The following is a 114486-nucleotide window of genomic DNA, read 5'->3' on the forward strand; positions in this document are numbered from 1 at the left end:
GGCGGCCGACATGAAGCTGGGCGACGTAATGAAAGCGGAAAATGCACAGCTGGGTATTTCGTTCTGCGGCAGCGGCGGCGCCGGCGCCATTACCGCGCAAACCAAATATGGCTACAAGGCCAAATATGGCATGCGTTCGATTGAGGAAGGTGTGACGGCAATTAATGAAGGCTGTAACGTGCTGGGATTCGGTTTTATGGATAAAGAAGAACTGGGGCAAAAACTGGTTGAAGCCTATATCAAGAAACACGGCGCAGCATAATGAAGGAACAGTATACCACCTCGGTAATTGTTACGGGCAAGGGCGACAGCAAAGCGAAAGCCTTTGCTTCCGCTCTGGCGAATGTACAGGGCGCGGTATTAAAATCCACCAATAATATTCTGCTGCGCATCGAACCGCAGGACGTCAGCGTATTAAGCGCGGAGGAAAAAACAACCCGAGAGAAATTCCTGTTCTTCTTTCTGCCGCGTGAAAGAAAAAGTTATGCCGTTTCTCTGGAAGTAACCATAAATGTGACCATTATCAACACAGAAAAGGTTGTTTTCACCTCGAAATAATAAGGGCAGACTCATGTTCCTAATAATTTTATTTAAGTCGATTATTATCGGCGGGCTGGTAGGTGTCGGCGTCGGCGCCGGCGCCGCACGCATGTTCCATGCCCCGACGACACAGGGTATGGGGGCATTCCGCACCCTGGGCGAGCTGAATTCCTGCGAAGGCGATCCGGCGTCACACTTCTCATTTGGCCTGGGCTTTTTCTTCAATGCCTGGGCGTCCTCCGTGGCGGCAGGTGCCTTCACACAGGACGTTGATCACCGCATCATCCCCAACTGGGGAGCGGCAGCGTTGATGATCAAGAATCGCAATGTGGCGCAAACGCTGCACGATCCGAAAAAAATGGCTATCGCCTGCGGCATCATCGGCATGCTGGTAGTGGCCTTCCTTAACTCCACCGCTTCGGCGGTACCGGCGGCGCTGCAGGTTACCGCCATCAAAGTGCTGGTGCCGGCAGCCAACCTGTTGGTGAATACCGTGATGCCGGTGATTTTCTGGCTGGCGGCGATTGATGCCGGCAAACGTTCCGGCTTCTGGGGCACCATTTTTGGCGGCCTGGCACAGTTGATCATGGGCAATGCCGTTCCGGGGCTGGTGCTGGGTATTCTGATCGGCAAAGGGGTTGAAGAGAGCGGCTGGAACAAGGTCACCAAAATCATGATGGCGGTGATCGTGCTGTTGTTCGTGCTGAGTGGCTTCTTCCGCGGCTTCGACATGAAACTCCTCGAATCCTTCAGCCTTGGCATACCAGGCTGGCTGGATGCCATTCACAACACCCTGAGCGGTAAATAAGGCGGCGTGACGATGGAACAACAAACTCAACAACAAGGCTTCTGGTATGCCGACTGGTCGTTCCCGATTTTTGTCGGCCTGCTGTCCTCGGGCGTATTTGCCGGGACCCATATGTACTACCTGTACGGCATCGGCGCGTTTAACGAAGTGGCTTTCGTCTCGATGCTGCGTGCCGGTATGGATACCGGCGTGTATGGCGCGGTGGCGGCATTCGGTGCCAGCTTCCTGTTCGCACGTATTATCGAGGGCTCGCTGGTCGGCATCCTGGATATCGGCGGGGCGATCCAGACCGGTGTCGGGCTGGGGGTGCCAGCGCTGCTGCTCGGTGCAGGGATCGTGTTCCCGGTAGCCAACTTTGCCGCATCGCTGGTCACTGGTCTGGTGATTGGGCTGGCGATCGGTTACCTGATCATCCTGGCGCGCAAGTTCACCATCAACCAGAGCAACTCGACCTACGGCGCAGACGTCATGATGGGCGCGGGTAACTCCTCCGGGCGTTTCCTTGGGCCATTGATCATCCTGTCTGCCATGACTGCGTCGATTCCGATCGGTATCGGTTCGCTGCTCGGTGCACTGCTGTTTTATATCTGGGGCAAGCCCATTACCGGCGGCGCGATCCTCGGCGCAATGATCCTGGGGGCCATTTTCCCGGTCGCCATCTGAATGTGGCTGCGGGGCGAACGGTGTCGCCCCGCGGTAAGGAGTAAAGCATGTATGACTTAATCATTCGCCACGCGCGGCTGGCCGACGATCGGTTGGTCGACGTGGCGGTGCAGGACGGCAAGATTGCGGTGGTTGGGCAACTGGCGGCGCAGACGCAGGGGACGCGCCAACTTGATCTGGGCGGCAGGTATCGCCTCAGCGCCGGTTGGATCGACGCCCACGTGCACTGTTATCCCTCTTCGCCGATTTATCACGATGAACCAGACAGCGTCGGCACCTGCTGCGGCGTTACCACGGTAGTGGACGCCGGCAGTACCGGCACTGACGACGTCGACAGTTTCTATGCCCTGACGCGCAGCGCCAAAACCAACGTGTTTGCCTTCCTGAATATTTCGCGCATCGGCCTGTTGCGTCAGAACGAGCTGGCCGAAATGGCGGATATCGACAAGCAGGGCGTGCAGCGAGCCATTGAGCAGCATCGCGGCTTTATTATCGGCATCAAGGCGCGCATGAGCAGCAGCGTCGTTGGCCAGAATGGCATCAAACCGCTGGTGCGCGCCAAGGAGATCCAGCAGGAAAACAATCAGCTGCCGCTGATGGTACATATCGGCAACAACCCGCCGGATCTGGATGAAATCGCCGATTTGCTGACGCGTGGCGATATCATCACCCACTGTTACAACGGCAAGCCCAACCGTATTCTGACCCCGGCCGGTACGTTGCGCGAGTCTATTCAACGGGCGTTGAAGCGTGGCGTATTGCTTGACGTTGGCCACGGCACTGCCAGCTTCAGCTTTGAAGTCGCACGGCAGGCGATCGCTCTCGGCATTCTGCCGCACACCATCAGTTCCGATATTTATTGTCGCAATCGCCTGTCCGGGCCGGTACACAGCCTGGCGACGGTGATGTCCAAATTTTTCACCGTCGGCCTGACGTTACCGCAGGTGATCGACTGTGTGACGGTCAATGCCGCGTCGGCATTGCAATTGACCGGCAAAGGACAGCTGCAGCCGGGCTTTGACGCCGATTTGACCATTTTCGATCTTCGCCAGGCGCCGCAAGTATTTGCCGATGCCGAAGGGCAATCCGCCAAGGGTGAACAATTGCTGGTGCCGCTGGCTGCGGTGGTGGCCGGGGAAGTCCTATTAACCGATGAAGGGAAAGCCGCTCATGTCTTCGATCTATGAAAAATACCAGTTAAAACAGGTGATCAATACGTCCGGCCGTATGACGGCGCTTGGCGTTTCTACCCCTCGTCAGGAGGTCATCGACGCGGTGGGTTATGGTCTTGACCACTATTTCGACATCAAGGATCTGGTGAATAAAACCGGTGCCTATATCGCCAATCTGCTGAACGTCGAGGCGGCGGTAGTGGTTTCCTGCGCCTCCGCCGGCATTGCACAGTCGGTGGCGGCCACCATTGTCAAAGATAACGCCAACCTGCTGGTCAACCTGCACTCCGCTGCGGTCAACGAACCACGCGAGATCGTGCTGCCACGTGGGCACAACGTCAACTTTGGCGCGCCGGTCGACACCATGGTGGCGCTCGGCGGTGGTAAGGTGGTAGAAGCCGGCTACGCCAATGAATGCTCCGCCGAACAGCTAGAGGCCTGCATTACCCGGCAAACGGCGGCCATCCTCTATATCAAGTCACACCACTGCGTACAGAAGAGCATTCTGTCGGTCGAACAGGCGGCGGCGGTGGCGCGCAAGCATCAGCTGCCGCTGATCGTGGATGCGGCGGCCGAGGAAGACCTGCTGTGTTATTACCAGATGGGAGCCGATCTGGTGATTTACAGCGGCGCGAAGGCGATCGAAGGGCCGACCAGTGGTCTGGTGATCGGCAAGAAACAGCTGGTCGAGTGGGTAAAATTGCAGTCGGGCGGCATCGGTCGTGCGATGAAGGTCGGCAAAGAGGGCATTCTGGGTCTGACGCAGGCAATTGAAAGCTACCTGACGCAGGAAAAGACCAGCGGCGCGCAAATGGTCGAGCGCATGACGCCCTTTATCAATAGCCTGAATACCTTGAATGGCGTAAGCGCCAAAACCGTCTGGGACAGCGCCGGTCGCGACATTGCGCGTACGGAAATCGCTTTTGACGAAGCGGCGATCGGCATGTCGACCCTCGACATCGTTCAGGCGCTGAAAACCGGTGACATCGCCATTTACTTCCGTGGCTACAAGGCCAACGAAGGCAAGATCGAAGTGGATGTGCGCAGTGTGGATCAACAGCAACTGACGACCGTTTTTAACTGCATCAAAAAATTACTGGAGCAACAAGCATGAAGCTGAAGCCGAACTATTACCGTGACCGCGTATGCCTTAACGTGCTGGCGGGTTCAAAGGACAACGCTGAGGAGATTTATGCGGCGGCGGAAGGCCACGTGCTGGTTGGCGTGCTGTCCAAGAATTATCCTGACGTCGACAGTGCGGTGGCCGATATGCAGCGCTACGCGCGCCTGATTGACAACGCGCTGTCGGTGGGGCTGGGCGCCGGCGATCCGAAGCAGTCGGCGATGGTCAGCCTGATCTCGCAGCGAGTACAGCCACAGCACGTCAATCAGGTGTTTACCGGCGTCGGCGCCAGCCGTGCGCTATTAGGGCAAACGGATACGGTGGTCAATGGTCTGGTATCGCCGACCGGGCGAGTCGGTTGGGTGAAGGTATCTACCGGGCCGCTGAGCGCTGGTGCGCCGGACGGTATTGTGCCGGTTGAGACGGCGATTGCGCTGTTGAAAGACATGGGGGGGAGCTCGATCAAGTATTTCCCAATGGGGGGCCTGAAGTGCAAGGACGAGTATCAGTACGTGGCCAAAGCGTGCGCCGAACATGATTTCCTGTTGGAGCCGACCGGTGGCATCGATCTTGACAATTTTGAGCAGATCCTGGAAATCGCGCTGGCGGCGGGAGTCAAGCAGGTGATCCCGCACATTTACAGTTCGATCATCGATGCCAACAGTGGCAATACGCGCCCGCAGGATGTGAAAACGCTGTTGGCGATGACCAAAAAACTGGTGGGCTAAACGGCGGCGTGCCGGGCTGATTCACCGTAGCTTCGTAATGTGTTGTTCTTTACCAATACAAGGAATAAATATGCGAAACTGGCAGGGTATGACCACGCGATTTGCGGTATCTCTGGCGCTGCTGGCGATGTTCAGCCCGGCGCTGCATGCTGAGGATGCAATGAAGTCCACACCGTCTCATTTTGCCTATATCGGTTCTTATCAGCCCAATGGTGAAGGGGTCTACCGGCTACGGGTCGATGCCGCCAGCGGTGCGCTGAGCGACAAGACCCTGGTCAGCACGTTGCCCAATCCAGCCCAGTTGGTGGTTGATGCCAGCGGCCGTACCTTGTACGTTGCCAGCGAAGTGGCAGATTTTAACGGCGGTAAACACGGTTCGATCACCGCACTGCGCATCAGCGAGCGAGACGGTAGCCTGACGCCACTGAATCAGGTGGATTCGCAGGGCGCCGGGCCGGTATTTCTTTCGCTGACACCGAACGGGCGCCATCTGCTGGTGGCGAATTATATCAGCGGCAGCGTGGCGGCGTTTCCGCTGGATAGCGAAGGCCGGCTGGCGCAAGCCAGCTCGGTGCGCCAGCAGCAAGGCCCGGCGGGGGCGAGCAGGCCTGCCGCAGCGGTGGAGGGCAGCTTTGCCATCAGCGATCACAATGGCCCGCATGCGCATATGATCGCCAGCGATCCGAGTGGTAAATTTGTTTTCTCAACCGATCTGGGGCTGGATCGGATCTACCAGTGGCGTTTTGACGATAGCCGTGGCGAACTGACGCCAAACGATCCGCCGTGGATCGCGGCGTCGTCGCCTGGTGCAGGCCCGCGCCACTTCGTGTTCCACCCGGACGGTAAAACGCTGTTGCTGGTGAACGAAGAGGCGTCCACGCTGACCAGCTACCGTTTCGACAGCGACCAGGGCACGCTGACGCCGCTACAGACGGCATCCACCCTGCCGGCGGATTATAAGGGCACCAATTTTGCCGCCGGATTGACGCTAAGCCAGGACGGCAAAAATCTGTACGTCGCCAACCGGCTGCATAACAGCATTGCGCAGTTCAGTATCGGCAGCGGTGGCAGCATGACGCGGGTGGGCGAAACCTGGACACGCGGTGATTATCCACGCACCGTCACGCTCAGTCCGGACGGGGGGTATCTGTACGCGCTCAACCAGCGCAGCGATAACATTACGCGTTTTCGCGTCGATCAACAGAACGGTACGCTCAGTTTCGTGGATGGCTATACCCCGGTAGGCAGCCCTTCACAGATGGTATTCGCGCCCGCAGCGCAGTAACCCGTGGCCCGTCTGGCAGCAGGCGGGCGACTTGACATTGGAATGACGATGGTGAGATTCCCTTATCCCCGTTTGGCTTATCTGTTTGACGCGTTGCAGAGTGAAACGCTGCCGCAGGATGAACTGGCGAAGCGCTTTGCGGTGTCTACCCGCACGGTGCGTGCAGACATCACTGCGCTTAATGATATTTTGGAAAAATACGGCGCGCGCTTTGTGCATAACCGCGGTGCCGGTTACCGGCTGCAGGTGGACGACGCGGCGCTGTTCAGCGGGTTACAGCAGCAGGAGCGCCGCAAGCAGGCCACGCCGCGTAGCGCCCAGGAGCGCGTGCATTATCTTTTGATCCGTTTTTTGACCTCAGCCTTCTCCCTGAAGTTGGAGGATTTAGCCGATGAATGGTTTGTCAGCAGGGGTACGCTGCAAAACGATATGGCTGAGGTGAGGGAACGGCTGGCGCATTACCCGTTGACCATCGAAACCAAACCGCGTTACGGCATGAAGTTGTTCGGCTCGGAAATGGCGATCCGCGCCTGTCTGACCGATTTGCTGTTCCAGCTGCATCTGGCGGATGCCGAGAATCCGTTGCTGAATAACGAGATCCTGCTGCAACCGCAGGTAGCGACCTTTGCCGGCCTGCTGCACCCGTTGCTGTCACAGTACGCCATTCGTCTGACCGATGAAGGGGAGCAATATCTGATCTTTTATTGCGCGGTGGCGCTGCGCCGCATCAGCGATGGTTATCCGCTGTCGGAGTTTGACGTCGAAGATGGCGACGAAGGGGTGCGCAAGGCGTCGACCTGGCTGGCGGGCGAACTGGGCAAGGCGGCCGGCAAAGAGGTCTCGGCCGCAGAAGAAGCCTATCTGCGGGTGAATATCGCGGCACGACGGGTGCAGGACGTGCGCCCCAGCGAGATCAACGCCGATGACGAAGAGGCGCTGGTGGACTACATCCTGTCCTATATCAACGCACACTATAACTACAATCTGCAGGGCGACAAGCAGCTGCGTGCCGATCTGCTCACCCATATCAAGACCATGATTACCCGGGTGAAATACCAGATAAACATCCCCAATCCGCTGCTGGCCAACATCAAGCAGCACTATCCGATGGCCTACGACGTGACGCTGGCGGCGGTAGCCAGCTGGGGGAAATATACGCCTTACACCCTGAGCGAAAACGAGATTGGCTATCTGGTGCTGCACATCGGCGTCGGTCTGGAGCGCCATTACAATATCGGCTATGAACGTCACCCGCAGGTGATGCTGGTGTGCGACACCGGCAATTCGACGGTACGCATGATCCAGGCGCAGGTTGCACGCAAGTATCCGCAACTGGTGGTGACGCGCATTGTCTCGCTGCGCGACTATGAAGTGCTCAGCCATATCGACGAAGATTTTGTCATTTCCAACGCGCGGGTCAGCGAGAAAAACAAGCCGGTGGTGGTGATGTCGCCATTCCCGACCGAATATCAGCTCGAACAGCTGGGCAAGCTGGTTCTGGTGGATCGTACCAAGCCGTACATGCTGGAAAAGTTCTTTGACGCCGGCCATTTCATGATCGTCAATGAGCCGCTGACCCAGCAACAGCTGTTCCGCAAAGTGTGCAGCCAACTGGAGCAGGAAGGCTATGTCGGTGAGGACTTCTATCCGTCGGTGGTAGAGCGTGAGGCGATCGTTTCCACCCTGCTGGGAGAAGGCATTGCGCTGCCGCATTCACTGGGCCTGCTGGCGAAAAAAACCGTGGTGGTGACGCTGCTGGCGCCACAGGGCATTGCCTGGGGCGATGGAGAAGTGGCGCAGGTGGTATTCCTGCTGGCGATCAGCAAAAGTGATTATGAAGAAGCGATGGCGATTTATGATCTGTTCGTCACCTTCGTGCGCGAACGTTCGATGAGCCGGCTGCTGGGCAGCAACGACTTTGACAGTTTTAAGGCGGTGGCGCTCGACTGCCTGAGCCGTATTTAATCGGTCTGGCGTGGCATTGAGCGTTCTGCCTCTGCCGTTTTAACCAGGCTCAGTCCTCATCAAAACCGGAGTTGAACAGCTCAATCACCGCCGCCAGCGCTTGCTGCTCTTCCGGGCCGCTAGCTTCCACCTCGATATGGCGGCCCTGGGCGGAGTCGAGCATCAGCAGGGCAATGACGCTGCTGGCTTCGGCTTCGGTGCCGCTGTCGTTACGCAGTAGCACCTCGGCGTCAAAACTTTGCACCAGCTCAAACAGCTTCATCGCCGGGCGAGCATGCATGCCCAGCTTGTTTTTGATTTCAACCGTTTGCTTGACCGTCATTGTTTGCGTTTTTCCAGCGTGCGGTGGCGTGATTGCACGTTTTTGCCGCGCGAACGGAAGTAGTCTGCCAGCTGTTCCGCCACGTAGACCGAACGGTGTTTACCGCCGGTACAGCCAATCGCCACCGTCAGGTAGCTGCGGTTGTTGGTTTCCAGCATTGGCAGCCACTGTTCGAGATAACTGCGGGTTTGGTAGATAAAATTATGTACCTCTGTGTGGCGATCGAGGAACGAGGCCACCGGTTTATCCAGGCCGGTCATCGGACGCAGCTTCGGATCCCAGTGCGGGTTCGGCAGGAAACGCACGTCAAACACGTAGTCGGCATCGATCGGGATGCCATGTTTGAAGCCGAATGATTCGAATACCATCGTCAATTCACGCTCACGTTTGCCCAACAGACGGGTACGCAGCATTTCCGCCAGTTCGTGCACGGACATTTCAGAGGTGTCGATGATCAGGTCGGCGCGTGAGCGCAGTGGCTCCAGCAGATCGCTTTCTTCATCAATGGCGCTTTCCAACGACAGGTTCTTGCTGGAAAGCGGATGCAGACGGCGGGTGTCACTGTAGCGGCGGATCAGGGTATTGCGGTCGGCGTCGAGGAACAGCAGCTGCGGCGAAAAACTGTCCGGCAGCTGGGTCATGGCATACTCAAACACTTCCGGCGATTCCGGCATGTTACGCACGTCGATGCTCACCGCCGCGGAGCTGTTGCGTTCGGCCAGCGTCTGGGCAAGCTGCGGCAGCAGCACCACGGGCAGGTTATCAACGCAGTAAAACCCCATATCTTCCAGCGCCCGCAAGGCGACAGATTTCCCTGAACCGGAACGGCCGCTGACAATCATCAGCACCATGTGGCAACTCCCCCTGGCATCTCGGCGGCTTTTATCACCGCCGTTGAAAATATGAGCCCGGCGCAAACCGGGTTCCATGACAAATAAACAGTATCGCTATCAACGCCAGAAGTCACCCCGGCGAAAAGGTTATTCGGTAATGATTTGGTAAAGTTCTTCATCACTCTGTGCGGCACGCAGGCGACGACAGACGGTTTTATCCGCCAGACGCTTGGCAACCAGAGACAGGGTGTGCAAATGCGTTTTGCACTGATCGGCCGGCACCAGCAAGGCGAACAGCAGATCGACCGGTTGGTTGTCGATGGCATCGAAGGCGATCGGTTGGTCGAGACGGATAAACACGCCAACGGCCCGCAGGGTGTCCTCTTCCAGTTTTCCATGGGGTATGGCAATGCCGTTGCCAATACCGGTGCTGCCCATGCGCTCACGGGTGAGAACCGCGTCAAACACCACCTGCGGCGGCAGGTTAAGTTGTTTGGCTGCCAGCTCGCTGATAATTTCCAGAGCGCGTTTCTTGCTGTTGCAGTGTACCGAGCTTCTGGTGCACTCGATACTCAGTACCGAGCTTAATTGCATTGTTTCGTTGTTCATCTCATCTTCACTTGAAGCCATGCTTATCAGGCTGTTTTACTGGCCATTCTGGCCCCGGGCAGTGCTCGAACTCTTGCGTACTTACGTGTGCGCAAGAGTTCTGCTTGCTGGTCGTGCCAAACTACCTGCGCCAATCACGCCTGAAAAGATGGCTTTCGCCTGTTTTAACCCTGATTACCGTTCGGCGCGTTACCCATACAGGTAACGCGCCGATAGCTGAGGCTGCGTTAAGCAGCACCTCTGGCGGAAAGTGGCCCAGAGTGTCAGTGTTGCTTCAGTTTGTCTTTATGTTTGTTCAATTGACGCGCCAGTTTATCAATCAGGCAGTCAATTGCAGCATACATATCTTCTTTTTCCGAGGTGGCGTGCAACTCGCCTCCATTCACGTGCAGCGTCGCTTCTGCGATCTGCTGCACTTTTTCCACACTTAGAACGACATACACCTGATTGATCCGATCGAAATACTGTTCGAGTTTGGCAAATTTGGCGTTCACAAACTCACGCAATGGATCGGTGATGACGATGTGGTGTCCGGTAATGTTGAGCTGCATAATGTCTTCCTTCTCTATAGAGGTCAAACCAACTGTTTACGCTGGTTCGACGGCGGGATGGACAAAGACTCTCGGTACTTGGCGACGGTGCGCCGCGCCACCATGATCCCCTGATCGGAAAGCAGGGTGGCCAGTTTGCTGTCGCTCAGCGGTTTGGCGGGGTTTTCCGCCGCGATCAATTTCTTCACCAGTGCACGAATGGCCGTCGAGGAGGCTTCGCCGCCGCTGTCGGTGTTCACGTGGCTTGAGAAGAAATACTTCAATTCGAAAATACCGCGCGGGCTGTGCAGGAACTTCTGCGTGGTCACGCGTGAGATCGTCGATTCATGCATATCCACGGCCTGTGCGATATCCGCCAGCACCATGGGTTTCATAAATTCCTCACCTTGTTCAAAGAACGCTTCCTGCTGCTCGACGATGCAGCGTGTAACTTTCAGTAGCGTATCGTTACGGCTTTCCAGGCTTTTGATCAGCCACTTGGCTTCCTGCAGGTTACTGCGGATAAACTGGCCATCGGCTTCGCTACGCGAACTGTTGCCCAGTGCGGCATATTGCTGGTTGATCTTCAGACGCGGAATGCTGTCGGCGTTAAGTTCCACCGCCCACTTGCCCTGCACCTTGCGCACCAGCACATCGGGAATGACGTACTCCGATTCACCGGTGTTGATCGACTGCCCCGGGCGTGGGTCGAGTGACTGAATCAGCAGCATCGCTTCTTTCAGTGTATCTTCTTTTAGCCGGGTTGATCGCATCAGGCTGCGAAAGTCGTGATTGGCCAGCAAATCCAGGTGATCGCTGATGATCTGCCGTGCTTCGTTGAGGTATGGGGTGTCTTTGGCATACTGGGAAAGCTGAATCAGCAGGCAGTCGCGCAGGTCACGAGCCGCCACGCCGATAGGATCGAAACGCTGAACGCGTTTCAGTACGGCTTCCACTTCGTCCATCGAGACATTCTCGTCGCCAATGCTTTCCAGAATGTCTTCCAGCGGAACGGTAAGGTAGCCAGTATCGTCCACGGCATCGACGATCGAGGTGGCAATGGCGGCATCGGTATCTGAAAACGGCGTCAGATCCACCTGCCACATCAGGTAGTCTTGCAGCGTTTGGGTGGTTTCGCCCTGATAGACCGGCAGCTCGTCGTCGCTGTAGTCGGTACCGGTGCCGGATGGCGTACCGGCGGTGTAGATTTCATCCCAGGTGGCGTCCAGCGGCAGCTCTTCCGGCATGTCCTTCTGTTCCAGTGCCTCGCGGGTGTCCAGGCCTTCGGTCTCGGTGGTTTCCTTTGCGTCGATCTCGTCGTGCAGGTCGGTTTGTTCAAGCAGCGGGTTGCTCTCTAACGCCAGTTGGATCTCCTGCTGGAGTTCAAGCGTGGACAGCTGCAGCAAGCGAATTGCCTGCTGTAGCTGGGGGGTCATGGCCAGTTGTTGACTGAACCTGAGTTGCAAACCTTGCTTCATAGTCTTTTTTCTACTTCCGTTAACCGCCGTCCGTCAGGATCAGCTGGCAATCACAGGCGGAATTCTTCGCCCAGATAAACGCGTTTCACCTGTTCGTCGGCCAAAATGGCGTCCGGCGTGCCATGGGCGATCAGTTTACCCTGGCTGACGATATAGGCGCGTTCACACACGTCCAGCGTTTCGCGCACGTTATGGTCGGTGATCAGCACGCCCAGGCCGCTGTCACGCAGGTGCTCGATGATTTTCTTGATGTCGATAACGGAAATCGGGTCAACCCCGGCAAACGGCTCATCCAGCAGGATGAATTTCGGGTTGGCGGCCAGCGCGCGGGCAATTTCGACGCGGCGGCGTTCACCACCGGACAGTGCCTGGCCAAGGTTGTCGCGCAGATGGGAAATATGGAACTCTTCCATCAGTTCGTTGGCGCGGTCGGCGCGCTGTTCGCTGGTCAGGTCCTCGCGAATTTCCAGCACCGCCATCAGGTTGTCATACACGCTCAGACGGCGGAAAATCGACGCCTCCTGCGGCAGATAGCCGATACCGCGGCGCGCACGGGCGTGCAGCGGCAGGATGCTGATGTCTTCGTCGTCAATCACGATGCGGCCAGCGTCACGCTGTACAATACCGACCACCATGTAGAACGTGGTGGTTTTGCCAGCGCCGTTTGGCCCCAACAGGCCGACGATTTCGCCGGAATTCACTTTCAGGCTGACGTCTTCAACGACTTTGCGGCCCTTGTAGGCTTTCGCCAGATTTTCTGCGATGAGTGTTGCCATAGGTAATTAGTTGCTCTTTTTCTGCTGCCCGTTTTTGTCCTGCAACTGCGACGGTACCAGCACCGTCTTCACGCGGTTGCCTTTATCGCTGTACGCCTGCATCTGCTGCTGCTGCACCAGATAGGTGATGCGATCGCCTTTGACATTGCTGTCGAGCTGTTCCAGATAGGCATTGCCGGTCAGGGTAACCAGCTGCGGCGCCACATCGTAACGGACTTTCTGCGCATGGCCTTTCACCGGTTTACCGTTGTCCTGCATCTGATAGAAGGTGACCGGCTTGCCGAACGCTTCGATATAGGTCTTGTTCTGATCGCCGCCCGGACGGGTCACCACCACCTTGTCGGCTTTGATTTCAATGGTGCCCTGTTTGATCACCACGTTGTCAGTGAACGTGCTGACGTTGCTCTGCATATCCAGCGCCTGCTTCAGCGAGTCAATGCTCACCGGTTGATCAGAGTCGGATTTCAGCGCCAGTGCCGGGGCGCTGACGGCCAAAACGGTGCTGGCAATCAATAGATTACGGAGTTGTTTTTTGGTTCTGAATTTCATAGTTGGTCTTAACCTTATCAATCAGCTCAGCGGTTTTGGCCCGCAGGTTCCCACGCATTTTCATGCCGTTAGAGGTGAAGTTGGTGCCGAAGAGCGTCACTTCATCATCGGAGGACACATCCTGAGTCACCAGGTTTACCTGAGCATTGTCCGTTTTAATCTTTTCCAGTTGCGAGGTGGTGGTCAGGCTGTTCACCTCAACGTGGCCATACAGATACAGCATGCGGTCTTTGGTCAGTTTGGCGCGATCGGCGCGTACCGACCAGGTGGCGACGGCGTTTTCATCAAACAGCGTCATCACCGGTTGGGTAAACCAGCTCAGCTCGTCGGTGGTGTAATACTTCACGTCCTCTGCCACCAGTTTATAACTTAATTTACCGGCCGGGTTGTAGACGATAGTGACCGTATGCTGGCTCTGGTAGGTCGGAGCCTGAGTATTCATCGGCTCGGCCGTGCTATCGTCGTCGAAATCCGCCATGTTCCAGCCAATCAGGGCTAGCACGATCACCGTCAGTATAATGGTGATCCAGAGTTTGGTTTTGCTCATATCGACAGCCCTTTGGCGTCCTCCAGCTTGTTCTGAGCCAAAAGAATGATGTCGCACAGTTCACGCACTGCGCCACGGCCACCGGCAATGCGGGTGACATAATGGGCACGCGGCGTCAGCAGAGGGTGGGCATCCGCCACCGCCACCGCCAGACCGACCTGCGCCATCACCGGCCAGTCGATCAGATCGTCGCCGATGTAGGCAACCTGATCCGGCGACAGCGACAGTGTATCCAACAGTTCACGGAAGGCCAAAAGCTTATCGGACTGCCCTTGATACAGATAGCTAATCCCCAGCGTTTTTGCCCGATCTTCCAATAATTTGGCGGAGCGGCCGGTGATAATACCTACCTCGATATCCGAGGTTTTCAGGCAGCGAATGCCGTAGCCGTCGCGCACGTTGAAGGCCTTCAGCTCTTCGCCGTTGTTGCCCATGTAGATCAGGCCATCCGACAGCACGCCGTCGACATCGCAAATCAGCAGGCGGATTTTCCCGGCCCGTGCCATCACTTGTTCCGTTACCGGCCCGTAGCAGGTTTCAACCGTACTCATTCAATATCCTCAGGACTTCTTTCTAAAACAGGCTGGGCGCAGCGGCAGCCTGAAACTCATACCACGCCGGCGCGCAGCATGTCATGCATATGTACCACACCCAGCAACTGGTCGCCATCGGCAACCAGCAGCGCGGTAATATGGCGCTGCTGCATCAGGTTGAGCGCATCCACCGCCAGGGTGTTCGGACGCACCCGCACACCACCGAGCGTCATGACGTCGGCGATCCTGGCATGGTTCAGGTCGATACCCATATCAAACACCCGGCGCAGGTCGCCATCGGTAAAGATACCGGCAATTTTCATCAGATCGTTGCAGACCACCGTCATGCCAAGGTTCTTGCGGGTGATTTCCAACAGTGCGTCGCGCAGCGACGCATCGGCGCTGACGTGCGGAATTTCTTCGCCGCTGTGCATGATATCAGTGACGCGCAGTAACAGGCGGCGACCCAGCGCGCCGCCGGGATGCGACAGCGCAAAATCTTCCGGGGTAAAACCGCGAGCCTTCAATAGCGCTACCGCCAGCGCGTCGCCCATCACCAGCGTTGCGGTGGTGCTGGTGGTCGGCGCCAGGCCGAGCGGGCAGGCTTCCTGCGGCACTTTGATACACAGATGAATGTCTGCGGCCTTGCCCATGGAACTGTCGGGATTGTTGGTCATGCAGATCAACGGGATGCGCTGGCGCTTCAGTACCGGGATCAACGCCTGAATCTCGTTGGACTCGCCGGAGTTGGAAATCGCCAGTACGATGTCTTGCGCCGTGACCATGCCGAGATCGCCATGGCTGGCTTCGGCAGGATGCACGAAGAATGATGGCGTACCGGTGCTGGCGAAGGTGGCGGCAATCTTGCAGCCGATGTGGCCGGATTTGCCCATGCCCATCACCACCACTTTACCGCCGCAGGCGGCGATCGCTTCGCAGGCGCGGGTAAAATCGTCGTTGATGTAGCGATCGAGCTGGGCCAGCCCGTCACGTTCGATCTGAAGCACTTCTTTACCGGCTTGCTGAAAATCGAAGCCAGCTTGCAACTCAATGTTCGACATGCTTGTTCCCGTCGGTTAGACCTGCATCCGTTACGATGGCAGGGGCATAGGCGGCGGTTATCGTTCGCCGCTTGCGCGCTCTGCGTTTCCCCGCCGCTATTGGCCACCGCCAACTATGCTGAAAGGGTTGAAAAACAGCACCGCAAGATACGCAATAAAGCCACATAATAACAGAGCACCCGCCAGATGGCCGATGCGATGTTTGCGGCCGATGCACAGTGCGCTGAGCACCACGCTGACCGCCAACATTACCCAATAGTCGCGTTGGTAAGCGGCTGGATTGATGCTGCCCGGTGACAGCAGCGCCGGGACGCCGAGTACGATCACCGAGTTGAAAATATTCGAGCCGATAATATTGCCTATCGCCATATCGTCTTCACCTTTCAGTGCGCCGGCGATAGAGGTGGCAAGCTCGGGCAAACTGGTGCCGACCGCAATGATGGTTAACCCGACCACCAGTTCGCTCAGGCCGAAATAATGGGCGATCGCCGTCGCGTTATCGACAATCATTCGCGAGGAGAGCGGCAAGATGATAAACGCCAGCAGCAGCCACAGCATCGCCACGGTGTTGCTGCTGTCCTGCGGCAGTTCGGCAATTTGCTCCACCGTCAGGCTGTCGTTGCCTTCGCGCTGCGCCAGCCGGGCGATTTTCAGCATCAGCATGATAAACCCGGCGGCGGCGGCCAGCAGAATGATCCCGTCCAGTCGACTCAGGTGGCTGTCCATCAGCACAAAGCCGCATAATACTGTGACCGCCAACATCAGCGGCAGTTCGCGCCGCAGCACTTGCGAACGAGCTGCCAGCGGATGGATCAACGCGGCAACGCCCAGTATCAGCAGGATATTGGTAATGTTGGAGCCCAGTACGTTGCCGACCGCCATGTCGATCTGGCCGTTCAGGGCGGCGGTAACCGACACGATCAGTTCCGGCAGCGAAGTGCCGATGCCGACGATGGTCATGCCGATAATCAGCGGCGGAACGCCCAGCGAACGGGAAATGACCGCTGCGCCATACACCAGTCGGTCGGCGCCATACACCAATAAAAATAAACCAACGATAAGTAACGCTATCGCGAGAAACATGCAAAGTCCTTGGGGGGATTATCCCGTTCGTTGGTTAAATGCTGCAATTCAGCTATCTTGCTTGCCCATATTGGTCTGCGACAGTGTCGCAACGCGTTTCCCAGGCTAAAATTCGTTCAGTTTCATTTTTTTGCGTTTTATGTCTAATTTTGACCGTGTGCAGCACAAAAGTAAAACCAATGGCACCATTGGTAGCGAAATGCGGGTAAGTTTTTGTAAAAATAGGCCGCGTGGCGCCCATTCGATTATTATCACGGGTAAATTCGTATCCCAATGCGTCGAACAGGGCGCAGAAATCCGTCAAATGAGCGGTATGTAAGGATCCAAACATGCTTCAGAAGGCAGACAATCTGGTCGAAGTGCGTGGCATGAGTTTTTCACGTGGCGATCGGCTGATATTTGAAGACATCAATCTGACGGTTCCCCGCGGCAAGGTGACGGCGATCATGGGGCCGTCCGGCATCGGTAAAACCACTCTACTGCGCCTGATCGGCGGCCAACTGGCGCCGGACCGCGGCGAAATCTGGTTTGACGGTGATAACATTCCCGCGCTGTCACGTCATCAGTTGTACGAATCGCGCAAAAAAATGAGCATGCTGTTTCAGTCCGGTGCGTTATTCACTGACCTGACGGTGTTTGAAAACGTGGCGTTTCCGCTGCGTGAGCACAGCGCGTTGCCGGAAGAAATCCTGCGCACCACCGTACTGATGAAGCTGGAGGCGGTCGGCCTGCGTGGTGCGGCCGAGCTGATGCCCAACGAACTGTCCGGCGGTATGGCACGGCGTGCGGCGCTGGCACGCGCCATTGCGCTCGATCCGCAACTGATCATGTTCGATGAGCCGTTCGTTGGCCAGGATCCGATCACCATGGGCGTACTGGTGAAGCTGATTGACGAACTGAACCACGCGCTGGGTATCACCTGCATTGTGGTATCGCACGATGTGCCGGAAGTACTGAGTATTGCCGATTATGCTTACATTGTGGCGGAAAACCGCGTGATTGCCGAAGGCACCACGCCGGAATTACACAATAATCCCGATGCGCGGGTGCGCCAGTTTCTGGATGGTATTGCCGATGGGCCGGTGCCATTCCGTTATCCGGCCGGTGATTACCGTGCCGAACTGCTAGGATAAGGGAGTAACTATCCTCATGTTATTACAGGCGTTAGCGTCTTTTGGACGCCGAGGCATCAACACCAGTGCCGCCTTTGGCCGTGCGGGACTGATGCTGTGGGGGGCGCTGGTCGGGCGACCCGAACCGCGCAGGCAATGGCCGTTGCTGGTGAAGCAGCTGCACAGCGTCGGCGTGCAATCATTGCTGATCATTATGGTTTCCGGGCTGTTTATCGGCATGGTGCTGGGGCTGCAAGGTTATCTGGTACTGACCACTTACAGCGCCGAAGCCAGCCTCGGCATGATGGTGGCGTTGTCGTTGCTGCGTGAACTCGGGCCGGTGGTGACCGCGCTGCTGTTCGCCGGCCGTGCCGGCTCGGCGCTCACGGCGGAAATCGGCCTGATGAAAGCCACCGAACAAATCTCCAGCCTGGAAATGATGGCGGTCGATCCGCTGCGGCGCATTGCGGCGCCCCGTTTCTGGGCCGGTCTTATCAGCATGCCGCTGTTGACTATCATTTTTGTCGCCGTGGGTATCTGGGGCGGTTCAGTGGTTGGCGTAGACTGGAAGGGCATCGATAGCGGCTTCTTCTGGTCGGCGATGCAGGGCGCCGTAGAATGGCGTCAGGATTTGCTTAACTGCCTGATCAAGAGCGTGGTATTTGCCATCACCGTTACCTGGATTGCTATCTTTAACGGGTATGACGCGGTGCCGACCTCCGAAGGGATCAGCCGGGCAACGACCCGAACCGTGGTACATTCGTCTCTGGCGGTGTTGGGATTGGATTTCGTGCTGACAGCACTGATGTTTGGGAATTGAGTCGATGCAAACGAAAAAAAGTGAAATCTGGGTTGGGGCATTTATGCTGATCGCGCTGTGCGCCATCATTTTTATCTGCTTGCAGGTGGCGAACGTCAAATCGATCGGCAATGAGCCGACCTACCGTATCTATGCCACATTCGACAATATTGGCGGCCTGAAACCGCGCTCACCGGTGAAGATCGGCGGGGTGGTGATTGGTCGAGTAGCGGATATCGCACTCGATCCCAAAACCTATACGCCACGCGTCGCGCTGGATATTCAGGACAAGTATGACCAGATCCCGGACACCAGCTCGCTGGCGATCCGCACTTCTGGTCTGCTTGGGGAACAGTACCTGGCATTGAACGTCGGTTTTGAAGATCCGGATATGGGCACGTCTATCCTGAAGGACGGCGGCACCATTCAGGACACCAAATCAGCAATGGTTCTGGAAGACTTGATCGGCCAGTTCCTGTACAAAAGCGGCGGTCAGGATGGCGCAGCCAAGCCGGGAGATGCGGCCAATGCGCCGGCTGCCGGCGACGCCACGCCATCTGCCACCCCGAGTCATTAAAAGAGGAAGCCTGCATGTTTAAACGTTTATTGATGGTTGCCCTGCTGGTGGTTGCACCGCTGGCGAACGCGGCGGATCAAACCAATCCGTACAGCATGATGCAAGAAGCGGCGCAAAAAACCTTCGACCGCCTGAAAAACGAGCAGCCGAAAATCAAGCAGGATCCCAACTATCTGCGGACTATCGTGCATCAGGAACTGATGCCCTACGTACAGGTAAAATACGCCGGTGCGCTGGTGCTGGGTCGTTATTACAAAGAAGCTACGCCGGCGCAGCGCCAAGCGTACTTCACGGCGTTCCAGGCCTATCTGGAACAGGCTTATGGTCAGGCGCTGGCGCTGTATCACGGTCAGACCTACCAGATTGCGCCGGAAAAACCGTTGGGTAACGCAGATATCATCGCCATTCGCGTGACCATCATCGATACCGACGGTCGCCCGCCGGTTCGTCTGGATTTCCAATGGCGTAAAAACAGCAAAACCGGTAACTGGCAGGCTTATGACATGATCGCCGAAGGCGTCAGCATGATCACCACCAAGCAGAACGAGTGGGCATCTACGCTGCGTACCAAAGGCATCGATGGCCTGACCCAGCAGTTGCAGGCCGCGGCCCAACAGCCGATTACCCTGGATCAGAAAAAGTAATGGCGCCATCTCTTCGCTTTGACGCACAGCAGCAAACGCTGGTACTGAGCGGCGATTTGGATCGGGAAACGTTGCTGCCGCTATGGCAACAGCGTGAAACCCTGCTGGCGGGTAAAACCGCCGTCGACGTGGCGCAGTTGCAACGGGTTGACTCGTCCGGATTGGCGCTGCTGGTGCACCTGCGTGCGCAGCAGCAACGCCAGGGCGTAGAGTTGCAGATTATCGGGGCCACCGATCGGCTGAAAACGCTGATTACCTTGTACAACCTGCAAGAAATAATGCCTGTCGATACCGCCGTTTAGCGCGTTTATCTGGCGTTTTGGTTGCGTTTACCCAGAAAGCCCCTGTTACACAGGGGCTTTTTCTTTAGTTTAAGAAAGCGCCGTATTCCTCTAAGATGTCAGGCTGATTATGATCCTTTACAGCAGAACTGGATACTATGGAAAATAACGAAATTAAAGACGTGCTGATGAACGCGTTGGCACTGCAAGAAGTACACGTAACCGGCGACGGCAGTCACTTCCAGGTGATTGCGGTGGGCGAGATCTTTGCCACCATGAGTCGGGTAAAAAAACAGCAGGCCGTTTATGCGCCGCTGATGGAATACATTGCGGACAATCGCATTCATGCGTTGTCGATCAAGGCATATACCCCTGAAGAGTGGCAGCGCGATCGCAAACTCAACGGATTGTAAGGCGGCGTCCCCTCGGGGCTGTCAGCGATACCCAACATAAACGGCGTTGCATCAGGCGGGCGCAAGCGGCGTATCGGCGGCGTGGTTGACCACGTGGCTCGCGCGGTAAATCTCGAGGCTGGATTGGCGACGGTGTAGCGCAGCCAACCCAGCCAGAGCGATGGACAGGGCGAACAACGCCTTGCCAGCGCCGATGTGGTTCCCGCTATGCAGGGCCAGATTAATGACATAACAGAGAGTAGTCAGATGGATAAATTTCGAGTGCAGGGCCGGACCCGCCTGAGCGGTGAAGTGGCTATTTCCGGGGCGAAAAATGCTGCCCTGCCGATTCTGTTTGCTGCGCTATTGGCAGAAGAGCCGGTTGAGCTACAGAATGTTCCTAAATTAAAGGACATCGACACCACCATTAAGCTACTCAACCAGCTTGGCACCAAGATTGAGCGCAACGGTTCGGTATTCGTTGATGCCAGCGGTGTACATGAGTTTTGCGCTCCATACGATCTGGTGAAAACCATGCGTGCTTCCATTTGGGCGCTGGGGCCGCTGGTGGCACGCTTTGGTCGTGGTCAGGTTTCTCTGCCGGGCGGCTGCGCCATCGGTGCGCGTCCGGTCGATCTGCACATCACCGGCCTGGAGCAGTTGGGTGCGGAAATCAAACTGGAAGAAGGCTACGTTAAAGCGTCGGTTGACGGCCGCCTGAAAGGCGCGCATATCGTCATGGACAAGGTGAGCGTTGGCGCTACCGTCACCATCATGAGCGCGGCGACGCTGGCGACCGGTACCACCATCATCGAAAACGCCGCGCGTGAGCCGGAAATTGTCGATACCGCCAACTTCCTTAACACCCTGGGCGCCAAGATCAGCGGCGCCGGCAGCGACAAAATCATCATCGAAGGCGTCGAACGCCTGGGCGGCGGCGTATACCGCGTACTGCCCGATCGTATCGAAACCGGGACTTTCCTGGTAGCGGCGGCGATTTCCGGCGGTAAGGTGCTGTGTCGCGATACCCGTCCCGATACGCTGGATGCGGTATTGGCCAAGCTACGCGAAGCCGGTGCCGACATTGAAGTCGGCGAAGACTGGATCAGTCTGGATATGCATGGCCAGCGGCCAAAAGCGGTGACCGTGCGCACGGCGCCGCACCCCGGCTTCCCGACCGACATGCAGGCGCAATTCAGCTTGTTGAATCTGGTGGCAGAAGGGACTGGCGTGATTACCGAGACCATCTTCGAAAACCGCTTTATGCACGTGCCTGAGCTGATTCGCATGGGGGCACACGCGGAAATCGAGAGCAATACGGTGATTTGTCACGGGGTTGAGCAACTGTCCGGTGCGCAGGTGATGGCGACCGATCTGCGCGCGTCAGCCAGCCTGGTATTGGCCGGCTGCATTGCCGACGGCGTGACCATTGTCGATCGTATTTATCACATCGATCGTGGCTATGAGCGTATCGAAGACAAGCTGCGCGCGCTGGGCGCCAATATCGAGCGGGTGAAAGGCGAGTAACGACTGCGCAATTGCGTCATTTAACCTGCGAAAGCCCGGCTGATTCAGTCGGGCTTTTTTTATCTCAGTTACTGTCTTCGGGGAATTCACCCACCGTCATCTGCAACGTTATGCGTTTGCCATCGCGCAATACCACCACCGGGATTTCCGTCCCCGGGCGTATCTCCGCGACCTGATCCATGGTTTCCAGCACCGCGACCGCCGGTTTGTTGTCTACGTTGACGATCACGTCGTTGATATGGAAACCCGCGTTGGCGGCCGGGCCGTTTGGCGTGATTTCCGTGACGATGATGCCTTGCAGACGTTCAATACCCGACGTGGAGGTGCGCAGCGGGATGATCTCCTTGCCCTGGATACCGAAGTAACCACGAATCACCCGGCCATCACGGATCAGTTTGTCGAGGATTTTGGTGGCCAGTTCGGTTGGAATGGCGAAGCCCAAGCCCTCGGGGGTTTCGCCGTCGGTGACTTTGTCATAGGTCAGGGTATTGATGCCCATCAGTTCACCCAGCGAGTTGACCAACGCGCCGCCGGAGTTACCGCGGTTAATCGACGCATCGGTTTGCAGGAAGGTCTGGCGACCGGTGGTGCTCAGGCTGATGCGGCCGGTGGCGCTGATAATCCCCTGGGTCACGGTCTGGCCGAGGTTATACGGGTTGCCGATGGCCAATACCACATCGCCGATATGTGCCGAGCGTTTGGTGTTGATCGGAATCACCGGCAGATTGCCGGGATCGATTTTCAATACCGCCAGATCGGTCAGGCTGTCGGAGCCGACCAGCAGGGCTTCGTAGCGCCGGCCATCCTGCAATACCACGGTGATTTGCTGCGCATCCTTGACCACGTGACGGTTGGTGAGGATATAGCCGCGATCGTTCATGATCACACCTGACCCCAGCGAAAGCACGTTTGGTGCGCCGTTCATGTTGCGATTATAAATATTGACCACCGCCGGTGCCGCACGGCGCACGGCCTTGTTATAACTGGTCGGCGTTTCGTCGACGGTGCTCTCAAGCTTGGTTGCAAACAGTTGATTGGACGAGCGCAGCACGGGAAGCGCTGCCAACAGCAGGCCGGCAACGATCAAACCAATTACAACGGAACGCAAGAGCTTAGCAAACATGGAGTTTTAATACGTGAAATGGAAGATGGACGGAGAATACCACGAGTTAACCGGGCACAGTATGTTACCGAGCCCGGTTTTTGCACAAATTAACGCAACAGCAAATACAGGGTTTCGCCGCCGCGCACGATGTTGAGCGCCATAACCGGTGGTTTGGCTGCCAGCACTTTGCGCAGCGCGGTGATGTTTTCCACCCGCTGACGGTTGATGCCGATAATCACATCGCCTTTTTGCAGGCCTACCTGGGCTGCCGGCGTGCCCTTTTCGACGTTGTCGATTTTGACACCTTTTGCACCGCCGGTAATAGCGCCATTGCTGAGTGACGCGCCCTGCAACGCGGGAGAAAGCGTTTCCGCGCTGGTGGTGGCCGTTTCGCTATTATCCAGCGTCACCGACACTTCCTGCGGCTTACCGTCGCGCAACAGACCGACCTTGATGGTTTTACCCGGTGCGGTGGTTCCGACCTTGGCGCGCAGCTCGGCAAAGCTGCTGACCGGCTTGCCGTCCACCGACACCAGTATGTCACCGGCCTTGATGCCGGCCTTGGCAGCCGCAGACTTCGGCAGTACTTCGCTGACAAACGCGCCGCGCTGGGCGTCGGTGTTGAACGCCTTCGCCATGTCCGCCGTCATTTCGCTCCCCTTGATGCCGAGCAGACCGCGTTTGACTTCGCCAAATTCGATCAACTGCTGGCTGAGGTTCTGCACCATATTGCTCGGGATGGCGAAGCCGATGCCGATGTTGCCGCCGCCCGGCGCCAGAATAGCGGTGTTGATGCCGATCAGCTCACCGTTCAGGTTGACCAGGGCGCCGCCGGAGTTGCCGCGGTTGATCGAGGCGTCGGTCTGGATAAAGTTTTCCAACCCTTCCAGATTCAGGCCGCTGCGGCCCAGGGCAGAGATAATGCCCGAGGTGGCGGTCTGGCCCAGTCCGAACGGGTTACCGACGGCGACGGCGAAGTCGCCAACGCGCAGCGTGTCGGAATCGGCCATTTTTACCGCGCTCAGGTTTTTGGCGGTGACTTGCAGCAGCGCGATGTCGGTCTGTTCATCGCGGCCAATCAGTTTGGCGTCGAACTCACGACCATCGTTCAGCTGTACCTTGATTTTGTCGGCGTTGGCGATGACGTGGTTGTTGGTCAGGATATAGCCTTTGGCGGCATCGATAATCACGCCGGAGCCCAACCCTTCAAACGGGCGGGAGCTTTGCTTTTGCGTAGGGAAATTGGGGCCGAAGAAATATTTGAATTCTTCTGGCAATTGCTGGCGTTGCACCTGAGTCCCTTCAATATGCACGCTGACCACTGCGGGTAACACTTTTTCCAACATCGGCGCCAGGCTTGGCAATTGCTGCCCCTGAACGGCGAGTGGTAAAGCCGCGTTGGCCACCGGTACGGAGGCGAGCGTCAGGCCAATGCTCATTGCGAGTGCACTAAGTATTAACGACTTTTTCTTCATTGATGATAACTCTCTCAATACCTGCCGGTGAAAGTGTGATGATAAGGCAATTGCGTTGCCACAGTGAAGTTAAGACGGTGAATTTGCGTGAAAAGTTCACTGAAGTATTGCCTTAAGCATAGCGCAAGGGCGGGGAACGGTAAGCGGACGGAAGCAAAAGCCCGTGGCGCAGTGGCTCACGGGCTGAACAATAACGGCTAGTCGCGGCGCGGTGCGCCACGCAGCAGGCCGGAAGCGCCTTCTGAGTAGTCGCGCGGCATTTCAACCGGCGCCTGATCGTTGTCCGCTTCGGATTCGGTCAGACGATAGCGGAACGGGTTTTCCTGCATCGGCAGATCCGGCAGCAGGTTGTTGGAGCTTTTCGCCATATGCTGATACAGCTGACGATAATCACGCGCCATGTTATCCAGCAGCTCTGCGCTGCGGGCAAAGTGGCCCACCAGTTCCTGACGATACTCTTCCAGCTCGGTTTTGCTTTTGTCCAGTTCGTTCTGCAAAACCTGTTGTTGACGTAATTTACGGTTACCAAAGCGCATCGCTACCGCACCAATGACGATACCGACCACCAAACCAATCAGCGCATACTCCCAGGTCATGATGACTCCTTTTGTGACTTCGTTGTTCCGCAGGGATTTTTCACTTAATAATATCCACTATAACCGTTAACCTTGTCCGAGTGGAATCCTGATGCGCTTTTACCTCCGGCGAACAGGGTTTTTGAGTGCGCCGCAGCGCGGGTAAATGTGGCGATAACCGGATAACTCACCGGTAACGCGTTGCTAAAATGGGCTAAATAAATTCTTACCGTTGTCAGGGATTATAGATAGACATGCAATCACAGTCACCGTTATCACGTTACCAGCAGGCGCTGGACGCGGGCGAGTATCAGGCCGATGAGGTTCAGCGACAGGCCATCAGCCGGTTGGACGGCATTTATCACCAACTGTTGCAGGCGCCGAAAAGCCGGGCCACAGGTGGCGGATTACGCAGCAAGCTTGGCCGCTGGCTAGGCAAGGGCGGCGAACCGGCGGCGCAAACACCGGTACAGGGCCTGTATATGTGGGGCGGCGTCGGACGCGGTAAAACCTGGCTGATGGACATGTTTTTTCACAGCCTGCCGGGCGATCGCAAGCTGCGGCTGCATTTCCACCGTTTTATGCTGCGGGTACATGAGGAACTGACCGAACTGCAGGGCCAGGAAAATCCGCTGGAGATTATCGCCGACGGCTTCAAGGCGCAGGCTGACGTGCTGTGCTTTGACGAGTTTTTCGTCTCCGACATCACCGACGCAATGCTGCTGGCAACGTTGCTGCAGGCGCTGTTTGCCAGAGGCATCACGCTGGTGGCGACCTCCAACATTCCACCTGACGATCTGTATCGCAACGGTTTGCAGCGGGCGCGTTTCCTGCCGGCGATTGATCTGATCAACCAGTATTGCGACGTGTTAAACGTTGACGCCGGTATCGATTATCGGCTGCGCACGCTGACGCAGGCGCATCTCTACCTGACGCCGCTCAATGCGCAGACGCAGCAGACGCTGGATCAGATCTTCGTCAAGCTGGCGGGCAAGACCGGGGAAGAGGCACCGGTCTTGCAAATAAATCACCGGCCGCTACCGGCGATCCGCGCGGTGGAAGGGGTCTTGGCGGTGGACTTCCATACCCTGTGCGAAGACGCCCGCAGCCAACTGGACTATATCGCGCTGTCGCGGTTGTATCACAGCGTGATGCTGTACAACGTACGCATCATGGGGCCGTTGAAGGAAAACACCGCTCGGCGTTTCCTGGCGCTGGTTGACGAGTTTTACGAGCGCCATGTCAAACTGGTGATCGCCGCCGAAGCGCCGATGTTCGAGATTTATCAGGGGGAGCGCCTCAAGTTCGAATATCAGCGCTGTCTGTCGCGTTTGCAGGAAATGCAGAGCGAGGAATACCTTAAGCTGCCGCATCTGCCGTGATACAATTCAGGGTCTCGACGTTGAGGCCCTCGCTCCAGTAGGCAAAATGCAATTTCCATTCAAAAACTGTTCGATCTTTGCGAGCGACTTCTCTATAATCTTGCGACCCCACGTTACAACAAAGTTTTTTTCCCAAAAACTTTATAGTGCCGGCAATGGCTATTCGAAGGGGTAGGTTTGCTGGACTTGATGGTCGTGTGAGCCTCAACTGTTTTCGAGCGTTTGGGTGTTCACCAACGTGTAACTAATTATTGGGTAAGCTTTTAATGAAAACTTTTACAGCTAAACCAGAAACCGTAAAACGCGACTGGTACGTTGTTGATGCAGACGGTAAAACTTTAGGCCGTCTTGCTACTGAACTGGCTCGTCGTCTGCGCGGCAAGCATAAAGCGGAATACACCCCGCACGTTGATACCGGTGATTACATCATCGTTCTGAACGCTGAAAAAGTTGCTGTAACCGGCAACAAGCGTAACGACAAGATGTACTACCACCACACCGGCCACATCGGTGGTATCAAAGAAGCGACCTTTGAAGAGATGATTGCCCGCCGTCCTGAGCGTGTGATTGAAATCGCGGTTAAAGGCATGCTGCCAAAGGGTCCGTTGGGTCGTGCAATGTTCCGTAAACTGAAAGTTTACGCGGGCACCGAGCACAATCACGCGGCACAGCAACCGCAAGTTCTGGACATTTAATCGGGATTAATGGCAATGGCTGAAAATCAATACTACGGCACTGGTCGCCGCAAAAGCTCCGCCGCTCGCGTCTTCATCAAGCCGGGCAACGGTAACATCGTTATCAACCAGCGCAGCCTGGAACAGTACTTCGGTCGCGAAACTGCCCGCATGGTAGTTCGTCAACCGCTGGAACTGGTCGACATGGTTGGCAAACTGGATCTGTACATCACCGTTAAAGGTGGTGGCATCTCTGGTCAAGCTGGTGCGATCCGTCACGGTATCACCCGTGCACTGATGGAGTACGATGAGACTCTGCGTTCTGAACTGCGTAAAGCTGGCTTCGTCACTCGTGATGCTCGTCAGGTTGAACGTAAGAAAGTCGGTCTGCGTAAAGCACGTCGTCGTCCGCAGTTCTCCAAGCGTTAATTTTTCTGCTCCGGCAGAACGATACACGCAAAAAACCCGGTGTTTCACCGGGTTTTTTTATGCCTCAAATTTAATATTCCTGCATTAAAATCTGTGGGATATCAGACAAATCACGATGAAATCGCCACGCATCCCCCACAAAACAGGCAAAATCTGGTAAACTATCATCCACTTTTGCGCCTGTTCGCCGAGCAGCTGCCGTCAGTCTACCTCCAAGGCCGAATTCCAGACCCTAAGGTTTATCTGCGAGCATGCCGGCTGCGGCAAGATCATTCAGGATAGCAGCCTGGTAACCCGATAGATTTCATGGTGCAGCAAGACGGCGACCGAATGCATCCCCAGCAGCTTGGCTTGTCAGCCGACGGGGAGATGAGGGAGCCGATATCGTTGCGGCATGAAAGGTGAAGGGACGTTGGCTATTCGCAGTATTTTCTAGATAAACTTGGAGGTTTTCATGGCTGTCGCTGCCAACAAACGTTCGGTAATGACGCTGTTTTCTGGCCCGACCGACATTTTTAGCCATCAAGTACGTATCGTACTGGCGGAGAAAGGTGTCAGCGTCGAGATTGAGCAGGTTGAGATGGATAACCTGCCGCAGGATCTGATTGACCTCAATCCTTACCAAACGGTACCAACGCTGGTCGATCGCGAGCTGACCCTGTATGAATCCCGCATCATCATGGAATACCTTGATGAGCGCTTCCCGCACCCGCCGTTGATGCCGGTTTACCCGGTGGCACGTGGCGAAAGCCGCCTGTGGATGCAGCGTATCGAGAAAGACTGGTATACGCTGATGTACAAAATCGAGCGTGGCACCGGCCAGGAAGCCGAGGCGGCGCGCAAGCAGCTGCGTGAAACGCTGATCGAAATCGCACCGGTATTCAATATCAAGCCGTATTTCCTCAGCGATGAATTCAGCCTGGTCGATTGCTACCTGGCGCCGTTGCTGTGGCGTTTGCCGCAGATGGGCATCGAGCTGAACGGTGCTGGCTCCAAAGAGCTGAAAGGTTACATGACTCGCGTATTCGAGCGCGATGCGTTCCTGGCCTCCCTGACCGAAGCCGAGCGCGAAATGCGCCTGCAAACTCGGGGCTAAGCAGCATGGATATGTCCCAGATGACACCGCGCCGTCCCTACCTGTTACGCGCGTTCTATGACTGGTTGCTCGACAACCAGCTGACGCCGCATCTGGTGGTTGATGTTACGCGCCCCGATGTGCAGGTGCCGATGGAGTTCGCGCGCGACGGCCAGATTGTGCTGAACATTGCGCCGCGTGCGGTGGGCAATCTGCAACTGGGTGATAACGACGTGAGCTTCAACGCGCGCTTTGGCGGCGTACCGCGCCAGGTACTGGTGCCAATGGCCGCAGTACTGGCGATTTACGCGCGTGAAAACGGCGCCGGCACCATGTTCGAACCGGAAGCCGCGTATGAAGCTGAAGGCACCTTTGAGGGGCTGGACAACGAGACAGTGCCGTCCGAAAGCCTGATGTCGGTGATTGACGGCGATCGTCCGGACGCCGGTGACGATCGTGATCCGGATGACGAGCCGCCACAGCCACCGCGCGGTGGTCGCCCGGCATTGCGCGTCGTCAAGTAACGTTAGCGCAAAAAGAAAAAGGTACAGCATGGCTGTACCTTTTTTTATGCTGGTAAGCGAGACCCGACGGCGCCATGTAACGCCCGGCATAGGCCGGGCAGCGCGGGCGATTACACTTCCAGATAGTTGAGGATGCCGTCGGCAGCCTTGCGCCCTTCGGCAATCGCCGTGACCACCAGATCCGAGCCGCGCACCGCATCACCGCCGGCAAAGATTTTCGGGTTGCTGGTCTGGAAGGCGTTTTCGATACCTTCCTGTGCGACGATGCGCCCCTGCTTATCCAATTGCACGTCGTGGGCCGCCAGCCAATCCATCTGGTGCGGGCGGAAGCCAAACGCCATGACCACCGCATCGGCGTCAAGAACGTGCTCGGAGCCCGGTACCTGCTCGGCGACCTGGCGGCCATTGGCATCTGGCGCACCCAGCTGAGTACGCACCATCTTAACGCCGGCAACGCGGCCGGCGCTGTTGAGTTCGATGCTCAGCGGTTGCAGGTTGAATTTGAACTCAACCCCTTCCTCGCGGGCGTTTTTGACTTCACGCTTGGAGCCCGGCATGTTGACTTCGTCACGACGGTAGGCGCAGGTGACCTGCGTAGCGCCTTGACGAATCGAGGTCCGCACGCAGTCCATGGCGGTATCACCACCGCCCAGCACCACCACGCGTTTGCCTTCCATACTGACGTAGGGCTCCTGCACGCTGGCGTCGTAACCCATCAGCTGCTTGGTATTGGCAATCAGGAACGGCAGCGCGTCGTACACCCCCGGCGCGTCTTCGTTGTCCAGTCCACCGCGCATCGATTGGTAGGTGCCGACCCCAAGGAACACCGCGTCGTAGTCGTTCAACAGCGCATCCATGGTGACGTCTTTGCCGACTTCGGTATTGAGCTGGAACTCGATGCCCATCTCACTGAAGATGTGACGGCGTTTGACCATTACCTCTTTTTCCAGCTTGAAGGCCGGAATGCCGAAGGTCAGCAGGCCGCCGATCTCGGGGTGACGATCGTAAACCACCGCTTTCACGCCGTTGCGGGTCAGTACGTCGGCACAGGCCAGGCCGGCCGGGCCGGCACCGATGATTGCCACGCGCTTGCCGGTCGGCTGCACGTGCGACATATCGGGTTTCCAGCCCATCTCGATTGCTTTATCGCTGATATAGCGTTCGATATTGCCGATGGTCACTGCGCCGAATTCGTCGTTCAGGGTACATGACCCCTCGCACAGACGATCCTGGGGACACACGCGGCCGCAGACTTCCGGCAGGCTGTTGGTCTGGTGTGCCAGATCCGCCGCCTCCATGATGCGACCCTCGTTAGCCAGCTTCAGCCAGTTCGGAATGTAGTTGTGAACTGGACACTTCCATTCGCAGTAAGGGTTGCCGCACGACAGGCAACGGTCTGCCTGCGCTTTCGCCTGGGTTTCCGAAAACGGCTCGTAAATCTCTACAAACTCAATTTTACGGATCTTCAGCGGTTTCTTTGGCGGATCAACGCGCTGCAAGTCGATAAATTGATACACATTCTGACTCATTGATGACCTCTTACTGCGCCTGAACCCGCAGCTCGGCTGCGGAACGACTACGGTGACCCAATAATGCCTTCACATCACTGGACTTCGGCTTGACCAGCGCGAACTTCGACGCCCATTCCGGCCAGTTGGCCAGAATTTCCTCGGCGCGTGCAGAGCCGGTCGCCTGCACGTGCTCGGTAATCAGGCCTCGCAGGTGTTCTTCATGGATCGCCAACTGATCGACGTCCAATACCTCTACCAGCTCCGGGTTCACGCGTTTACGGAATTCACCGTCTTCATCCAATACGTAGGCAAAGCCGCCGGTCATGCCGGCACCAAAGTTGATGCCGGTTTTGCCCAGCACACAGACGATGCCGCCGGTCATATATTCGCAGCCATTATCGCCGATGCCTTCAACGACGGTGATGGCACCGGAGTTGCGCACCGCAAAACGTTCGCCCGCACGGCCAGCGGCGAACAGCTTGCCGCCGGTGGCGCCATACAGGCAGGTATTGCCGATGATGCTGGCCTCAAAACTGCGGAAGGCGGAGCCGACCGGTGGACGAACGGCGATGCTGCCGCCAGCCATGCCCTTGCCGACATAGTCGTTGGCGTCGCCGGTCAGGGTCAGCTCAACGCCGCCGGCGTTCCATACGCCGAAGCTCTGGCCGGCGGTGCCGGAGAAGTGCGCCTTGATCGGATCCGCCGCCATACCCTGATCGCCATGTACCGCAGCAATTGCGCCGGACAGCGTTGCCCCCACTGAACGGTCGGTGTTGCGAATATCAAAGTAGAACGTCTTGCTGTGTTTCGCTTCGATAAACGGTTCAGCCTGTGCCAGCAGCTCTTTATTCAGCAGACCGCGGTCGAACGCCGGGTTGCTGCTTTCGGTGCAATACACCGCCTTGCCCGGATGCGGCGTAGCGGTTTGCAGCAACGGCGACAGATCCAGCTTGTTCTGCTTGGCGGAAATGCCGTCCAGTTCGGTGAGGAACTCGGTGCGGCCAATCAGATCCACCAGTTGGCTGACCCCCAGCGACGCCATGATCTCGCGGGTTTCCCGTGCGATAAACTGGAAGTAATTGGTCACGCGTTCCGGCAAGCCGTGATAATGGTCACGGCGCAGTTTTTCATCCTGAGTGGCTACGCCGGTGGCGCAGTTGTTCAGGTGGCAGATACGCAGGTATTTACAGCCGAGCGCTACCATTGGTCCGGTGCCGAAGCCGAAGCTTTCCGCGCCGAGGATCGCGGCTTTGACGATGTCGACGCCGGTCTTCAGACCGCCATCAACCTGCAGGCGGATCTTGTGACGCAGACCGTTGGCTACCAGCGCCTGCTGAGTTTCTACCAGGCCGAGTTCCCACGGACAGCCGGCGTATTTGACGGAAGACAGTGGGCTGGCGCCGGTGCCGCCGTCGTAGCCGGCGATGGTGATCAGGTCGGCATAGGCCTTGGCCACGCCGGTCGCGATGGTACCAACGCCCGGTTCGGACACCAGTTTGACCGAAATCACCGCCTTCGGGTTGACCTGTTTCAGGTCGAAAATCAGCTGGGCCAGATCCTCAATCGAATAGATATCGTGGTGCGGCGGCGGGGAAATCAGCGTTACACCCGGTACCGAATAGCGCAGCTTGGCGATGTACGGTGTGACCTTGTCGCCCGGCAACTGACCGCCTTCGCCCGGTTTCGCTCCCTGAGCGACCTTAATCTGGATCACGTCGGCGTTAACCAGATAGGCCGGAGTCACGCCGAAGCGGCCGGACGCAACCTGTTTGATGCGCGACACTTTGTTGGTGCGGTAACGCGCCGGGTCTTCGCCGCCTTCGCCGGAGTTGGAGAAGCCGCCGAGGCTATTCATGGCGATGGCCAATGACTCGTGAGCTTCCGGGCTGAGGGCGCCGATCGACATTGCCGCGGTATCAAAACGGCCGAACAGCGATTCTGCCGGTTCAACCTGATCTACCGGGATTGGCGCGCCTTTTGGCGTAATGGCCAGCAGATCGCGCAGCATGGCCACCGGACGCTGGTTAACCAGCTTGGCGTAAGCCTGGTAATCGGCGTATTCGCCGCTGTGCACTGCTTTTTGCAGCGTGTTGACCACGTCCGGGTTATAGGCATGATATTCGCCGCCGTGGACGAACTTCAGCAGGCCGCCCTGATCCAGCGGCTTGCGCTTGAGCCAGGCGCGCTTGGACAGGTTTTGCAGATCCTGCTGGAAGTCGCTGAAGCTGGCTCCGCTGATGCGGCTGACCACGCCCTGGAAACACAGGTCGGACAGATCGCGATGCAGGCCAACGGCTTCAAACAGTTTGGAGCAGCGGTAAGAGGCTACGGTCGAAATGCCCATTTTGGACATGATCTTGTACAGCCCCTTGTTGATGCCGTTGCGGTAGTTGAGCATCACGTCGCGGTATTTTTTGTCGATCGCCTGGCTGTCCACCAGTTTGGCCAGTGTTTCATAAGCCAGGTACGGGTAGATGGCGGTAGCGCCAAAGCCCAACAGCACGGCAAAGTGGTGCGGATCGCGGGCGCTGGCGGTTTCAACGATGATATTGGCATCGCAGCGCAGGCTTTTTTCAACCAGACGGGTCTGTACCGCGCCCACGGCCATCGGTGCCGGTACTGGCAAACGGTTCGGTGCAATGGCGCGATCGGACAACACCAGCAGCACTGCGCCGTCGCGTACCTTGCGTTCCGCTTCATCGCACAGGGCGCGGATCTTCTGCTCCAGATCCTGCTCTGCCGGATCGAAGGTCAGATCCAGCGTGTCGGCGCGATAGTATTCGCCTTCCAGCGTAGTGAGCTGTTTGAAGTCCGAATACAGCAGAATTGGCGATTTAAAGCTCAGACGGTGTGCCTGGCCTTCGGCCTCGCAAAACACGTTCATTTCACGGCCGATACTGGTCGCCAGTGACATCACATGCGCTTCGCGTAGTGGATCGATCGGCGGGTTGGTGACCTGGGCGAACTGCTGGCGGAAGTAATCATAAATGATACGCGGACGGCTGGAGAGCACGGCGAAGGGGGTATCGTCGCCCATTGAACCGGTAGCTTCCTGGCCAATCTCGCCCAACACGCGGATCACCTGATCGAGCTCTTCGCTGCTGTAGCCGAACTGCTTCTGGTAGGTTTCCAGCGTAGCGTCGTCCAGCTCGCGGCTGCCGACCTGGTCTTCCGGCAGGTCTTCGAACGGCACCAGCCGCTTGACGTTTTTCTCCATCCACTCTTTGTAAGGATGGCGGCTCTTCAGATCGTTGTCGGTTTCGGCAGAGTGCAGAATACGGCCGCTGCGGGTGTCGATCACCATCAGTTCGCCGGGGCCAACGCGGCCTTTTTCGACCACTTCGTCCGGTTGATAATCCCAGATGCCGACTTCCGACGCGCAGGTGATCAGCTTGTCTTTGGTGATGACATAGCGCGCCGGGCGCAGACCGTTACGGTCAAGGTTACAGGCGGCGTAGCGGCCATCGGACATGACGATGCCCGCCGGGCCGTCCCACGGTTCCATGTGCATCGAGTTGAAGTCGAAGAAGGCGCGCAGATCGCCGTCCATGTCAGGGTTGTTCTGCCAGGCTGGCGGCACCAGCAGACGCATGGCGCGGATCAGATCCATCCCGCCTGCCAGCAGCAGTTCCAGCATGTTGTCCAGCGAGCTGGAGTCGGAACCGGTTTCGTTGACGAAAGGCGCCGCAGATTGCAAATCCGGGATCAGCGGCGTCTGGAATTTATAGGTACGGGCGCGCGCCCACTGACGGTTACCGGTGATGGTGTTGATCTCGCCGTTGTGCGCCAGATAGCGAAACGGTTGCGCCAGCGGCCAGCGTGGCACGGTATTGGTGGAAAAGCGCTGGTGGAACAGGCAAATGGCCGATTCCAGGCGCAAATCTGCCAGATCCAGATAAAAGCGCGGCAGATCCGCCGGCATGCACAGGCCTTTGTAGATCGTCACCAGGTTGGAGAAGCTGCAGACGTAGAAGCTGTCGTCCTGCACCTCTTGCACGCGTTTTTCAATGCGGCGGCGTGCCACAAACAGGCGGCGCTCCATGTCGCGCGGACGCCAGCCGGCCGGGGCATTAACAAAAATCTGTTCAATACGCGGCAGGGAAGAGAGCGCAATTTCACCCAGTACGTCCGGGTTGGTCGGTACTTCACGCCAGCCGACGATCGACAGCGTTTCGTTTTGCAGTTCTTCTTCCACAATGCGGCGGCTGGCACGAGCCTGTTCCTCGTCCTGACTGAGGAACATCATGCCGACGGCATAATTCTTGGCTAAGCGCCAGCCGCGCTCTTCGGCAACCATGCGGAAAAAGCGATCGGGCTTTTGCAATAACAGGCCGCAACCGTCGCCAGTCTTGCCGTCAGCAAGAATTGCGCCACGGTGCTGCATACGGGCCAGTGCGTGAATAGCGGTACGCACTACCTTATGGCTAGGTTCGCCTTCTATGTGGGCGATCAGGCCGAAACCACAGTTGTCCCTCTCTAGGGATTTGTCGTACAACATATCAGTGAACCTCCCCAGGCTCTGCGTGACTCTCACAACCGGTGCACGAGCGGCTTAACGCGCTTGGGCAGACGCTCAATCGGCGAATACCCGTGATATATCCATGAGGTATTCATAACGCCAATCTGCTTTTCCGCCCTCCGTTAAGGGCCTCTCGTGACGGTTATCACAAGTGGTGAAGACTTGTTTTAAGAGGGAGTCTTAAATTACTGCATAAATATGACGAGTCGTTTGCCCGTCCAGAAAGCTTCCAGCGGACTTCCAACTTATCGAGAAAGAATACGCAGGTCAAATATAGGCTTATGGACCTTTTAAATGGCGGTAAAAGTAATTAATTCTTTGATTTATAATGTTTTTTAATGTTATTTGACCTGGATCAGCATGGCGCTGACCGCCGAAGAAATGTGAGCTGTCTCACTATAGTGCAACCGCTGGATCTCTGCACCATGCTAGTGCGGGCTGGAATGGCAGAATATTATTCCAGTAAATCTGACTATTTTGTTGTTTGTAACTATTTTTCATTAGTCTGTCATACTGGGCAAAACCACTGCTATGAAATTAGAATAATTCATCGCAGGTGTGGTGATTTTATTTGCATTTATAATGAATAGTTATGCCTAGTGAGGCCTTTGAAGAAAAGCGTTGATCTCTGTCATCGCAGGAAAAGCCGTTTCTAATTAGCATCGCGGCTTTGAACACAGAGAAACACCAAGATTATGCAGTTGCCACAATTAGTCAATATGTTTGGTGCCGATCTTCAACGCCGTCATGGCGAAAAGGTCCATAAACTCACGCTGCACGGTGGTTTCAACTGCCCAAACCGCGATGGCACCGTAGGGCGCGGCGGCTGCACCTTTTGCAATGTGGCGTCGTTCGCCGATGAGCAAATGCGCCGGCAAACCATCGCCGAACAGCTGGCGGCGCAGGCTGGCAAGGTCAATCGCGCCAAACGCTATCTGGCCTATTTTCAGGCCTATACCAGTACCTATGCCGAGGTGGCGCTGCTGGAAAGCCTGTATCGGCAGGCGCTTGAGCAGGCGAACATGGTGGGCATCTGCGTCGGTACCCGACCGGACTGCGTACCGGAGGCAGCGCTCGATCTGTTGGCCGGCTACCGTGCCCAGGGGTATGAAGTATGGCTCGAACTGGGGTTGCAGACCGCACACGATAAAACGCTGAAACGCATCAATCGCGGGCATGATTTCTGCTGTTACCAACAGACCGCGCGGCGAGCGCGCGAACGTGGCCTGAAGGTCTGCTGCCATCTGATTGTCGGCCTGCCGGGCGAAACGCCGGCCGATCATCTGGCGACGCTTGTGGCGGTAGTAGCCGCAGGCGTAGACGGCATCAAACTGCATCCGCTGCAGGTGGTGGCCGGCAGTATCCTGGCGCGCGCCTGGCAGGCCGGGCGTCAGCCGGTACTGACGCTGGAGGACTATGCCGCCAGCGCCGGTGAAATGATCCGCCATACGCCGCGCGACGTGGTGTTTCATCGTCTGTCTGCCTATGCGCGCCGGCCGACGTTGTTGGCACCATTATGGTGCGAAAACCGCTGGAGCGGCATGCAGGCGGTCGGTAGCTATCTGTTACGTCACGGCGGACAAGGTGCCGCGCTGGCGGCGGCGTTGCGCTACGCCCCTGTCTGAGCTGATTTGCCGGCTTTTTCACACTTCCATTGCGCTAATCGCAGCGATGCGGCTATTTGCGGTATGATTTACCCCCTATGTCTGTCGGGAGCGGTTTATGAAGCAAATCCGGGTATTGGCCCAGTACTACGTTGATCTGATGGTGAAGCTGGGGCTGGTGCGCTTCTCACTGTTGCTGGCGTCGGCGTTGGTGGTGCTGGCGATGATCGTCCAGATGGCGGTGACCATGCTGCTGCGTGGCGAAGTTGAAAGCATCGACGTCGTGCGCTCAATCTTCTTCGGGCTGTTGATCACCCCCTGGGCGGTCTATTTTCTGTCGGTGGTGGTGGAGCAACTGGAGGAGTCACGCCAGCGACTGGCGCGGCTAGTGGACAAGCTGGAAGAAATGCGTCACCGCGATTTGCAATTGAATCAGCAACTGAAGGACAACATTACCCAGCTCAATCAGGAAATTGCCGATCGCATCAAGGCAGAAGAAGCGCGTTTGCAGGTGATGGACAAGCTGAAAGAAGAGATGGAACAGCGCGAGCTGGCGCAGATTGAGCTGGGGCAACAGTCGGCGCTGCTGCGCTCCTTCCTCGACGCTTCGCCGGATCTGGTTTACTACCGTAATGAAGACAAAGAGTTTTCCGGCTGCAACCGTGCCATGGAACTGCTGACCGGCAAAAGCGAGAAACAGCTGATCGGCCTGACGCCATACGATGTGTATGAGCAGGATATCGCCGACAAAGTGATCGAAACCGACGAAAAGGTGTTCCGCCATAACGTCTCGCTGACCTATGAACAGTGGCTGGTGTACCCGGATGGTCGCAAAGCCTGTTTCGAGCTGCGTAAAGTGCCGTTTTACGATCGGGTGGGCAAACGCCACGGGCTGATGGGCTTCGGACGCGATATAACCGAGCGTAAGCGCTATCAGGACGCGTTGGAGAACGCCAGCAGGGACAAGACTACCTTTATCTCAACGATCAGCCACGAGCTTCGTACGCCGCTTAATGGCATTGTCGGCCTGAGTCGCATACTGCTCGATACCGAGCTCGACGATGAACAGCTCAAATACCTGAAAACCATTCACGTCAGCGCCATCACCCTCGGCAATATCTTTAACGATATTATCGAGATGGACAAGCTGGAGCGCCGCAAGGTACAGCTCGATAATCAACCGGTTGATTTTACTGGTTTCCTTGCCGATCTGGAAAACCTGTCCGGTCTGCTGGCTCAGCCGAAGGGCCTGCAGTTCGTGCTGGATCCTCAGCAACCGCTGCCGCAGCAGGTTATTACCGACGGCACGCGCCTGCGCCAAATCCTGTGGAACCTGATCGGTAACGCGGTGAAGTTCACTCAACAGGGGCAAATCGTGGTGCGTGTGCGCCGGGATGGGCAGGAAAAGCTGGTATTTGAGGTTGAAGACTCCGGCATGGGCATTCCACAGGATGAGCAGGACAAAATCTTCGCCATGTACTATCAGGTCAAAGATCAGCGCGGTGGGCGTCCGGCAACCGGCACCGGTATCGGCCTGGCGGTTTCCAAGCGACTGGCACAGAGCATGGGCGGCGATATCACGGTTAACAGCCGTCTGGGGCATGGTTCTTGCTTTACCCTGACGATTAAGGCACCAGCGGTGCAACAGGAAGTCGCCGCCGCGCACACCGAGGAGCCGCTGCCGTTGCCGGCGCTGCACATCCTGCTGGTTGAGGACATCGAATTGAACGTGATTGTGGCGCGCTCGGTGCTGGAAAAACTGGGCAACAGCGTCGAGGTGGCGATGAACGGCGCGCAGGCGCTGGCGATGTTCGATCCCGACGAGTTCGATCTGGTGTTGCTGGATATCCAGTTGCCGGACATGACCGGGCTGGATATCGCGCGTGAGTTGCATCAGCGCTATGCCGGCCAGGCGCTGCCGCCGCTGATTGCGCTGACGGCCAACGTGCTGAAAGACAAGAAAGAGTACCTGGATGCGGGTATGGACGATGTGCTGAGCAAACCGCTCTCGGTGCCGGCTCTGACCACGATGATCACCCGTTACTGGGGCCATCAACCTTCTCATGCGACAAAAAAACTGGAGCACAAAGCGATGCAGATTAATGAATCGTTACTGGATACCGCCATGCTGGAACAGTACATGGATCTGGTTGGGCCACAGCTGATTCACCAAAGCCTGGAGATGTTCGAACAAATGATGCCAGGTTATCTGGCGGTACTGGATTCCAACATGACCGCTCGCGATCAGAAAGGCATCGCCGAGGAAGGGCACAAGATCAAGGGCGCCGCCGGGTCGGTTGGTTTGCGTCACCTGCAGCAATTGGCGCAGCAAATCCAGACGCCAACGTTACCGGCATGGTGGGACAACGTACAGGACTGGGTCGACGAACTGAAACAGGAATGGCCTAACGACGTGGCGGTACTGCGTGCGTGGGTTGAGAACGCTGAAAAAAAATGACCCCGACCTAGGCCGGGGTGCGCGAATATTGCGCCAACACCAGGGAAATCGTGACCTGCGTATTGGTTTTCAGTGTTCTGGTCGAGCAGGTTGTAATGAATTCCTAAACATCATACAGCCAACAACATAGCAAATGTAAGCTTTCATGTTAGAAGATTCATTAAAATGTGTGATGTAGATTAGTGTTTGTCAACTCAGAACGCAAACCCGTTGACAGTATTGATGAGGAGAAGGGCGATGAAACAGGTCGGGGTGGTACTGAGCGGTTGTGGGGTTTACGACGGTACGGAAATCCACGAAGCGGTGCTGACGCTGCTGGCATTGGACCGTGCGGGAGTGCAGGCGGTGTGCTTTGCACCGGATAAGCCACAACTGCATGTAATTAATCATTTATCTGGCGATGAAGTCAGCGAGCAGCGCAACGTGTTGGTTGAGTCCGCCCGTATCGCGCGCGGAAAGATACAGCCGCTTTCCGCGGCGGACGCCGCGCAGCTGGATGCGTTGATCGTGCCAGGTGGGTTCGGCGCAGCCAAGAACCTCAGCAGCTTTGCGGCACAAGGGCAGGAGTGCGACGTTGACATGGATTTGGCAAATCTTACACGTCAAATGCATAAGGCAAATAAACCAATTGGTTTTATGTGTATTTCACCGGCGCTGTTGCCAAAAATACTGGATCACCAGGTGCGTCTGACCATTGGTAACGATCCCGATCTGGGCGAGGTTATTGATGCCATGGGCGGTGAGCCGGTGATTTGTCCGGTTGATGACATTGTGGTCGACATTGAAAACAAAGTGGTGACCACCCCGGCATACATGTTGGCGCAATCGATCGCCGAAGCGGCAAGCGGTATTGATAAGCTGGTTTCACGAGTGCTGGAACTGAGCGAATGAGGAAATCGGGGCGTAAATCGCTTTTTCTCCTGCCGTGGCTTTGGTTCAAGCGTGGCGTCCTCGCGGTTATCGGCCTGTGGCTGGCGGGGATAGTGCTATTTGCCTTTCTGCCGGTGCCGTTTTCCGCGGTGATGATCGAACGGCAGATCGGTGCCTGGTTGCAGGGGGATTTCGGTTATGTCGCGCATTCCGATTGGGTATCGATGGATGAAATCTCGCCCACGATGGCGCTGGCGGTGATGGCGGCGGAGGATCAGAAGTTTCCCGAACATTGGGGCTTCGATGTGGCCGCCATCGAAAAAGCGCTCGATCACAACGAGCGACGTCCGACGCGCATTCGCGGCGCCTCGACGCTGTCTCAGCAGACGGCCAAAAACCTGTTCCTGTGGGACGGCCGCAGCTGGTTGCGCAAGGGGCTGGAGGCCGGCCTGACCGGTGGTATCGAACTGGTCTGGACCAAGCGGCGCATTCTGACGGTATATCTCAACATTGTTGAACTGGGGGATGGCGTTTTTGGCGTGGAAGAGGCGTCGCAGCGTTATTTCAACAAGCCGGCCAAGCGTCTCAGCGCGTCGGAAGCCGCGTTACTGGCGGCGGTGTTGCCAAACCCGCATCGCTTTAAAGCCGATGCGCCTTCCGGTTACGTGATACAGCGTCAGCAGTGGATTTTGCGTCAGATGCGCCAACTGGGCGGCGAAGGATTTTTAAAAGCCAACGGCTTGGACTGAGCAGGGTATTGGGGCGAAGCAACGGCGCTTCGCCCCGGTCAGATTACTTCAGATAGGTGAACGCGGTAGTGACGTGTTTCACGCCGCTGACCTGGCTGGCGATTTGTGCCGCCGACTTGCCTTCCTGTTCGGTGACCAGACCGAGCAGGAATACTTCGCCATTTTCAGTGGTCACTTTCACGTTCGACGATTTCACCGTATCGCTGGTGAGGATCTGCGAACGCACCTTGGTGGTGATCCAGGTATCCATCGACGCGGTGCTGAGGCTGACCGGCGTACCCTGACGGATTTCGCTGTACACTTCTACTGCCCCTTCAACGCCGAGGGCGATCTGTTTGGCGCGGCTGGCCAGATCGGTAGTGGGTGCCTGCCCGGTCAACAGCACTTTACCCTGATAGGCGGTAGCCACGACGCGCGCGTCTTTTTTCAGTTGTTGATCTTTACTCAAGGCGTTTTCAACCCGGGCTTCCAAAGTGCCGTCGTCGACCTGAGTGCCAATAGTCCGTGGATCGGTAGCGGTCTTGGTGGCGACAGCCGCGCTGCCGACCACCACTGCCGGCACGCAACCCTGTAGCAACAGCGCGCCGAGCAATACGGCATAGATGGATCGAAGTTTCATTCTAACTCCTAGCGCCTATCTCATTAGGCTATTAATCGTCCTGGTGGGGAAACAGCGTATTATCAATCAGGTCGCACAGGCAATTTACTGTCAGCATATGCATTTCCTGAATACGTGAACTGCGGTGTGATGGGATACGGATTTCTACATCCTGCTGACCGAGCAAACCGGCCAGTTCCCCGCCGTCGTAACCCGTAAGCGCCACGATGGTCATATCACGCGTTACCGCGGCTTCGACCGCTTTCACAATATCACGGCTATTGCCGCGGGTGGAGATGGCCAGCAGTACATCGCCAGCATGGCCAAGCGCACGCACCTGCTTGGCGTACACTTCATCATGCAGTCGGTCGTTGCTGATGGCCGTCAGTACGACATTATCAGCATTGAGCGCAATCGCCGGCAGGCTTGGGCGCTCGGTTTCAAAGCGGTTTATCATGCTGGCGGCGAAGTGCTGTGCATTGGCCGCCGAGGTGCCATTGCCGCAGCACAGAATTTTATTGCCGTTCAACAGCGATTGGACCAGCGTCATGGCAGCGCGGGATATGGCATCCGGCAAGGCTTCCGCTGCCGCAATCTGAGTTTGGATACTTTCGGTAAAACAAGCTTTGATTCTATCCAGCACGTTGTATTAATCCACTAAGTCAAAGGGCGGCTTACACCGCCAACGTTAATCCGCATTGAAGGCGTTGGCTATCCATTCTACCTGGCTACCGGTAAAGGCCAAAACGTCAAAACGGCACGGCGAAGTATCGAAACTGGCGCCGCGTGCGGCCAGCCAGACGGCGGCGGCGTGCAGCAAACGCTGCTGTTTGCGGTAAGTGACGCTGGCAGCGGCACCGCCAAAGTCGGCGTTACGCCGGTAGCGCACTTCAACGAACACCCAGGTTTGCCCATCGCGCATGATCAGATCAAGCTCGCCGCCGCGCACCGTCACATTGGCGGCGACAAAAACCAGCCCGGCGCGTTCCAGATGGTGGCGGGCCTGTAACTCATAGCCCGCCCCGCTGGCGCGCCGACTCAGGAGGCCGGAACGACCTGTCCCTGACGGTATTGCAGCCAAGGCAGTTTCCTGTTGATCACACAGTTGGCAGACGAGGTCAGCATGCCGGTGGTACCGGACACCTGGAAGCCGGGCAGTTGACGCATTTCAGAGAAATGATTGGCCAATTGCCAGGCGTCCATCCCCATGGCATACAACCGCACCAGGGAATAGTCGTTATGGAATCTGGCGCTGGCCTGTTGCATCAACTGCGGGTTGGCCCCGGCCAACAGCGGAATATCGCTGAACTGCAGGCCTTCCATTTCCAGGCGGAAATCCGGGCCGGCGCCGGCTTGATAGCTGCGTGAGCTGGCGTACATCGCCGGTTTGCTGCGCGAGCTGGTGGTCATGTCGATCATCGGTTTGATCAGCGTCAGCTGCGACTGGGTAGCGACAATATAAACCGCATCAACGCTGCCGCCGGTGGCGGCCGGAATGTCGCTCGGCGGTGCGGGAATGGTCAGTCCGGCGATGGTGACCGACTGGGCCGCCGGCGCGCTGGCGGCTACCGGTGTGCCGGTCATGCGAATGCCGCCGGAATTGACCATCTGACGCAGCTCACCGGTGGAGCCGAGCCCCTGTTGCAGCACGGTTTGACCGCCCAGTTTCTGCCATTCGGCGGCAAAGGCCTTGGCGACGCGATCGCCGAAGGCACCGCGTGGCACCAGCAGCAGCGGCTGGCGTTTTTGCTGTTGCCAGATGTGATTGGCGGCATCGCGCGCTTCATCTTCCGGTGACAGGGCAAAATAACAGATGTTTGGATTGTCTTTTGGCGTTTCCGGCTGATTGAGCGCCAGCACGTTCAACGTGGTTGATGTAGCGGACAGCTGGTCGACGTTGTTTTTCAACAGCGGGCCGACTACCAGCGTGGCGCCGTCCTGCTGCGCCTGGGCCAGCAGTGCGCTCAGCGGCTGGCTAGAGGTGTCATACACCTTCACCTGGGCATTGGCGGCCTGTGGCGGTGTGATAGGCGCTGGCGCTGCTTCGGCAGGCTGTGCCGGTGTCACTGGCGCTGGCTGCTCGGTCGGTGCCGAGGTGCTTACTGCACCATTGGCGTTAGGATCGCTCGACACCGCCTGCGGTGCCGTGACCGGCTGCTCCGGGTTATTGACCGGTGGCTGTGGTTGCACCGGCGCATTGACTGCCGTGCCGTTCTTCGCCGCGTCGAAGCCTTGCGCAATAGCGTCGGCGAACACTTTCGCCTGGCCGTTCAACGGCAGCAGCAGGGCGATTTTGGCGGTCGACGCCTGGGTGAAGTTGAGCACCTGATTCAGCTGGGTTGGCAGGCTTTTGGCTGCCGGGTTCTGTGGGTAGCGGTTCTGCCAGTCTTTGATGCCGGCTTTCAGCATGTCCGGATCCTGGCGGTTTTCATGATAGACACGCAGCAGATCCAGCCAGCCTTGCAGAACATTTTCATCGGCGTTGATTACCAGGCTGTTCATGTCCTGCGGCGTCAGCCCCAGCAACGCTTGCCAGGTTTTGTCCAGGTTGTCCTGATGCGCCTTGTCGTTGAGCAGCGGCTCTTGCGCGATGTAGGCGCGGATCAGCGGCAGCGAAGGCTTACCCTGATTGGCGGCGATCTGCGCCTGATAGAAGCGCACCCGCTGATTCGGTGACAGCGAAGCGTTGTCGATGCGGCTCAGGGTGCTGCGTGCGGCGCTGACATTCTTGCCGGCGATTTGCAGTTCGGCGGTCAACAGCTGGCGTTCAAGCTGCTGAACGCTGCTGAGGTTTTGCGGCAGCGTGCCCAGTTGCTGATTGGCCTGTGGCAGTTTTCCTTCACGCAACAATGCGCGAATAGCAAGTAATTGCCAGTCAGCCTTGTTATCATCGCTGCTCTGCTGCCACTGTTGCAGATAGTAATCGGAGCTGGCGCTCGCCTCGTCCTGGATATTGGCGGGCGGAGTTTGCGGGGCCTGGCTCGGACAGCCTGCGAGAAGTAAGGCTGCCACTACAACAGGCATAAAACGCCCTGCTTTGGTACGAACGAATGTTGAGGAAAGCATACTGTATCCAGTGATGTTTTTTTCAAGATGCTCAATATTAAATCGGCAACCCGGATGAAACAATGAATCAACACCAACAATCAGTCATTTCTGCATCAACGCTGTACGTGGTGCCCACTCCCATCGGCAATTTGGGCGATATTACCCACCGTGCGTTAGAGGTACTGAAGAGCGTTGATCTGATCGCGGCGGAAGACACGCGTCATACCGGGTTATTGTTGCAGCACTTCGCCATCAATGCGCGACTGTTTGCCCTGCACGACCATAATGAACAGCAAAAGGCGGATCAACTGCTGGCGAAACTGCGGGAAGGCCAGAGTATTGCGCTGGTTTCCGATGCTGGAACGCCGCTGATTAACGATCCTGGTTATCACCTGGTGCGCCGTTGCCGCGAAGCGGGCGTGCGCGTGGTGCCATTGCCGGGCGCCTGCGCGGCGACCACGGCGCTGTGCGCGGCCGGCGTCGCTTCAGACCGCTTCTGCTACGAAGGGTTCCTGCCGGCGAAAACCAAAGGACGCAAGGATACCCTGCTGGCGCTGGCAGAGGAACCGCGTACGCTGATTTTCTATGAGTCCACTCACCGCCTGCTGGAAAGTTTACAGGACATGGTGACGGTGTGGGGGCCGGAACGCTACGTGGTACTGGCGCGCGAACTGACCAAGACCTGGGAGTCGATTCATGGCGCGCCGGTTGGCGAACTGCTGGCCTGGGTACAGGAAGACGAGGTGCGTCGCCGTGGGGAGATGGTGCTGATCGTCGAAGGCCACAAGCCGCAGGAGGACGCCCTGCCGCCGGAAGCGCTGCGTACGCTGGCGCTGTTGCAACAAGAGCTGCCGCTCAAGAAGGCGGCGGCGCTGACGGCGGAAATCCACGGCGTGAAGAAAAATGCCCTGTATAAGCACGCTTTAGAGCAACAACAGCCGTAAAGCGGTTGACCTGTCGCCAGCGCAACGCTACTATCCGCGCCGGAGTTGACCAGACAGTCGCCGCTTCATTGCCGTCCTCTTTGAGGAGACAGATGGAGGGGAGGAAAGTCCGGGCTCCATAGGGCAGGGTGCCAGGTAACGCCTGGGAGGCGCAAGCCTACGACTAGTGCAACAGAGAGCAAACCGCCGATGGCCCGCGCAAGCGGGATCAGGTAAGGGTGAAAGGGTGCGGTAAGAGCGCACCGCGCGGCTGGCAACAGTCCGTGGCACGGTAAACTCCACCCGGAGCAAGGCCAAATAGGGGTTCGCATGGTACGGCCCGTACTGAACCCGGGTAGGCTGCTTGAGCCAGTGAGCGATTGCTGGCCTAGAGGAATGACTGTCCACGACAGAACCCGGCTTACCGGTCAACTCCCTCTATCAATAAGCCCCGCGTAGCGTCTGCTGCGCGGGGTTTTTCTTTTTGTGCCACCGAACCTCCGCGTGCCCCCTTATATCGGTAAATCAATCAGCAACGCACGCAGTGGGGTCGTGGCACGCAGCGTCAGGCGATGCTCATCGTGTACGAATGCGCCATCGCCGCAGGTCAGCTGCTGCGTCGCATTCTGCCCGCCGACGGCGGTCAGCGAGCCGTGGATCGACTGTAAATAGGCGCGCGGCCCGTGCAACGCCAGCGTTTGTTCCTCGCCCGGTTGCAGATCCAGGTGGTGGATCCACACTTGCTGGCGCAACTGCAGGCTGTCGTGCTCACCATCCGGCGAGGCCAGCAGGGTATGCGCCTGCGCTGACAACGTCAGGCGCTGCTCGCGTTTGTTACTGCGTTCCGGGCAGGCGTCTAGCCACAGCTGGATACGCGTCAGCGGGGTGGTGGTGCTGATATTCTGCTCGCTGTAGCTGAGCCCCTGCTGGGTCGCCAGCAGCAAAGCGTCACCGGCGGCCGCGCGCAGGGTATTGCCGTCGCTGTCACGGTATTCCGCTTCGCCTTGCAGGATCAGATTCAGAATATCGACGTTGGGATAGGTGCGCGGTTGAAACGACGCACCCGGTGCCAGCACTTCCTGATTCAGTACCCGCAGCGAGGCATAGCCCATCAGTTTCGGGTCAAAATAATGGCCGAAGGAAAAGGTATAGCGAGCCTGCAGCCAACCAAAGTCAGCTTGCCCGCACTGTTCTGCTGTTCTGCATGTAATCATGGCAATCGGCTCTCTAAAAAGGTTCCGAATACTCCACGCGCCGGGCTGCCAAGCGGTTTGGCCGGCGTACGAGCTGTCCCGTAACCGGCGTGAACCATGGTGACTGCCAGAGAAACCGCGGAAAGTATGTTTGATATAAATGGTAAGCATCTGGACGACGGATTGTTAGCCAGTTAATCTGGTCGGCATATTCAAATTTCCTGACAGAGAGAAGCGATGGCCAGAGATCGGGCGTTAACGCTTGAGGCGTTACGGGTAATGGATGCGATTGATCGGCGTGGCAGTTTCGCGGCGGCGGCCGATGAATTGGGGCGAGTGCCGTCGGCGCTCAGCTATACCATGCAAAAACTGGAAGAAGAGTTGGACGTGGTGCTGTTTGACCGCTCTGGACACCGCACCAAATTCACCAACGTTGGGCGCATGCTATTGGAGCGCGGTCGGGTGCTGCTGGAGGCGGCAGACAAACTGACCACCGATGCCGAAGCGTTGGCGCGCGGCTGGGAAACCCATCTGACCATCGTCAGCGAGGCGCTGTCGCCGCCGAGCCTGTTGTTCCCACTGGTTGACAAGCTGGCGTTGAAAGCCAATACCCAGGTGTCGATTTTTACCGAGGTGCTGGCCGGTGCCTGGGAGCGACTGGAGCAAGGGCGTGCGGATATCGTTATTGCACCAGACATGCATTTTCGCGCTTCGTCGGAGATCAACACCCGCAAGCTGTACAAGGTCATGAGCGTGTACGTCGCCGCGCCGGATCATCCGATTCACCTGGAGCCGGAGCCGCTGTCGGAAACCACGCGGGTCAAATATCGCGGCATCGCGGTGGCGGATACCGCGCGTGAGCGGCCGGTATTGACGGTACAGTTGCTCGACAAGCAGCAGCGTCTGACCGTCAGTACCATTGAAGATAAACGGCTGGCGCTGCTGGCGGGGCTGGGGGTTGCCACCATGCCATACCCGATGGTGGAACAGGATATCGCTGCCGGGCGGCTGCGGGTTGTGGGGCCGGAATACAGCCGCGAGGCAGATATTATCATGGCCTGGCGGCGTGACAGCATGGGAGAGGCCAAGGCCTGGTTCCTGCGTGAAATCCCGCGCCTGTTTATCCAGCGCTAAACAAAACCCCGCCTCAATCAGCGGGGTTTTTATTAACCGAACCGCTGGTCGCGCCCGTGCGGCTCGTCCAGATCCTGTACCGGCCCGATGGAAATAATACCGTGCGGGTTGATGGTGGCGTGGCTGCGATAATAGTGATTGCGGATATGCGCCAGATCGACGGTGTCGGCGATGCCCGGCAGTTGATAAATATCGCGCAGGAAACCGTACAGGTTCAGGTAATCGCTGATGCGGCGCTTATCGCATTTGAAGTGGGTAACGTACACCGGATCGAAACGCACCAGGGTAGTCCACAGCCGCAGATCGGCTTCGGTCAGACGGTCGCCGGTCAGGTAACGATGCTGGCCAAGGATCTGCTCCAGACGCTCCAATGAGGCGAACACCCCGTTCACTGCTTCGTCATACGCCTCCTGGCTGGTGGCAAATCCGGCCTTATAGACGCCGTTATTGACGGAGTCATAAATCCAACCATTCAACTGGTCAATTTTTTCCCGCAGTTCTGGTGGGTAATAATCACCCGCCCGGGCACCGATGCCATCGAACGCGCTATTGAACATGCGAATAATATCGGCAGATTCATTACTGACAATGGTTTGTTGGCGCTTGTCCCACAGCACTGGAACGGTAACGCGGCCGGTATAGTGCGGATCGGCGCGCAGATACAATTGATACAGGAAGTCGGCGTGGTAAAGAGCGTCACCGGTCGCCGCAGGGAAGTCAGTACCGAACGTCCAGCCGTTTTCCAGCATCAGCGGATGCACGACTGACACCGGGATAAGCTGCTCCAGTCCTTTTAATTTGCGCATCAACAGGGTGCGGTGCGCCCAGGGGCAGGCGAGGGAAACGTACAGATGATAACGATCTTTTTCGGCGTTGAACCCGCCGCTACCGTGTTCGCCCGGTTGACCGTCGGCGGTTACCCAGTTACGGAACTGAGAGGTTGAACGCTTGAAACGGCCGCCGGTGGATTTTGTGTCGTACCAGATGTCTTGCCAAACGCCATCAACGAGTTGTCCCATGGGAGTCTCCTTGCTATAGAGGTGGCAGAGCCAGATTGCGCTGACTCTGCCAGGGTCGCTAGATTACCATTTCTTGTTCAGCAGGCGGTCAATGCTGAAAGCACCTGGTCCGGCCACGGCCAATACGATGTAGCCGCCGGCGATGGTCAGGTTTTTCATGAACATCAGCTGATTGACGCCTTCAGCGAAGTTGGTGTGGAACAGCAACGCAGTCAGGATGGTGAAGCCGGCGGTGAACAGCGCAGTGGTGCGAGTCAGGAAGCCGAACAGGATAGCCAGGCCGCCACCGAACTCCAGCAGAATGGTCAGCGGCAGCAGAAAGCCTGGTACGCCCATCGCCTGCATATATTGTTGAGTCCCTGCATAAGCATCACCCATTTTGCCGTAGCCTGCCACGATGAACAGGATTGGCATCAGGATACGCGCTACCAGCAAACCAGCATCTTCTAATTTTTTCATCATTCACTCCAAACGTGATTTCGTGCGCCACTGACGGCGTAGTTTTTTCATTGCCGGCATAAGCGGTTGCCATGCCGTGTCTTTTCGATGGAGTGGATGTTAAACGTGAATGCAGTCGGTTGTTAGCAAGTAATACTGTCGTAATTATTCAAAAATACTGAAATCATAGCCTGCTAATAAAAATAGCGGAATCAGCTGCTTGCAAGCACCGCGCGCAATAAAAAGCAAAAATCCGACAAGCGGCCTGTTGTAACAACAAGATCATGGAACAACGGCAGAAAGGGTGATGGGCTATTTGGCGGTGAAGGTTTTGCGGATCAGTTTAATGGTACCCCATGCGCCCAGCGCCCGGCGTGACCAGCGGATCAGTTTGCTCGGGTGGCGAATGCCGTATACCGCCATGATGCTGGAGCCGATGACCAGATATTTGCGCATACCGAACAGCGTTTGATAGCCGCGATCGATACGCTCGGTTTTTTCCAGCCATTGTTGCCGATTGTCAGCCAGATCCAGACGCTGTTGCTGGATCTGGCGGATCAGACGGGCTTTTTTCCATTCCAGATACTGGCGGCGGCTCATTTGTCGCCCTCCAGTGCGGCACGGTCCTGTTCCAGCTGTTTGCGGGTTTCGCTCATCAGCGTGGTACGTTTCGCCTTGACCAGTGTCCAGATGATGCCGACGATGGCCAGGAACAACAGAACGGCGGTGGTAATCCCTAACGCCATAACGCGATAGGCCGGATCGATCGCCCAGAATAGCAGGATCAGCAGACTCATCAGGCCAAATGCGGTAAACAGCAGGCTGATGCCGGCCATCATCAATAACTGGATGAGGTTGGCTTTTTCCTCTTCCAGTTCGACGACCGCCAGCCGTAGCCGCGTTTCCACCATGCCGACAAGAATGGTGATGATACGCTGGCCGATATCCAGGACCCCTTTGGCGGGGCCCTGCGCACGGTTTTGCGATTGCTCAGTCATAATCAGCGACGCGCAAGCAGAACGCCCAGCACTACGCCCACGGCTGCGCCAATACCGATGCCGGTCCACGGATTGTCGCGTACGTAGTCGTCGGCCTGACCGGCGATTTGCTTGGTTTGGGTAGCGATTTTGTCGCCGGCATCGCTCAGACGAGCGCGTGTATCCTTCAGCGCGCCTTCTGCTTTGGAGCGTAATTTCTCCAGCTCAGCTTTCGATTTATCACTGGAGGAGTTCAGCACTTCTTCCAGCGTATCGGCTAACGACTTCAGTTCAGCGCGTAAATTTTCTGCATTTGAATCTTGTGCCATTTCGTTAACTCCTTAACGTTACTGAGAGACTTCAACATAGCGGATTTTTTGCTCGGAGCAAAGGGCTGTCCCGTAGCCGATATCACTCATTGAGCCAGCGTTATCACATTAAAATCCCGTGCAATGCGGCTCTCATCGATATTTCCGCTATTGGAAAATAATTATTCTGCCTGCGCTTGCTTAAGCTCTGCTTCAGCTTCTGCCAGTTTTTGCTGTTTCTTGGCGATCTTGTCCAACTTACCGGTTTGCTGCGCTTCCACCAGTTCTTGTTTACGCTCGGCGACCTTGCTTTGCTTTTCTGCAATTTTTTCCTGACGCTCGGCCTGCAAACCGGCTTCGGTGCAGTTGTCCTGCACTTCGCTCAGCGCTTTTTTCAGCCCGGTGACGCGGTGCTCGTTGCCATGCTGAGTGGCATAATCGATCTGCTGCTGAATGTCCTGCGCCTTCGCGGCACAACCACCGGTAGCGGCAGAAGACAGCGCGGAGAAAGCGAGCAGTGGGAGTGCCAGTAAGCTTGCGTGGCGTAATTTCATGGGTTCTATTCCTTATTAGGGATGCATTGGCATGCATCCAGGTTCCTGCTGCCGATGTGGCAGTGCGAATGGCGTATCGCTGACCACTGCTGTTATTCAGCATAGTCATAAATCATCTGGACACCAAAATTTAAGGCGTAAACGACCGACGATTGGCGATTTAATGAACGGATGGTAAATCCCTTCAGCAAGAAGGGATTATCCCAGATTCAGCGGGGCGCGTGCAAATTTGCGTACCCACTGGGTGGGCGCAGGCGTTTCACTCAGAGCGATGATATAGCCTGGCGGCAGAATGGTTTCCAGCGCTTCCCGCGCCAGCAATTGCTGTTCCGGCGAATCCAGCCGGATCACCAGCCCATCACCATCCGGGGTGATGCTTTTGATACGAATGCCGCGCTCGTCCAGGCGCTGATAAACATAAAAACCGTCCGGCAATGACAGGCCGTGCTGGTTGGTGCGAATACGCAGTTCGCTTTCGGTGCGCATCATGGCAGGCACCAGCAGGACGGTGAGCGCCAGCAGGGCCAGCGCTATTATCAGGGGGTATTGCCAGCGCGGACGTTTCGCTCTCACGCGTTTTTCCCCTGATCGGCGCGCTTCTTGCGCCAGAGGACGATCAGCGAGCCCACCAGCCCGACCACCAGCAACACCAGCGGCAGCAGCATCAGGCAGAACATCAGTTGATCTTCATATTTGCGGAACACCGGCGTCTTGCCGAGCGCAAAACCCAGCGACGTCAGGATCAGCACCCACAGCAGGCCGCTCATCCAGTTAAAGAACTGGAAACGCGCATTGCTCAGGCCCGACAGACCGGCAATGGTGGGCAGCAGGGTGCGTACAAAGGCCAGAAAACGGCCGACCAGCAGCGCGGACAGCCCGTGGCGGTGGAACAGCTGGTGTGCGCGTTGGTGATAATGGGCCGGCAGATGCGCCAGCCAGCCTTGCACCGTCCGGGTATTACCCAGCCATTTGCCCTGTATGTAACTGACCCAGCACCCCAGGCTGGCGGCAACGGTCAGAATGAATATGGTCAACGGGAAGTTCATCGTACCTTTGGCCACCAGCACGCCGACCAGGATCAGCAGGCTATCGCCGGGCAGAAACGCGGCCGGTAACAGGCCATTTTCCAAAAAAAGAATCATGAACAGCAGCACGTACAGCGTCCATACCAGCGACGGATTCGCCAGCGTTTCGAAGTCCTGCTGCCACAAGGCATCCAACAGTTGTTTAATGATGTCCATCCAGTGTTCCTAAAACGTCTTTGTTTGGCTTTCTCTCAGCGGCGGATCTGGAAGGGCTGAAAGCGCGCGGGCGATCCGGTACTGCTGATTCGGCGTGACTTTTTGCTTGTGGTGGTTGCGACACCGATCATGAGTGGTAAGTCAGCGAGCCTCGATAAAGCATGTTGCTCTCTTTCCAACCGCCAATTCGGCTCTGCTGGCGCGACGAATGCAGTGTCCAGTTGACCTGATGCAGACGGTTTGGCGCGATGGCTGGCTGGCGCGACGGTTTGCGCTCGCCGAGCTGCTCAGCTAAAGCATAGGCTGGCGTCAGCGCGGCGAAAGAAAACAGCGAACAGGAATAAGAGTGAACCCGCGGCAACAGCAGCGGCAGTTTCCCTGGAGCCTTGCGCTGCAAATTGGCCAGCGGACGCAGCGCCGACTGCTGAGCGGTCGGTGCGAGAACTTGCTGGTCAATCACGCTGCTAAAGGCAGAAGGCGTGAAGGTGAGTTGCGCTGCGTAGAGCTTTTGGCCGGAAACCGAACCGGTCCAGCAAAAAAGAGCAATAAGCATGGCAAGCAACCAGCGCATGAATTCGCGTTCCGCCCCCGAGGCCAAAGGGTAAAAAAGTGGTCTGATTCTAGCAAAACAGCAAGATCGGCAACAGGGAAATATACGCCGTTGCCGGTGAATTATTACACGGCAAACGGCGGTTTCAGCAGCGATTCAGCGGACTTTACAATACCTGACATAACCCAAGCTTTTTTGACCGCGATGGGTTATTTATTGCCGTTGGCCGCATTGTCCAGATGCACCACCGGATTTTCGGCAAACAGATAGCGATCGACGTTGTATTCAAAGTCATCGGTGGTGGCGTTGAACAGCATCTGCTTGGTGTTTTCCAGATGTTGCCACATTGCCAGTTTGGCGGCATTGGGGTCTTTGCGCATCAGGGCTTTGAGGATCTGATCGTGATCGTCGCACCAGCTGTCGATCGAGCGTGCGTCAATGTGCTCGTGCAGTTTGATCCAGTAGGGGTTGTGCGCCCGCTGGCTCCACATTTTCTCTACGATGGTGGCCATGGCGGTATTTTGCGTCGCCAGCGCGATTTGCACGTGGAACTTCAGATCCCACTGCGAATCGCGAAAGCGATCTTCCTTGCGCGCGTGTTCCTGGATCTCCATCAACTGGACGATGTCCTGTTTGGTGACCTGGGTGGCGGCGAACTCGGCAATGTTGCTTTCGATCAACTGTCGCGCCTGCAGCAGTTCGAACGGCCCGACGGTGGCGAACTCGATGCTGTCGCCCGGCACCACCAGGTGCTTTTGCTGATTGGAAATAACGTGGATGCCGGAGCCTTTGCGCACTTCCACATAGCCTTCCACCTCCAGCATGATGATCGCCTCGCGCACAACGGTGCGGCTGACGTTCATCTCTTCGGCGATATAACGTTCGGCCGGCAGCTTGTCGCCGACCAGGTAAACACCGCCCTCAATGCGTCGTTTAAGCTCGGCGGCCAATTGCTGATATAAGCGTCTGCTTTCGGTGAATTCCATAATGATTGCTCTGCGGTAGGAAAGGCGAGTTGCCCATAGACTTGTTATACCACTTAACGGTCAGCGTCGCCAGTGGCGCAGAGGCAGGAAGCCCGGCGGTTAGACCGGGCTCCCGCAGGCTTAATTGCCGGCAGCGACGGGCTGCAACGGCTGTTCTGCCGGCGGAGTCGCCGGGCGGTTTTGCAATACCGTCCAGATGACGATGGCGCCGAGAATATCGAACACCGACAGCGCGGCGAACAGCGGACTGAAGCCCAGCGTATCGGCCAGCGCACCGACCACCAGCGCAAACAGCGTGCTGGCGGTCCAGGCCGCCATGCCGGTAAGTCCGTTGGCGGTGGCCACTTCGTTACGGCCAAACACGTCGGAAGACAGGGTGATCAACGCCCCGGACAGCGCCTGGTGTGCAAAGCCGCCGACGCACAACAAGGCAATTGCCACATACGGGCTGGCGAACAGGCCAATCATGCCGGGGCCAATCATCAACACCGCCCCCAGGGTGACCACCAGCTTGCGTGACACGATCAGGTTCACCTTGAAATATTTCTGGAACAGCGGCGGCAGATAGCCGCCAACGATGCAGCCCAGATCGGCAAACAGCATCGGCATCCAGGCGAACATGGCGATTTCCTTCAGGTTGAAACCGTAGGCCTTGAACATAAACAGCGGGATCCAGGCATTAAAGGTGCCCCAGGCCGGTTCAGCCAGAAAACGCGGCAGCGCAATGCCCCAGAACTGACGGTTGCGCACGATCTGCCAGGCGGACAACTTTTTGCCGTTGCTGGTTTGGTGCTGTGCCTCTTGGCCATCCAGAATGTAGCTGCGCTCTTGGTCGCTGAGCTTTTTCTGGTCTTTCGGGTGTTTATAGAAGATCAGCCAGCAGATGGCCCAGATCAGGCTCAGCACGCCGGTGATGATAAACGCCATCTGCCAACTGTGGGCGACGATGGCCCATACCACCAGCGGTGGGGCAATCATGCCACCGATGGAGGAACCGACGTTGAAGTAGCCGACGGCGATCGAGCGTTCTTTGGCCGGGAACCATTCGCTGCTGGCCTTCAGCCCGGCAGGGATCATCGCCGCCTCTGCCATGCCGACCGCACCGCGAGCCAGCGCCAGCCCGCCCCAGCTGTTGGCCAGCGCGGTGCCCATACAGAACAGCGCCCAAAGAATGGCGAACATGGCATAGCCGACCTTGGTGCCAAGCACGTCCAGCACGTAACCTGCCACCGGCTGCATCACGGTATAACAGGCGGAATAGGCCGCCACGATATAGGAATATTGCTGGGTGGTGATGTGCAGGCTGCTTTCCAGCGTCGGTGCCGCCACCGCGATCGCGTTGCGGGTCAGATAGCCCAAGACGGTGCCGATGGTTACCAGCCCGATCATGTACCAGCGTAACCCTTTGATTTTACGCATGCGTTGTCTCTCCAATCGGATAAGTCAGTAGTGCAAGTGGCGAGAAGATAACTTGTCATACAGATTTAAAAGTTGAGTGACATCACAAAAGTCATTATTCAATTCGGCAATAATGCGCATGCTGTGCTTAAGCTTGATAGGGGGTTTTTTGGCCTATGAACGCTGTTTTGCAGGCAAGAAAGCGGTTTTTAGGTGAAAAAAATCTGGACTGACCGTCTAATTGGTGTGATAACTTTTCGGCATTGAGGCGACACAGAACGGTACGCAAGGTGAGGAACCTGATATGGCCACGTTTTTAAGCGAAGACTTTTTATTGCATAACGAGTTTGCCCGGCGTTTGTATCACGAGTATGCGGCGCATCAGCCGATTTTTGACTATCACTGCCACCTGCCGCCGGAGCAGATTGCACAAAACTATCGCTTCAAAAATATGTACGACATCTGGTTGAAAGGCGATCACTATAAATGGCGCGCGATGCGCACCAACGGCGTGGCAGAGCGGTTATGTACCGGCGATGCCGGCGATCGTGAAAAATTTGACGCCTGGGCCGCCACCGTACCGCATACCATTGGCAACCCGCTGTACCACTGGACGCATCTGGAACTGCGTCGCCCGTTCGGCATCATTGACACCTTGTTGTCGCCGAGCACCGCCGACGACATTTGGCAACGTGGCAACGCGCTGCTGGCGCAGGATGACTTCAGCGCGCGCGGTATCATGCAGCAGATGAATGTGAAGATGGTTGGCACCACCGACGATCCGATTGACGATCTGCGTCATCACCGGGCGATCGCCGCCGACGACGGTTTCAACATCAAAGTCCTGCCAAGCTGGCGGCCGGACAAAGCGTTTAACATCGATGCGCCAATCTTCACCGATTACCTGCAACAGCTGGAGGCCGCGGCGGATACCGCCATCAGCCGTTTTGATGATCTGCGTCAGGCATTGAAGAAACGTATGGATCATTTTGCCGCGCACGGCTGCAAGGTGGCGGATCATGCGTTGGACGTGGTGGTGTATGGCGAAGCAGACGATGCGACGCTGGATCGGATCCTGGCCGATCGTCGCAACGGTCAATTGCCGACGCCGCAACAAAGTGCCCAGTTCCGTAGCGCGGTACTGCTGTTCCTTGCGGCAGAATATCAACGCCGTGAATGGGTGCAGCAATATCACATCGGCGCATTGCGCAATAACAACAGCAACATGTTTGCACGCATCGGGCCGGACATCGGCTTCGATTCCATCGACGATCGGCCACTGGCGCAGCCGCTGTCACGCTTGCTGGATGCGCAGGCGAAGCAGGGCGGACTGCCGAAGACCATCCTGTATTGCCTTAATCCGCGTGATAACGAAGTGATCGGGACGATGGTCGGCAATTTCCAGGGCGAAGGCACGCCAGGCAAGATGCAATTTGGTTCCGGCTGGTGGTTCAACGATCAGAAAGACGGTATGCAGCGCCAGATGACGCAATTGGCGCAGTTGGGCCTGCTGAGCCGTTTTGTTGGCATGCTCACCGACAGCCGCAGCTTCTTGTCTTATACACGCCATGAATATTTCCGTCGCATCCTGTGCCAGATGATTGGCCGCTGGGTGGAAGATGGCGAAGCGCCGGCTGATATCACGCTGTTGGGCGAGATGGTGCAGAACATCTGCTTCGACAATGCCAAAAATTACTTTGCCATTGAACTGGCGTAGCCATCGTTAAGGTTGGTGTAAGTCTATGCAAAGCATCATTAAAATTCATTCATTGGATAATGTGGCGGTGGCGCTACAGGATCTGGACGCTGGCGAAACGCTGACCCAGGACGCGATAGCCCTGACGCTGCCGCAGCCGGTAGTGCGTGGACACAAGTTTGCGCTGGTGCCGATTGCCGCCGGCGAGATGATCATCAAATACGGTTTGCCGATCGGTCATGCACTGACGGCGATTGCGCCGGGCGAACATATTCATTCGCAGAATGCCAAAACCAACCTGAGTGAGGTGGACAGCTACCAGTATCAGCCGGAATTCCCGACGCTGCCGCCTCAGGCAGCCGATCGTCAGGTGCAGATCTACCGTCGCAGTAATGGCGAAGTAGGGATCCGCAATGAACTGTGGATCATTCCGACCGTGGGCTGCGTTAACGGTATCGCGCGGCAGATCCAGCAGCGTTTTCTGAAGGAGACCGCGGACGCGCCGGGCATTGACGGCGTGCATCTGTTTAGCCACCCGTTCGGTTGCTCGCAGCTGGGTCAGGACCATGAAAATACCCGCACCATGCTGCAAAATATGGTGCGCCACCCGAACGCCGGAGCCGTGTTGGTGATTGGCCTGGGGTGTGAAAACAATCAGGTCGATACGTTTCGCAGCACCTTGGGCGAGGTGGATGACGCGCGGGTGCGCTTTATGATTTGCCAGCAGCAGGACGACGAGGTCGAAGCCGGCCTGGCGCTGCTGCATATGCTGTATCAGGCGATGCGTGACGACCGTCGTCAACCGGGCAGGCTGAGCGAACTGAAGTTTGGCTTGGAGTGCGGCGGTTCGGATGGACTGTCTGGCATCACCGCCAACCCGTTGCTCGGGCGTTTTTCGGATTATGTGATCGCCAACGGCGGCACCAGCGTACTGACCGAAGTGCCGGAAATGTTCGGTGCGGAGCGTATTTTGATGAGCCGCTGCCGCGATCGGCAAACCTTTGAGAAAACCGTCAGCATGGTCAATGAATTCAAGCAGTATTTCCTCGATCACCACCAGCCGATTTATGAAAACCCCTCGCCAGGCAATAAGGCAGGCGGCATAACCACGCTGGAGGAGAAATCGCTCGGCTGTACGCAAAAGGCCGGGCAGAGCCAGGTGGTGGACGTGTTGAAATACGGCGAACGGTTACGGCAGCCGGGGTTAAATCTGCTCAGCGCGCCGGGCAACGATGCGGTTGCGACCAGTGCGCTGGCCGGTGCCGGTTGCCATATGGTGTTGTTCAGCACCGGGCGTGGCACGCCGTACGGCGGCTTTGTCCCCACCATCAAACTGGCGACCAACAGTGAACTGGCGGCGAAAAAACCGCACTGGATCGACTTCGATGCCGGTCGGCTGATCCACGGTATGCCGATGGAACAACTGCTGGCGCAGTTCGTTGATGCGATCGTTGAGATTGCCAATGGGAAATCGGCAAAAAATGAGCTGAATGATTTCCGCGAACTGGCGATTTTTAAGAGCGGCGTCACATTGTAAAGCGTTAGCGGCGGGAGTAACATAAAACGGCGTTTCATTTTATCTGCCGTTTTCTCCCGCATCAGGATGTTTCATGACCTTTTATTGGTTTGCTCAAGCCGTGGGCGTGCTGGCGTTTTTAATTGGCATCACCAGCTTCTTCAACCGTGACGATCGGCGTTTTAAACTGCAACTGTCCGGCTACAGTCTGACTATCGGTATCCATTTCCTGCTGATGGGGGCCAACGCCGCCGGCAGCAGCGCCTTGCTCAGCGCCTGTCGTAACCTGGTGTCGATCCGTACCCGCAATCTATGGGTGATGTGGGTTTTTCTTGGCCTGACGCTGGTGATGGGGGTGACGCGCTTTACTTACTGGATCGAGTTGCTGCCGGTATTTGGCACCTCGATCAGCACCTGGGCGCTATTTCGTACCCGCGGTCTGACCATGCGCTGCATCATGTGGTGTTCCACCGCCTGCTGGGTGACGCACAACGTTTGGCTGGGATCGATCGGCGGTTCGCTGATCGAGGGCAGTTTTCTGCTGCTGAACGGCTTCAATATTATTCGTTTCCGCCGCCTGCAACTGCGCGGCGTTGACCCGTTCGCGGCCGAAAAAAAGGCGCCCGAAGGGCGCCTGATTCAGCAGAATGACGTTTAACGCGTCTTCAGTGGATCGTCATTGGCCAGCCGCTGGTCTTCGGCCTGACAGGCCGCCGCGGTGAACAACACGTCGGTGGAAGAATTCAGCGCGGTTTCCGCAGAATCTTGCAGTACGCCAATGATAAAGCCGACGGCAACCACCTGCATGGCAACGTCGTTTGGAATGCCGAACATATTACACGCCAGCGGAATCAACAGCAGCGATCCACCTGCCACGCCAGACGCGCCACAGGCGCACACCGCCGCGACCACGCTTAACAGCAATGCGGTGGGAATATCGACCGCAATCCCAAGCGTATGCACCGCTGCCAGCGTCAGTACGGTGATGGTGATAGCCGCACCGGCCATATTGATGGTGGCTCCCAGCGGAATGGAGACCGAATAGGTGTCTTCGTTCAGGTTCAGCTTCTTGCACAGTTCCATGTTAACGGGAATGTTGGCCGCCGAGCTGCGGGTGAAGAAGGCGGTGACGCCGCTTTCACGCAGGCAGGTGAGCACCAGCGGATACGGATTGCGGCGAATCTTCCAGTAAACGATCAGCGGGTTCAGCACCAGCGCCACCAGCAGCATGCAGCCGATCAGTACCATCAGCAACTGCGCATAGCCCCACAGTGCGCCAAAACCGGTATCTGCCAGCGTTGACGCCACCAGGCCGAAAATCCCCAGCGGTGCGCAGCGGATCACCGCTCGTACCACCATGGTGACGGCATGTGACATATCGTTGATCAGCGATTTGGTGCTGTCGGCAGCGTGGCGCAGCGCCAGTCCAAGACCGATGGCCCATGCCAGAATGCCGATGTAGTTACCGTTGATCAGCGCGTGGAACGGGTTGGCTACTACGCTCATCAGCAGGCCTTTCAGTACTTCCACAATGCCGCCCGGTGGATTGATATCGACGTTGCCAGTCACCAGCGCCAGGTTGGACGGGAAGGCGAAGCTGACCAGAACCGCGACCAGCGCCGCGGCAAAGGTGCCCAGCAGATAGAGGAACAGGATCGGGCGGATATTGGTTTTCTGCCCCTGCTTGTGGTTGGCGATGGACGCCATCACCAGCACCATTACCAGCACCGGCGCCACCGCTTTCAATGCGCCGACGAACAGTGAGCCAAGCAGGCCGACGGCCGATGCCGCGGCAGGAGAGAGAAAGGCCAGCAGGATGCCGGCAATCAGGCCGACCAGAATTTGTTTAACCAGGCTGCCCTGTGTAATGCGCGTAAGTATTTTATGCATGATGCTTTTTTGCGTTTCCGCTTCCTGATGATGTTGCGTACTGGGGTGCAACGCCTCGGCAGGAACATTGCCGGGCGTTTTATACGCACCTGTTACGAAGTGTGTTTGCCGAATCAGTATTCAGCAAACACACAGGGTTGGAAAGAGGCAGAGGTGAAATTCTCAGCGCGGATCACTCTTGATAACATTCTGGTTACATTTGTGTGATCGCAATAACATTTGGCGTTTGGTGGCAATCGCCAGACAATCACAGGGCAGCAAGCCGCCCTGGTAACAGATTATGGTGATTTTTGCGACAAGCGATCGTTACGGTAGTTAACCCAGGCGTTGATCGCCAGCGTCAGCGCCAGAATACCCGCTACCACGCCGAGCGAGATAGCGATCGGTATGTGGTAGAAATCGACGATCAGCATTTTGACGCCGATAAACACCAGGATCACCGACAGGCCGTATTTCAGCATCGAGAAACGTTCCGCCACGTTGGCCAGCAGGAAGTACATGGCGCGCAAGCCCATGATGGCGAACAGGTTGGAGGTCAGTACGATGAACGGATCGGTGGTGACGGCGAAAATGGCCGGGATACTGTCGACCGCGAAGATCACGTCGCTCAGTTCTACCAGAATCAGCACCAGCACCAGCGGTGTCGCAAACAGCAAGCCGTTGCGGCGCACGAAGAATTTCTCGCCTTCCAGGTTGTCGGTCATGCGCAGGTGGCTGCGTAGCCATTTGACCAGCGGTTTGTCACCAATCGCGCCGTCATCTTCCTTCGCCAGCGCCATCTTGATGCCGGTAAATAGCAGGAAGGCACCGAACACATATAGCAACCACGAAAATTGGGTAATCAGCCAACTGCCGGCGAAAATCATGATGGTACGCAGCACGATGGCGCCAAGCACGCCGTAGATCAGCACGCGGCGTTGCAGATTGGCCGGAATGGAAAAATAGCTGAACAGCATCAGCCAGACGAAGACGTTGTCTACCGCCAGGGCTTTTTCAATCAGATAGCCGGTGAGGAACGCCAGTGCCTGGGTATCGGCCACCGCGCGACCGGCAGTTTCATTCAGGTAGTACCAGAAACCAAAGTTGAACAGCAGGGAAAGGCTGACCCACACCAACGACCAGCAGGCGGCCTGCTTCATCGACATGGTATGCGAGCCTTTGCGGCCCTGCAGCAGTAAATCTACGGCGAGCATCACCACTATGACGGCGGCGAAGCTGCCCCATAACCACGGTGTGCCAACGGTATTCATCATCAGAGTATCCTTCAAAAACAAAAACGGCCAACGTCGGAAGGACGCTAGCCGCTCTATGAACGCTATAAGCAAACCTCGCCTCCCGGCAAGGTCTCACTTACAACGTTAATGAAGGTATTACACCTTGGCATCAAGTTGCCCGGTAACCGGATGCGTACGCATCGTAATGACGATTGACCGGCAAATACCCGTAACTTTCTAAATTGTCGCTGTCTGGCGGCGATTTAAACGGTGTTGGGTATCAAAGTTACTCCCCTTTGCATGGCAAAAAGTAATGCAAAATGTGTCACCGGTCAACTTTTTAAACGCTTAGCCGGCTAATGCTTGCTGCGCGCCCAGGCTGACGACAAACCCCTGCAACAGCAACTGGCTAAACGGGGTGTCGCTAACCTGTTGTTGCTTCTGCTGATAATCCGCCAGGTTGTCCGGCTGCAGGTCGCCCAGCCAGCTCAGATAATGGTGCATGATGGCGCCGTTAAATTCCGGGTGGAACTGGGTGGTCAGCGCATTATCGCCATAGCGCAGGATCTGGTGGGGATCCGCGGCGGAGCGCGCCAGCACCTCGGCGCCCGGCGGTGGCGTCAGCACGCTTTGCGCGTGGATCAGATTGGCCTTGAAACGGGGAGGCAACATCATCAGCCGACGGTCGTTGGCACCGGCCGGCAGCAGTTCGATTTCCAGCGTACCGACTTCCATGCCGTTGGCAAGATAGCCGACCTCGCCGCCGAGGGCATCGGCCAACAGTTGATGACCGTAACAGACGCCGAAGATCGGCAAACGGATGGCCATCGCCTGTCGTAGCCATTCGGCAGCCTGTTCGCTCCATGGCAACCGTTCGGTAACCATTGCCGGAGATCCGGTAATCACCACGCCGCAATAGGCCGCAGGCGACTGCGGCTGTTCGCCGGACGGAAGATGAACGATATGCAGGCGTTCAGCGGCGATATGCCCCTGTTGCAGAAACATCTGCTCAAAATTGGCCTGCGTCTGTTGAATGGCCTCCGGTGCATCGCCGGTCTGCATCAAGAGCAAGGGTTTCATTTCATACTCCATCGGCCGGGAATACCACGCCGGTCTGACGGCGGATTTCGGTCAGCAGGGTGGCGACGATACGCGAGTTTTCCAGACCGGCATGCTCCACCTGGTTGTTTTCCACCAGCGCGGCGAACGCCATGGCCTCATACAGCATGGTATTGATGTGCTGCGGCTGGCTTAAATCCTGACGACTGCCGCCGCGCGGCGTCAGTGCAACGCTCTGGCATTCAGAAATTCCTTCGATGACCAGCGTGCCGTCTTCACCCTGAATTTCGCTGGGAATGGCGGAGTTACTGACTTTCGAATGGCTGAGGGTGACGTCGAAATCACCATAGTTCAGGCAGACGGTGCCGTGGGCGTCAACGCCGGTATCCAGTAACGCTGCGCTGGCCAGCACCGACTGCGGTGCGCCGAACAGCGTGACCGCGCTGGCCAGACAGTAATAGCCGATGTCCATGATCGAACCGTTGGAGAACTGCGGGTTAAAGGTGTTCGGATTTTCTCCTGCCAGATAACGCGGATAGCGCGACGAATACTGGCAATAATTGATAAATGCCTTACGCAGCTTGCCGACCTGCGGCAGCGTCTGCTGCAGGGTAATAAAGTTCGGTAAATGGGCGCTTTTGAACGCTTCGAACAGCACGACCTGATTGGCACGCGCGCAGGCCAGCAGTTGTTCCACTTCTTTCAGGTTGGATGCCAGCGGCTTTTCGCAAATAACGTGTTTTTTATGGCTGAGAAACAGCAGCGACTGCGGGCAGTGCAGAGAGTTCGGGCTGGCGATATACACCGCATCAATCACGTCGGATTGCGCCAGCGCCTCGAGGGAATCGAAAAAATGCGCGATATGATAGTTGGCGCCAAACGCCTTTGCCTGTTCCAGACGGCGTGAATAGACCGCAGTCAGTTTGAGTTTGCCGCTTTCATGGGCGGCATCGATAAAGCGTTCGGTAATCCAGTTGGTGCCAACAACGGCAAAACGAATCATAGCTAACTCCGGTTCCCAGACCCTAAAACAGCAGATTAGCATGCCGTTGGCAGAATCTCACCGCTGCGAATAGAGTTCGCCAAATAACGAAAGGTGGGTCAGATACAGCCGGGTATCGAACTCCAACTGGTGGTAGTTTGGCTCCATATGGCAGCACAGATTATAAAACGCCTTGTTGTGATCCTTTTCTTTCAGATGCGCCAATTCATGCACCACGATCATGCGCAGAAAGGCCTCCGGCGCGGTTTTGAACACCGTCGCCACGCGGATTTCCGCCTTGGCTTTCAGTTTACCGCCCTGCACGCGCGAAATGGCGGTATGCAGCCCCAGGGCATGCTTCATGACGTGGATCTTGCCATCGTAAGCCACTTTGCTCACCTGCTGGGCATTGCGCAAATACTGGTTCTTCAGATCGAGGGTAAACTGATACAACGCCTTGTCGGTCGTGCGGTCGTGGATCTGCGGATAGCGTTGTAACAGCACTTCGCCAAGACGTTGCTGGTGGATCAGCTGTTGCACCTGGGTTTGCAGATGATCGGGGTAACCTTGCAGGTAAGCGAGTTCGGGCATGGCGTCACGGTCTTTAAGGGTTATCTGGCCGCCCATTGTAGGATGTTTTTTCGCACAAAACCCATAAAGGGCAATTAATACCAAAAAACATTTTACTGATGGCCGTTTTTAGGGGATAAACAGCCCAAATTTTAACAGTCAGGAGGGGCAATGAGCCAACTCGATCTGGGAACACGGCAACTTGAGCTGGAGCGTTATCCCCATCAGGAAGCCGCCACCCAATTACAGGCATGGGAAGCGGCGGATGAATATCTGCTGCAACAGATTGAAAATACAGACTTCGGCGGCCGGCCGGTGGTGATTTTCAATGACAGTTTTGGTGCGCTGACCTGCGCACTGCACGCGTTGAATCCCTACAGCGTCAGCGATTCTTACGTCAGCCAACTGGCTACGCGCCACAATCTGGCCTTGAACGGTCTGGATGCCGAGCCGGTCACGCTGCTGGGCAGCCTGGATGCGTTGCCTGCCGCGCCGGCGCTGGTGCTGATCAAAGTGCCGAAGGCGCTGGCACTGCTGGAACAGCAACTGCGCGCGCTGCGCAAGGTGGTGGCGCCGGATACGGTGATTATCGGTGGCGCCAAGGTGCGTGATATCCATACTTCGACGCTGCAACTGTTCGAACAGCTGCTTGGGCCGACGCGTACCACGCTGGCGTGGAAAAAGGCGCGCCTGATCAACTGCCAGGTGGCGGACATCGTGCCGCCGGTCGCGGCGGAAACCACCGACTGGCTGCTGGACGGCACCGACATGCTGATCCACAACCACGCCAACGTATTTTCCCGTGGTGGCCTGGATATCGGCGCGCGTCTGTTCCTGGAAAACCTGCCGAGCGATCTGAGCGGCGAGATTATCGATCTGGGCTGCGGCAACGGCGTCGTTGGTTTGACGGCGCTGCGGCAAAACCCGGACGCGCAGCTGACCTTCGTCGATGAATCCTATATGGCGGTGGCATCCAGCGAGCTGAATGTTAAACACAACCTGCCGCAGGATGTGGAGCGTTGCCAGTTTATCGTCAACAATTCGCTGGCGGGGATGGAAGGCGGCAGTGCGCAGGCAGTGCTGTGTAATCCACCGTTCCACCAGCAGCATGCGATTACCGACGAAACCGCCTGGCAAATGTTCCTCGATGCCAAGCGTTGCCTGAAGGTGGGCGGGGAACTGCGCATCGTCGGCAACCGCCATCTGGATTACTACCAGAAGCTGAAGCGCTTGTTTGGCAACTGTGTAACGGTGGCTTCGAACCAGAAGTTCCTGGTGCTGAAGTCGGTCAAGACCGGTGCACGTTACTGATGTGAAAGGGCGCTGATGCGCCCTTTTTTATATTGTTACAGCGCCATCGCCAGCCGGGTGCCCTGATCGATCGCCCGTCGGGCATCCAGTTCTGCGGCCACGTCGGCACCGCCAATCAAATGCACGGTTTTTCCCAGCGCCAACAGGGGCTGTTGCAGTTCTCTGCGTGGCTCCTGCCCGGCACAGATCACAATGGTGTCTACCGGCAGACAGCTGGCCTGATCGGCGCGTTCAATATGCAGACCTTCATCATCAATACGTTGATAACTGACGCTGTTGAGCATCTTCACGCCGCGCATCGCCAGGCTGGCGCGATGGATCCAGCCGGTGGTTTTCCCCAGCCCATCACCCACTTTGCTGCTCTTACGCTGCAGCAGGAAAATCTGCCGCGGCGCGCGTGGTACCTGGGGGCCGTCGGCTGCCAGCCCGCCGCGCTGATTGAGCTGTGAATCAATACCCCATTCGCGATTGAACGCTTCGCTGTCCAGGCTGCTGGCCTCGCCGTGCTGGCTCAGATATTCGGCGGTGTCGAAGCCGATGCCGCCGGCACCGACGATCGCCACCCGCTGACCAACCGGCTTCTTGTCGCGCAGCACATCCAGATAGCTCAGCACCTTGGCGTTGTCGATACCGGGAATGTCCGGGGTGCGCGGCACGATGCCACAGGCCAGGATCACCTCGTCAAACTCGGTCAGATCCTGCGCCTCGACGCGCTTGCCGAGCTGCAGCGTCACTTCGCGCAACGCCAATTGGCGGCGGAAGTAGCGCAGGGTTTCATGGAACTCTTCTTTGCCGGGGATTTGCTTGGCGATATTGAACTGACCGCCAATCTCCGCAGCGGCGTCGAACAGCGTGACCTGATGGCCACGGCTGGCGGCGGTGGTGGCGAATGCCAGGCCAGCGGGGCCGGCACCGACCACCGCCAGACGTTTGGGGCGTTCCGCCGCCAGCAGCGGCATCTCGCTTTCGCGACAGGCGCGCGGGTTGACCAGGCATGAGGTCAGCTTGCCGTCAAAAATCTGGTCCAGGCAGGCCTGGTTACAACCGATGCAGGTGTTAATTTCATCGGCGCGGCCTTCGGCAGCCTTGCGTACGAACTCGGCGTCCGCCAGAAACGGCCGCGCCATGGAAACCATATCGGCGCAACCCTGCGCCAGCGTTTGTTCTGCCACCGCCGGATCGTTAATGCGGTTGGTGGTGATCAAAGGAATGCCGACTTTGCCCATCAGCTTGTGCGTTACCCAGCTAAAGCCGGCGCGCGGTACCATGGTGGCGATGGTGGGAATGCGCGCTTCATGCCAGCCGATGCCGGTGTTGATCAGCGTCGCGCCAGCCTGCTCAATCGCCTGCGCCAAACGTTCGATCTCCTGCCAACTGGAGCCGTCCTCGACCAGATCGAGCATCGACAGGCGGTAGATCACAATGAATTCCCGGCCCACCGCCTGGCGCACGGCGCGCACGATCTCCACGGCAAAGCGCATGCGGTTTTCCGCGCTGCCGCCCCATTGGTCATCGCGCTGGTTGGTGCGAGCGACCAGAAACTGGTTGATCAGGTAACCTTCGGATCCCATTACTTCAACGCCGTCATAGCCAGCCTGCTGAGCCAACGCGGCACAGTGGGCAAAATCGGCGATGGTATCTTCAATCTGCTGGTGGCTGAGGGCGGTGGGCGTGAAAGGGTTGATCGGCGCTTGCAGCGCAGACGGCGCCACCGGTTGTGGTTGATAACTGTAGCGCCCGGCGTGCAGGATTTGCAGCGCGATCTTGCCACCGGCCTGGTGCACGGCATCGGTGACAATGCGGTGATGCGCCACCTGCTGTGGTTGATTGAGGATCGAACCGCCGCGGTAGACCACGCCCTTGTCATTCGGCGCGATACCGCCGGTGACGATCAGCGCGACGCCGGCTGCCGCACGCTCGGCGTAAAATGCCGCCATTCTTTGCGGGCCATCGGGCAGTTCTTCCAGTCCGGTGTGCATCGAGCCCATCAGCACCCGGTTTTTCAGGGTGGTGAAGCCAAGATCCAGCGGTGCCAACAGATGTGGGTATGCGCTCATTGCCATCTCCATCGGGTTGCATCTGCAACCCGTCGTTATTGTTATGCAGGTGATTCTACCCGGCATCATGCACGTCGCTGCAAGGCGGCAACGCCGATCGTTGGCGGCAGGAGCGGGGAGCCTCTAGCGCGTCGAACGGGTGCGGACCCTGCTTTTGCGGGTCGACGTACTTTGCTCAAGTGGTCGGATGAGATAAATCTAGCCGTTGTCCGATAAGTTTGAAATCTATGTTGCGCTGAATGTGATGGGCGTCATAAATACCGCTCGGCCTTTGCATTTTGCATGGTCGTCAGGTTAACATCTGTCCGCTTTATTCTGTTTCCTGCTGGAGTCCTGACCGAAAATGAACAAACACGCCTGTTGAATCTGGTCCCATGCCGCGCACTTTGTTGACGGATGGGGATATGTTGATTTCATTCAGGAGTGCCTATGGCTCATTTTTCGCCATCCCCTTATCTGGTTTTACACCAACTGACCTGCCAATTTGCTGACGGCGAAACGCTGTTCGGCCCGCTCAACCTGCACCTTGATCGGCGACGCTGCGCGCTGGTAGGTCGCAACGGCGTCGGCAAAAGTCGGCTATTGCGCCTGCTGGCCGGAGAGGATTGTCCTGGCGGCGGCCACGTGGAAACCCACGGTGTGATCGCCAGCGTGGCGCAGCACAACGAGATAGCAACGGACGTGACGGTGGCACACTGGCTCGGTTTCGGCGACGAGATGGCTGCATTGGCGCGCATGGAACGTGGCGAAATGCTGGCCGACGACGTCGAGTTGCTGGATGGGCAGTGGGATCTGATTGAACGACTGCAGGCGGCGTTTACCGCGGCGGGGTTACCGGCGCTGGAAATGCATCAGCCTGCCGGGGCGTTAAGCGGCGGCGAACGCATGCGCGCCGCGCTGTGTGCCGCATTTATTTCCCGTGCTGATTTTCTGCTGCTGGATGAACCGAGCAACCACCTGGATCGCCACGGACGCGAATGGCTGTATCGGCAACTGGCGGCGTGGCGCGGCGGGATGCTGGTCGCCAGCCACGATCGGCAACTGTTGATGCATATGCAGCGTATTGTAGAACTGACCCCCGACGGGGTGATCAGCTACAGCGGCAACTACCAGGATTATCGCCGTCAGCGCGAACGTCAACGGCAGGCGGCACGTGAAGTGCTGGAACATGCGGCGCAGGAGCGTAAACGCGCCCGCACCCGGCTGATCAAAGAGCACGACGCCAGCCAGCGTCGCTCGGCCAGCACGTTGCGTAACGTGGACAATCTCAACATCGCATCTTTTGAACGGGTAGCATACAAGGGCGCGGCGAAAGAAAGCCTGGGTACGCTGCGCAAGCAGCATCTGCGACAGAAACAGGTGCTGGATGACAAGGTATGCGCCGCGCAACAGCGGGTCGAAGATGAGAGCCCGGTGATGTTTACCCTGCCGGGCAGCGCGGTGGCGGCGGGCAAGCAGGTACTGGAACTGGAAGGCGTGCAGTTGCCGTTCGTGACGCTGCCGCCGCTCAGCTGGCGCCTGACGGGGCCGTCACGGGTGGCGATCGGAGGGCCGAACGGCTGCGGTAAATCCACCTTGCTGAAAGTGATCGCCGGGCAGTTGGCGGCGCGGGCTGGCGATTGCCGACTGGCGGTCAGCGCCGCCTACCTCGATCAATCGCTGAGCCAGTTCGATCTGTCGCGATCGGTATTCGATCATCTGGCACTGGAAGACTCGCCGATGGTCGCAGGCGAACTGCGTACCCGGTTGGCACAGTTACAGCTGGGTGCCGATCGGCTACGGCTACCGCTGGCGATGCTCAGCGGTGGCGAACGCCTGAAAGCGGCGCTGGCCTGTGCGTTGTGGCGCCGGCAACCGGCGCAGTTGCTGCTGCTGGACGAGCCCACCAACCATCTCGATCTGGCGTCGTTACAGGCGATAGAGGCGGCGCTGAAGGGCTATCCCGGCGCGTTGCTGGTGGTTTCCCATGATGATGCGTTCCTGCAGGGGCTACGGTTAACCCACCGGCTGGACTGGGGAGAGCTCGGCTGGCAAAGCCTGACACTGTAAAATGCAGTCCAACAGCAGGGTGAACGCCGCGGCCATCTGTTCTTCCGGTACGCAGGCAAAGCCCATCAGTAGGCCGCGGCGGTGGTTCGGCAGCATGTAATAACGCGAAAGCGGTCGTACCAGAACGCCACGCGCGCTGGCGGCGGCGGCGATCGCCACGTCGTTGGCGCTGTCGGGCAGGTTGAGGATCAGATGCAGACCGGCATTGCTGTTGAATTCGCTGAGCGCCTGCTTGCCAAGATGCTGTTCGATAAGCGCGGTAAGAAATGCGCGCCGCTTGGCATACAGCAAACGCATGCGGCGTATGTGCGCGGTGTAATGTCCTTCCTGGATGAACTGTGCCAATGCGGCCTGGATCAGCAAATGCCCGCCGCGATACAGTTCGGTATGGGCGGTTTTCAGCGCGCCGACCAACGGCTTTGGCAGCACCACATAACCCAGGCGCAGCGCGGGATACAGCGTTTTGCTGAAGGTACCGATATAGATCACCGGCGCATCCGCCTCCAGGCCTTGCAGCGCCGGAATCGGTTGGCCGGAGAAGCGGAATTCGCTGTCATAGTCGTCTTCGACGATCCAGCCGCCGGCATGCCGCGCCAACCCCAGCAGGCGTTGGCGACGCGCCAGACTCATCACCGACCCCAGAGGGTATTGGTGCGACGGCGTGACGAAAATCAGCCGTGGCGCACCACCCGGTTGTTCCGGCGGCACCATGCCGGCTTCATCCACCGGCAGGGGGCGGATATCCACATCATTCATGCGCAATACGTTGCGAATGCCCCAATAGCCCGGCTCCTCAATCCACACTTCGTCGCGCGGGTTGCACAGCATGCGCGCCACCAGATCGATCGCCTGATGAATGCCTTCGGTAATCAGGATCTGCTCCGGCGAACAGCGCACCGAGCGCGCCACGCGCAGATAATCCACCAGCGCGTGCTGTAACTCCGGACTGCCGCCCTGATTGCTGTAGGTAAGGCGTTGTGGCGTTGGACGACGACTGATGCGCGCCTGGATCTTGCTGAACAGCTGGTGCGGGAAGGCATTGACGTCCGGCACACCGGGAATGAAGGCTCCCCATTGCTTGGGGCTGGCGCTGGCGTGTTGCAACAGCGCTTCGCCGCGTTGGGACAGTTCCAGCGGGCGCTCGGCACCGTTGCTGCCAATTGGCATGCTGGCAGTGGACAAACAGCTGTCCGGCACCGTTTCTGCGACGAAGGTCCCACTTCCGGCACGTGAAAATACATACCCTTCAGCCAAAAGTTGTTCATAAACGGTTAAAACCGTGTTGCGCGACAGGCCCAGTTCCTGAGCCAGATCGCGCGAGGCGGGCAAACGGTTGGAGGGTGGCAGACTGCCGTCAAGGATGCTGATGCGGATGGCGTTATAAAGCCGTTTATGCAGCTTGTCATCCGGTTGTTCGCCCAGCCTTTGCAACAGTAAATCACCGCTTAATGAACGCAAGTGGATCCCTCAATTAATCGTAACTGGCACTCGATTATAGAGCCACACCCTGTGTAAATAAACGTCATTGTTTCACGAATGTGAACGAAACGTGTAACTGACATTGGGCGGAGAACACAACCATGAAAAACGCAGAACTGAATCAACGTCGTCTTGATGCCACCCCGCGCGGCATCGGCGTCATGTGCGGCTACTACGCCGACCGGGCGGAAAACGCCACGCTGTGGGATGTGGAAGGCAACAAGATTATCGATTTTGCCGCGGGTATTGCGGTGCTGAATACTGGCCATCGCCATCCGAAAGTGGTCGCCGCCATTGAGCATCAGCTGAAGTCGTTTACCCACACTGCTTATCAGATCGTGCCGTACGAAAGTTATGTGGCGCTTGCCGAGCGTATCAACCAGCGCGCACCGATCGACGGACCTGCTAAAACTGCATTCTTCACCACCGGCGCCGAAGCGGTGGAAAACGCGGTGAAAATTGCCCGCGCCCATACCGGCCGGCCGGGGATTATTACCTTTGGCGGCGGTTTCCACGGCCGTACTTACATGACCATGGCGCTGACCGGCAAAGTGGCGCCTTATAAACTTGGCTTCGGCCCGTTCCCGGGGTCGGTGTTCCATGGCCAGTACCCGAACGCGCTGTACGGCGTCAGCACGCAGGACGCGATGAATAGCCTGGAACGCATCTTTAAAGCGGATATCGAGCCGAAACAGGTGGCGGCGATCGTGCTGGAACCGGTGCAGGGCGAAGGCGGCTTCAACGTCGCGCCGCCGGAGTTCATGCAGGCGCTGCGAGCCCTGTGCGACGAGCATGGCATTCTGCTGGTCGCTGACGAAGTACAAACCGGGTTCGCACGTACCGGCAAACTGTTCGCCATGGAACATTACGCCGTGAAGGCCGATTTGATCACTATGGCGAAAAGTCTGGCGGGTGGCATGCCACTGTCTGGTGTGGTTGGCCGTGCCGAAGTGATGGACGCGCCAGCGCCAGGCGGGCTGGGCGGCACCTATGGCGGTAACCCGCTGGCGGTGGCAGCAGCCCATGCGGTGCTGGAGGTGATTGACGAAGAACAGCTGTGCCAGCGTGCGCAGCGTCTGGGCCAGCACCTGGTGGAAGTGTTGCAGCGTGCGCGGGAAACCTGCCCGGCGATCGTCGACATCCGTGCGCAAGGATCGATGGTGGCGGTGGAGTTCAACGACCCGGCCACGGGGAAACCGTCACCGGACTTTACCCGTCAGGTGCAGCAAAAAGCCCAACAGGAAGGCCTGTTGCTGCTGAGCTGCGGGGTGAACGGCAACGTGATTCGTTTCCTGTATCCGTTGACCATTCCAGACGATCAATTTACCGAAGCGCTGGGCATTCTTTCCCGCGCGTTGGCTCAGTAAGGAACGCATGCCATGAAACTGAACAATCCCGAATTGCTGCGCAACCAGTGCCTGATCAACGGTGAATGGTGCGATGCGCTGAGCGGCAAGCGTGAAGCGGTGATTAATCCGGCGACCGGCGTCGAGCTGGCGTCGATCCCGCTGGTCAGCGGTGAAGAAACCCAACAGGCGATCGGCGCAGCGCAGCGGGCGCAGCAAGACTGGAAGCAGCTAACGGCCAAACAGCGTTCAGCGTTGTTGCTGGCATGGGCCGAGCGGATCCTGGCGGCCCAGGAAGATCTGGCCCAGTTGATGACCGCCGAACAGGGGAAATCATTGGCGGAAGCGCGGGGCGAAGTGGCGTATGCCGCGTCGTTTATCACCTGGTTTGCCGAAGAGGCCAAGCGGGTTGATGGTGCGGTATTACAGGCGCCGCAGGCCTCGCAGCGTCTGGTAGTGGTAAAGCAGCCGATCGGCGTCTGTGCGGCGATCACGCCGTGGAACTTCCCGGCGGCGATGATCACCCGCAAAGTGGCACCGGCACTGGCGGCAGGTTGCGCCATCATCGTCAAACCGGCGGAACAGACGCCGTTGACCGCTCTGGCGCTGGGCAAGCTGGCGCAAGACGCGGGTATTCCTGCCGGGGTGTTGCAGATTGTCACCGGCGACGCGGCGCAGGTCGGTAAAGTGTTGTGCGACAGTCCGGTGGTGCGCAAGTTGAGCTTCACCGGCTCAACCGAAGTGGGGCGCATTCTGATGGCGCAATGTGCGCCGACCATCAAGAAACTGTCGCTGGAACTGGGCGGTAACGCGCCGGTAATCGTGTTCGACGATGCCAATCTGGACGCGGCGGTGGCCGGCATCATGGCCTCCAAGTTCCGCAATAGCGGCCAGACCTGCGTCTGCGCCAACCGGATTTACGTGCAGGCCGGTATTTACGATCGGCTGGTGGACAAGCTGGTGGCCGCGGTGGAACAGCTCAAGGTCGGCGACGGCGCGTTGGAGGGCACCACACAGGGGCCGCTAATCGATCGGGCTGCGGTCGAAAAAGTGCAAAGTCATATTGATGACGCGTTGATCAAAGGGGCGCAGATCGCCACCGGCGGCCAGCCGCACGCGCTTGGCGGCACCTTCTATCAACCGACGGTGGTGACCGGCGTGACGCAGCAGATGCGCTTCGCCAAAGAGGAAACCTTCGGCCCGGTAGCGCCGCTGTTCCGTTTTCAGGATGAGCAAGAGGCCATCGCCATGGCTAACGATACCGAATTTGGTCTGGCGGCTTATGTCTTCACGCAAAACGCAGCGCGTCAGTGGCGGGTTCCGGAAGCGCTGGAATACGGCATGGTCGGCATCAATACCGGTCTGATTTCCAACGAAGTGGCGCCGTTCGGCGGCGTGAAACAGTCAGGGCTCGGACGCGAAGGATCGCGCTACGGGATAGAGGAATATCTGGAGCTGAAATACCTGTGTATCGACGTGAGCTGTTAACCCTCGGGACAATAACCTCGCCCGGTGGCCGTTGCCGCCGGGTTGCAAAGGATAATCTATGCCTTCTGACAACATCACCCTGTCTCCGGCGCTTGCCGGGGAGCGGGCATCTGCACCCGCCAAATCACTGAGTTTCCTGGAAGGGGTGGCGATGATCGTCGGTACCAACATCGGTGCCGGCGTGCTGTCCATCGCCTACGCTTCAAGCAAGGCCGGCTTTTTGCCACTGCTGTTCTGGCTGGTGCTGGTCGGCTGCCTGACGACCATCACCATGCTGTACGTCGCCGAATCCACGCTGCGCACCCGTGCGCATTTACAGCTGAGCGGCCTGGCGAAACGCTACGTCGGCGGTCTGGGCGCCTGGCTGATGTTTGCGTCGGTCTGCGTCAACAGCGTTGGCGCGTTGACCGCCTATATGACCGGTAGCGGCAAATTGCTGCAATCCTTGTTCGGTATTTCCCCGGCGTTCGGCAGTCTGCTGTTCTTCATACCGGCTGCAGGCGTGTTGTACCTTGGTTTGAAGGCTATCGGCCGGGGTGAAAAGTTTATCAGCATCGGCATGGTGGTGATGCTCAGCGTGCTGGTGATGGCGACGCTGCTAAAAGACACCACGCAAATGCGCAACCTGCTCGATGGCGACTGGCGGTTTATGGTGCCGGTGTTCAACGTGGTGGTGTTCTGTTTTTCTGCGCAATATATCGTGCCGGAGATGGCGCGCGGCTTCTCGAACAAACCGGAACAGTTGCCCAAGGCGATTATCGTCGGCATGGTGATCACCTTTGTGCTGCTTGCGGCAGTGCCGCTGTCGGTGATTGCGCTCAGCGGGTTGGACGGCATTTCTGATGTCGCCACCATTTCCTGGGGACAGGCGCTGGGGCAGTGGGCATTCTTTTCGGCGAATATCTTTGCGCTGTGCGCCATGCTGACATCATATTGGGGCCTGGGCGGCAGCTTCCTGACCAATATTTTCGACAAATTCCGTCTGGGTGACGACGAACAGCCGCTGCGCCGTTTTGGCGTGTTGCTGCTGGTGGTGGTACCGCCGTTCGTACTGGCTTACAGCGGCTTTGTTTCATTCGTTAACGCACTGTACTTTGCCGGCGTATTCAGCGGCGTGATTCTGTCGATTATGCCGATGCTGATCCTGCGTGGCGCGCGCAAAAATGGTGACATGACGCCACGCTGGCAATGCAACTGGATCACTCACCCCCTGCTGCAAATCAGCATTGTGCTGCTGTATCTGTCCAGCGCGGTATATGCCATTGCGTCGCTGCTTGGCTTCCTGCCGGCAGGATGGTAACCCTCTCCCTCAAGTGATGTGTTTTCTCTGCATAGAGAACGGCGGCGTCGTGGCCGCCGATTTTTTAATTAAAGTAATTCAACTGCTTATATTTTATGGTTAAAAATAAAATAATAAGCAAAGTTATGTATTTTAATAATTTTTCCAAACGGCTAGTCAGTCACTATTTTTTTATATAGATTTATGCTGTGCTGTACAATATCTATATAACAAGGGGATGACTTCCATGGATATTTTGGACGAGTTACACAGCCTTTCTGCAAAGATAAAACAACAATCTTCATTTATTCAAACAGAAGAAGCGACAAAAGCGCCTTTGTCATGCCATTCATCAACCGCGTGCTTGGCTATGACGTTTTTGATCCTACAGAAGTCATTCCGGAGTTCATTTGTGATGTCGGTACTAAAAAAGGCGAGAAAATCGACTTCGCCATATTGAAAGGAGGTGAAATACAAATTCTTATTGAGTGTAAGAAAATAGGTGAGCCTCTTAATATCAATCATGCTTCGCAACTGTTCAGATATTTTCACGTTACTAATGCAAGGATTTCCGTCTTAACCAATGGTCAGGTTTATAAATTTTTTACCGATCTCGACGCACCAAACAAGATGGATGAAAAGCCGTTCCTCGAGTTAGACTTGTTAGACATTGACGAAAACGTCGTTCCAGAATTAGTTAAATTGACCAAATCAGCGTTTGATGTCGAGTCTATTGTCAATGCTGCCGGTGAATTGAAATATGTAAGCCAAATCAAAAAAATCTTTTCAACACAATTTACCAACCCAGAAGAAGATTTTGTAAAGTTATTTGCATCTCGAGTTTATGACGGCATGCTGACGCAAAAAGTCAGAGACTTATTTACCCTATTGACAAAGAAAGCTGCAAATCAATGGCTCAATGATCAAGTCAACGAACGCTTAAAATCAGCTATCAGCGGTACGGTAAAAAATGCAACAGACAGTGAAGTCAAGGACGATGCCGGCGAGATCAATGCCGAACAGTCAGAAGATGACAAGGATGACATCATTACATCGGAGCATGAAATAGAAGGCTTCCATATTGTTAAGTCGATCGTGCGTACGGTGGTTGAATCTACGCGTATTACTTACAGAGATACAAAAAGCTACTTCGGTATATTATTAGATGATAATAATAGAAAACCTATATGCCGCTTGCATTTTAACCGTAATCAACTGTATATCGGTGTTTTTGATGAAGAAAAGAAAGAAACGCGTCATCCGATCGAAACTCTGGATGATATTTATCAATATGCGGAACAATTAAAAAACACAATAAACAATTACAACTGACTCCCGTAATTACTCAGTGTTAGATACATTTTCCTTTCCGGTTAAACGTTGACAAGATTGGCAGGAATATCATGCCAATCTTGTGTGCGTTTAGCGAGAGAGCGCCAGCCAGGCCTGCAACGAAGGGCGCTGCCACTGTTGTTGGGCATAGCGCTGCAGATGCTCCGGCACCGCATCACCGTGCATGACCAAGCGGTTGAGCATCAACGCCAAATCGCTGTCGGCAATGCACCATTCACCAAACAGATGTTCCTGCCCATGTACCAGTAGCCTGTTGGCGGCGGTGAACAACTTCTGCGCCGCGGCTTGCGCCTCGGTGGATAACGCGGCGAATTTGCCGCCGTTGAAAACGGCTTCGGTCGGACGCTCGGCGCGGATTGGCAGCAGATCGCTGCGCAACCAGGCCTGAACTTCACGCGCCTTGGCGCGCAGCTGTAGATCGCGCGGATACACCGGTGGCTGTGGGAACAGCTCTTCCAGGTATTCGTCAATAGCCGAGGATTCTGTCAGGGCAAAACCATTATGGATCAAGGTTGGCACTCGATGGGTCAGCGAAATATCGGCAAAAGCAGCGCCAAGATGTTCGCCCCGCGATAAATCGACCGGCACCGTTTTGAATGGAATGTTTTTTTCGCTCAACGTGATAAACGCGGACATCGCATAAGGGCTGAAGAAGTTGGCATCGGTATACAATATGGTGGTTGGCTGGTTCATAAGGTGTCCTGAAAATAAACGGAGTGAACTGATGATAATTGCTGACTAACCTGGCGAAATCAATAAGGAAATCAATAAGAAAATTAATATCGCCATAAGGTATGTTAATGATCGTTGGTCATTTTCAGGCAATAATTCAGACCGTCTCACAGAATTGGTTAATTTCACTAATAAATGTTGTACCAGAAAGTAAAAATACGCTAGAAGGTGATACAGGTGATTTTTTAATCTGACACTTCTCTGCACGGGTTTTGCTTATGCTGGATCGGATTACTGCACATACTCCTCTCGGGCCTGACGCGCTGATGTTCTGGTCTTTGCAGGGCAGCGAGCAACTCGCCAGGCCCTATGTCTTTCAGGTGGAACTGCTTAGCCAAAACTTTCGCCTCGATCGCCGGGCATTGCTTGGCCAGCCGGTCACGCTGGCCATTCCTACCCAGAACCCGCTTACGCCACGCTACCTGAACGGCAAGGTTACGGCGGCGGCGGTGCGCAGCCAGGAACTCAACGACACGCGCTATGCGGTATATCAGCTGCGGCTGGAGCCGGATCTGTGGCCGATGATGCGCGATCGCAACTTCCGTATTTTCCAGCAGTTGACGGTGCCGCAGATCGTTAAAACCTTGCTGGCGGAGCAGAATGTCACCTGCGAGGATCGGCTGACCGGCGCCTATCGGCAGTGGGAATATTGCGTGCAATATCAGGAGAGCAGCTACAACTTCATCAGCCGGCTGATGGAGCTGGAGGGCATTTACTACTTCTTCCGCCATGAAATGGGCAAGCAGACGCTGGTGCTGATGGATGCGCCGCAGGCGCAACAACCCTTCGAAGGTTACGAAACCATTGTGTATCACATGACCCCTTCCGGCGGCAGCACGGCGGAAGAGGGCATCAGCCAGTGGTCGGTCAACGATGTGGTGACGCCAGGTATTTACAGCATTGATGATTACGACTTCCGCAAACCCAACGCCTGGCTGTTCCAGGCTCGGCAGAATCCGGCTTCTCCCCAGCCGGGGCAGATTGACGTTTACGATTGGCCAGGACGCTTTGTCGATCATCAGCATGGGGAATTCTACGCGCGTATCCGGCAAGAGGCCTGGCAGGCCGGGCACCAGCAAACCAGCGGCACCGGCACCGCATTGGGGATTGCGCCGGGCCATACCTTTACCCTGCATAACGCCCCTTACGCCAGCGACAATGGCGAGTATCTGGTGACCCAGGCGGAGTACCACCTGCGTGAAAATCGCTATGCCAGCGGCGGAGAGAGCAGCGAGCACCGTATCGATTTCAACGTAATGCCGGCCGACGTGCCCTTTCGCCCGGAGCAACAAGCCCCCTGGCCGAAAACCTGCGGGCCGCAAACCGCCAAGGTGGTGGGGCCAAAAGGCGAATCGATCTGGACCGACAGGTATGGCCGGGTCAAGGTCAAGTTTCACTGGGATCGGCTGGCGGCCGGCGACGACACCAGTTCCTGCTGGGTCCGCGTTTCCAGCGCCTGGGCCGGTCAAGGCTTTGGCGGAGTGCAGATCCCGCGGGTTAACGATGAGGTGGTGGTCGATTTCATCAACGGCGATCCGGACCGGCCCATCATTATCGGGCGAGTCTATAACGAAGCCAGCATGCCGCCGTGGGCGCTGCCGGCGGCGGCGACGCAGATGGGGTTTATGAGCCGTTCGAAGGACGGTACGCCGGATAATGCCAACGCGTTGCGCTTTGAAGACAAGGCCGGATCGGAACAGCTGTGGATCCAGGCCGAACGCAACATGGATACCAACGTCAAGAATGAGGAAAGCCACTCCGTCGGCAGCAACCGCACCAAAACCGTCGGTGCCGATGAAACCAGCCACATCAAGCAGAATCGCAACAAAAACGTCGATGGCAACGAAACGGTGATTATCGGGCAAAACCGCAGCAAGACCGTCAGTGGCAATGAAACCACCACGGTAAAACAGAACCGCAGCCAAACCGTTGAAGGCAGTGAAACGCTTATGGTGCAGCAAAGCCGCAGCGAGACCATCACCGGCGAACATTCGGCGACGGTGAAGAGCAATCAGACTGCAACGGTAGAAGGCAATCAGGTGATGACGGTCAATCAGGATCGAACCCGGACGGTGAATGGCAATGAGAAGGTCAGCGTCGTAAAGAACCGCGAGGTGCAGGTGACCGGCCACCAGACGCTGGGGGTAACCGGCAATCGTCAAGCCTCGATTACCGGCAGCGAAAACAAACTGATTGGCCAAAAGCAGGAGGTCAATATTGGCGAGGGGCGCACCATCGTGATTAACGGCGGCGATACGCGTTACACCGATGGCGTGGTGAGCGATAGCGCGTCGCAGGCGTTCCAGATCAGCGTAGGGGAATCTACCGGTATCACTATTTCATCCGGCAGCATCGAAATTGTTGCCGGCGGCGCCAGCATTACCATCAATTCGGCGGGCGTGATGGTCAACGGCACCAAAATCGAACTCAATGCCTGAGCGGACGCCGATGATGCACAGCCAGGCGAGAAATCCCACCGAACAGCTCATGGCGCAACTGGAACGGCAATGGTTGGCAGCCAGCGACGATCCGGCGGCGCGTTTGTTTATCTGGCGGGTGAAGGCGAATGCCGAATCGCTGATCCAGGCATTTATCGCGTTGCAACAGCAAGCGCCGGGCGACTACAGCACACCGGATCTGTTTATCGGTTTTATGGCGCCGTTTGATACCGCTTACGGTTATAGCCGGGCGCTGGCAGACGAATTGATCGAACGCTATGAAGCCAGCGACGGTGCGCAGGGCTGGGATTTCGAGCCGCTGCTGCCCTGCCTTGGCGCAACGCAGTGGCAGGCGTTGCTTGGTCACTTTGCCGAACATCATCGCGAACAGCTGCGCTATGTGGTGGCGGTGTTCACCCCGGCACAGGTCAGCGATCGGGCAGCGCTGGAACGCTGGCTGGCGCAGAATGTAGAGCGCATCGCCGAGGGCGTGCGCGTGATGCTCATCGATACGCTGGAACAGCCAGTCTGGCAAGCGTTACAGCAGGCATTTCCCCAGCGGGTACGGCTGATGACGCCGGATATCGACGGTATGACGCTGATGCAGCAGACCGCCAGTCAGCTCAGCGATCGCGACGGCGATCGTCTGCGTTGCCGGCAGTTTATGGCCGATGCGTTGCTGCTATTGGAGCGCGGTACGCCGCAGCAGGTTGCCACCCGCGCCGGACTGGCGTTGGCCATTGCCGCTAAGCAAGGCTGGCTGGAACAGCAGGTAGTGATGCACAACATCATCGGCGGCGGCTGGGTGAAGGGGAAGTCTGCCGATAAGGCGGTGGCGGCGTATCGCCAGGCGCAGCAGGTGGCGCAGGGCATCGGCGACCAGCCGCTGCGTACCACTCTACAGATGCAAAGCGCCTTCGGCGAAGGCGGTGCCTGGTTCAGCGTCGGCGAATATCGCCAGGCCGCTGGTGCCTATCGGCTGGCTGCCGGGCTGGCGCAGTTGGCGGGCAACCGACTCTTGGCGATCGAAGGGATGCGCATGGCGGGGCGATGCCTGGTATTGGATGGCGATCAAACCCACGCGCTGGCGGATTATGCCCAGGTGATTCATGCCGCACGGCCGCTGTCCGCCGAGGAGCGAGGGCAAACCACGCTGCCGCTGGCGCTGCAGGATTTACTGCATATTCAGGATGATAAGCGGGCCCAGGCGCTGGCGGATTGCGCTGACGCCTATCAACAGCGCAAGCAGCAGCTTATCTTGCGCGCCGAAAGCGAGGTGGCGCAGCAAGGGGCAACCCTCCAGGCGGTGCGCTTGGCGGAGAGTCGGTTACAGCAGGCGCTGGAACAGAGTTTTCAGCAGGCACGTAGCCAGCGCGAACAGCTGATCCTTGAGGGCTACCCCGGCTTTCGTCAGGCGATTGCCATCGGCCGTCAGTATCTGCAACCGCAGTGGAGCGGCTTGCCGGAGATTGCCCATCCGTTTGATGCACCGGTCGGTGAATGGCAACAGATGCCGCACACCATGGCGCTGCCATCACAGGACGCCGCCGAAGAATTTATTCAACGCAGTACCAACAAGGATCAGGCATGAACAAGGTGGTGATAATTGTGGTGGTCACGCTGCTGGTGATCGGGTTTATCAGCCTGTCGGACAGCGATCTGGCCTACGAAGCGCGCACCTTCCTGCGCGCCTTGCTGCGCGCGCTGTTCTGACCGGGGAACACTGAGGTTCGGCCTATGCACTCCAGTTCGCACTTTGACCCTCAGCTTGGGATAGATATTCATACCTATCCGTTTGGCCCGTTGCCGACGCCGCACATCGCCCTGGTGTTTGACGTTTTTGATTACCTGCCGCTGATTGGCACCACGGTAAACGTCAACGGTATCAAACGGGCCAGCGCCGGCACCGGCGGGCTGGCGGTGCATATTCCGATCGGTGGCCCGTGGCTGCCTCCGCTGCGTGTGCCGGGTGGGCCACAGTTGGACAACGAACTGTTTATGGGCAGCAAAACGGTGCGCGTTGACGGCGAGCCGTTCTCGCGTATCACCATGCCGGTGTTGAGCTGCAACTTCATCGGTATGATGCCGCCGTTCCGGCCGAAGCGCCTGGCCAAGCCCAAACCGCTGTCGCTGATGATGCCGCTGACGCTCAACCTGGCGCTCCCTAACCAGGTAGTGGTCGGCGGTCCCCCCACCGTCAACGTGATGGCGCTGTTGATGCGCGCCGGGTTGAGTGGATTGGGTAAAGGGTTGAAGAAATTCAAGAAAAGCGCGGGCTACGCCAAGTTGATGACGCAGTTTCAGCAACTGCGGCAAAAACTGTTTAAAAACATGGATCCCGGCTTCCTCAAGTGCAAGGTGCTGCGCGCTGAACCGGTCGATATACGCGATGGCAGCGTGGCGCTGGAACATCGAGACTTCGTACTACCGGGGCGGTTGCCGCTGATCTGGGCTCGCCACTATTCGTCGGCGGATATCGATGATGCCGGTTATTGTGGCTATGGCTGGACAACGCCAGCGGATATTCGTCTGGAACGGGACGACAGTGGCGTAATGCTGTTAACCCGGCCACAGGGGATCACCGCCTTTGGCAACATTCCCGATCGGCCGGGGCGTGAGCATGCGGCGATAGGCTTGCCGGATGGTGGCCGCCTATGGTGGGAACGGCAGAACCGCCAGCGCAGCTGGATCTATGAAGACAATGACGGGGTGTCATATTGCTTTGACGATGGCAGCGTCATGCCGTTGGCATCGCTGGGGGACCGCAACGGCAACGGCTGGCGGCTGGTTCGTCAGCAGGGGCAACTGACACGGCTGGTGGAATATTCTGTCCAGGGCGCCAGCGGGCGAGAGGTGCATATCACCAGCGAGCGCCAGCGTATCACCGTGATGCGTTTATACGATGCGCTCAACGGTGTTTACTCGCCGCTGGCCCGCTATGAATATGATGCCGATAACCAACTGGCGGCAGAGATTGACGCGTTGGGCGCCGCGCGCCGCTTTGACTATCAGCGCCGGCGTATGACTCAGCATCAGGATCGTAACGGTCAGCGTTTTCACTATGCCTATGACCCGCAATGGCGAGTGATCCACGCCTGGGGCGATGGCGGGCTGTATGACTATCAGTTTATCTACCACGATTTGCTGAACGAAGTCGAAGTCACCGATTCGCTTGGCTATACCTCTCATATCCGCTTTGACAGTAGCGGTTTGCCGATTAGCGAGATCGATCCGTTGGGGGGCAATACGGTCTTTAGCTATGACGATTTTGGGCGTCCGTTAAGCGTTACCCAGCCGGATGGTCGGCGTTATCAATGGGAGTATGACGCGCTAGGGTTGATCGTGGCGATGATCCAGCCCGATGGCAGCCGGGTCAGTCTGGCGTATAACGATTTGGCGCAGCTGGTAGCATTGTCTGACGCGAAGGGTGCCCAGTGGTTCATGGAACACGACCAACGGGGCAACCTGCTGGCGCAACGCGATCCGACCGGCGTGACCCACCGCTACCGTTATGATGAGCTGGGGCAGCCGATCGCACTCTTGGCCGCCGACGGCGAGCGGCAACGCTGTGAGTACGATCGTTATGGCTTTTTGCAAGCTTTGTCCAGCAATCACGGACAGCAATTGCAGCTCCGCTACGATCTGCGCGGTAATCTGCGTGTGAAAACCGACGAACTTGGTCAGCAGACCCGTTATGAATATGACGCAAAAGATCGCCTGTTGCAGGTGCTTGCGGCGGATGGAAAACGGCTGGCGATCGAATACGATCGTGAAGATCAACCGGTATGCTATCGCGACGAAGCGGGGCAGCAGATTCTGCTGCGTTATAACGCCACCGGCATGGTCACTGAATGCCTGACGCCAGAGGGAGAACGGGTAGCGTATCAGTATGACACCGAAGACCAACTGACGGCGGTGGTCAATCCGCTGGGGCAGACGTGGTGTTTGCGGCGCGATGGGCTGGGGCGGGTGGTCGAGGAACGCGATTATTGGGGGCAGGCGACCGGCTATCAATGGGATGGCTGTGGCCGTTTGCAGCGGCGCACCGATCCGCAGGGGCGAACGCTGGACTACGGTTACGATCGGGCTGGCCGGTTACAGGAGAAACGCAGCGGCGAGGCTTTGCTGACACGTTATCGCTATGACGCCATCGGCCAACTGATCCAGTGCGAAAACCGCTGGCGGCAGTTGGAATGGCGTTACGACGCCGCCGGCAGGCTGCTGGCGGAGCGGCAAGACGGTTTTACCGTCAGACACCATTACAATGACGCCGGGCAGCGCATACTGCGCGAGAGCGATGCTGGCCATCGGGTGGCATTTGGCTGGAACGACGCCGGACTGCTGGCATCGATCGGCCTGAATGACGATCCCGCGGTAGAGCTGGTCTATGACGTGACGGGCAGGTTGTGCACCGAGCGGCTCAGCGCCGAACTGGAACGCCAGTTGGAATATGACGGGGACGGCCAGCTTATCGCACAGCGGATGCTGCAAAACGAGCAGCCCTTGTTCTCAACCGGCTACCGCTACGATCGTCAGGGCAATATGCTGGAACGGGACGACAGTCGCTGGGGACGGGACCGTTATCGTTATGATGCCGACGGGCGTTTGCTGGTGCATATTGATCCGGCGGAAAACATTCGCCGGTTTGTCTGTGATGCGGCCGGCAACCGGCTGGCGCTGACGGTACGCGCGCTGAACGACACGCCAGAGGGATGGTTCCGCGAAGGCTGGCATAATGATACGCGCTATGTTTTTGATCGTACCGGCAACCTGCGCCAGCGCCGTTATAGTGACGGCAGCAGGCAGGATTTCGTCTGGGATGAAAGCCAGCAGTTGATCGCCGTGCATCAGGGCGACAGTGTGACGCATTATGCCTATGATGGGCTGGGCAGGCGGGTATGCAAGCAGACGCCACGGGAAACCCACTGGTTTTACTGGCAGGGTGATGCTTTACTGGCGGAGGTCGCCACGCCTGCCGGGCAGGGGATTGGCCCGCTGCCGCTGCACGATGTCGCCGGCCGACTGCGGCGGCAGAAGATACAGGCGGCGCTCTTTAACAGGTTGCGAGAATACGTCTACTATCCCGGCAGTTTCCGGCCGTTTGCCCTGTTGACGCAGCAAGACGGGCAGCGCAGCAGTTACCATTATCATTGCGATCCGAACGGCGCGCCGCTGCGGCTGACCGACGGCGGCGGTGAAGTTGTCTGGTCGCAATGCTGTGGCGTCTGGGGCGAACCCGGTACGGTGTATGCTAACAAACTAGCCAATCCGCTGCGCTTCCAGGGGCAGTATTTCGATGGCGAAACCGGGTTGCACTATAACCGCTACCGTTATTACGATCCGCAGTTGGGGGGATATATCAGCCAGGATCCGATTGGGTTGGTGGGGGGCGTCAACCCGTATCGCTATGCGCCGAATCCTTTGGGGTGGGCGGATCCCTGGGGATTAAAAAAAGACGACTATACCATCTCAGCCAATTCAGCGGCGACCGACATACCTGCCAGAGGCGTACACGTCAATGTTCATGGTCCAGGGTTACCAGCAAAAGGCGGCCATGTCAGCTTGGTGCCTGGCGATATCGATCCTAAGACCAAAGCGGTCCTCAACTTAGCCGTCGAACCGGCCGATAAAGCTGCGGACAGTGTCAGTGCGAGTCAATGGAGAAAAATACAGGCATCAATAAAAAATTATCTTGATGATCCTAAAAATATCTCACGTTTGATCTCTGCCGCACAGGGTGGCATAGATTTACCCGCTAGCTCAATGACGGCGGATCGTTTAAAACAGATTAAAACGGTGAAGGCCGTTTTAGAAGAGCATAAGGCCAAAGGAACCAACCCATGCAGATAAAAGATTATTTAAAGCAAAATGGCAGCTTAAATCAGCTGGTAGAAAAATACGTACGGGATGGTTACCTCTTTACTACGGATAACAGAGAAATTGATCTGGCGTATGCAACTGTCAAGGGGCAATGTGATGATTCGTCCGGCGAAGCGGGATACAGCGAGATATTTTCATTCGACGCTAGTCTCACCGATTATGGCGCGCTGGAGGTAAAGCTATATTTTAACAATCGTGTTTTTTTTGCTGATGCTCTTCGGCTGTATGAGGGCCGATTAACTGCTGAGGCGTTTATTGCCACCCTTGACGTACAGGGCGCCGATTATAAAACCTATCTGCATACTGATATTGACGATGAAGGGGTTATTCTGCTGGATAATGGTGTGATGGCCAGGTTTAACATCATCGACGAGGTAAAAATTGTTTATCAAATCGAGTGTAATTTTGCTTTATATCCAGAGTTTGCTGACGGAATTAAAAAAACGATAGCAGAAAAAATGAAGTTGATTTAATAGATTTAAACTCTGCTAAAAATGGAGGTAACCCGGTGACGCCTTTTTAAGGTTCATCGCGTTTTACCGGGGAACACTGCTTTGATCTTCAGGAAGAGATAGGCGTTATCCTGGTATCCATAGGCCATTCGTTTCATCACTTTGATCTCTTCCCTTTGTTCAGTACCGGCGTAAAGTAGAGTTTTCGGCCTTTTTGACCCTGGCCAAAAATCAGTGCAGTGCTAAATCAGAGATCCTCATCTTTCTGACCCCGCCTCACGACGACGCCCTTGCGCTTCGCTAGTCCTTCACCACCATCAGGCTGGACAGGGGACTTTCACCCCCACGCTGCTGAGCATGCCCGGCACACACAAAAAAGCCACCGCAGTGGGTGGCTTAATTATATGATTTTAAATCTAAAATTTGGTGGCCCCTGCTGGGTTTGAACCAGCGACCAAGCGATTATGAGTCGCCTGCTCTAACCACTGAGCTAAGGGGCCATGCGGGCGAGATTATACGGCAAGGTGACGGGGTAGGTCTACTGCCATTCATCCGGATGGCGTTTTTCTGCGCAGTGGTAGCTTGTTGTAATTGTTGGCGGATTTTGCGATAACCTTCATAAATCCCAGGTAAGGACCGTTGGCTATCATGGAACTTCTGCTCCCAAATCTGCAGGTGGTATTTTGCGGCATCAATCCCGGCCTTTCTTCGGCGCAGCGCGGCTACCCTTTTGCCAATGCCAGCAACCGCTTTTGGAAGGTGATTCATCTGGCGGGGTTCACCGCGGTGCAACTGGCGCCGGAACAGTGGCAGCGGCTGCCGGAGTATGGCTGTGGTATTACGGCACTGGTGGCACGGCCAACGGTGGCGGCCAGCGAACTGGCGCGCGACGAGTTGCGTCACGGCGGTGAGGCGTTAAAAGCAAAGATCCTGCACAATCGGCCACGTGCATTGGCGATCCTTGGCAAGCAGGCGTTCAGCGACGCGTTCGGCATTCGTAACGTTGCCTGGGGGCGGCAGGCGGTGACGATTGGCGATACCGAGGTATGGGTGCTGCCCAACCCCAGCGGGCTAAATCGCGCCACGCTCGAACAACTGACCGCAAGTTACCGTGAACTGGCGCTGGCGCTGAAAATCGGGCAATAAAAAACCCCGGCAGGCCGGGGTTTTTATACAGCAATAACAACCTGGATTAATCGTCCAGGAAGCTGCGCAGTACTTCAGAACGGCTTGGGTGGCGCAGTTTGCGCAACGCCTTCGCTTCGATCTGGCGAATACGCTCACGGGTAACGTCAAACTGTTTGCCCACTTCTTCCAGCGTGTGGTCAGTGTTCATATCGATACCGAAACGCATACGCAGCACTTTCGCTTCACGGGCGGTCAGGCCAGCCAGCACGTCGTGCGTGGCGGAGCGCAGGCTTTCCGATGTGGCGGAATCCAGCGGCAGCTCAAGGGTGGTATCCTCGATGAAATCGCCCAGATGTGAATCTTCATCATCACCAATCGGCGTTTCCATGGAGATCGGCTCTTTGGCGATCTTCAGCACCTTGCGGATTTTGTCTTCCGGCATCAACATGCGTTCTGCCAGCTCTTCCGGCGTTGGCTCACGGCCCATCTCTTGCAGCATCTGACGCGAAATACGATTGAGCTTGTTGATGGTCTCAATCATATGCACCGGAATACGGATGGTGCGCGCCTGATCGGCGATAGAGCGGGTGATGGCCTGACGGATCCACCAGGTGGCATAGGTCGAGAACTTATAGCCGCGGCGGTATTCGAACTTGTCGACGGCTTTCATCAGACCGATGTTGCCTTCCTGAATCAGATCCAGGAATTGCAGACCGCGGTTGGTGTATTTCTTGGCGATGGAAATAACCAGACGCAAGTTCGCTTCAACCATTTCTTTCTTCGCGCGACGGGCCTTCGCTTCGCCGATCGACATGCGACGGTTGATGTCTTTTACCTGCTCGATGGTCAGGCCGGTCTCTTCTTCAATCTGACGCAGTTTTTGCAGGCTGCGCTGCACGTCTTCCGCCACGTCTTTCAGTTTTTCGGACCAGGGCTTGGCCATCGCCAATGCTGCTTCGAACCAGGAGTCACTGGTTTCATTGCCGGCGAACAGCGTGACGAAGTTTTTCTTCGGCATTTTGCACTGCTCAACGCACAGCTTCATGATGATGCGTTCCTGGGTACGGACGCGATCCATCATGGTACGCATGCTGTTGACCAGGAAGTCGAACTGCTTCGGCACCAGGCGGAACTGCTTGAATACGTCAGACAGCTTCAGAATTTCTTCGGCTGCGCTGGCGTGGCTGCGGCCGTTGGTCTTGATGACCTGACGGGTCGCTTCATACTGCTCGCGCAACTCGGTGAATTTCTGGCGCGCCAGTTCCGGATCGATGCTGTTGTCGTCTTCGGCGTCGTCGTCGTCGTCTTCTTCTTCGTCGTCGCTTTGCTCTTCGGTCGACAGCTCAGAACCGATGTGCGTCGCGGTAGGAGCGATGTCCTCTTCCGCGTTCGGATCGACAAAGCCGGTGATCAGATCGGACAGGCGAGATTCGCCCGCTTCAACGCGATCGTACTGCTCCAGCAGATAGGTAATGGCTTCCGGGTATTCGGCGACCGAGCACTGCACCTGATTGATACCGTCTTCAATGCGTTTGGCAATGTCGATTTCGCCTTCGCGCGTCAGCAGTTCAACGGTACCCATTTCACGCATGTACATGCGAACCGGGTCAGTGGTGCGGCCAATCTCGGACTCAACGCTGGACAGTACCTGAGCGGCGGCTTCTTCTGCGTCTTCGTCGGTGCTGTTCGAGTTTTCAGCAAGCAACAGGTCATCGGCGTCCGGTGCTTCTTCCATCACCTGGATGCCCATGTCATTAATCATCTGGATGATGTCTTCGATCTGGTCGGAGTCGACGATATCTTCCGGCAGATGGTCATTGACCTCAGCATAGGTCAGATAGCCTTGCTCCTTACCACGGGTGACAAGTAGCTTCAGCTGTGACTGCGGGTTTTGCTCCATAAGACGGTATCCACACTTCAGAGTATTTGGGTTGGTGTCGGTCGGCGAAACCGCCAACAATAGCATTTGGGGCGTATTTGTTATAGCCGCGGCCCACTGTGGCGGCATCTTGCAGGGCTTTGCCCTCGCTTTTATCGGCACTTAAGCCGTTTGTATGCTTCATGCTTCACGTTGCAGGAGAAGGCGCTTTTCCTGTCCCGAGTCACTGACTGTAGTCAATTCACCGGAGAGCGTACGTTTTTCGCCCGCCTGAAACGCAAATAATGTTGTCCAGATTCAGTTTTTCTTTGCTAACACTTGATTGAGCGAACGGACTTCTTCCCGTTCCTCCGGGCTCAGGCCGTGCGTTCTGGCCTGGGCTATCAACGTTTCCAGCCGCTGCTCGAGCACCGAGTCATACAGGCTGGCCAGCGTATCTAAAAATGTTTGTTCAACCATATCCTCAATGATCATATGGTTCCACGTAGCCAGAGTTTCAAGCTGCTGGCTGAATTTGTTGTCGCGATACAGCTCTAACAGCTGCCCGGTAGTCAGGCCCGGCTGCGACAGGCAGGTTTGCACCAGTTCGACAAACAGCGGCAGTCCTGGCTGCCTGGTCTGCTCCAGCCCTTCCAGCGCCGGAACCAGCGTGGCCAAGTGCGGATTCTGTACCAGTAACCCTATCAGTATACGCATGGTTGTGCGTTTTAGCTGGGGAGGCTGATAACTATTGCCATTTTCCGCCTGCTTGGGCATCAGCTTGTCGAGCTGGCTGTCGTCCAGCAGTCCCAGTTTGCTGCCAAGCTGTTGACGCAGATACAAACGCAGCGTCTCACCGGGCACCTGGGTGATCAGCGGCAGCGCCAGCGTGCTCAGCTTGGCACGCCCGTCGGGGCTGCTCAGATCGACCTGCGGCATCAGGCTTTCAAACAGGAAGGTGGAAAGCGGCTGTGCCTGCTCCATCCGCTGTTCAAACGCCTGCTTGCCTTCTTTGCGTATCAATGTGTCCGGGTCTTCACCGTCGGGCAAAAACATGAACCGCAACTGCCGCCCATCATTGAGGTAGGGCAGTGCAGTTTCCAGCGCACGCCAGGCTGCTTCCCGGCCGGCACGGTCGCCGTCATAACAGCAGACCACGTTATCAGTGGCGCGGAACAACAGCTGGATATGGTCAGCCGTTGTCGAGGTTCCGAGCGAGGCGACGGCATAATCGATGCCGAACTGCGCCAACGCCACCACGTCCATATAACCTTCCACCACCAGCAAACGCTGCAGGGTCGGATGGCTCTGCTGTGCTTCATACAGGCCGTACAACTGACGGCCCTTGTGGAATACTTCGGTTTCCGGCGAGTTCAGGTATTTTGGCATACCATCACCCAGTACGCGGCCGCCAAAGGCGATCACGCGTCCGCGCTTGTCGCGGATCGGGAACATGACGCGCTCGCGGAAACGATCGTACGTTCGACCTTGATCGTTAGTCACCAGCATGCCGGCATCGTTCAATGCCGCCCGGCTGTCGGGGTCGCGGCCAAAACGTTTCAGGGCGTTATCCCAGCCGGCGGGTGCGAAGCCGATGGCAAAATGACGGATAACGTCGTCGCTCAACCCGCGCTGTTGCAGGTAATCGCGCGCCTGCTTGCCATTGGGCTGATGCATTGACTGTTGATAGAACGCGCTGAGCTGTTCCATCAGTTGATAAAGACTTTGCCGCTGATGGCGTTCGATCTGGGTCGGCCCGGTGCCTGCCTCGTAAGGCACTTCCAGCCCGTGCATGGTTGCCAGTTCCTCGATGGTTTCGACAAACTCCAGCCTGTCGTAATTCATCAGGAAATCGACGGCGTTGCCGTGTGCACCACACCCAAAACAGTGATAGAACTGTTTTTCGCCATTAACGGTAAACGAAGGCGTTTTTTCGTGGTGGAACGGGCAGCACGCGTGGTAGTTTTTGCCTTGCTTCTTGAGCTTCACCCGTGCGTCGATCAGATCGACGATGTCGGTGCGCGCCAGCAAGTCATTGATAAATACACGCGGAATTCGTCCAGCCATAAGCCTCGGTTCGACTGCCTATAAACGAGAACAAGCCGCGCATTCCTTTCGGAAAGCACGGCCTTCGTATGCAACTACTCAGTCTGCGTGTTCTTGGAAAAGAAAAAATCACGCGGCGGGGTTACCCCCGAAGGATTAATACAGACGAGTGCGGCGTGCGTTTTCGCGAGCCAGTTTCTTCGCGTGACGTTTCACAGCAGAAGCTTTAGCGCGTTTACGTTCGGTAGTCGGTTTTTCATAGAACTCACGACGACGAACTTCAGCTAAAACACCTGCTTTTTCGCAGGAACGCTTGAAACGACGCAGAGCAACGTCAAATGGCTCGTTTTCACGTACTTTAATTACCGGCATGTGCCTCTCACCTCAATAGAATTCGGTTTGCTGCTGGCCAAGCGCCAGCCTTTTCAAAATGGTGCGGAATTTTACTCCAATGGGTGCTGCTTTGTAAAGCACCAAGTCAAAGAGAAACCCGACCGCACCGTGCGCCATTCCGAACGCCACTTCAGCAATTATGGCGCAATTTTGCGTCGGCCGCTGATTATAGACTAATCAGAAAAAATTGCTCGTTTTTAATCATCGGCACATTTGTTCCTGGAATCATCGACATAGTTGACAGGCGGCGGCAAACTGCGTGCGGCTGGCGGTAAATGACGCGGTTTGTGCTAAACTGGCGGCCGCACGTGAATGATGGGAACGGTAATGCGAGTACTGGGTATAGAAACGTCCTGCGATGAAACCGGAATTGCAGTTTATGACGAACACGCCGGTTTGTTAGCCAATCAATTATACAGTCAGGTGAAGCTACATGCGGACTACGGCGGCGTAGTGCCGGAGCTGGCCTCGCGCGATCACGTGCGGAAAACCGTGCCTCTGATCCAGGCGGCGTTAAAAGAAGCCAATCTGTCCGCTGCCGACATCGACGGCGTAGCCTACACCGCCGGACCTGGCCTGGTGGGCGCATTGCTGGTCGGGGCAACCATTGGTCGCGCGCTGGCGTTTGCCTGGAACGTGCCGGCGGTGCCGGTGCACCATATGGAAGGCCACCTGCTGGCGCCGATGCTGGAGGATAACCCACCGGCATTTCCGTTTGTCGCGCTGCTGGTCTCCGGTGGCCATACCCAGCTAATCGCCGTGACCGGCATCGGTGAATACGCACTGCTGGGGGAGTCTATTGACGACGCGGCCGGCGAGGCGTTCGACAAGACCGCCAAATTGCTGGGGCTGGACTATCCCGGCGGGCCGATGCTGTCGAAAATGGCGCAACAGGGCGTTGCGGGGCGTTTCACTTTCCCGCGGCCGATGACCGATCGCCCGGGGCTGGATTTCAGTTTCTCGGGGTTGAAGACCTTTGCGGCCAATACCATCCGCTCCAACGGTGATGACGATCAAACCCGAGCCGATATCGCCCGCGCCTTTGAGGATGCGGTGGTGGATACCTTGGCCATCAAGTGCAAACGCGCCTTGGAACAGACCGGCTTCAAGCGGCTGGTGATGGCCGGCGGCGTTAGCGCCAATCGCACGCTGCGCGCCAAGCTGGCGGACCTGATGCAAAAGCGCGGTGGTGAGGTGTTCTACGCCCGTCCGGAATTTTGTACCGATAACGGCGCGATGATTGCCTATGCGGGGATGGTGCGGTTGCAAAGCGGCGCCAATCCGGCGTTGAGCGTTTCGGTGCGCCCACGCTGGCCGTTGGCCGAGCTGCCGGCGGTATAACGGCAAACGTCAGGGCCGGCGATAATCCGTCCCTGACGCTCTCTATTTATCGTCTTCCTGCTTGATGTCCTGCGCTGCCACTTCGGCGGCATCCTGCTTTTTCTTGCGAAACTTGCCCCAGATCTTTCCTTCCTGACCACGCCACAGACGCTGGATATTATCGTGATGGCGCATCAATATCAGGCATGACAGCATCGCCACCGGAAAGGTGAACTGCGGTTTGAACCACCAGACGTAAAACGGCGCAATCAGCGCGCTGACAATCGCTCCCAGCGAGGAATACCCGCTCAGTAGCACCGTCAGTAACCAGGTGCCGGTCATCAGCCCGGTCAGATCCCAGCCAATGGGCGCAATGGCGCCGAACGCCGTGGCGACGCCCTTGCCGCCGCGAAAGTGGAAAAACACCGGATAGATGTGGCCAAGACAGGCGGCAATCGCCGTCAGGCCGAGATACAGCGGCGGTATATTCAGTTCGTAGGCCAGCCAGACCGGCAGCATCCCTTTCAGCACGTCAAAAATCAGCACCGCCGCCGCCGCAAGGCGACCGCCGATACGCAGGACGTTGGTTGCTCCGGGATTCCCTGAGCCATGTTCACGCGGATCGGGCAGCCTGGCGATCCGGCAAACCAGGATCGCGCTGGAAATTGAGCCACACAGATACGCGAAGATAATCATGCCAAGCGCGGTAGCACTCATAACGCGGTTCCGTTTAATAATGGTCGTTTTACTCGCAACATCTATGGATAATACGCATATTCCGCTGGAAGTGGTATCCGGCAAGGCCAAAAACAGAGAATGACGTGATGGATATCGTATTTATTGAAGAACTTACCGTAATCACCACCATTGGCGTTTATGACTGGGAACAGACCATTCGCCAGAAACTGGTGTTCGATATCGAAATGGGCTGGGATAACCGTCGGGCCGCCGCCAGCGATGACGTCAATGACTGCCTGAGCTATGCCGATATCAGCGATGCGGTGATCCAACACGTTGAATCCGGTCGTTTTGCCCTGGTCGAGCGGGTCGCGGAGGAAATATCCGAAATGTTGCTGCAACGCTTTAAATCACCGTGGGTCCGTATTAAGGTCAGCAAGCCGGGGGCGGTTGCCCATGCTAGCCGCGTTGGTGTGATCATTGAACGTGGCACGCGTCCGGCCTGATTAACTGTCATGCTGATGCAACTAAAGATCGATAGTTTGGTCTGAAACTCAGAATTGTTTTAGCGGCAATGTATTGAACACTGCCGCTTTTTTATGTTTATAGCGGAAGATTACGGGGTAAGCGCGCACATGGCGGACATGCATTCACTGTTTGTGGCATTTGTACTTGGTGTGGTGGAAGGGTTAACGGAGTTCCTGCCGGTATCATCGACCGGCCATATGATTATCGTCGGCGAGTGGTTGGGCTTTACCGGCGACAAGGCCAAGACGTTTGAAGTAATTATTCAGCTCGGCTCGATTCTGGCCGTGGTGGTGATGTTCTGGCGCCGACTGTTTGGTTTGATTGGTATCCACTTCGGTGGCAAGCCGGTCGCGCATGAAGGCCATACGGCGGGGCGGCTGAAACTCGGTCACATCCTGTTGGCGATGGTACCGGCGGTGGTGCTGGGGCTGGTGTTCCACGACGTGATCAAGTCGTTGTTTGAACCGAAAAACGTCATGTACGCGCTGGTTGTCGGTGGTTTCCTGCTGTTGGCCGCAGAGTGGCTGAAGCCGAAAAAACCGCGTGCGGTTGGCCTGGACGACATCACCTATCGTCAGGCATTCATGATCGGCTGTTTCCAGTGTCTGGCGCTGTGGCCGGGCTTTTCACGTTCCGGTTCGACCATTTCCGGCGGGATGCTGGTGGGTGTCAGCCGTTATGCCGCGTCCGAATTTTCCTTCATTCTGGCCGTACCGATGATGATCGGCGCCAGCGGCCTGGATTTGTACAAGAGTCTGCATTTCCTGACGCTGGCCGACTTGCCGATGTTCGCGGTCGGCTTCGTCACCGCCTTTGTGGTGGCGCTGATAGCGATTAAAACCTTCCTGACGCTGATTAAACGTATCTCGTTCATTCCGTTTGCCATTTACCGCTTTATCGTGGCGGCGGTGGTGTACATGGTATTCATGTAATCACAGCCAGGAAAAGCAAACCCCGCCATTGGCGGGGTTTTTTTATGCCTGTGGCGCTTCGCCATCCTGCGCGCTTTTCCATTGCGCCAGTGCCTGTTGGCGGCGTCGCTTCACTTCATCGCGGATTGCCAGCCCCTGAAAACCGCTGTCGACCACCTCTTTTACCGCCACCCCCAGAGCGACCCGATAGGCTTCGCGCAGGTAATCGCCTTGCGGATAGGGGTTTTCTTCAAAACCGGTACGACCGCGCGCATCGGCCTCGCTGGTGAGGATCATCTGTTCCAGCCGCTGTGGCTTGCGCCACACGTCAATTGCATCGAACAGTTTCAGCAGGGTTTCTGGCCGTAGTTTGTTTACGGTATGAATCAGATCGTGGTATTCAGCCACCAGTTTGCTCAGATCGCGGATCGGGTTTGGCACCCGTAACCGTTGGCACAGCTGTTCCACCAGACGTACCCCCGCCGGTCCGTGGCCGTGATGATGCGGCCAGTATTGCTTTGGCGTTAGCCCCTTGCCGAGATCGTGACACAGTGCGGCGAAGCGTACGTCTATCTCCGGAGTGAGCCGTGCGGCAATAGCCAGCGTCATCAGCGTATGCACCCCGGTATCGATTTCCGGGTGCCATTTTTCGGGAGCCGGCACGCCAAACAGCGCATCGATTTCCGGGAACAGCACCTGCAGCGCGTGGCAATCGCGCAGCACCTGGAAGTACACCTGCGGATTATCGCTCTGCAGGGCTTTCTCGGTCTCTTTCCACACCCGTTCGGCGGTGAGCGCCGACAGCTCGCCGCTGTCGGTCATTTGACGCATCAGGGCGGCAGTTTCCGGCGCGATGGTGAAACCGAGGTGGGCGAAGCGGGCGGCAAAACGCGCGACGCGCAGCACGCGCAGCGGATCTTCGCCAAATGCAGCGGAAACGTGGCGTAATACGCGCGCATTCAGATCGTCGACGCCGTGATAGGGATCAACCAGTTCACCGTCGGTGGTTTGTGCGATGGCATTGATGGTCAGATCGCGGCGCTGTAAATCCTCTTCCAGCGTCACATCCGGCGCGGCATGGCAGACAAAGCCGGTATAACCCTGGCCGGATTTCCGCTCGGTGCGTGCCAGCGCATACTCTTCGTGCGTGTTGGGGTTGAGGAATACCGGAAAGTCTCTGCCGACCTGTTGGTAGCCCAGAGCCAATAATTCTTCTGGCGTGGCGCCGACCACCACCCAATCGTGATCGAAGACCGGTATCTTGAGAAGGCGATCGCGCACTGCGCCGCCGACCAGATAAGTTTTCACTGTCATACTCCCGAATTCTGCAATAAGGCTCTAACTCTCAGATTACATGAATTGCCGGCGGGCTGCTGCATCAATAACCCATGTGCTGAGTAGGGTTTCCGTTGCGTGAGTTCAAAATATTGTTACTCCCTGGTGGCGGAAATCACTTTCCCGTTGCCGCCGTGCAGCGGTTGTTTCACTATAGGTAGAACGTTCTACTAGAACGTTCTACCTAATACAAGAATCGCCATCAAGGTGTCATCGAAACAACGTAAGACAGGGGGAACAGCAATGGGTATGGTATCCGGTTTTATCAAGTCGTTATCGAAACTCTCAATGATCGGTCGGGCGCTGATGCTGCCGATTTCACTGTTGCCGGCCGCCGGTTTGCTACTGGCATTTGGCGATAAATTTCATTTGCCGTTGATGATGAACGCCGGCGGGGTGATTTTTGACAACCTGCCGCTGCTGTTTGCCATCGGCTCGGCGGTCGGCTTGGCGGCCGAGTCCGGCATTGCGGCGCTGTCTGCCGCCGTCTCGGTATTTATTGTCAACGTCACCATCGGCACACTGCTGCATATAACGCCGGAAATGGCTGCCAGCGGCGGTAAATATGCCCTGGTGGTGGGCATCCCCACGTTACAGATGGGCGTATTTGGCGGGTTGATCTGCGGTATTCTGGCCGCCTGGTGTTATAACCGCTTCCATACGTTACAACTGCCCGAGTTCCTTGGTTTTTTCTCTGGGAAACGCTTTGTTGCCATCGCCACCGCATTGCTGTCTTTCCTGCTCGGCATGGTGTTGCCTTGGGTTTGGCAATATATCCAATCGGCGATCGATGCGCTGTCGCTGGTGGTCAACGGTGATAACCAGGCGTTATCGACCTTTATTTTCGGCCTGACGGAGCGCGCGTTGATTCCATTGGGCCTGCATCATATCTGGTATCCGTCGTTCTGGTATTCGTTCGGCGATTACACCACGCAAACCGGTCAGGTGATTCACGGCGATCAGACCATCTGGTTTAAAATGCTGGCGGAAGGCGTGAAGTCCTTCAGCAGCGACAGCTACCACGATGCCGGCAAGTTCATGCAGGGCGAGTTTCCACTGATGCTGTTCGCGCTGCCGGCGGCCTGCCTGGCGATGTACCATGAAGCCAACAGCAAGAACAAGAAAATCGCCTCCGGTATTCTGTTCTCTGCGGCGCTGACCTGTTTCCTGACCGGGATTACCGAACCGGTGGAGTTCACCTTTATCTTTGTCGCGCCGATCCTTTACGTGTTTAACGCCATTATGGCGGGGCTGGCATACATGTGCATGTACCTGCTGCATGCACATATCGCCAAATCCTTCTCCGCCGGGCTGATTGACTACATCTCGTTCGGCATCCTGCCGTCGTTCAACGGTTATCAGACCAACTTCCTCAGCGCGGTGATTGTCGGGGTGCCGATGGCGCTGATTTACTACTTCACCTTCCGCTTTGTTATCCGCCGTTTTAATGTCAAAACGCCGGGGAGAACCGACGTGATGTCCGAGGCTAACGATAAAACCGATCGCGAACTGGCGACCGAGATTATCGCCCTGGTTGGCGGCGTAGAAAATATCAGCTCGGTCGGCTCTTGTATTACCCGCCTGCGGCTGGAGGTCAAACAGGGGGAGCGGGTTGACAAGGACGGCCTTAACGCCGTTGGCGCCCGTGGCGTGGTGTTTGTCGGCGATCGGGGCGTTCAGGTGATTTTCGGTGCGCGCGCACAGTTTATCGCGCAAACCATGGCGACCCTCACCGGCAAGTAGTTATGCTGTCAACGCAATGAAAATAAAGCCTCCTGTATCAAACAGCGAGGCTTTATGATGTCAGTCTTCAGCAACGGTGTCGGAGTGCGCGAGTCAGGATGAAAAAAGTTAACATTATCGATGTAGCGCAGCTGGCTGGCGTCTCGGTTTCCACCGTTTCTTTGGTTTTACGGCGCAAGGGCAAGATTTCAGACGCCACCAAAGAAAAAGTGCAGGCTGCCATTGAACGGCTGGGTTATGTCCATAATGTGGCGGCGGCCAATCTGCGAGCCAATACGTCCAATCTGATCGGCGTCATCATCCGCAACTTCAGCGATGCGTTTTCCATCAAGGTGATGGCCAGCATCGTACGCGAGTTGGAACAGCAGGGGTTTATGGTGTTTCTGGGCCAGCCGCAGGACGACGAAAAGCAGCTCCGCCAATGCCTGACCTCGTTTGCCCAGCAGGGCGTGGCGGGGGTGATTTATCTGTCTGCCAATCCTTTTTCCCGCCGGTTGCCGCAGGCGATTGCGCAATGCGCGCTGCCGTTGGTGGTGGTTTCCGAATCCTTGCTGGACGGCGATCGCGACCTGATTGAGCGTGACAATCGCCATGCCGCCAGTCGGGCCACGCGTTATCTGATTGAGCGCGGTCATCGCAACATTGCCTATCTGGGCGGCGATGCGCAGTGCCTGTTGCGGCAGGAGCGGCTGTTGGGCTACCGCAGCGCGCTGCAGCAGTATGACTTGCCGTTTCGTGACGATTGGGCGCCATGCGGTGAAGAAAATACCCAGTCGGCGGCAACGGGAATTCGCAAGTTATTAGAAAACAGTAATAAAATTACCGCGGTACTCTGCCATTCCGCCGCGACAATCATCGGCTGTATCAGCGGCGTGCAGCAGGTGGGGCGCACCATTGGCAAAGACGTCTTCCTGACGCAGCAAGTTTCACTGGTTGGTTTTGAGGATATGCTGCACATCAACCTGACATCCCCTTCATTTACCTACGTTTCTTCCGCTAGCGATGAAACCGGCCGTCAGGCAGCCGCGCTGATGCTTAAAAAGATCGGCGAACCGTCATTGGCGGCACAGCGGATTGTCATTTCAGGCCAACTGGTGCAGCGCGACTCGGCTTAGCTGCTGCCTGCCAGTTGTCACCAGCGCCAGCGCGCATAAAAAATGCCGAACGGCGTTAACCGATCGGCATGCGTCCGCAGGCTGTGACGCTGACGGAACTCAGTTCATCCAGCGATTGTTGTTTTTGCGGCGTGGGATCAGGTGTGGCAACAGCAGGCCAAGCAACAGACCGATACCGGCTACGCCGCCACCGTACATGAACCATTGCAGGATAATGGTGCGCTGCTTGTCGTCGAGTTGCAGGTTAACTGCGTTGACTTTTTTCTGTGCAACCACCAACTGGTTTTTCAGCTCCTGGTTTTCCTGCTGCAACCCGCTGATGGTGCCATCGCTGGCGGCCACTTTCTGCTGCATTTCCGCCGTACGCTGGTTCCAGCTGTTGTCGATGTTCGCCAGCTTGTCGGTAAGGGTTTTCACCTGCTGTTCCAGTTCCGGTACTCGGGTGCGCAGGCTGGGGGTTTCGCTGAGCTGGTCGAGCGGGATCCACACGCTGCGGCCTTTGGCATCGCGAATCTGGCCATATTTGGTACTGTCATTCACACTTAACAGCGTGACTTCGTCGCCGGCGTTCAACGTGCCGACAATACGGTATTGATTACCTGGGCCGCTGTGTACGTAAGTATTCAATTCATCGGAGATATAGCGCTTATCTTCGGCATGTGCGCCCCAAGTGATGCTGAGGCTCAGCACGGCGAGGCAAATTAGGCGTAATTTCTGCATTAGTTCATCGTTTCTGTGTGAATTTATGGAACGATAGTAGAGGCTTCAGTCTGACGACGCAACGCCAAAACCGGAATGAGAACTATCTTACTGTGGCTGATTCTGTGAGTTGTGCGCCATTTTATTGCGTAACAGGTTTTTTCTGCATTCAGCAGGGTTCAGCCGCCGGGAATCGCGGTAAGATAATCGCCACTGTGCGGTCGCCGGCAACGCCGTTTTGTCGGCGCATTACCACGAAGCGTCTCGCGAACGTGTAACTTATTGGTGTAAAAGACTTATGACCGTTGAAATCGAACTGAAATTTATTGCTACTCCCGCCGCGGTGGCCGCGTTACCGGCACAGTTGGCGGCATGGCCGCACCAGCATTCTGCACCGCAGCGTCTGACCAATATTTACTTTGAAACCGACGACAATTTTCTGCGCCGCCACGATATGGGGCTGCGCATCCGGGGGTTCGACGAACGCTTTGAGATGACCATCAAAACTGCCGGCTCGGTAGTCGCTGGTTTGCATCAGCGGCCGGAATACAACGTGGCGATCGCCGCACCGGAACTGGCGCTGGCACAATTCCCGGCGGACATCTGGCCGCAGGACTGTGATGTGTTCGCGCTACAGCAGCGGTTGCAGCCGCTGTTCCGCACCGACTTTGTACGTGAGAAGTGGGTGATCACTTACGATAACAGCCTGATCGAGGTTGGCCTCGACCAGGGAGAGGTGCGTGCTGGCGAACGGGTGGAACCGCTGTGCGAAATTGAACTGGAGCTCAAGCAGGGTGATACCGCCGACGTGCTGAAACTGGCTGCCGAACTGGCGCAGAACGGTGGTCTGCGTCAGGGGAGCCTGAGCAAGGCTGCACGCGGCTATCATCTGGCACAGGGCAACCCCGAGCGCCAGCGGCGGCCGTTGAATATCTTGAAAATGCCAGCAAAGTCCAGCGTTGAACAAGGAATGATTGCCGGTTTTGAACTGGCGCTGAACCATTGGCAGTATCACGAAGAGCTGTGGCTGCGCGGCGACGTGAAAGCGCGGCAGGGCGTTATTGAGGCCATTACCCTGATACGTCAGATATTGGTGGTGTTTGGCGGGCTGGTGCCGCGTAAGGCAAGTGCCGAACTGCGTAACCGACTGACCGCGCTGGAACCGTTGTTGGAGGACAGCAGCACCGAAGCGCAGGAGCTGTGTTTCGGCGTCGAGTACCTGCAATGTAAGTTGGCGCTTACATCATGGTTGGTGACCGGTGCATGGCGCGCCTTTGTCGATGCCAAGGCCCGCACCAGGCTTGAGGGATCATTCAAGCGTTTCTGCGACATCATGCTGGGACGCAGCGCAGCAGAGTTGAAAGAGGCGTTTAACCGCAGTCTGAATGACGATGAATATCAGGAACAATTGCCTCGCCTGACGCGCCAGCTGGCGGCGTTTGCCTTGCTTTCCGGCGCCTATCCAGACAGCGAAAGCGAGCCATACATCACCGCCTGGCGCGAACTGCAGGCGGCAGTGGCCGAACGTCGTCAGGGCTGGTATGAAGGTTGCCGCAAAAACGCCTTATCCCATGCGCCATTCTGGTTAAACGGCGCGGTTCGTTAATCACTTTTGGCCTGCCGGTGGCAGGCCACCGTCAGAGGCATTCATTATGTTGCCACTTTCAGCCCTCTTGCAGGCCCAGGCGCAGCAGATCGTTGAGCGTTTCCATGCTATCCAGGGCGCAGAGTTTACCCTTGGCGCGCATGAACAGCAGATCCTGGCGTCGAGCGATTTTATCAGCGATATGCTGCTCAGCCACCCGGAATGGCTGGATACTTTGCGCAGGCAGCCGCCGCAGCCGGACGAATGCCAGCATTACACCGCCTGGCTGCAAGACCTGCTGGAAGAAGTCCCTGATGAAGCAGCGCTGATGCGCACACTGCGCCTGTTCCGACGGGAAACCCTGGTGCGCATCGCCTGGGCGCAGGCGCAAAATCTCTGCAGCACCGAACAGACCTTGCGCCAGCTGAGCGCATTGGCGGAAACGCTGATCGTCAGCGCACGCGACTGGCTGTATCAAACCTGCTGTCGCGAATGGGGCACGCCGTGCAATGGCGAAGGCGTGCCGCAGCCGCTGCTGATCCTTGGCATGGGTAAACTGGGCGGCGGCGAACTGAACTTTTCTTCGGATATCGATCTGATTTTCGCCTACCCGGAAAATGGCCAGACCGAAGGCGGTCGGCGCCAGCTGGATAACGCCCAATTCTTTACGCGCCTCGGTCAGCGGCTGATCAAAGCGCTGGATCAGCAAACCATCGACGGTTTTGTCTATCGCGTCGACATGCGCCTGCGGCCGTTTGGCGACAGCGGCCCGCTGGTGATGAGCTTTGCCGCACTGGAAGACTATTACCAGGAACAGGGGCGCGACTGGGAGCGCTACGCGATGGTCAAGGCGCGTCTGATGGGCGGGTTTGACGATGCATACAGCCAGGAGCTGCGCAAGATGCTGCGGCCGTTCGTGTTCCGCCGCTACATCGATTTCAGCGTGATCCAGTCGCTGCGCAATATGAAAGGCATGATTGCACGTGAAGTGCGGCGCCGTGGGCTAAAGGACAACATTAAGCTGGGAGCCGGCGGCATTCGCGAAATCGAATTTATCACCCAGGTGTTTCAATTGATCCGAGGCGGGCGCGAGCCAGCATTGCAGGGGCGGGCGCTGTTGCCGACGCTGCAGGCGGTGGGCGAACTGGGGCTGTTGCCACCCGAGCAGGTGGTGCAACTGAGCGACGGCTATCTGTTCCTGCGTCGTCTGGAAAACCTGTTGCAGGCGATAGCCGATCAGCAAACCCAGACCCTGCCGCAGGATGCGCTCGATCAGGCGCGACTGGCCTGGGGCATGGGCGTTGCCGACTGGCCAACCCTGTTGCAACGTCTGGAGTACCATATGCAGGCGGTCAGGGCGGTGTTTGACCAGCTTATCGGCGACGACAGCCCCGATATCGGCGAAGATCCCCACTATCAGCATTATCACAGCCTGTGGCAGGATGCCCTGGAACAGCAGGAAATCGCACCGTTGACGCCGCATCTGGACGACGAGGAGCGGAGCATGATGTTGCGCACCATCGCCGAATTCCGCCACGATGTGGACAAGCGTACCATCGGGCCGCGCGGGCGCGACGTGCTGGATCAACTGATGCCGCGTTTGCTGGCGGCAGTCTGCCAGCGCAACGACGCGCCGACCGCGCTGGTGCGTCTGACGCAGCTGTTGTTGAGCATCGTCACCCGTACCACCTATCTGGAGCTGCTGGTGGAGTATCAGGCGGCGCTCAGCCACCTGATTCGCCTGTGCGCGGCGTCGCCGATGGTGGCCAGCCAATTGGCGCGCTATCCGCTGCTGCTGGATGAACTGCTTGACCCGTCAACGCTCTACCAGCCGGTAGCACCGGATGCCTATCGCAGCGAGCTGCGGCAGTATTTGCTGCGAGTCCCGGAAGATGACGAAGAACAGCGTCTGGAGGCGCTGCGGCAGTTCAAGCAGGCGCAGCAGTTGCGCATTGCCGCCGGTGATATTGCCGAAGCGCTGCCGGTAATGAAAGTGAGCGATCACTTAACCTATCTGGCGGAGGCGATCATCGACGCCGTGGTACAACAGGCGTGGAACGATATGGTGGCACGCTATGGCCAGCCGACCCACTTGCAAGAGCGTGAAGGTCGCGGGTTCGCGGTGATTGGCTACGGCAAGCTGGGCGGTTGGGAACTGGGCTACAGTTCCGATCTCGATCTGGTGTTCCTGCTGGATTGTCCGCCTGACGTGATGACCGACGGCGATCGTTGCATTGACGGCCGCCAGTTCTATCTGCGTTTGGCGCAGCGCGTGATGCACCTGTTCAGCACCCGAACCTCGTCCGGCATTCTGTATGAGGTGGACGCACGTCTGCGGCCATCCGGCGCGGCCGGCATGCTGGTCAGCACCGTGGAGGCCTTTGCCGATTATCAGCAGAACGAAGCCTGGACCTGGGAACACCAGGCATTGGTGCGGGCGCGTATCGTGTATGGCGATCCGGCACTGCATCAACGCTTCGATCAAATCCGCAGCCAGATCCTCTGCAAAACGCGCGTCGGCGCAACGTTGCAGCAGGAAGTGCGCGACATGCGCGAAAAAATGCGAAATCACCTCGGCAACAAGCAGCGCGAGCTGTTTGATATCAAAGCGGATGAGGGGGGGATAACGGATATCGAATTTATCGCCCAATATCTGGTCTTACGCTATGCCGCCGACGAACCGCGCCTGACGCGCTGGTCCGATAACGTGCGGATTTTCGAGTTGATGGCCAATTACGACATCATGCCGGAAGACGAAGCGCGTGCGTTGACCCGCGCTTATGTCACCATGCGCGATGAAATTCATCACCTGGCGTTGCAGGAGCACTCCGGCAAAGTCAGCAGCGAACTGTTCACCGCCGAGCGCGCACAGGTGCGCGCCAGCTGGAGCCAGTGGCTGGGTTAGACACCAGGTTTTTGCTGGTATCAACGGCGTCTGTGATACTATCGGCGCCATTAATTTTATGACCTGTTTGGAGTTATCGGATGAAAGTTACACTGCCTGATTTTCGCCGCGCCGGTGTACTGGTGGTTGGTGACGTCATGTTGGATCGCTATTGGTATGGGCCGACCAGCCGTATTTCACCGGAAGCCCCGGTACCGGTGGTCAAGGTGGATACCATCGAAGAGCGTCCCGGCGGTGCGGCTAACGTCGCGATGAACATTGCCTCGCTGGGCGCCAACTCGCGCCTGGTGGGCCTGACCGGCATTGACGATGCGGCGCGTGCGCTGAGCGCCAAGCTCAACGAAGTCAACGTACGTTGTGACTTCGTGTCGGTACCGACGCATCCGACCATCACCAAGCTGCGCGTGCTGTCTCGCAATCAGCAGCTTATTCGCCTTGATTTCGAAGAAGGTTTTTCCAACGTCGATCCACAGCCGATGCTGGAGCGCATTCAACTGGCGCTGCCGCAGATTGGCGCACTGGTGCTGTCCGATTACGCCAAGGGCGCGCTGAGCAAGGTGCAAGGCATGATCAAACTGGCGCGTGACGCCGGGGTGCCGGTATTGATCGATCCCAAAGGCACCGATTTTGAACGCTACCGTGGCGCGACGCTGCTCACGCCAAACCTTTCGGAGTTTGAAGCGGTGGTGGGCCACTGCAAGGACGAAGCTGAGCTGGTGCAACGCGGCATGAAGCTGGTGGCTGATTTCGAGCTTTCCGCGCTGCTGGTGACGCGTTCGGAACATGGCATGACGCTGCTGCAACCGGGTCGTCCGCCGTTGCATCTGCCAACGCAGGCGCAGGAAGTGTTCGACGTGACCGGCGCCGGCGACACGGTGATTGGCGTATTGGCCGCGGCGCTGGCCGCCGGCAATACGCTGGAAGAGTCGTGTTTCCTGGCAAACGCCGCCGCTGGCGTGGTGGTCGGCAAGCTGGGGACCTCCACCGTTTCGCCGATCGAGCTGGAAAATGCCATCCGTGGTCGAGCTGAAACCGGTTTTGGCGTGATGAGCGAAGCACAGTTGAAAGAGGCGGTGGCGCAGGCACGCCAGCGCGGCGAAAAAGTGGTCATGACCAACGGTATCTTCGACATTCTGCATGCTGGTCACGTCTCTTACCTGGCCAATGCCCGCAAACTGGGCGATCGCCTGATCGTCGCGGTCAACAGCGATGCATCTACCAAGCGCCTGAAGGGCGAAACCCGCCCGGTAAATGCGTTGGAAAACCGCATGATCGTGCTGGGCGCGTTGGAGGCGGTCGATTGGGTGGTGCCGTTTGAAGAAGACACGCCACAGCGCCTGATCGCCGATATCCTGCCGGATCTGCTGGTGAAAGGCGGCGATTACAAACCGGAAGAGATTGCTGGCAGCGCTGAAGTGTGGGCCAACGGCGGCGACGTGAAAGTGCTGAACTTTGAAGATGGTCTGTCAACGACCAATATCATCAAAGCCATCAAGGACGGGCGCGGTTAATCACGCCGCTGCAACGAGAACATCTTGCGTGGGCGTGCCTGACGCCCCTGATTGCGGTGGTTGCCAGTGAGTGGATTAAAACAGGAACTGGGGTTGGCGCAGGGAGTGGGCCTGTTGTCCACCTCGCTGCTCGGCACCGGGGTGTTTGCCGTGCCGGCGTTAGCGGCCCAGCTGGCGCAGGGGGATAGCCTGTGGGCCTGGCCGCTGCTGATTGCATTGGTGTTCCCGATTGCCATCGCCTTTGCCGCGTTAGGACGTCACTTCCCCAGCGCCGGCGGTGCGGCGCATTTTGTCGGTATGGCGTTTGGTCCGCGTATGGCCAAGGTCACCGCCTGGCTGTTCCTGTCGGTGATCCCGGTGGGTTTGCCCGCCGCCTTGCAAATCGCCGCCGGTTTCTGGCAGGCAACGCTCGGGTGGAGTGCCAACGGCCTGCTGCTGGTGCAAATCGCCACGCTGATGGCCATCTGGTTGCTCGGTACCCGCAGCGCCGGCTCCAGCGCTAATATTCAAACCCTGATCGCGATCCTGGTGGTGGCTCTGGTGGCTGCCATCTGGTGGAAAGGTGGGATCAGACCGGCGCATATTCCTTGGCCGGCGCTCGATGAGATTTCTCCTCCCAAGCTGTTTCATGCCCTGGCGGTGATGTTCTGGTGCTTCGTCGGACTGGAGGCCTTTGCGCATCTGGCGACGGAGTTTCGCCAGCCGGAACGCGACTTCCCGCGCGCTTTGCTGCTGGGTCTGCTGGTGGCCGGCCTGGTGTACTGGGGCTGTACCGTCGCGGTGCTGCACTTTCACGCCTACGGTGAGCACCAGGCGGCTGCGGCCTCGCTGCCCGCTATCGTGGTGCAGCTGTTTGGCCAGCATGCGCTGTGGATTGCCTGCGTGATCGGTTATCTGGCCTGTTTCGCCAGCGTGAATATCTATACCCAGAGTTTTGCCCGGCTGGTGTGGTCGCAGGCGCAGAGCAAGCCCGGCAGCGCCTTGGCGCAATTGTCCGCCGGACAGGCACCGGTCAATGCGCTCAGCGCAGTGGTGGGCAGCTGCTTGCTGTTTACCTTGCTGATCTACGCGCTTGATTTGCCGCTGGACACGCTGCTGGTGTACGCCAACGGAATCTTCGTGCTGATTTATCTGCTGTGCATGCTGGCGGGCTGCCGCATTTTATTGGGCCGTTCGCGCTGGATGGCGGCGGTTGGCACGCTGCTGTGCCTGCTGTTGCTGGTGATTATCGGCTGGAAAAGTCTCTACGCGCTGGCGATGTTGGTGCTGATTTGGCTGGTGTTGCCGCGCGGCAAGGCGTAAGAAATACAGGGCTGAACCGGCGTTCAGCCCCGATCCGGCAAGCGATTTATTCTTCTTCCTGCTTTGGCGTGCCGGTCTGCTTGCTTTCCAGCTCGGCCAGACGCTGCTCCAGCAGAGCCAGTTTTTCGCGCGTGCGCAGCAGAACCTGAGTCTGTACGTCAAACTCTTCGCGATTGACCAGGTCCAGGCGGGTCAGCTGCGCTTGCAGCACCTGACGGATTTTCTTTTCTACGTCTTCCCCGAATTCACGGACACCCTTGGGCATGGATTCATGTACCTGGCGTGCGATCTGTTCAATTTTTTTCGGGTCAATCATGGCGTATCCCTTTCAGAATGTAATGGCTGTTGCCTAGTGTAATGCGAGTTGCCCGCTGGATAAACTAACTTTCACCTTGCCGATATGCATGATAAGTGCACGCTTTGCCAATTGCCTCGGATAATCATTAGCGTTATAGTCATAACGCTTATTCTCAGGGCGGGGTGAAAGTCCCCACCGGCGGTAAATCATCTTCTACGGTGAAAGCCCGCGAGCGCTCAGCCAGCCTTTGGGTCGGTTAGAGGTCAGCAGATCCGGTGTAATTCCGGGGCCGACGGTTATAGTCCGGATGGGAGAGAGTAACGGTAACTGCCGGGCTTACGCCCGCTTGCGTTATTTTTGGCTATCTCTACGCCACTCCTCAAGATCGCCCTGGTTCTGGTAATCCATAAATTTAATGAGGTTTTTTACCATGAATCAGACGCTACTTTCAGACTTCGGCACGCCGGTAGAACGCGTTGAACGCGCGTTGGACGCATTGCGCAATGGGCGCGGCGTTATGGTGCTTGATGATGAAAATCGTGAAAACGAAGGTGACATGATCTTCGCCGCCGAAACCATGACCGTGGAGCAGATGGCGCTGACCATTCGCCACGGCAGCGGCATCGTTTGCCTGTGTCTCACCGAAGAACGCCGTCAGCAGCTTGAGCTGCCAATGATGGTGACCAACAACTCCAGCCAGTTCCAGACCGCCTTCACCGTGACCATTGAAGCGGCGCAGGGCGTTACCACCGGCGTTTCCGCCGCAGACCGCCTGACTACCATTCGTGCGGCAATTGCCGACAATGCCAAACCGAGCGATCTGAACCGCCCGGGCCACGTGTTCCCGTTGCGCGCACAGCCGGGTGGCGTGCTGAGTCGTCGTGGCCACACCGAAGCGACCATCGATATGGTGGCGCTGGCCGGTTTTAAACCCGCTGGCGTACTCTGTGAACTGACCAACGATGATGGCACCATGGCGCATGCGCCGGAAGTGATCGCGTTCGCCAAGCAGCACGAGATGCCGGTGCTGACCATCGAAGATCTGGTGGCCTACCGCCAGATGCACGAAAAGCAGGCGAGCTGATGTTCTGCCAGGGTGTTGCGTGCGACACCTGTGGCCGATAGGCAGATAAAAAAGGCTGAACCTGGTTCAGCCTTTTTGCATTTTTAGCATTAACCGATGCCGCCGCTTTGCAGCAGCGTCAGGCTAAAACCCATCACTGCCATACCGCACAATACGCCGTAACTGGGGTTATTATGCGGATCGATCTCTTTTGCCAGTGGCATCAGTTCATCTACCGACAAGGCCACCATAATGCCGGCCACCGCCGCCATGATTGAGGCCATCACCACCGGGGAAATCATCGGGCCAAGCAGCACAAACGCCAGTACCCCGCCGAGAATTTCTGCCAACCCCGATATTCCCGACCAGAACAGCGCTTTGGTTTTTGACCCGGTAGCGGCGTACACCGGCCCGGCCACCGCCAGACCTTCGGGAATGTTATGCATGGCAACGGCTAACGCGATGCCCATGCCCAGTTCCAGATCGGCGCTGGCGGTGACGAAGGTGGCAATGCCCTCCGGGAAGTTATGCAGACTGATGCCGAGCGTCAGCAGGATCGCGGTGCGCTTCAGATTGAGCGGTTTGAGCGGCTTCTGCACCAGATCCTGCGGGTGCTGGTGCGGCAACATGCGATCGAGCGCAAAATACCCCAGCAGGCCGAACATGAACATCCCATAGCCCAGCATTGGCGACATGCCCGGCGTATGCAGCGCGGCAGGCAGCATTTCCATTAGAGAAATCAACAGCATAATCCCGGCGGCGAAACCGAGGGCAAACGCCAGCAGCCGGTTGGAGGGCTTCTGTCCGATGATGCCGAACAGCGCGCCTACGAAGGTTGCACCACCGGCCAGCAGAGTCAAAATCAGCGGTACCGACATCGTGGTCCTCTATGCTAATGATAATTATTCATATTCTGATACTAACAGAGTAAAGGTATAAATCGAGTGGATTTGCCTGATTGTTCTTATTGATTTAACCGTTCAAATTTCTTGAATATCTTCATCACGCTTATCCGACTGTGTCGCGCTGACAAACGGCGTAAGGTAGTCAGCAGTAACGTTGAACCTTCAGCAAAGGATAAGTTATGACCACTTCTCGCATGCCTGCTCTGTTCCTCGGCCATGGTAGCCCGATGAACGTATTGGAAGAAAACCGCTATACCGCAGCGTGGCGCCAACTGGGCGAAACGCTGCCGCGGCCGAAGGCAATTCTGGCGATCTCTGCCCATTGGTATACCCGCGGTACTGCGGTAACGGCGATGGAATTTCCCAAAACCATTCACGATTTTGGCGGTTTCCCGCAGGCGCTGTTTGATACGCAATACCCAGCGCCGGGTTCACCGGCGTTGGCTGCGCAGGTGCAACAGTTGCTGGCACCGACCACGGTCACGGCCGATACCGGCGAATGGGGGCTCGACCATGGCAGTTGGGGAGTGTTGATCAAGATGTATCCGCAAGCGGATATTCCGGTGGTGCAATTGAGCATCGACGGTACGCAACCGGCGGAATATCACTTTGAACTGGGCAGGAAACTGGCGGCGCTGCGTGAGCAGGGGGTGATGATGGTGGCCAGCGGCAACGTGGTGCATAATTTGAGAAAGGTGAAATGGCAGGGCGACACCAGCCCGTACCCGTGGGCCGAGTCGTTTAATCGCTATGTGCGAGACAACCTGACCTACCGGGGCGAACACCATCCTCTGGTGAATTTTATGCAGCACGAGGGGGCGGCGCTGTCCAACCCGACGCCGGAACACTATCTGCCGTTGCTGTACGTGCTGGGCAGTTGGAACGGTGAGGAGCCGATTGGCGTACCGATTGACGGCCTGGAAATGGGCGCGTTGAGTATGCTGTCGGTGCAGGTGGGCTAAAACAATGCCAGCGTATCGCTGGCATTGTTGGTTAATCGAGGATGATATGCGGATAAAAGCGTGACAGATCCTGGGTGATCGGTTCACGATCCTCTCGCAGGCCAATGCCACACGGCCGATCGTCCACCAGCCAACTGCCGATCAGCGTGTAGTTGCCGTCGAACTGTGGCAGCGGATGGAATTGCTGCACGATCATGCCTTCTTCGCCATACGGGCCGTCAACCCGCGCCACTTCCTGACCGTTTTTCACAATCTTGATGTTGGCGCCTTCGCGGGAGAACAGCGGTTTGACGACGTAGTGATCGAGCGTCGGGTGCCGATCTTCGGCAAAATAGGCCGGCAGCAGGTTCGGGTGATCCGGGAACATTTTCCACAGCATCGGCAACAGCGCCTTATTGGAGATAATGCTTTTCCAGGCGGGCTCCAGCCAGCGAACACCGGCGTCTTCCAGCTTGGTGGAGAACATTTCGCGCAGCATGAACTCCCAGGGATACAGTTTGAACAGGTTGCCGATGACCTGGTTTTGCAGATCGGTGAACTGGCCTTTTTCGCCGAGGCCAATCTCTTCCATAAACAGGAATTCGGTGGCGATGCCAGCCTCTTGCGCGCAGTCTTGCAAATATTGCACCGTACCGCGATCTTCCTCGCTGTCCTGACAGCAAGCCATATGCAGCAGCTGGAATCCGTGCTGAGCTTTCAGTTCGCCAAAACGTTCAATCAGTTTCTCTTGCAGGCTGTTGTACTGGTCCGCCTGTGCGTCCAGTTTGCCGGCATTGATCTGGTCTTCCAGCCAGATCCACTGGAAGAACGCCGCCTCGTAAAGTGACGTTGGGGTATCGGCGTTGTTTTCCAGCAGTTTCGGTGGGTTAACGCCGTCATAGGCCAGATCGAGGCGTGAATAGAGCGACGGCGTATTGGTGCGCCATGAGCTGCGCACGAATTCCCAGGTGTGTTTCGGAATACGGAATTTGGCCAGCAGCTCATCGCTGTCGACCACGGTTTCAACCACTTGCAGGCACATCTGATGCAGTTCGGCGGTGGCGCTTTCGATCTCGTCGATTTGCGCTAGCGTGAACTGATAATAAGCGTCTTCCCGCCAATAGGGTTCGCCATACATGGTGTGGAAGTTGAAGCCGAATTCCGCCGCCTTTTCACGCCAGTCCGGGCGTTCTGCAATTGCAACGCGTTTCATGCCTTAACCACCCATGCTGCGTGAGCCGGATGTCGCACTGCTGCGCTGCATGCTGGTCTGCTTGGCAACCGACTCACCGAAGCCGCCGCGGGTGATGGTATTGGTCACCGGCGGTTTTGGCGCCATGGCGGTTTTTGGCACCGTCATGGTACGCCCGCCGGCGGTGGCCGGACCGTAGTTCTTGCCGCTGGCGTCAACAAACTTGCCGTTCGCCGGGCTGGCCGGGTTTTTTGAGGTGAACAGCGGCTGCTGGGCAAAGCCGGAACCGCCCATCATGCGTCCCATCATGTAGCCGGCCATCAGCGGCATCCAGAAACTGCCGCTGCTTTGCGACTCGGCCGCCATGCCGGCCTGCGCCGGTGCCTGGGTACATTGCGCTTCACCGAATTCGGCCACGCAGTCTTCACGGCTGGCGTACTTCGGTGCGGTTTTTTCGGCTTCTTTCAGTGCGTTGTTGTAAGCGGTGGTGCACTGCTCGCTCATCGACGGGTTACTGCGCGAACAGTCGTCGGCATTCTGGTACAGCGAGACCGTTTCATCCGTCTTTTCACAGCCGGCCAGCATAAACACTGCGCTGATCGCCAAAGCCACCGGGGCAACGCGGTAGCTGCGCCAGGATTTGCGGAACGTCTCTTGGTTGATGTTTTTTGTCCGTTTCATCGTTGTTAATCCCATCGTGCGGGCTGTTTTCGCCCTTTCCCAGTAGTGGCGTAAGGATAGGGGAAAGATGCTCAAAATTAAAGCTGAATCCCAGGCCTGGCGCGACTCTTTACGCAGCTATACGTTTTGCTGTGCGCCAGTTCTCTTTACTGCTGAAAAAACACGCTTCGCTGTTTCAAAATGAAACCCCAGCTGCCGATTGGTGTTCCATAATGAAACAAAAAACCGGCTGATCGCCAAGTGATTGTGGCGTCGTATAGTCACCGTTGACCACCCCCCGATCCCGCTGTCCCCTACAGAGGAGTTAACCGTGAAAAAGCTTATTAATCAGGTTGAAACAGTATTGGACGAGCAACTGCTCGGCCTGGGCGAAGCGCACCCCGAACTGCGGGTGCATCAGGATCCGCTGTTTGTCACCCGCGCCGATGGTCCGGTGGCGGGCAAGGTGGCGATCCTCTCCGGCGGCGGCAGTGGCCATGAACCGATGCACTGCGGTTTCGTTGGTGAGGGTATGCTCGACGGTGCCTGTCCGGGCGAGATTTTCACCTCGCCGACGCCGGACAAGATGTACGAATGCGGCTTGGCGATTGACGGCGGCGCCGGTGTGCTGCTGCTGATCAAGAATTACACCGGCGACGTGCTGAATTTTGAAACCGCCACGGAGCTGCTGCACGACGGCGGCATACCGGTGGCAACGGTGCTGGTGGACGACGACGTGGCGGTGAAAGACAGCCTGTTTACCGCAGGACGGCGTGGCGTTGCCAATACCGTACTGATGGAAAAACTGCTTGGCGCGGCGGCACAGCGCGGCGATACGCTGGATGATCTGGTGACGCTGGGTCACCGCTTGAACAATCAGGGACATTCAATCGGCATTGCCCTGGGCGCCTGTACCGTACCCGCGGCCGGTAAACCGTCGTTTACGCTGGCGGAAAACCAGATGGAGTTCGGCGTGGGCATTCACGGCGAGCCGGGCATTGAACGGCGGCCATTCACTACGCTTAACCACGCGGTGGATGACATGTTCCATACGTTGATAGAACACGGCAATTATCAGCGCACCTTGCGCGTCTGGCAGCGGGCGCAAGGCGAATGGCGCGATGATGTACAGGTAAAAAAGCCGCTGATGCGTGGCGATCGGGTGATTGCGCTGGTGAATAACCTGGGGGCGACGCCACTGTCAGAGCTGTACGGCGTTTACCACCGTCTGGCAGAGCGCTGTGCGGAGGCGGGAATCATCATCGAACGCAACCTGATCGGCGCATATTGCACTTCGCTGGACATGCAGGGCGTTTCCATCACGCTGTTGAAAGTGGACGATCCATTGTTGGCGCTGTGGGATGCGCCGGTGAAAACCCCTGCGCTACGTTGGGGCTGCTGAGGAGAACAGATGATGCTGACAAAACAACAGGTGGTTGACTGGCTGATGCGCTGCGGCGAGGTCTTTGCCCGTGAACGAGACTTTCTGACTCAATTGGACACCGACATCGGCGATGCCGATCATGGCCTCAACATGAACCGTGGCTTTAATAAAGTGGTAGAAAAACTGCCGTCGGTGGCGGACAAGGATATCGGTTTCATCCTGAAGAACACCGGCATGACGTTGCTGTCCAGCGTTGGCGGTGCGAGCGGTCCGCTGTTCGGCACGTTTTTCATTCGCGCCGCGCAGGCGGCCAATGCCAAGCAAAGTCTGGATCTGGCGGAATTGCAGCACATGATGCAGGAAGGGGTCGAGGGGGTGGTGATGCGGGGTAAGGCGGAGCCGGGCGATAAAACCATGTGTGACGCGTGGTGGCCGGTGGTCGAGAGCCTGCGGCAATCGGCGCAACAGCAACTGAGCGTGGCGCAAGCCTTGCAACGGGCGGCAGAGTGCGCGCAGCAGGCGGTGGAAGCAACGATTGCCATGCAGGCGCGCAAGGGGCGAGCCAGCTACCTCGGCGAGCGCAGCATCGGTCACCAGGATCCGGGTGCCACGTCGGTAATGTTGATGGTGAAAACGCTGGCGGAAATCGCCGCCTAGGCGGGAGGCAAAATGATCAATATCGTAGTGGTTTCTCACAGCGCGTTACTGGCGCAGGGCGTTCAGGCGCTGGCGCAACAGATGATGCGCGGCGACGGCTGTAAACTGGCGCTGGCGGCGGGGGTTGATGATGAACAGCATCCCATCGGTACCGACGCGATAAAAGTCATGGCGGCGATTGAAGCGGTGGCAGACGGCGATGCCATCGTAGTGTTGATGGATTTGGGCAGCGCAGTGCTGAGCGCGGAAACCGCGCTGGAGCTGCTGGATCCGGCGTTGGCGGC

Annotated in this window: 106 protein-coding genes, 1 tRNA gene, 1 other RNA gene and 1 riboswitch (2 of these 109 only partly in view); of the genes, 57 read left to right on the forward strand and 51 right to left on the reverse strand. The window is 57.1% G+C overall.

The annotated features are described in order from the left end of the window. The 9 genes from ACCC84_RS10990 to ACCC84_RS11030 all read left to right on the forward strand — a co-directional run. Positions 1-262, forward strand: partial view of a glycine-rich SFCGS family protein gene (locus ACCC84_RS10990; RefSeq protein WP_198773876.1) — the 3' portion only. The gene continues 104 nt to the left of window position 1, outside the view; the window shows 262 of its 366 coding nt (coding positions 105-366); the start codon falls outside the window, past its left edge; the stop codon is at positions 260-262. Beyond that, positions 262-558, forward strand: a complete 297-nt coding sequence (locus tag ACCC84_RS10995; RefSeq protein ID WP_004958105.1) for a DUF4312 family protein — start codon at positions 262-264, stop codon at positions 556-558. Before ACCC84_RS10990 ends, ACCC84_RS10995 begins: the two co-directional genes overlap by 1 nt. A gap of 13 nt (positions 559-571) precedes the next feature. Continuing rightward, complete coding sequence (locus tag ACCC84_RS11000; protein WP_004958107.1) at positions 572-1348, forward strand: DUF4311 domain-containing protein; 777 nt, start codon at positions 572-574, stop codon at positions 1346-1348. Between the two features lie 12 nt (positions 1349-1360). Beyond that, a complete protein-coding gene (locus tag ACCC84_RS11005; protein ID WP_004958108.1) occupies positions 1361-2011 on the forward strand; it encodes a DUF4310 family protein in 651 nt (216 codons plus the stop codon). Between the two features lie 47 nt (positions 2012-2058). Continuing rightward, the gene (locus ACCC84_RS11010; protein ID WP_004958110.1) at positions 2059-3198 is read left to right on the forward strand and encodes an amidohydrolase/deacetylase family metallohydrolase; all 1140 of its coding nucleotides are present in this window, start codon (positions 2059-2061) and stop codon (positions 3196-3198) included. Further along, positions 3182-4297, forward strand: a complete 1116-nt coding sequence (locus tag ACCC84_RS11015; RefSeq protein ID WP_198773878.1) for a DgaE family pyridoxal phosphate-dependent ammonia lyase — start codon at positions 3182-3184, stop codon at positions 4295-4297. Before ACCC84_RS11010 ends, ACCC84_RS11015 begins: the two co-directional genes overlap by 17 nt. Next, positions 4294-5034 carry a 2-dehydro-3-deoxy-phosphogluconate aldolase gene (dagF, locus tag ACCC84_RS11020; protein WP_198773879.1) on the forward strand — a complete coding sequence of 247 codons (741 nt, stop codon included), beginning with the start codon at positions 4294-4296 and terminating at the stop codon, positions 5032-5034. Before ACCC84_RS11015 ends, dagF begins: the two co-directional genes overlap by 4 nt. A 70-nt stretch (positions 5035-5104) precedes the next feature. After that, the gene (locus tag ACCC84_RS11025) at positions 5105-6319 is read left to right on the forward strand and encodes a lactonase family protein (RefSeq protein ID WP_004958116.1); all 1215 of its coding nucleotides are present in this window, start codon (positions 5105-5107) and stop codon (positions 6317-6319) included. A 48-nt stretch (positions 6320-6367) separates the two neighbouring features. Then, positions 6368-8284, forward strand: a complete 1917-nt coding sequence (locus ACCC84_RS11030) for a BglG family transcription antiterminator (protein ID WP_039991657.1) — start codon at positions 6368-6370, stop codon at positions 8282-8284. A 49-nt stretch (positions 8285-8333) separates the two neighbouring features. On the opposite strand, the gene npr is transcribed toward ACCC84_RS11030, so the two are convergent. The 11 genes from npr to ACCC84_RS11085 form a co-directional block, all read right to left on the reverse strand. Then, positions 8334-8606, reverse strand: coding sequence for a PTS phosphocarrier protein NPr (gene npr, locus ACCC84_RS11035; RefSeq protein ID WP_004958120.1), 273 nt, complete (start codon positions 8604-8606; stop codon positions 8334-8336). Continuing rightward, positions 8603-9457: an RNase adapter RapZ gene (gene rapZ, locus ACCC84_RS11040; protein WP_004958122.1), complete on the reverse strand. Its 855-nt coding sequence runs from the start codon at positions 9455-9457 to the stop codon at positions 8603-8605. Before rapZ ends, npr begins: the two co-directional genes overlap by 4 nt. 129 nt (positions 9458-9586) lie before the next feature. After that, positions 9587-10048 carry a PTS IIA-like nitrogen regulatory protein PtsN gene (gene ptsN, locus ACCC84_RS11045; RefSeq protein WP_088499798.1) on the reverse strand — a complete coding sequence of 154 codons (462 nt, stop codon included), beginning with the start codon at positions 10046-10048 and terminating at the stop codon, positions 9587-9589. 263 nt (positions 10049-10311) lie between these two features. Continuing rightward, the gene (gene hpf / locus ACCC84_RS11050) at positions 10312-10599 is read right to left on the reverse strand and encodes a ribosome hibernation promoting factor (protein WP_039991660.1); all 288 of its coding nucleotides are present in this window, start codon (positions 10597-10599) and stop codon (positions 10312-10314) included. A 23-nt stretch (positions 10600-10622) separates the two neighbouring features. Next, on the reverse strand, positions 10623-12056 hold the full coding sequence (gene rpoN, locus ACCC84_RS11055) for an RNA polymerase factor sigma-54 (RefSeq protein WP_004958127.1): 1434 nt from the start codon (positions 12054-12056) through the stop codon (positions 10623-10625). 50 nt (positions 12057-12106) lie between these two features. After that, positions 12107-12832 (reverse strand): LPS export ABC transporter ATP-binding protein, encoded by a 726-nt coding sequence (lptB, locus tag ACCC84_RS11060; protein WP_004958131.1) that lies wholly within the window; start codon positions 12830-12832, stop codon positions 12107-12109. A gap of 6 nt (positions 12833-12838) precedes the next feature. Next, positions 12839-13381, reverse strand: a complete 543-nt coding sequence (lptA, locus tag ACCC84_RS11065; RefSeq protein ID WP_039991662.1) for a lipopolysaccharide ABC transporter substrate-binding protein LptA — start codon at positions 13379-13381, stop codon at positions 12839-12841. Further along, the gene (lptC, locus tag ACCC84_RS11070) at positions 13350-13928 is read right to left on the reverse strand and encodes an LPS export ABC transporter periplasmic protein LptC (protein WP_004958135.1); all 579 of its coding nucleotides are present in this window, start codon (positions 13926-13928) and stop codon (positions 13350-13352) included. The genes lptA and lptC overlap by 32 nt, the downstream gene beginning before the upstream one ends. Then, positions 13925-14479: a 3-deoxy-manno-octulosonate-8-phosphatase KdsC gene (kdsC, locus tag ACCC84_RS11075; protein WP_004958136.1), complete on the reverse strand. Its 555-nt coding sequence runs from the start codon at positions 14477-14479 to the stop codon at positions 13925-13927. Before kdsC ends, lptC begins: the two co-directional genes overlap by 4 nt. Positions 14480-14535: 56 nt before the next feature. Then, positions 14536-15522, reverse strand: coding sequence for an arabinose-5-phosphate isomerase KdsD (gene kdsD / locus ACCC84_RS11080; protein WP_004958137.1), 987 nt, complete (start codon positions 15520-15522; stop codon positions 14536-14538). A 96-nt stretch (positions 15523-15618) separates the two neighbouring features. Then, positions 15619-16605, reverse strand: a complete 987-nt coding sequence (locus ACCC84_RS11085; protein WP_004958140.1) for a calcium/sodium antiporter — start codon at positions 16603-16605, stop codon at positions 15619-15621. A 329-nt stretch (positions 16606-16934) separates the two neighbouring features. Here ACCC84_RS11085 and mlaF point away from each other — a divergent pair, with 329 nt between their 5' ends. The 7 genes from mlaF to murA all read left to right on the forward strand — a co-directional run bounded on the left by mlaF (position 16935) and on the right by murA (position 21937). Next, positions 16935-17738, forward strand: coding sequence for a phospholipid ABC transporter ATP-binding protein MlaF (gene mlaF, locus ACCC84_RS11090; RefSeq protein ID WP_004958144.1), 804 nt, complete (start codon positions 16935-16937; stop codon positions 17736-17738). Between the two features lie 16 nt (positions 17739-17754). Beyond that, positions 17755-18537: a lipid asymmetry maintenance ABC transporter permease subunit MlaE gene (gene mlaE, locus ACCC84_RS11095; protein WP_004958146.1), complete on the forward strand. Its 783-nt coding sequence runs from the start codon at positions 17755-17757 to the stop codon at positions 18535-18537. Between the two features lie 4 nt (positions 18538-18541). After that, positions 18542-19093 carry an outer membrane lipid asymmetry maintenance protein MlaD gene (mlaD, locus tag ACCC84_RS11100; RefSeq protein ID WP_198773882.1) on the forward strand — a complete coding sequence of 184 codons (552 nt, stop codon included), beginning with the start codon at positions 18542-18544 and terminating at the stop codon, positions 19091-19093. 14 nt (positions 19094-19107) lie between these two features. Next, positions 19108-19737, forward strand: a complete 630-nt coding sequence (gene mlaC, locus ACCC84_RS11105; RefSeq protein ID WP_004958149.1) for a phospholipid-binding protein MlaC — start codon at positions 19108-19110, stop codon at positions 19735-19737. Next, complete coding sequence (gene mlaB / locus ACCC84_RS11110; RefSeq protein WP_004958151.1) at positions 19737-20039, forward strand: lipid asymmetry maintenance protein MlaB; 303 nt, start codon at positions 19737-19739, stop codon at positions 20037-20039. Before mlaC ends, mlaB begins: the two co-directional genes overlap by 1 nt. Positions 20040-20176: 137 nt before the next feature. After that, entirely contained in the window at positions 20177-20431 is a 255-nt protein-coding gene (gene ibaG / locus ACCC84_RS11115; protein ID WP_004958153.1) for a BolA family iron metabolism protein IbaG, read from the forward strand. Positions 20432-20677: 246 nt separating this feature from the next. Further along, positions 20678-21937, forward strand: coding sequence for a UDP-N-acetylglucosamine 1-carboxyvinyltransferase (gene murA, locus ACCC84_RS11120; RefSeq protein ID WP_039991667.1), 1260 nt, complete (start codon positions 20678-20680; stop codon positions 21935-21937). A 64-nt stretch (positions 21938-22001) separates the two neighbouring features. On the opposite strand, the gene degS is transcribed toward murA, so the two are convergent. The 3 genes from degS to zapG form a co-directional block, all read right to left on the reverse strand. Beyond that, entirely contained in the window at positions 22002-23060 is a 1059-nt protein-coding gene (gene degS / locus ACCC84_RS11125) for an outer membrane-stress sensor serine endopeptidase DegS (protein ID WP_004958159.1), read from the reverse strand. 89 nt (positions 23061-23149) lie between these two features. Beyond that, positions 23150-24517, reverse strand: a complete 1368-nt coding sequence (gene degQ / locus ACCC84_RS11130) for a serine endoprotease DegQ (protein ID WP_004958160.1) — start codon at positions 24515-24517, stop codon at positions 23150-23152. 197 nt (positions 24518-24714) lie between these two features. Then, positions 24715-25113 carry a Z-ring associated protein ZapG gene (gene zapG / locus ACCC84_RS11135; RefSeq protein WP_004958161.1) on the reverse strand — a complete coding sequence of 133 codons (399 nt, stop codon included), beginning with the start codon at positions 25111-25113 and terminating at the stop codon, positions 24715-24717. Positions 25114-25346: 233 nt separating this feature from the next. Between zapG and zapE the strand changes: the two genes are divergently transcribed. From zapE to sspB, 5 genes are all read left to right on the forward strand, one after another. After that, complete coding sequence (gene zapE / locus ACCC84_RS11140; RefSeq protein WP_004958163.1) at positions 25347-26474, forward strand: cell division protein ZapE; 1128 nt, start codon at positions 25347-25349, stop codon at positions 26472-26474. Positions 26475-26740: 266 nt separating this feature from the next. After that, positions 26741-27169: a 50S ribosomal protein L13 gene (rplM, locus tag ACCC84_RS11145; RefSeq protein ID WP_004958166.1), complete on the forward strand. Its 429-nt coding sequence runs from the start codon at positions 26741-26743 to the stop codon at positions 27167-27169. A gap of 15 nt (positions 27170-27184) precedes the next feature. Next, positions 27185-27577 carry a 30S ribosomal protein S9 gene (gene rpsI, locus ACCC84_RS11150; protein ID WP_004937080.1) on the forward strand — a complete coding sequence of 131 codons (393 nt, stop codon included), beginning with the start codon at positions 27185-27187 and terminating at the stop codon, positions 27575-27577. Between the two features lie 454 nt (positions 27578-28031). Beyond that, the gene (sspA, locus tag ACCC84_RS11155) at positions 28032-28673 is read left to right on the forward strand and encodes a stringent starvation protein SspA (protein WP_004958168.1); all 642 of its coding nucleotides are present in this window, start codon (positions 28032-28034) and stop codon (positions 28671-28673) included. A 5-nt stretch (positions 28674-28678) separates the two neighbouring features. Continuing rightward, complete coding sequence (gene sspB / locus ACCC84_RS11160) at positions 28679-29176, forward strand: ClpXP protease specificity-enhancing factor (protein WP_198773885.1); 498 nt, start codon at positions 28679-28681, stop codon at positions 29174-29176. Positions 29177-29286: 110 nt separating this feature from the next. Here the strand turns inward: sspB and ACCC84_RS11165 are convergent, their stop codons facing one another. Together ACCC84_RS11165 and gltB are read right to left on the reverse strand one after the other, a co-directional pair. Next, positions 29287-30705, reverse strand: coding sequence for a glutamate synthase small subunit (locus tag ACCC84_RS11165; protein ID WP_004958173.1), 1419 nt, complete (start codon positions 30703-30705; stop codon positions 29287-29289). A gap of 10 nt (positions 30706-30715) precedes the next feature. After that, positions 30716-35185 (reverse strand): glutamate synthase large subunit, encoded by a 4470-nt coding sequence (gene gltB, locus ACCC84_RS11170; RefSeq protein WP_004958175.1) that lies wholly within the window; start codon positions 35183-35185, stop codon positions 30716-30718. 716 nt (positions 35186-35901) lie between these two features. Between gltB and mnmL the strand changes: the two genes are divergently transcribed. The 4 genes from mnmL (at position 35902) to mtgA (ending at position 40887) form a co-directional block, all read left to right on the forward strand. Beyond that, the gene (gene mnmL / locus ACCC84_RS11175) at positions 35902-36831 is read left to right on the forward strand and encodes a tRNA modification radical SAM protein MnmL/YtqA (RefSeq protein WP_004958179.1); all 930 of its coding nucleotides are present in this window, start codon (positions 35902-35904) and stop codon (positions 36829-36831) included. Between the two features lie 97 nt (positions 36832-36928). Next, positions 36929-39268, forward strand: a complete 2340-nt coding sequence (gene arcB, locus ACCC84_RS11180) for an aerobic respiration two-component sensor histidine kinase ArcB (protein WP_371901911.1) — start codon at positions 36929-36931, stop codon at positions 39266-39268. 237 nt (positions 39269-39505) lie between these two features. Continuing rightward, the gene (elbB, locus tag ACCC84_RS11185) at positions 39506-40159 is read left to right on the forward strand and encodes an isoprenoid biosynthesis glyoxalase ElbB (protein ID WP_039991674.1); all 654 of its coding nucleotides are present in this window, start codon (positions 39506-39508) and stop codon (positions 40157-40159) included. Further along, the gene (gene mtgA, locus ACCC84_RS11190; RefSeq protein ID WP_004958185.1) at positions 40156-40887 is read left to right on the forward strand and encodes a monofunctional biosynthetic peptidoglycan transglycosylase; all 732 of its coding nucleotides are present in this window, start codon (positions 40156-40158) and stop codon (positions 40885-40887) included. Before elbB ends, mtgA begins: the two co-directional genes overlap by 4 nt. 43 nt (positions 40888-40930) lie before the next feature. Here the strand turns inward: mtgA and dolP are convergent, their stop codons facing one another. The 4 genes from dolP to ACCC84_RS11210 are packed head-to-tail and all read right to left on the reverse strand — an operon-like array spanning position 40931 to position 44551. Further along, on the reverse strand, positions 40931-41506 hold the full coding sequence (gene dolP / locus ACCC84_RS11195) for a division/outer membrane stress-associated lipid-binding lipoprotein (protein WP_004958187.1): 576 nt from the start codon (positions 41504-41506) through the stop codon (positions 40931-40933). Between the two features lie 31 nt (positions 41507-41537). After that, positions 41538-42128, reverse strand: a complete 591-nt coding sequence (gene diaA / locus ACCC84_RS11200; protein WP_004958189.1) for a DnaA initiator-associating protein DiaA — start codon at positions 42126-42128, stop codon at positions 41538-41540. A 45-nt stretch (positions 42129-42173) separates the two neighbouring features. Continuing rightward, complete coding sequence (locus ACCC84_RS11205; protein ID WP_371901958.1) at positions 42174-42527, reverse strand: YraN family protein; 354 nt, start codon at positions 42525-42527, stop codon at positions 42174-42176. Next, positions 42524-44551, reverse strand: a complete 2028-nt coding sequence (locus ACCC84_RS11210; RefSeq protein ID WP_273869274.1) for a penicillin-binding protein activator — start codon at positions 44549-44551, stop codon at positions 42524-42526. Before ACCC84_RS11210 ends, ACCC84_RS11205 begins: the two co-directional genes overlap by 4 nt. Positions 44552-44613: 62 nt before the next feature. On the opposite strand from ACCC84_RS11210, the gene rsmI reads away from it, so the two are divergent. Both rsmI and rnpB read left to right on the forward strand, forming a co-directional pair. Beyond that, positions 44614-45477: a 16S rRNA (cytidine(1402)-2'-O)-methyltransferase gene (gene rsmI / locus ACCC84_RS11215; RefSeq protein ID WP_004958195.1), complete on the forward strand. Its 864-nt coding sequence runs from the start codon at positions 44614-44616 to the stop codon at positions 45475-45477. A 41-nt stretch (positions 45478-45518) separates the two neighbouring features. After that, positions 45519-45896, forward strand: an RNA gene (rnpB, locus tag ACCC84_RS11220) — RNase P RNA component class A. A gap of 72 nt (positions 45897-45968) precedes the next feature. Here rnpB and ACCC84_RS11225 read toward each other — a convergent pair. Next, entirely contained in the window at positions 45969-46670 is a 702-nt protein-coding gene (locus ACCC84_RS11225) for a pirin family protein (RefSeq protein WP_039991677.1), read from the reverse strand. A 216-nt stretch (positions 46671-46886) separates the two neighbouring features. Between ACCC84_RS11225 and ACCC84_RS11230 the strand changes: the two genes are divergently transcribed. Beyond that, complete coding sequence (locus ACCC84_RS11230; RefSeq protein ID WP_004958198.1) at positions 46887-47783, forward strand: LysR family transcriptional regulator; 897 nt, start codon at positions 46887-46889, stop codon at positions 47781-47783. A gap of 32 nt (positions 47784-47815) precedes the next feature. Here ACCC84_RS11230 and ACCC84_RS11235 read toward each other — a convergent pair whose 3' ends face one another. The 11 genes from ACCC84_RS11235 to ACCC84_RS11285 form a co-directional block, all read right to left on the reverse strand. After that, positions 47816-48802, reverse strand: a complete 987-nt coding sequence (locus tag ACCC84_RS11235; RefSeq protein ID WP_004958200.1) for a glutathione S-transferase family protein — start codon at positions 48800-48802, stop codon at positions 47816-47818. A 63-nt stretch (positions 48803-48865) separates the two neighbouring features. Continuing rightward, positions 48866-49261: a DoxX family protein gene (locus ACCC84_RS11240; protein WP_039991678.1), complete on the reverse strand. Its 396-nt coding sequence runs from the start codon at positions 49259-49261 to the stop codon at positions 48866-48868. 291 nt (positions 49262-49552) lie between these two features. Then, positions 49553-49840, reverse strand: coding sequence for a YqjK-like family protein (locus ACCC84_RS11245; RefSeq protein WP_004958204.1), 288 nt, complete (start codon positions 49838-49840; stop codon positions 49553-49555). Continuing rightward, positions 49837-50238: a phage holin family protein gene (locus tag ACCC84_RS11250; protein ID WP_004958205.1), complete on the reverse strand. Its 402-nt coding sequence runs from the start codon at positions 50236-50238 to the stop codon at positions 49837-49839. The genes ACCC84_RS11245 and ACCC84_RS11250 overlap by 4 nt, the downstream gene beginning before the upstream one ends. Positions 50239-50240: 2 nt before the next feature. Continuing rightward, positions 50241-50546 (reverse strand): ElaB/YgaM/YqjD family protein, encoded by a 306-nt coding sequence (locus tag ACCC84_RS11255; RefSeq protein WP_004958207.1) that lies wholly within the window; start codon positions 50544-50546, stop codon positions 50241-50243. A gap of 161 nt (positions 50547-50707) precedes the next feature. After that, positions 50708-51079, reverse strand: a complete 372-nt coding sequence (locus ACCC84_RS11260) for a DUF1090 domain-containing protein (RefSeq protein WP_004958209.1) — start codon at positions 51077-51079, stop codon at positions 50708-50710. 198 nt (positions 51080-51277) lie between these two features. Continuing rightward, positions 51278-51652 (reverse strand): EnvZ/OmpR regulon moderator MzrA, encoded by a 375-nt coding sequence (mzrA, locus tag ACCC84_RS11265; protein ID WP_004958210.1) that lies wholly within the window; start codon positions 51650-51652, stop codon positions 51278-51280. Continuing rightward, the gene (locus ACCC84_RS11270; RefSeq protein ID WP_004958212.1) at positions 51649-52320 is read right to left on the reverse strand and encodes a DedA family protein; all 672 of its coding nucleotides are present in this window, start codon (positions 52318-52320) and stop codon (positions 51649-51651) included. The genes mzrA and ACCC84_RS11270 overlap by 4 nt, the downstream gene beginning before the upstream one ends. A gap of 127 nt (positions 52321-52447) precedes the next feature. Then, entirely contained in the window at positions 52448-52873 is a 426-nt protein-coding gene (locus tag ACCC84_RS11275) for a hypothetical protein (protein WP_227745707.1), read from the reverse strand. Positions 52874-53079: 206 nt separating this feature from the next. Continuing rightward, a complete protein-coding gene (exuR, locus tag ACCC84_RS11280) occupies positions 53080-53856 on the reverse strand; it encodes a transcriptional regulator ExuR (protein ID WP_371901912.1) in 777 nt (258 codons plus the stop codon). 120 nt (positions 53857-53976) lie between these two features. Continuing rightward, on the reverse strand, positions 53977-55275 hold the full coding sequence (locus tag ACCC84_RS11285) for an MFS transporter (RefSeq protein WP_004958218.1): 1299 nt from the start codon (positions 55273-55275) through the stop codon (positions 53977-53979). Positions 55276-55558: 283 nt separating this feature from the next. Here ACCC84_RS11285 and uxaC point away from each other — a divergent pair, with 283 nt between their 5' ends. The 3 genes from uxaC to ACCC84_RS11300 all read left to right on the forward strand — a co-directional run bounded on the left by uxaC (position 55559) and on the right by ACCC84_RS11300 (position 59124). Beyond that, on the forward strand, positions 55559-56971 hold the full coding sequence (gene uxaC / locus ACCC84_RS11290) for a glucuronate isomerase (protein ID WP_371901913.1): 1413 nt from the start codon (positions 55559-55561) through the stop codon (positions 56969-56971). 25 nt (positions 56972-56996) lie between these two features. After that, entirely contained in the window at positions 56997-58487 is a 1491-nt protein-coding gene (locus ACCC84_RS11295) for a UxaA family hydrolase (protein WP_004958224.1), read from the forward strand. Positions 58488-58560: 73 nt separating this feature from the next. After that, entirely contained in the window at positions 58561-59124 is a 564-nt protein-coding gene (locus ACCC84_RS11300) for a YgjV family protein (RefSeq protein WP_004958225.1), read from the forward strand. On the opposite strand, the gene sstT is transcribed toward ACCC84_RS11300, so the two are convergent. The 5 genes from sstT to ACCC84_RS11325 all read right to left on the reverse strand — a co-directional run bounded on the left by sstT (position 59121) and on the right by ACCC84_RS11325 (position 64202). Further along, a complete protein-coding gene (sstT, locus tag ACCC84_RS11305) occupies positions 59121-60356 on the reverse strand; it encodes a serine/threonine transporter SstT (protein ID WP_004958227.1) in 1236 nt (411 codons plus the stop codon). The two genes, ACCC84_RS11300 and sstT, sit on opposite strands and share 4 nt — an antisense overlap. A gap of 278 nt (positions 60357-60634) precedes the next feature. Beyond that, positions 60635-61609 (reverse strand): TerC family protein, encoded by a 975-nt coding sequence (locus ACCC84_RS11310; RefSeq protein ID WP_371901914.1) that lies wholly within the window; start codon positions 61607-61609, stop codon positions 60635-60637. A 309-nt stretch (positions 61610-61918) separates the two neighbouring features. Continuing rightward, positions 61919-62650, reverse strand: coding sequence for a glutamine amidotransferase (locus ACCC84_RS11315; protein ID WP_039991684.1), 732 nt, complete (start codon positions 62648-62650; stop codon positions 61919-61921). Position 62651: 1 nt separating this feature from the next. Beyond that, the gene (locus tag ACCC84_RS11320) at positions 62652-63632 is read right to left on the reverse strand and encodes a Gfo/Idh/MocA family protein (RefSeq protein ID WP_039991687.1); all 981 of its coding nucleotides are present in this window, start codon (positions 63630-63632) and stop codon (positions 62652-62654) included. A 57-nt stretch (positions 63633-63689) separates the two neighbouring features. After that, positions 63690-64202 (reverse strand): M48 metallopeptidase family protein, encoded by a 513-nt coding sequence (locus ACCC84_RS11325; protein ID WP_039992531.1) that lies wholly within the window; start codon positions 64200-64202, stop codon positions 63690-63692. A gap of 150 nt (positions 64203-64352) precedes the next feature. On the opposite strand from ACCC84_RS11325, the gene rlmG reads away from it, so the two are divergent. Then, complete coding sequence (gene rlmG, locus ACCC84_RS11330; protein WP_371901915.1) at positions 64353-65492, forward strand: 23S rRNA (guanine(1835)-N(2))-methyltransferase RlmG; 1140 nt, start codon at positions 64353-64355, stop codon at positions 65490-65492. A 35-nt stretch (positions 65493-65527) separates the two neighbouring features. Here rlmG and ACCC84_RS11335 read toward each other — a convergent pair whose 3' ends face one another. Then, positions 65528-67549, reverse strand: coding sequence for an oxidoreductase (locus ACCC84_RS11335; protein WP_371901916.1), 2022 nt, complete (start codon positions 67547-67549; stop codon positions 65528-65530). Between the two features lie 429 nt (positions 67550-67978). Here ACCC84_RS11335 and ACCC84_RS11340 point away from each other — a divergent pair, with 429 nt between their 5' ends. Then, positions 67979-69598: an ABC-F family ATP-binding cassette domain-containing protein gene (locus ACCC84_RS11340; protein ID WP_273869247.1), complete on the forward strand. Its 1620-nt coding sequence runs from the start codon at positions 67979-67981 to the stop codon at positions 69596-69598. Here ACCC84_RS11340 and pdxR read toward each other — a convergent pair. After that, positions 69545-71056, reverse strand: coding sequence for a MocR-like pyridoxine biosynthesis transcription factor PdxR (pdxR, locus tag ACCC84_RS11345; RefSeq protein ID WP_198774122.1), 1512 nt, complete (start codon positions 71054-71056; stop codon positions 69545-69547). The genes ACCC84_RS11340 and pdxR overlap by 54 nt on opposite strands. Before the next feature lie 122 nt (positions 71057-71178). Between pdxR and ACCC84_RS11350 the strand changes: the two genes are divergently transcribed. From ACCC84_RS11350 to ACCC84_RS11365, 4 genes are all read left to right on the forward strand, one after another. Next, complete coding sequence (locus ACCC84_RS11350; RefSeq protein ID WP_004958250.1) at positions 71179-72444, forward strand: 4-aminobutyrate--2-oxoglutarate transaminase; 1266 nt, start codon at positions 71179-71181, stop codon at positions 72442-72444. Between the two features lie 12 nt (positions 72445-72456). Next, complete coding sequence (locus ACCC84_RS11355) at positions 72457-73911, forward strand: NAD-dependent succinate-semialdehyde dehydrogenase (protein ID WP_004958251.1); 1455 nt, start codon at positions 72457-72459, stop codon at positions 73909-73911. A 58-nt stretch (positions 73912-73969) separates the two neighbouring features. Then, the gene (locus ACCC84_RS11360; RefSeq protein ID WP_004958253.1) at positions 73970-75211 is read left to right on the forward strand and encodes an aromatic amino acid transport family protein; all 1242 of its coding nucleotides are present in this window, start codon (positions 73970-73972) and stop codon (positions 75209-75211) included. Positions 75212-75532: 321 nt separating this feature from the next. Next, positions 75533-76522 (forward strand): type I restriction enzyme HsdR N-terminal domain-containing protein, encoded by a 990-nt coding sequence (locus ACCC84_RS11365; RefSeq protein ID WP_371901917.1) that lies wholly within the window; start codon positions 75533-75535, stop codon positions 76520-76522. A 90-nt stretch (positions 76523-76612) separates the two neighbouring features. Here ACCC84_RS11365 and yfcF read toward each other — a convergent pair whose 3' ends face one another. Beyond that, positions 76613-77236, reverse strand: coding sequence for a glutathione transferase (gene yfcF, locus ACCC84_RS11370; protein ID WP_004958258.1), 624 nt, complete (start codon positions 77234-77236; stop codon positions 76613-76615). Positions 77237-77493: 257 nt separating this feature from the next. Between yfcF and ACCC84_RS11375 the strand changes: the two genes are divergently transcribed. From ACCC84_RS11375 to ACCC84_RS11395, 5 genes are read left to right on the forward strand one after another with little or no spacing between them, the layout of a single operon-like run. Continuing rightward, the gene (locus ACCC84_RS11375) at positions 77494-79713 is read left to right on the forward strand and encodes a type VI secretion system Vgr family protein (protein WP_371901918.1); all 2220 of its coding nucleotides are present in this window, start codon (positions 77494-77496) and stop codon (positions 79711-79713) included. Continuing rightward, positions 79706-81304 (forward strand): ATP-binding protein, encoded by a 1599-nt coding sequence (locus ACCC84_RS11380; protein ID WP_004958263.1) that lies wholly within the window; start codon positions 79706-79708, stop codon positions 81302-81304. The genes ACCC84_RS11375 and ACCC84_RS11380 overlap by 8 nt, the downstream gene beginning before the upstream one ends. After that, a complete protein-coding gene (locus tag ACCC84_RS11385; RefSeq protein WP_004958266.1) occupies positions 81301-81426 on the forward strand; it encodes a hypothetical protein in 126 nt (41 codons plus the stop codon). Before ACCC84_RS11380 ends, ACCC84_RS11385 begins: the two co-directional genes overlap by 4 nt. Before the next feature lie 24 nt (positions 81427-81450). Then, a complete protein-coding gene (locus ACCC84_RS11390) occupies positions 81451-85563 on the forward strand; it encodes an RHS repeat-associated core domain-containing protein (RefSeq protein WP_371901919.1) in 4113 nt (1370 codons plus the stop codon). After that, the gene (locus tag ACCC84_RS11395; RefSeq protein ID WP_273869235.1) at positions 85554-86066 is read left to right on the forward strand and encodes a hypothetical protein; all 513 of its coding nucleotides are present in this window, start codon (positions 85554-85556) and stop codon (positions 86064-86066) included. The genes ACCC84_RS11390 and ACCC84_RS11395 overlap by 10 nt, the downstream gene beginning before the upstream one ends. A 403-nt stretch (positions 86067-86469) precedes the next feature. On the opposite strand, the gene ACCC84_RS11400 is transcribed toward ACCC84_RS11395, so the two are convergent. Next, positions 86470-86545: transfer RNA gene (locus ACCC84_RS11400), tRNA-Ile, on the reverse strand. Positions 86546-86693: 148 nt separating this feature from the next. Here ACCC84_RS11400 and mug point away from each other — a divergent pair. Beyond that, complete coding sequence (mug, locus tag ACCC84_RS11405) at positions 86694-87191, forward strand: G/U mismatch-specific DNA glycosylase (RefSeq protein ID WP_004958279.1); 498 nt, start codon at positions 86694-86696, stop codon at positions 87189-87191. 46 nt (positions 87192-87237) lie between these two features. Here the strand turns inward: mug and rpoD are convergent, their stop codons facing one another. The 3 genes from rpoD to rpsU all read right to left on the reverse strand — a co-directional run bounded on the left by rpoD (position 87238) and on the right by rpsU (position 91449). Continuing rightward, positions 87238-89073 (reverse strand): RNA polymerase sigma factor RpoD, encoded by a 1836-nt coding sequence (rpoD, locus tag ACCC84_RS11410; RefSeq protein WP_039991699.1) that lies wholly within the window; start codon positions 89071-89073, stop codon positions 87238-87240. A 276-nt stretch (positions 89074-89349) separates the two neighbouring features. Then, the gene (gene dnaG / locus ACCC84_RS11415) at positions 89350-91098 is read right to left on the reverse strand and encodes a DNA primase (RefSeq protein ID WP_273869232.1); all 1749 of its coding nucleotides are present in this window, start codon (positions 91096-91098) and stop codon (positions 89350-89352) included. Between the two features lie 135 nt (positions 91099-91233). Next, a complete protein-coding gene (gene rpsU / locus ACCC84_RS11420; RefSeq protein ID WP_001144069.1) occupies positions 91234-91449 on the reverse strand; it encodes a 30S ribosomal protein S21 in 216 nt (71 codons plus the stop codon). A 348-nt stretch (positions 91450-91797) separates the two neighbouring features. Between rpsU and tsaD the strand changes: the two genes are divergently transcribed. Beyond that, on the forward strand, positions 91798-92811 hold the full coding sequence (gene tsaD, locus ACCC84_RS11425; protein ID WP_371901920.1) for a tRNA (adenosine(37)-N6)-threonylcarbamoyltransferase complex transferase subunit TsaD: 1014 nt from the start codon (positions 91798-91800) through the stop codon (positions 92809-92811). A gap of 42 nt (positions 92812-92853) precedes the next feature. Here the strand turns inward: tsaD and plsY are convergent, their stop codons facing one another. Then, positions 92854-93507: a glycerol-3-phosphate 1-O-acyltransferase PlsY gene (gene plsY / locus ACCC84_RS11430; protein WP_004958290.1), complete on the reverse strand. Its 654-nt coding sequence runs from the start codon at positions 93505-93507 to the stop codon at positions 92854-92856. A 107-nt stretch (positions 93508-93614) separates the two neighbouring features. Here plsY and folB point away from each other — a divergent pair, with 107 nt between their 5' ends. Next, a complete protein-coding gene (gene folB, locus ACCC84_RS11435) occupies positions 93615-93974 on the forward strand; it encodes a bifunctional dihydroneopterin aldolase/7,8-dihydroneopterin epimerase (protein WP_004958291.1) in 360 nt (119 codons plus the stop codon). A gap of 129 nt (positions 93975-94103) precedes the next feature. Then, on the forward strand, positions 94104-94928 hold the full coding sequence (gene bacA, locus ACCC84_RS11440; RefSeq protein WP_039992534.1) for an undecaprenyl-diphosphate phosphatase: 825 nt from the start codon (positions 94104-94106) through the stop codon (positions 94926-94928). Between the two features lie 42 nt (positions 94929-94970). On the opposite strand, the gene ACCC84_RS11445 is transcribed toward bacA, so the two are convergent. After that, a complete protein-coding gene (locus ACCC84_RS11445) occupies positions 94971-96215 on the reverse strand; it encodes a multifunctional CCA addition/repair protein (protein WP_039992535.1) in 1245 nt (414 codons plus the stop codon). A gap of 270 nt (positions 96216-96485) precedes the next feature. On the opposite strand from ACCC84_RS11445, the gene ACCC84_RS11450 reads away from it, so the two are divergent. Next, complete coding sequence (locus ACCC84_RS11450) at positions 96486-97985, forward strand: PTS transporter subunit EIIC (RefSeq protein ID WP_004958297.1); 1500 nt, start codon at positions 96486-96488, stop codon at positions 97983-97985. A gap of 98 nt (positions 97986-98083) precedes the next feature. Further along, entirely contained in the window at positions 98084-99100 is a 1017-nt protein-coding gene (gene malI, locus ACCC84_RS11455) for a Mal regulon transcriptional regulator MalI (RefSeq protein ID WP_004958298.1), read from the forward strand. Between the two features lie 99 nt (positions 99101-99199). Here malI and ACCC84_RS11460 read toward each other — a convergent pair whose 3' ends face one another. After that, positions 99200-99820, reverse strand: a complete 621-nt coding sequence (locus ACCC84_RS11460) for a TIGR04211 family SH3 domain-containing protein (protein ID WP_004958299.1) — start codon at positions 99818-99820, stop codon at positions 99200-99202. A gap of 277 nt (positions 99821-100097) precedes the next feature. Here ACCC84_RS11460 and ACCC84_RS11465 point away from each other — a divergent pair, with 277 nt between their 5' ends. The 4 genes from ACCC84_RS11465 to yjeH all read left to right on the forward strand — a co-directional run bounded on the left by ACCC84_RS11465 (position 100098) and on the right by yjeH (position 107102). Further along, positions 100098-101405: a CYTH domain-containing protein gene (locus ACCC84_RS11465; RefSeq protein WP_004958301.1), complete on the forward strand. Its 1308-nt coding sequence runs from the start codon at positions 100098-100100 to the stop codon at positions 101403-101405. A gap of 46 nt (positions 101406-101451) precedes the next feature. Further along, complete coding sequence (gene glnE, locus ACCC84_RS11470) at positions 101452-104289, forward strand: bifunctional [glutamate--ammonia ligase]-adenylyl-L-tyrosine phosphorylase/[glutamate--ammonia-ligase] adenylyltransferase (protein ID WP_004958302.1); 2838 nt, start codon at positions 101452-101454, stop codon at positions 104287-104289. Positions 104290-104369: 80 nt separating this feature from the next. After that, positions 104370-105800 carry a bifunctional D-glycero-beta-D-manno-heptose-7-phosphate kinase/D-glycero-beta-D-manno-heptose 1-phosphate adenylyltransferase HldE gene (gene hldE / locus ACCC84_RS11475; RefSeq protein ID WP_004958304.1) on the forward strand — a complete coding sequence of 477 codons (1431 nt, stop codon included), beginning with the start codon at positions 104370-104372 and terminating at the stop codon, positions 105798-105800. 66 nt (positions 105801-105866) lie between these two features. After that, entirely contained in the window at positions 105867-107102 is a 1236-nt protein-coding gene (gene yjeH / locus ACCC84_RS11480; RefSeq protein WP_004958306.1) for an L-methionine/branched-chain amino acid transporter, read from the forward strand. 46 nt (positions 107103-107148) lie between these two features. On the opposite strand, the gene ubiK is transcribed toward yjeH, so the two are convergent. Then, complete coding sequence (gene ubiK, locus ACCC84_RS11485) at positions 107149-107418, reverse strand: ubiquinone biosynthesis accessory factor UbiK (protein ID WP_004958308.1); 270 nt, start codon at positions 107416-107418, stop codon at positions 107149-107151. A 146-nt stretch (positions 107419-107564) separates the two neighbouring features. Further along, positions 107565-107723: riboswitch (FMN riboswitch) on the forward strand. A 107-nt stretch (positions 107724-107830) separates the two neighbouring features. Here ubiK and ribB point away from each other — a divergent pair. Further along, positions 107831-108484, forward strand: coding sequence for a 3,4-dihydroxy-2-butanone-4-phosphate synthase (gene ribB / locus ACCC84_RS11490; RefSeq protein WP_004958310.1), 654 nt, complete (start codon positions 107831-107833; stop codon positions 108482-108484). An 89-nt stretch (positions 108485-108573) separates the two neighbouring features. Here the strand turns inward: ribB and zupT are convergent, their stop codons facing one another. Continuing rightward, positions 108574-109341 (reverse strand): zinc transporter ZupT, encoded by a 768-nt coding sequence (gene zupT / locus ACCC84_RS11495; RefSeq protein WP_004958312.1) that lies wholly within the window; start codon positions 109339-109341, stop codon positions 108574-108576. Between the two features lie 206 nt (positions 109342-109547). Between zupT and ygiD the strand changes: the two genes are divergently transcribed. Continuing rightward, positions 109548-110330 carry a 4,5-DOPA-extradiol-dioxygenase gene (ygiD, locus tag ACCC84_RS11500; protein ID WP_039991704.1) on the forward strand — a complete coding sequence of 261 codons (783 nt, stop codon included), beginning with the start codon at positions 109548-109550 and terminating at the stop codon, positions 110328-110330. A 31-nt stretch (positions 110331-110361) separates the two neighbouring features. Here ygiD and ACCC84_RS11505 read toward each other — a convergent pair whose 3' ends face one another. Next, positions 110362-111522 carry a glutathionylspermidine synthase family protein gene (locus ACCC84_RS11505; RefSeq protein WP_004958318.1) on the reverse strand — a complete coding sequence of 387 codons (1161 nt, stop codon included), beginning with the start codon at positions 111520-111522 and terminating at the stop codon, positions 110362-110364. 3 nt (positions 111523-111525) lie between these two features. Beyond that, entirely contained in the window at positions 111526-112182 is a 657-nt protein-coding gene (locus ACCC84_RS11510) for a DUF1190 family protein (RefSeq protein ID WP_004958319.1), read from the reverse strand. Positions 112183-112492: 310 nt separating this feature from the next. On the opposite strand from ACCC84_RS11510, the gene dhaK reads away from it, so the two are divergent. The 3 genes in view from dhaK to dhaM are tightly spaced (at most 12 nt apart) and all read left to right on the forward strand, a layout consistent with a single transcriptional unit that may run on beyond the window. Beyond that, positions 112493-113563: a dihydroxyacetone kinase subunit DhaK gene (gene dhaK / locus ACCC84_RS11515; protein ID WP_004958320.1), complete on the forward strand. Its 1071-nt coding sequence runs from the start codon at positions 112493-112495 to the stop codon at positions 113561-113563. A gap of 9 nt (positions 113564-113572) precedes the next feature. Further along, positions 113573-114202, forward strand: coding sequence for a dihydroxyacetone kinase subunit DhaL (dhaL, locus tag ACCC84_RS11520; RefSeq protein ID WP_198773740.1), 630 nt, complete (start codon positions 113573-113575; stop codon positions 114200-114202). Between the two features lie 12 nt (positions 114203-114214). Then, on the forward strand, positions 114215-114486 hold the start of the coding sequence (gene dhaM, locus ACCC84_RS11525) for a dihydroxyacetone kinase phosphoryl donor subunit DhaM (protein WP_198773741.1). 1159 nt of this gene lie beyond the right edge of the window; the window shows 272 of its 1431 coding nt (coding positions 1-272); its start codon is at positions 114215-114217; its stop codon lies off the right edge, out of view.

The sequence above is a fragment of the Serratia odorifera genome (genome assembly GCF_041448735.1).
GTDB classification, from domain to species: Bacteria; Pseudomonadota; Gammaproteobacteria; order Enterobacterales; family Enterobacteriaceae; genus Serratia_F; species Serratia_F odorifera.

Excerpts from the sequence above, each read along its gene's own strand:
- ACCC84_RS10995 (WP_004958105.1), top strand. The coding sequence starts at position 262 with ATGAAGGAACAGTATACCACCTCGGTAATTGTTACGGGCAAGGGCGAC.
- ACCC84_RS11000 (WP_004958107.1), top strand. The coding sequence starts at position 572 with ATGTTCCTAATAATTTTATTTAAGTCGATTATTATCGGCGGGCTGGTA.
- ACCC84_RS11005 (WP_004958108.1), top strand. The coding sequence starts at position 1,361 with ATGGAACAACAAACTCAACAACAAGGCTTCTGGTATGCCGACTGGTCG.
- ACCC84_RS11010 (WP_004958110.1), top strand. The coding sequence starts at position 2,059 with ATGTATGACTTAATCATTCGCCACGCGCGGCTGGCCGACGATCGGTTG.
- ACCC84_RS11015 (WP_198773878.1), top strand. The coding sequence starts at position 3,182 with ATGTCTTCGATCTATGAAAAATACCAGTTAAAACAGGTGATCAATACG.
- dagF (WP_198773879.1), top strand. The coding sequence starts at position 4,294 with ATGAAGCTGAAGCCGAACTATTACCGTGACCGCGTATGCCTTAACGTG.
- ACCC84_RS11025 (WP_004958116.1), top strand. The coding sequence starts at position 5,105 with ATGCGAAACTGGCAGGGTATGACCACGCGATTTGCGGTATCTCTGGCG.
- ACCC84_RS11030 (WP_039991657.1), top strand. The coding sequence starts at position 6,368 with ATGGTGAGATTCCCTTATCCCCGTTTGGCTTATCTGTTTGACGCGTTG.
- npr (WP_004958120.1), bottom strand. The coding sequence starts at position 8,606 with ATGACGGTCAAGCAAACGGTTGAAATCAAAAACAAGCTGGGCATGCAT.
- rapZ (WP_004958122.1), bottom strand. The coding sequence starts at position 9,457 with ATGGTGCTGATGATTGTCAGCGGCCGTTCCGGTTCAGGGAAATCTGTC.
- ptsN (WP_088499798.1), bottom strand. The coding sequence starts at position 10,048 with ATGAACAACGAAACAATGCAATTAAGCTCGGTACTGAGTATCGAGTGC.
- hpf (WP_039991660.1), bottom strand. The coding sequence starts at position 10,599 with ATGCAGCTCAACATTACCGGACACCACATCGTCATCACCGATCCATTG.
- rpoN (WP_004958127.1), bottom strand. The coding sequence starts at position 12,056 with ATGAAGCAAGGTTTGCAACTCAGGTTCAGTCAACAACTGGCCATGACC.
- lptB (WP_004958131.1), bottom strand. The coding sequence starts at position 12,832 with ATGGCAACACTCATCGCAGAAAATCTGGCGAAAGCCTACAAGGGCCGC.
- lptA (WP_039991662.1), bottom strand. The coding sequence starts at position 13,381 with ATGAAATTCAGAACCAAAAAACAACTCCGTAATCTATTGATTGCCAGC.
- lptC (WP_004958135.1), bottom strand. The coding sequence starts at position 13,928 with ATGAGCAAAACCAAACTCTGGATCACCATTATACTGACGGTGATCGTG.
- kdsC (WP_004958136.1), bottom strand. The coding sequence starts at position 14,479 with ATGAGTACGGTTGAAACCTGCTACGGGCCGGTAACGGAACAAGTGATG.
- kdsD (WP_004958137.1), bottom strand. The coding sequence starts at position 15,522 with ATGTCGAACATTGAGTTGCAAGCTGGCTTCGATTTTCAGCAAGCCGGT.
- ACCC84_RS11085 (WP_004958140.1), bottom strand. The coding sequence starts at position 16,605 with ATGTTTCTCGCGATAGCGTTACTTATCGTTGGTTTATTTTTATTGGTG.
- mlaF (WP_004958144.1), top strand. The coding sequence starts at position 16,935 with ATGCTTCAGAAGGCAGACAATCTGGTCGAAGTGCGTGGCATGAGTTTT.
- mlaE (WP_004958146.1), top strand. The coding sequence starts at position 17,755 with ATGTTATTACAGGCGTTAGCGTCTTTTGGACGCCGAGGCATCAACACC.
- mlaD (WP_198773882.1), top strand. The coding sequence starts at position 18,542 with ATGCAAACGAAAAAAAGTGAAATCTGGGTTGGGGCATTTATGCTGATC.
- mlaC (WP_004958149.1), top strand. The coding sequence starts at position 19,108 with ATGTTTAAACGTTTATTGATGGTTGCCCTGCTGGTGGTTGCACCGCTG.
- mlaB (WP_004958151.1), top strand. The coding sequence starts at position 19,737 with ATGGCGCCATCTCTTCGCTTTGACGCACAGCAGCAAACGCTGGTACTG.
- ibaG (WP_004958153.1), top strand. The coding sequence starts at position 20,177 with ATGGAAAATAACGAAATTAAAGACGTGCTGATGAACGCGTTGGCACTG.
- murA (WP_039991667.1), top strand. The coding sequence starts at position 20,678 with ATGGATAAATTTCGAGTGCAGGGCCGGACCCGCCTGAGCGGTGAAGTG.
- degS (WP_004958159.1), bottom strand. The coding sequence starts at position 23,060 with ATGTTTGCTAAGCTCTTGCGTTCCGTTGTAATTGGTTTGATCGTTGCC.
- degQ (WP_004958160.1), bottom strand. The coding sequence starts at position 24,517 with ATGAAGAAAAAGTCGTTAATACTTAGTGCACTCGCAATGAGCATTGGC.
- zapG (WP_004958161.1), bottom strand. The coding sequence starts at position 25,113 with ATGACCTGGGAGTATGCGCTGATTGGTTTGGTGGTCGGTATCGTCATT.
- zapE (WP_004958163.1), top strand. The coding sequence starts at position 25,347 with ATGCAATCACAGTCACCGTTATCACGTTACCAGCAGGCGCTGGACGCG.
- rplM (WP_004958166.1), top strand. The coding sequence starts at position 26,741 with ATGAAAACTTTTACAGCTAAACCAGAAACCGTAAAACGCGACTGGTAC.
- rpsI (WP_004937080.1), top strand. The coding sequence starts at position 27,185 with ATGGCTGAAAATCAATACTACGGCACTGGTCGCCGCAAAAGCTCCGCC.
- sspA (WP_004958168.1), top strand. The coding sequence starts at position 28,032 with ATGGCTGTCGCTGCCAACAAACGTTCGGTAATGACGCTGTTTTCTGGC.
- sspB (WP_198773885.1), top strand. The coding sequence starts at position 28,679 with ATGGATATGTCCCAGATGACACCGCGCCGTCCCTACCTGTTACGCGCG.
- ACCC84_RS11165 (WP_004958173.1), bottom strand. The coding sequence starts at position 30,705 with ATGAGTCAGAATGTGTATCAATTTATCGACTTGCAGCGCGTTGATCCG.
- gltB (WP_004958175.1), bottom strand. The coding sequence starts at position 35,185 with ATGTTGTACGACAAATCCCTAGAGAGGGACAACTGTGGTTTCGGCCTG.
- mnmL (WP_004958179.1), top strand. The coding sequence starts at position 35,902 with ATGCAGTTGCCACAATTAGTCAATATGTTTGGTGCCGATCTTCAACGC.
- arcB (WP_371901911.1), top strand. The coding sequence starts at position 36,929 with ATGAAGCAAATCCGGGTATTGGCCCAGTACTACGTTGATCTGATGGTG.
- elbB (WP_039991674.1), top strand. The coding sequence starts at position 39,506 with ATGAAACAGGTCGGGGTGGTACTGAGCGGTTGTGGGGTTTACGACGGT.
- mtgA (WP_004958185.1), top strand. The coding sequence starts at position 40,156 with ATGAGGAAATCGGGGCGTAAATCGCTTTTTCTCCTGCCGTGGCTTTGG.
- dolP (WP_004958187.1), bottom strand. The coding sequence starts at position 41,506 with ATGAAACTTCGATCCATCTATGCCGTATTGCTCGGCGCGCTGTTGCTA.
- ACCC84_RS11210 (WP_273869274.1), bottom strand. The coding sequence starts at position 44,551 with ATGCTTTCCTCAACATTCGTTCGTACCAAAGCAGGGCGTTTTATGCCT.
- rsmI (WP_004958195.1), top strand. The coding sequence starts at position 44,614 with ATGAATCAACACCAACAATCAGTCATTTCTGCATCAACGCTGTACGTG.
- ACCC84_RS11225 (WP_039991677.1), bottom strand. The coding sequence starts at position 46,670 with ATGATTACATGCAGAACAGCAGAACAGTGCGGGCAAGCTGACTTTGGT.
- ACCC84_RS11230 (WP_004958198.1), top strand. The coding sequence starts at position 46,887 with ATGGCCAGAGATCGGGCGTTAACGCTTGAGGCGTTACGGGTAATGGAT.
- ACCC84_RS11235 (WP_004958200.1), bottom strand. The coding sequence starts at position 48,802 with ATGGGACAACTCGTTGATGGCGTTTGGCAAGACATCTGGTACGACACA.
- ACCC84_RS11240 (WP_039991678.1), bottom strand. The coding sequence starts at position 49,261 with ATGAAAAAATTAGAAGATGCTGGTTTGCTGGTAGCGCGTATCCTGATG.
- ACCC84_RS11245 (WP_004958204.1), bottom strand. The coding sequence starts at position 49,840 with ATGAGCCGCCGCCAGTATCTGGAATGGAAAAAAGCCCGTCTGATCCGC.
- ACCC84_RS11250 (WP_004958205.1), bottom strand. The coding sequence starts at position 50,238 with ATGACTGAGCAATCGCAAAACCGTGCGCAGGGCCCCGCCAAAGGGGTC.
- ACCC84_RS11255 (WP_004958207.1), bottom strand. The coding sequence starts at position 50,546 with ATGGCACAAGATTCAAATGCAGAAAATTTACGCGCTGAACTGAAGTCG.
- ACCC84_RS11260 (WP_004958209.1), bottom strand. The coding sequence starts at position 51,079 with ATGAAATTACGCCACGCAAGCTTACTGGCACTCCCACTGCTCGCTTTC.
- ACCC84_RS11270 (WP_004958212.1), bottom strand. The coding sequence starts at position 52,320 with ATGGACATCATTAAACAACTGTTGGATGCCTTGTGGCAGCAGGACTTC.
- ACCC84_RS11275 (WP_227745707.1), bottom strand. The coding sequence starts at position 52,873 with ATGCTTATTGCTCTTTTTTGCTGGACCGGTTCGGTTTCCGGCCAAAAG.
- exuR (WP_371901912.1), bottom strand. The coding sequence starts at position 53,856 with ATGGAATTCACCGAAAGCAGACGCTTATATCAGCAATTGGCCGCCGAG.
- ACCC84_RS11285 (WP_004958218.1), bottom strand. The coding sequence starts at position 55,275 with ATGCGTAAAATCAAAGGGTTACGCTGGTACATGATCGGGCTGGTAACC.
- uxaC (WP_371901913.1), top strand. The coding sequence starts at position 55,559 with ATGGCCACGTTTTTAAGCGAAGACTTTTTATTGCATAACGAGTTTGCC.
- ACCC84_RS11295 (WP_004958224.1), top strand. The coding sequence starts at position 56,997 with ATGCAAAGCATCATTAAAATTCATTCATTGGATAATGTGGCGGTGGCG.
- ACCC84_RS11300 (WP_004958225.1), top strand. The coding sequence starts at position 58,561 with ATGACCTTTTATTGGTTTGCTCAAGCCGTGGGCGTGCTGGCGTTTTTA.
- sstT (WP_004958227.1), bottom strand. The coding sequence starts at position 60,356 with ATGCATAAAATACTTACGCGCATTACACAGGGCAGCCTGGTTAAACAA.
- ACCC84_RS11310 (WP_371901914.1), bottom strand. The coding sequence starts at position 61,609 with ATGATGAATACCGTTGGCACACCGTGGTTATGGGGCAGCTTCGCCGCC.
- ACCC84_RS11315 (WP_039991684.1), bottom strand. The coding sequence starts at position 62,650 with ATGAAACCCTTGCTCTTGATGCAGACCGGCGATGCACCGGAGGCCATT.
- ACCC84_RS11320 (WP_039991687.1), bottom strand. The coding sequence starts at position 63,632 with ATGATTCGTTTTGCCGTTGTTGGCACCAACTGGATTACCGAACGCTTT.
- ACCC84_RS11325 (WP_039992531.1), bottom strand. The coding sequence starts at position 64,202 with ATGCCCGAACTCGCTTACCTGCAAGGTTACCCCGATCATCTGCAAACC.
- rlmG (WP_371901915.1), top strand. The coding sequence starts at position 64,353 with ATGAGCCAACTCGATCTGGGAACACGGCAACTTGAGCTGGAGCGTTAT.
- ACCC84_RS11335 (WP_371901916.1), bottom strand. The coding sequence starts at position 67,549 with ATGAGCGCATACCCACATCTGTTGGCACCGCTGGATCTTGGCTTCACC.
- ACCC84_RS11340 (WP_273869247.1), top strand. The coding sequence starts at position 67,979 with ATGGCTCATTTTTCGCCATCCCCTTATCTGGTTTTACACCAACTGACC.
- ACCC84_RS11350 (WP_004958250.1), top strand. The coding sequence starts at position 71,179 with ATGAAAAACGCAGAACTGAATCAACGTCGTCTTGATGCCACCCCGCGC.
- ACCC84_RS11355 (WP_004958251.1), top strand. The coding sequence starts at position 72,457 with ATGAAACTGAACAATCCCGAATTGCTGCGCAACCAGTGCCTGATCAAC.
- ACCC84_RS11360 (WP_004958253.1), top strand. The coding sequence starts at position 73,970 with ATGCCTTCTGACAACATCACCCTGTCTCCGGCGCTTGCCGGGGAGCGG.
- ACCC84_RS11365 (WP_371901917.1), top strand. The coding sequence starts at position 75,533 with ATGCCATTCATCAACCGCGTGCTTGGCTATGACGTTTTTGATCCTACA.
- yfcF (WP_004958258.1), bottom strand. The coding sequence starts at position 77,236 with ATGAACCAGCCAACCACCATATTGTATACCGATGCCAACTTCTTCAGC.
- ACCC84_RS11375 (WP_371901918.1), top strand. The coding sequence starts at position 77,494 with ATGCTGGATCGGATTACTGCACATACTCCTCTCGGGCCTGACGCGCTG.
- ACCC84_RS11380 (WP_004958263.1), top strand. The coding sequence starts at position 79,706 with ATGCCTGAGCGGACGCCGATGATGCACAGCCAGGCGAGAAATCCCACC.
- ACCC84_RS11385 (WP_004958266.1), top strand. The coding sequence starts at position 81,301 with ATGAACAAGGTGGTGATAATTGTGGTGGTCACGCTGCTGGTGATCGGG.
- ACCC84_RS11390 (WP_371901919.1), top strand. The coding sequence starts at position 81,451 with ATGCACTCCAGTTCGCACTTTGACCCTCAGCTTGGGATAGATATTCAT.
- ACCC84_RS11395 (WP_273869235.1), top strand. The coding sequence starts at position 85,554 with ATGCAGATAAAAGATTATTTAAAGCAAAATGGCAGCTTAAATCAGCTG.
- mug (WP_004958279.1), top strand. The coding sequence starts at position 86,694 with ATGGAACTTCTGCTCCCAAATCTGCAGGTGGTATTTTGCGGCATCAAT.
- rpoD (WP_039991699.1), bottom strand. The coding sequence starts at position 89,073 with ATGGAGCAAAACCCGCAGTCACAGCTGAAGCTACTTGTCACCCGTGGT.
- dnaG (WP_273869232.1), bottom strand. The coding sequence starts at position 91,098 with ATGGCTGGACGAATTCCGCGTGTATTTATCAATGACTTGCTGGCGCGC.
- rpsU (WP_001144069.1), bottom strand. The coding sequence starts at position 91,449 with ATGCCGGTAATTAAAGTACGTGAAAACGAGCCATTTGACGTTGCTCTG.
- tsaD (WP_371901920.1), top strand. The coding sequence starts at position 91,798 with ATGCGAGTACTGGGTATAGAAACGTCCTGCGATGAAACCGGAATTGCA.
- plsY (WP_004958290.1), bottom strand. The coding sequence starts at position 93,507 with ATGAGTGCTACCGCGCTTGGCATGATTATCTTCGCGTATCTGTGTGGC.
- folB (WP_004958291.1), top strand. The coding sequence starts at position 93,615 with ATGGATATCGTATTTATTGAAGAACTTACCGTAATCACCACCATTGGC.
- bacA (WP_039992534.1), top strand. The coding sequence starts at position 94,104 with ATGGCGGACATGCATTCACTGTTTGTGGCATTTGTACTTGGTGTGGTG.
- ACCC84_RS11450 (WP_004958297.1), top strand. The coding sequence starts at position 96,486 with ATGGGTATGGTATCCGGTTTTATCAAGTCGTTATCGAAACTCTCAATG.
- malI (WP_004958298.1), top strand. The coding sequence starts at position 98,084 with ATGAAAAAAGTTAACATTATCGATGTAGCGCAGCTGGCTGGCGTCTCG.
- ACCC84_RS11460 (WP_004958299.1), bottom strand. The coding sequence starts at position 99,820 with ATGCAGAAATTACGCCTAATTTGCCTCGCCGTGCTGAGCCTCAGCATC.
- ACCC84_RS11465 (WP_004958301.1), top strand. The coding sequence starts at position 100,098 with ATGACCGTTGAAATCGAACTGAAATTTATTGCTACTCCCGCCGCGGTG.
- glnE (WP_004958302.1), top strand. The coding sequence starts at position 101,452 with ATGTTGCCACTTTCAGCCCTCTTGCAGGCCCAGGCGCAGCAGATCGTT.
- hldE (WP_004958304.1), top strand. The coding sequence starts at position 104,370 with ATGAAAGTTACACTGCCTGATTTTCGCCGCGCCGGTGTACTGGTGGTT.
- ubiK (WP_004958308.1), bottom strand. The coding sequence starts at position 107,418 with ATGATTGACCCGAAAAAAATTGAACAGATCGCACGCCAGGTACATGAA.
- ribB (WP_004958310.1), top strand. The coding sequence starts at position 107,831 with ATGAATCAGACGCTACTTTCAGACTTCGGCACGCCGGTAGAACGCGTT.
- zupT (WP_004958312.1), bottom strand. The coding sequence starts at position 109,341 with ATGTCGGTACCGCTGATTTTGACTCTGCTGGCCGGTGGTGCAACCTTC.
- ygiD (WP_039991704.1), top strand. The coding sequence starts at position 109,548 with ATGACCACTTCTCGCATGCCTGCTCTGTTCCTCGGCCATGGTAGCCCG.
- ACCC84_RS11505 (WP_004958318.1), bottom strand. The coding sequence starts at position 111,522 with ATGAAACGCGTTGCAATTGCAGAACGCCCGGACTGGCGTGAAAAGGCG.
- ACCC84_RS11510 (WP_004958319.1), bottom strand. The coding sequence starts at position 112,182 with ATGAAACGGACAAAAAACATCAACCAAGAGACGTTCCGCAAATCCTGG.
- dhaL (WP_198773740.1), top strand. The coding sequence starts at position 113,573 with ATGATGCTGACAAAACAACAGGTGGTTGACTGGCTGATGCGCTGCGGC.